Below are 112981 nucleotides of genomic sequence, written 5' to 3'. Positions count from 1 at the left end.
CACCAACATCTCTTTCGCCTCGGCGGTGGGGAGCCTGGGTGGCCGGGGGGTGCGGGGACCCCGGGGAGAGCAGTGGCGCGACTGTACCCGTCGGTTACTGGCAACGACAATCTTCCAGGGGTTCCCGAGTTTCCGGAACCGGGCATTCGGCCGTCTTTCGGTCGCGCGAAGACACAGCCTTGGCCCTGGGTTCGAAATGCGTTCGACTGTCGAGCGGCTCGCGTTCAGGCGACGGAGGCGGTTCCCGGAGCGGCCGGAGCGAGGAGGGCCGGGCCGTCGAGGGCCCGGTGGACGGCGGCGATGACCGCCGGGTGCTTGGGCAGCGCGAGGTGTCCGATGCCGGTGACCTGGACGTTCTCCACCCGCAGGTCAGGATGGTCGAGCCGGGCCGTCTCCACCGGAACCATCAGCTGGTCGAACTCGCTCCAGAACGCGACGAACCGCGTCCGGCAGCCCGGCGCGGGCGAGGCCAGCTCGGTCATCACCGCGGACCCGGGCCGGATCTGCCGGATCACGGGGTGGGCGCCCGCGCCGGGCGCCACCCGGGTGCCCGCGTGGGGAGTACCGAGAGTGACGAGGGTACGGACCCGCGTGTCGCCGCCGAGGCGCTGGACGTAGTACCGGGCGATGAGGCCGCCGAGGCTGTGCCCGACCAGGTCCACCCGCTGTGCTCCGGTGCGCGCGCACAGGTCGTCGACGCGGTCGGCGAGCAGCCGGGCCGCGGCGCGCACATCCCGGGTGAAGGGCGAGTAGTCGTACGTCTCCACCCGGCGGTGGCCGCCCCGGGCGAGGGCGCGGCGCAGCAGTACGAAGACGGCGCGGTTGTCCGTGAAGCCGTGCAGCAGCAGCGCCGGCGGCCGGGCCCCCGTACCCGGCGGGGCAGCGGCGCAGGATCCGCGGCCGGCGCGCGCCGCCGGCCGTTCCGGGAGGATCCCGGTCGGGTAGAGGAGCAGGTGTCCGGCGAGGACCACCATTTCGAGCGCGGCGGCGCGCAGTGCGGCGCCGGTCGCGGGTATGGACGTGAAGACGAATGGCAGCCCCATGGACGGCCTCCCCCTGGCGGCTTCCGGGTGTGGCCGTCGGCGCTCGGGCGCAGCTCGGTGTGGGCGCTGCGTGGCCGCCCGTGGCCCCGCCGCCGTGCCGTGCGGCTGACGGCACGGTGGCGGGGCGACGGGAAGCGGCTTCCCCGGCGACCGACGGTGCGGGCGTCCCCGAGTGGAATCAATGTTCTCCCACGTGTGATTTCCCCCTCCCGGTGGACCGCGAAACGGCGGGGTGCGCGATGCTGTACTTAACGTTCGTTCACTCGGGAGGCAGTGCGATGGGTGTGACCGGTCCGATCCGTGTGGTGGTGGCCAAGCCGGGTCTTGACGGCCACGACCGTGGCGCCAAGGTGATCGCGCGAGCCCTGCGGGACGCGGGCATGGAGGTCATCTACACCGGCCTCCACCAGACCCCGGAGCAGATCGTGGACACCGCCATCCAGGAGGACGCCGACGCGATCGGCCTTTCGATCCTCTCCGGCGCCCACAACACGCTCTTCGCGCGCGTCCTGGAACTCCTGCGGGAGCGCGAGGCGGAGGACATCCAGGTGTTCGGCGGCGGGATCATCCCGGACGACGACATCGGCCCGCTCAAGGAGAAGGGCGTGGCCGAGATCTTCACCCCGGGCGCCACGACCACCGCCATCGTGGAGTGGGTCCGCGCGAACGTCCGCCAGTCCTGACCCGACAGCAGTCCTGACCCGACGGCAGTCCTGGGCCGACAGCAGTCCTGAGCTCCGGTCCCCGCGGCCGGCCCCCCCGCACCGCCGCGGGTCAGGCCGCCGGGGCGGGAGCCAGTTCCGCCAGCATCGCCGCGCGCAGGCGCAGGGTGGACACCAGCCGCTGGAAGGCCTCGGCCCAGTACGCCTCGGCCCCCGGGGTCACCTCCGCGAGCGCCGAAGCGTGCCCGGCCTGCCCGGGCCGCGCAGCGCCCGCGGCCGCCTCCCCCGTCTCCACGGATATCTCCGCGGCCAGGGCCACCGCCAGCAACGACTCCAGCCGGTCCGCCGCCCCGGGGTCGAGGCAGCGCTCCGCCAGACCCATCACCCCGCTGAAACTCCACGGGTAACTCCCCGCGTTCCGCGCCGAGTCCAGCGCGTCCACGACCGCGCCGCCCAGTTCGGCGGCCCACGGCACCACGCACACCCCGAGGAGCTGGAAGGCCTCCGACAGTCCGTGCGCCCGGACGAACTCCGCGACCCACGCGGCCCGTTCCCCCTCGGGCAGGGTCTCCAGCAGCTTCGCCCGCTCGGCCAGCGAGGCCGTGGCCGGGCCCGCGGCGGGCGGCGCGGACGCCGAGCCGAGCAGGGCCTTCGACCAGAGCGCATCCCGCTGGCGGACCGCCGCCCGGCACCAGGCCGCGTGCAGCTCCTCGGCCCAGCCCTCGGCCACCGGCAGCGCCAGGATCCCGGCCGGGTCCAGGCCGCCGAACCGCTCCCGCCAGCACGACAGCGGAGCCGCCTCCACCAGCTGGCCCAGCCACCAGGCCCGCTCCCCGCGCCCGGCCGGCGGCCGTTCGACCACGCCGTCCCGCTGCATCCCGGTATCGCACTCCACCGGCGGCACGACCCCCTCGGGGCCCACGCAGGCCAGCGCCCGCTCCGCCATCCGGGCGGCCAGCGCCGAACGGGGCAGCGCGGAGAGCAGTTCGGCCGCCGTCGCCCGCACATTGCGGCTCCGGTCGCCCAAGGCCCGTTCGAGGAAGGGCTCGTCCTCCTCCGAGAGGCCCGCGCGCAGCGAATCGAGGAACATCAGCCGGTCCTCGGCCCGCTCGGTGGTCCAGGTGGTCGACAACAGCAGCGGCGCGGCCGCCGGGTCGTGCGCCCGGACCGCGCCCAGCAGCGCCACCCGTTCCGCGAACAGACCCTCCTGCCACAGCCGTTCCACCGCGGGCCGGTCGTCGGGAGCGGGCAGTTCGCCGCCCCCGGCCCCGCTGCGCAGCGCGAACCGCCACTCCGGATTGAGCCGCGCCAGCCAGCGCCCCCGCCCCCCGGCGAGGGCGAGGGCCTGCGGCCGCAGATCCGTACGCGCCCGGGCGGCGTCCAGCAGCGCGGGCACCAGGGCGGCGGGCGCCCGGTAGCCGTGCCGCACGGCGGCGGCCAGCCACTGGGGCAGCAGCTCCGTGAGGTCCGGCGCCGCCCCGCGCCGGCCGCCCCCGGCGACGCGGCCCGCCAGGAGCTGCGCGAGCCGCCGCCCGGCCGCATCCGGCGGGGCGGGCCGCGGATCCGGCGCCACCGGCTCCGGCCGCGGGCCCGCTTGCGCCGGGCGGAGCCCCGCCCGGCGGCGGACGGCGGCGACGGCCGCCGCGTCCAGCAGGGCTTCCGGCGAACCGGTCACCCCCCTGCCGCGCCGCCGCTCGGTACCGAGCAGCGCCGCCCCGACCAACTCCTCCCAGTCCCCGTGCTTGGCTTCGGCCGCGGGCCTCGCGTCGCCTGCGGTCCCGGTCCCCAAACCCGGTCCGTTCCCGGTCCCGCTCGCGGCCCCGCCTGCGGGCCCGGGGCCCGGCCCGTTCCCGCCCGCGGTCCGGGCCTCGCCCGCGGCCCTGGCCCCGATACCCGGCCCGTTCCCGCTCCCGGCCTCCGCCTCGTTCCCGACCCGGGCCCCGGCCCCGGAACCCGGCCCGGTCCCGACCCGGGCCCTGACCTCAGCCCCGGCCCCGGTCCCGATACCTGGCCCGTTCCCGGCCCCGTTCCCGGCCCCCGCCTCGTTTCCGACCCGGGCTCCGGCCCCGAGCCCGGGCCCCTGTGCGTCCCCGTTCATGTGCCCCACCCCTCCCGCGTGTTCCTCGTCGTCGTGCTTCCGTGCCGTGCGCGCCGGTCCCGCCCCCTCCGCGGGACCGGCGCAGTCTCAGTACGACCCTCGTGCGTTGCTAGCTGGCGTGGTTGTCGTTCACAGAAGCCCCCCGGCTTGCTCGTTGGTGCCCGGCGGCGCCCCCGCGCCACCGGTCCTGCCGCACAGCCCTTCTGCTCGGCCGTGCGTCGTTCAGTTCAGGGCGACGGGCTCGGACGAGCCCTCCGCCCAGGCGGTCAGCGGGGTGAACCCGCGGTGTCCGCATTCGCCGAACACCGTCACCGGGCCGCCCCCGGACAGGGCCGCGAGCTGCCACAGCCCCGACCGGGACCGCCCCGCCGCCACGGTCACCGGCAGGGCGGACGTCCCCTCCACGTCCGCCAGCTGCCAGCCCCGCTCGCCGGGTATCGGGACCACCGGGCCGAGTACCACCGGCCAGGCGTCCAGCCACGGGTCCTCGCGCAGCGCCGTTCCATAGGCGTCGAGCGCGGCCCCGGTCGATATCCCGGCCGGTACCGCGGGCCAGGGAACGGGCGCGGCGAACCGCTCCCCGAGATCCGCCCGCAGCCCCGCCGATCCGGGCCGGAAGCGGGCTTCCGCCTCCAGCGCCAGACCCACCGGCAGCGCGAGCCCCGGCGGCCGCCCGGGCGGACCGAAGTCCAGGACCAGGGCGGACCGTCCGCTCACCGCCCCGCGCAGCCAGATCCGGCGCGTGGTGAGCCGGCCGTCCGGCGAGACGGTGTCGTACTGGGCCAGGACCAGCCACCGGTCGCGCACCGCGTCCCCCTCCGCGGTGCCCGCCACGCCGACCCTGGCCCGGACCGTCGCGGCCAGGGGCCCCGGCAGTTCCCCCACCCCGAGCCAGGCCCGGTCCAGCAGATGGAGCAGCGCGCACTCCTCCAGCATCCGGCCGGGCCAGCCCGGACCGGAGGCCGGTATGGTGCCCAACTCCCTTACCCGGGCGGCCAGTCCGGGTGCCTGTGCATCGACCATACGGGCCGCCGTCTCCTCCCACAGGGAATATCCGGCGTGCTCCTGACCGGCCAGTCCGCCGCGCAGCAGATCGGCCAGCCGCCGCTCCAGCTCGCCCACCCCCGCTCCGATCCGGGCCGCTCTGCGCTCGGCCCGACGCCGGGCCGCCGCCGGGTCCGCCGGGGTCTTGGCCGCCCCCGAAGCGGCGGACCCGACGGCCCGCGCGGCCCGCGCCGCCAGCCACGCCGAGGCCCATTCCGGAGCCTCGGCCGGCGCCCCGAAGCCCTCCGCCGCCCAGAGCAGCAGCAGCCCGAGCGCGTGCTTGCACGGGAACTTCCGGCTCGGGCAGGAGCAGGTGTACGCCGGGCCCGTCAGGTCCACGACCGTCCGGTACGGCGCCATGCCACTGCCCTTGCACCACCCCCACACCGCACCGGAAGCGGAACCTCCGGTCTGCGACCACGGACCCGTTCCCCCCAGCTTGGCCCCCGCCTTGCGTGACGCCACGTCAGGAGCCAGAGCCAGTACCTGTTCCGCTGTCCAGCGGACCCCCTGCTCAGTCATGTGTCCCACCGTAGGGACCCCCACTGACAATCGCCCTGACCTGCAATGATGCGGCGTACAAGGGGCGTTGTCAGTGCCGTGGTGCACCGTGGTCACAGCAGCCGGAAGCGGCTGCCGAGCATTGGAGGGGGACCATGACCATGCCCGAGAACAGCGCCGGTGCCGAGGTGCTGCGCCTGCACGCAGAAGACGCCTTCGCACACGAACTGAAAGCCCTCGCGGCCGCCGACGACCGGCCCCGCCCGGTCCGCTGGAACCTCTCGCCCTGGGCCGTCGCCACCTACCTGCTCGGCGGGGAACTCCCCGACGGCACCGTGATCACGCCCAAGTACGTCGGCCCGCGCCGCATCGTCGAAGTCGCCGTCACCACCCTGGCCACCGACCGCGCCCTGCTCCTGCTCGGCGTCCCCGGCACCGCCAAGACCTGGGTGTCCGAACACCTCGCCGCCGCCGTCAGCGGAGACTCCACCCTGCTCGTCCAGGGCACGGCGGGCACCCCGGAAGAGGCCATGCGCTACGGCTGGAACTACGCCCGCCTGCTCGCCCACGGCCCCAGCCGCGAAGCCCTCGTCCCCAGCCCCGTCATGCGGGCCATGACCGAGGGGCTGACCGCCCGCGTCGAGGAGCTGACCCGGATCCCCGCGGACGTCCAGGACACCCTGATCACCGTGCTTTCCGAGAAGACCCTGCCCATACCCGAGCTGGGCCAGGAGGCGCAGGCCGTCCGCGGCTTCAACCTCATCGCCACGGCCAACGACCGCGACCGCGGGGTCAACGAGCTCTCCAGCGCGCTGCGCCGCCGCTTCAACACCGTCGTCCTGCCGCTGCCCGCGACCGCCGATGCCGAAGTCGACATCGTCGCCCGCCGCGTCGACCAGATGGGCCGCGCCCTGGACCTGCCGTCCGCGCCCGAGGGCCTGGACGAGATCCGCCGCGTCGTCACCGTCTTCCGCGAGCTGCGCGGCGGCGTCACCGACGACGGCCGCACCAAGGTGAAGTCGCCGAGCGGCACCCTGTCCACCGCCGAGGCGATATCCGTCGTCACCAACGGCCTCGCTCTGGCGGCCCACTTCGGCGACGGCGTCCTGCGCCCCTCCGACGTGGCCGCCGGCATCCTCGGCGCGGTCGTCCGCGACCCGGCCGCGGACACCGTGGTCTGGCAGGAGTACCTGGAGGCCGTGGTCCGCGAGCGCGAGGGCTGGAAGGACTTCTACCGCGCCTGCCGGGAGGTGACGGCGTGAGCCCGCGCGCCGCGGGGCCGCTGCTGCTGGGCGTGCGCCACCACGGGCCCGGCTCGGCCCGGGCGGTCCTGGCCGCGCTGGACGCCGCGCAGCCGAAGGCCGTGCTGATCGAGGGGCCGCCGGAAGGGGACGCGCTGCTGCCGCTGGCCGCCGACCCCGGGATGCGCCCGCCGGTGGCCCTGCTGGCGCACGTCGCCGACGATCCGGTCCGGGCCGCGTTCTGGCCGCTGGCCGACTTCTCCCCGGAGTGGGTCGCCATCCGCTGGGCGCAGAGCCGGCAGGTCCCGGTCCGCTTCATCGACCTGCCGGCCGCCCATTCGCTCGCCCCCGCCGCCCCGGACCGCCCGCCGGGCGGGGCGCAGGACGGCGCGGACGCGGAAGCCGAGGGGGAGGACGGCCCGGCCGCCGCGGTCCGCCTCGACCCCCTCGCCGTACTCGCGGAGACCGCCGGGTACGAGGACCCCGAGCGCTGGTGGGAGGACGTCGTCGAGCACCGGGGGAGCGGCGGCCGGGCCGCGCCGCTGGCCGCCTTCGAGGCGCTCGGCGAGGCGATGACCGCCCTGCGCGAGGTCTACGGCGACGGCGGCCACCCCCGCGACCCGGTCCGCGAGGCGTACATGCGCCAGCGGATACGGGCCGCCCGCCGCGAGTTCGGGGACGACCACGCGGTGGTCTGCGGCGCCTGGCACGTGCCCGCCCTCCGCGCGAAGACCACGGCGGCCGCCGACAAGGCGCTGCTCACCGGCCTGCCCAAGGTCAAGGTGGAGACCACCTGGGTGCCCTGGACGCACCGCAGGCTGGCCCGCTCCGGCGGGTACGGCGCGGGCATCGCCTCCCCCGGCTGGTACGCCCACCTCTTCGCGGCCCCCGACCGGCCCGTGGAGCGCTGGCTGACCAAGGTCGCCGGACTGCTCCGCGCGGAGGACCGGCAGGTCTCCTCGGCGCACGTCATCGAGGCGGTCCGGCTCGCACAGACCCTGGCCGCGATGCGCGGCCGCCCGCTGCCCGGCCTCGGCGAAACCCTCGAAGCGGTCCGGGCGGTGATGTGCGAGGGCTCCGACGTACCCCTCGCGCTCATCCAGGACCGGCTGGTCGTGGGCGACGTCCTGGGCGAAGTGCCCGACGCGGCGCCCGTCGTGCCGCTCCAGCGCGACCTGACCCGGCTCCAGCGCTCCCTGCGCCTCAAGGCGGAAGCCCAGGACCGGGAGCTGGAGCTGGACCTGCGGAAAGACACCGACAGCGCCAAGAGCCTGCTGCTGCACCGGCTGCGGCTGCTGGGCATCGGGTGGGGTACGCCGACCGCCTCGCGCGGCAGCACCGGCACCTTCCGCGAGAGCTGGCGGCTGCGCTGGGAACCGGAGCTGTCGGTGCGGATCGCCGAGGCCGGGATCTGGGGCACCACCGTGCTCGCGGCGGCCACCGCCAAGGCCGAGGCCGACGCGGCGGCCGCCGCGGAGCTGGGCGAGGTCACCGCCCTGGCCGAACAGTGCCTGCTGGCCGGGCTGTCCCGGGCGCTGCCCGCCGTTTTGCGGGCGCTGGCCGACCGGGCGGCGCTGGACACCGACGTGGCCCGGCTCGCCCGGGCCCTGCCCGCCCTGGCCCGCTCCCTGCGCTACGGCGACGTGCGCGGTACGGACACGGCCGCGCTGGGCCGGGTGGCGGCCGGGCTCGCCGAGCGGATCTGCGTCGCGCTGCCGCCCGCCTGCGCGACCGGGCTCGACGCGGACGCCGCGGCCGAACTGCGCGGCCACGTGGACGCGGTCCACGCGGCCATCGGGCTGCTCGGCCGCGACGACGCCGACGCCACCGACGGGGCTGATGACGGTGACGGTGACGACGGCACCGACGGGGGGCTGCGGGGGCGCTGGGCCGCGGTCCTGCGGACGCTGGCCGGCCGGGACACCGTGCCCGGGCTGATCCGGGGCCGGGCGGTCCGGCTGCTGCTCGACGACGGCGCCCTCGCCGCGGGGGAGACCGCCCGGCTGATGGGGCTCGCGCTCTCCCCCGCCGCCGCGCCCGCCGACGCGGCGGGCTGGATCGAGGGCTTCGCGGGCGGTGCCTCCGGCGGCGGCACGCTGCTGGTCCACGACGAACGGCTGCTCGGCCTGATCGACTCCTGGCTGAGCGGCGTGCCGGAGCGCGCGTTCGTCGACGTACTGCCGCTGCTGCGGCGCACGTTCGGTGCGTACGAGCCGGGAGTGAAGCGGACCCTGGGCGAGCTGGTGCGGCGCGGGCCCGCCGCGGGCGGGACCCCCGCCGCGGCCGGTGCGGCGCCCGAGGGCTTCGGCCCGGAGCTGGACCCGGAGCGGGCGGACGCGGTGGTGGCGCTCGTCCGGATGCTGCTGGCGGGACCCCGCGGCGCAGACGACGACCTGGTGGAGGCGGCCCGATGAACACGAGCACGAGCACGGCAGGCACGACAGGCGCGGCCGCCCCGGACGCCAGCGCGTCGCAGGCTCCCGGCCCGGCCGACGCGCAGCCCCCGGCGGGCGAGCGGCTCCGGCGCTGGCGGCTGGTGCTCGGCGGCGGCGAGGCGGACGGCACCGGACACGCGCTGACCGGAGGGGACGCGGCGATGGACGCGGCCCTCGGCGCGCTCTACGGCTCCAAAAGCGCCGGCGGTCGCAAGCCGCCCGGCCGCGCGGGGGAGCGGTCCGCCGGACTCGGGGCGTCCGCCCCGGCGGTCGCCCGCTGGCTCGGCGACATCCGTACGTACTTCCCCGCCTCCGTCGTCCAGGTCATGCAGCGCGACGCCATCGAGCGGCTCGGGCTGTCCGCCCTGCTGCTGGAACCGGAGATGCTGGAGGCCGTCGAGCCGGACGTGCACCTCGTCGGCACCCTGCTCTCCCTCAACAAGGCGATGCCCGACACCACCCGCGAGACCGCCCGGACGGTGGTCCGCAAGGTCGTCGAGCAGCTGGAGCGCAAACTCTCCGGCCGCACCCGGTCCGCCCTCACCGGCGCGCTGGACCGCTCCGCCCGGATCAGCCGGCCCCGCCACCGGGACATCGACTGGGACCGCACGATCCGCGCGAACCTCAAGAACTACCTCCCCGAACACCGCACGGTCGTCCCCGAGCGGCTGATCGGCTACGGCCGGGCGGCCCGATCCGTGAAGAAGGAGGTGATCCTCTGCATCGACCAGTCCGGTTCGATGGCCGCCTCCGTCGTCTACGCCTCCGTCTTCGGCGCCGTCCTCGCCTCCATGCGGGCGATCGCCACCCGCCTCGTCGTCTTCGACACCGCCGTGGTGGACCTGACCGACCAGCTGGACGACCCGGTGGACGTCCTCTTCGGCACCCAGCTCGGCGGCGGTACCGACATCAACCGCGCCCTCGCCTACTGCCAGTCGAAGATCACCCGCCCGGCGGACACCGTCGTCGTCCTCATCAGTGATCTCTACGAGGGCGGCATCCGCGACGAAATGCTGCGCCGGGTGGCGGCGATGAAGGCGGCCGGGGTGGGCTTCGTCGCCCTCCTCGCGCTCTCCGACGAGGGCGCCCCCGCCTACGACCGCGACCACGCGGCGGCCCTCGCCGCCCTGGGCGCCCCCGCCTTCGCCTGCACGCCCGACCTCTTTCCGGAGGTGATGGCGGCCGCGATCGAGCGCAGACCGCTGCCGATCCCTTCCTGAGGCGGCGCGCCGGGCCACTCGCCGACCGTCCCGCGCCGGCCCGGCCCACCGCCCCCTGGACCACGTCCCCAGCCGCTGGACAGGGGCGGATCGCACGAATCTGCAGTTCACGCGTGAGGCGATCTGTGACAGGTATCACCGCTCAGGTGTGATCTGCGATTTAGGGACCCACGTCCCACGGGGATAACCTGCGAGACGGACATGCCGCGTCCACGGTCACCGTGTGCGCTCCCCTTGTGACAGCGCCGTCACGTTGCCCTTCGCGGCACGCCCACGCAGATAGCAGAAAACCGCGAATCACTGCGAATCTTTGAAGACAAGGGACGGACGCGCGTGGACCTGTTCGAGTACCAGGCGAGGGACCTCTTCGCCAAGCACGGTGTACCGGTGCTGGCCGGTGAAGTGATCGACACGCCTGAGGCAGCCCGCGAGGCGACCGAGCGCATGGGCGGCAAGTCCGTCGTCAAGGCGCAGGTCAAGGTCGGCGGCCGTGGCAAGGCGGGTGGCGTCAAGCTCGCCGCGACCCCGGACGAGGCCGTCGCCCGGGCGACGGACATCCTCGGCATGGACATCAAGGGCCACACGGTCCACAAGGTGATGATCGCCGAGACGGCCCCCGAGATCGCCGAGGAGTACTACGTCTCGTACCTCCTCGACCGGACCAACCGCACCTTCCTGGCCATGGCCTCGGTGCAGGGCGGCATGGACATCGAGGAGGTCGCGGAGAAGACCCCCGAGGCCCTCGCGAAGGTCCCGGTCAACGCCAACGAGGGCGTGACCATCGAGAAGGCCCGCGAGATCGTCGCCCAGGCGAAGTTCCCGGAGGCCGTCGCCGAGCAGGTCGCCGAGATCCTGGTGACCCTGTGGGCGACCTTCATCGCCGAGGACGCGCTCCTCGTCGAGGTCAACCCGCTCGCGAAGGTGGCCGACGGCCGCGTCATCGCGCTCGACGGCAAGGTCTCGCTCGACGAGAACGCCGAGTTCCGCCAGCCGGGCCACGAGGAGTTCGTGGACCACGCCGCCGCGAACCCGCTCGAGGCGGCCGCCAAGGCCAAGAACCTCAACTACGTCAAGCTCGACGGCGAGGTCGGCATCATCGGCAACGGCGCGGGTCTCGTCATGAGCACCCTCGACGTGGTCGCGTACGCCGGTGAGAACCACGGCAACGTCAAGCCGGCCAACTTCCTCGACATCGGCGGCGGCGCGTCCGCCGAGGTGATGGCGAACGGTCTCGAGATCATCCTCGGCGACCCGGACGTCAAGTCCGTCTTCGTCAACGTCTTCGGTGGCATCACCGCGTGTGACGAGGTCGCCAACGGCATCGTCCAGGCCCTGGCGCTGCTGGAGAGCAAGGGCGAGGCGGTCACCAAGCCGCTCGTCGTCCGCCTCGACGGCAACAACGCCGAGCTGGGTCGCAAGATCCTCTCGGACGCCAACCACCCGCTGGTCCAGCGCGTGGACACCATGGACGGCGCGGCCGACAAGGCCGCCGAGCTCGCGGCTGCGAAGTAAGGGCAGAGGTCACAGACTCACATGGCTATCTTCCTCAACAAGGACAGCAAGGTCATCGTCCAGGGCATGACCGGTGCCACGGGCATGAAGCACACCAAGCTGATGCTGGCTGACGGCACCAACATCGTCGGCGGCGTGAACCCGCGCAAGGCGGGCACCAGCGTCGACTTCGACGGCACCGAGATCCCGGTCTTCGGTTCCGTCGCCGAGGCGATGGAGAAGACGGGCGCCAACGTCTCCGTCCTCTTCGTCCCGCCGGCCTTCGCCAAGGCCGCCGTCGTCGAGGCCATCGACGCCGAGATCCCGCTGGCCGTCGTCATCACCGAGGGCATCGCGGTGCACGACTCCGCCGCCTTCTGGTCGTACGCGTCCGCCAAGGGCAACAAGACGCGCATCATCGGCCCGAACTGCCCCGGTCTCATCACGCCGGGCCAGTCCAACGCCGGCATCATCCCGGGCGACATCACCAAGCCCGGCCGGATCGGTCTCGTGTCCAAGTCCGGCACGCTGACCTACCAGATGATGTACGAGCTGCGCGACATCGGCTTCTCGTCCGCCGTCGGCATCGGTGGCGACCCGGTCATCGGCACCACGCACATCGACGCCCTGGAGGCGTTCGAGGCGGACCCCGACACCGACCTGATCGTCATGATCGGTGAGATCGGCGGCGACGCCGAGGAGCGTGCGGCGGACTACATCGCCAAGCACGTCACCAAGCCGGTCGTCGGCTACGTCGCGGGCTTCACCGCGCCCGAGGGCAAGACCATGGGCCACGCCGGCGCCATCGTCTCCGGCTCCTCCGGCACCGCGCAGGCCAAGAAGGAGGCCCTCGAGGCCGCCGGCGTCAAGGTCGGCAAGACGCCGACCGAGACGGCGAAGCTGGCGCGCGAGATCCTGAACGCCGCGGGCGCCTGATCCTCCGGCGCCGCTGAGCAGCGACGTACCGCCGTACGTCCGGCGTACGTGTACGGGCGTGGCCCGCACCCCTGGTGGGTGCGGGCCACGCCCGTTCGTGCTATTCGCCCCTCGGGTGCAGCCGGTGGGGTCCGGCGGCCGGTTCCGAGCGCAGCTTCTCGTGCAGCTGCCGGCTCTCGTCGCTGAGCCGGGGCGGACCGTTGTGCGGCGCGGGCACCCCGGCGACGACGGCGCCGGGCGCGGGCAGCGGCTCGTACTTCGTGGGCGCCGTGACGACCGTGTAGGCGGTCGCCGCCGTGATCGCCGCCGTCAGCCCGACCACCGCGCGGGTCCAGAACCGGTTGCGGTGCTCGCAGGTGCGCCGGACGTCGGCCGCCGGGCGCGGTTCGAGGGACACGGCGGGCGTGAGCGAGCCGAGCCGCTCGCGCAGCAGCGCCGACTGCTTCTCCGGCGGTACGTCGACCAGCTCGGGCAGCCGGTTCGCCAGCTCGGCATGGGCGTTGACCAGCCGCTTTCCCGCGGTCGGCGTCGTGGCCTCGGTCTCGGCGGCGGTGTCCGGGAGGTCGAGGCCGATGCCGTCGTAGAGCAGCACGGTGCGCCGGTGCGCCGGGGGCAGCGCGAGCATGGCGTCCATGAGGATGCGGTCGGCGGGCTCGGCCGGGGGCTTGTCGGGGTGCTTGTGGGCCCGGCTGAGCCGGTGCCAGGGGCTGAGCGCGTACTCGTACGCCACCGCGCGCACCCACCCGACCGGGTCGGGGTCGGTGGCGACCTCGGGCCAGCACCGCCAGGCCTGGTGGAAGGCCCGCTCGACGGAGATCCGGGCGAGGCCGCGGCGTCCGGTGAGGAGGTACGTCTGCCGGACGAGGGCGGGCGCGGCGTAGGCGTAGAGCGCGTCGAAGGCCTCGACGGGGCCGAGGGGCACGGGCGCGGGCGGCGGCCCGGGGTCGGGTTCGGCCTCGGCCGCCGGTCCTGGGTCGGCCGCGTCCGCCGGTCCGGGGTCGGCCGCGTCCGCCGGGTCGGGTGCGGGCTCGGGAGCCGGTTCGGGCGGGGGCTGCGGGGCGGACGGGCCCGGGGGAGCGGGGTCGGCTTCCGCGGCCGTCACCGCCGTCACCGCCGTCGCCGCCTCGGGGGGCGGTGGCTTCGCGGGCAACCGGGCGGCGCCGTCGGCGGGGGCGTTGTGCACCGGGTCGCCCGCGGCGCCGGTCGCCGGGGGATCCGCGGGCGCGGGTGCGGGCGGTGGCTCGGGTGCGGGCGGTGGCTCGGGCGCCGGCTCGGGTGGGGGCGGTGGCGGCTCGGGGACGGCCCGCGTACCGCCGTCGGCCGCGGCGGTCAGCAGCTTCAGGTAGGCCTCGCGCTTGCGGCCCCGGGGTGCCGTCCGGCCGGTTTCCCAGGAGCGGACCGTGGACGGGGTCACGCCGATGGCCGCGGCGACGTCGTCCTGGGTCAGCCCCGCCGCCTCGCGCAGTCTGCGGCGCTCCTTCGGGGAGGGAAGGCCCAGCTTCGAGGTCGTCTCGATGCTTTGTGTCATGCCACACTCCCCGCGACCTGGCAGTCCTGGGCGATAAAGTACATAAACGTATATTGAGCGACACCACGGGCAATCGCGTGTTACCCGCCCATAGCGCGTGTCGTTGGCACCATGGCGGGGTGACCCAAGTGACCGAGCGCGGGACGTCCTTGCCGACGGCGCCGCGAGCCGGCGGACGGCGCCCATCGGCGGCCGCCGCGTGTGTGCTGGGCGGGGCCGTCGCCGCCGGACTGGGACTCGGCTGCGTGGCCGTCCTCGTCATCGTGCTGTGGATCAGCTCGCCGTATCCCGACAGCGGCCCCGGCGGGGCCCTGCACGTGGCGGCCGGGCTGTGGCTGCTCGCGCACGGGACCGAGCTGATCCGGTACGACACCCTCTCCGGAGTGCCCGCCCCGGTGGGCGTCACCCCCCTGCTGCTGCTGGGCCTGCCCATCCTCCTCATGCGGCGGGCGGCCCGGCTCGCGACCGACGACGGCGGTGGCGCCGGTGGCGCGGCGCCAGGGCCGGGCGGCGGGTCCGGCGGTGAGGTGCTGTCGGCCGGGACCGTCTTCGCCGCGGTGCTCTGCGGCTACCTGGCCGTCGGGGCGGGCGCGACCGTGTACGCCGCCCGGGGGCCGGTGCCGGCCGATCCGCTCAGCGCGGCCTGGCACGTGCCGCTGGTCGCGGTGGTCTCGGCCGCTGCCGGGGTCTGGGCCGCGCGTGGCCGGCCGGGAGCGCACTGGCCGTCCTGGGTGCCGAGGGGCGTACGGAGAGCCCTCGCACGCCCCCGGTACGCGCTGGCGCTGCGCGCCGGGAGCGCGGGGGCGCTCGTACTCGTCGGCGGGGGCGCGCTGCTGCTCGCGGCCTCGCTCGTGTGGCACGGGGGCGAGGCGCAGGCGTCGTTCCTGTCGCTGACCGGGGTGTGGTCGGGCCGGTTCGCGGTGCTCCTGGTGGCGCTGGCGCTGGTGCCGAACGCGGCGGTGTGGGGCGCGGCGTACGCGCTCGGACCGGGTTTCGCCGTGGGCACCGGGGCGACCGCCACCCCGCTCGGCTTCGCGGGATCGCCCGCGATGCCGGGGTTCCCGCTGCTGGCGGCGCTTCCGGCGGAGGGGCCCGGGTCGCCGCTGACGTGGGCGGTCGGCGGGGTGCCGCTGGTGGCCGGGCTGGTGGTCGGGTGGTTCGCGGTGCGGCGGGCGCGGGAGGTCTCCTACGCGGAGACGGCGCTGACCGCGGCGCTGGGCGGGGTGGTGTGCGGGCTGCTGCTGGGCGCGCTCGCGGCGCTGGCCGGGGGGCCGCTGGGCTCCCGGGAACTGGCCGACTTCGGTCCGGTGTGGTGGGCGACCGGGGCCGCGGCGGCAGGGTGGTCCGTGGGGCTGGCGGTGCCGGTGGCGCTGGTGGTGCACGGGTGGCGGGAGCGGCCGGTGCGGTCCTCGCGGGCGGCGCGCAAGGACGCGGGGAACTGGCACGACAGTGGGGTCCGGGAGCTCCGCTGGGCCACCCTCCGCAAGGCCGCGGGCACCCTGGTCCCGGACTTCCCGTCCCCCTGGGCCCCGCCCCCGGGGCCGGGGGCAAGCCCGAACCCGCTCCCGGGGCCGGGCCCGGGGCAGCCGGGCCGCGGCGCGGCTCCGCTGCCCGGCGGCACGCTGGCCGGGGTGCGGGTGGTGCCGCTGCGCGGTGGGCCGCTCCCGTCGTCCGGGGCGGTCCCGGGCGCGGCCGACCTGCTTCCCGGAGCGGCGGCCGGTCCGGTGGTACCGCTGCCGGTGACGCCGGTGACGCCGGTGACGCCGGTGACCGGGGGCCCCGCGCAAGCGCCCGCCCCCGCTCCGGGCGCCGCCCTGCCGGGGGAGGACACCGGATCCCTCGGGGCCGGGGGCCTGTCGCCCGGGGTGGTGGGGGCGCGGGTCATGACCAGGCGGGTGCCGCCGGACGCGGCAGAGTAGCCGGGCCCGGGGGGCCGCCAGGGGGTGTCTGGCGGTCCTACTCCGGGACCTTCAGGACGTCGCCCAGGAAGTTGTCCGGCAGCTGGGTGTTGCACTGGAGTTCCGCGGTGCGGGTGAGGGCGTCGTCGCGGCAGATGTAGAAGTCCTTGTACGCGATCTGCAGGCCGTAGGTGCCCAGGGCCAGGATCAGCGCCAGGGACGCCGTCACCAGGCCGCTGACCGCGGCCGCGCGCTGCGGGCGGGCCGCCGGGCCGAGGCCCGCCAGGCCGCTTTCGGCCGGAGCGGGGGTGGCGGGGGCCGGCGCGGCGCCCGAAGCGGACGGCTCCTCGCGGGGGGCGGGACGCTTGCCGCGCAGGGCGCTCACGCCCCAGTACAGCGCGAGCGCACCCAGCAGCAGGCCCGCCGACGGGATCCCGAAGACGCCGAGGAAGAAGCCCCACATGCCGGCGAGCAGCGCGTACCGGGCGCGGCGCTGGACCGGGTCGGTGGGGTCCCAGCGGGCCGGTCCGCCCGCGGGGCCGCCCGGTCCGTCACCGCCGTCCCGGTCCCGGTTCCGGCGCTCGTGCCCGTCCGCGCCGCTCCTCGGCTCCCAGAGCTGGTCGGGCCGCCCCTCCGGGGGTGCCGCGTAGGGGTTGTCCTGCCGCGGGTCGCGGTCGGGTGCGGACGGGGGAGTGGGAGAGGAGGGCTGACGGCGGTCCGGCATCGGGTGCGTTTCTTCCCCTGTGTCGTGATGTGCGGCGTGGAGTGCGGTGCGCGTGCGGTGTGTTCGTGGTGGGCGGGGCGCGGGCGAAAGGTCGTGAACGACGTGTATGCCTGACGCTACCTGCCGGTCGTCCCCCCGTCCCTCGGGGGCCGTCCGGTGTGCCGGTATCGTTGCAGGCGGTCGGTGGCTTCGTATGGTCCCCCGTATGTCGGGGTACCCGAGTTTCGTACGACCGTACAAAGACGAAACCCGCATTCCGCAAGAAAGGGCCTCCCATGGCCGCCTCCCGCCTGGTCGTGCTGGTTTCCGGCTCCGGCACCAATCTCCAGGCCCTGCTCGATGCCGTCGACCTCGGCGCCGAAGTCGTCGCCGTGGGAGCCGACCGAGAGAACATCGTGGGGCTGGAGCGGGCCGAAAAGGCCGGCATCCCCACCTTCGTGTGTCCCGTCAAGCAGTACGCCGACCGCGCGGAGTGGGACGCGGCGCTCACCGAGGCCACCGCGGCCTTCGCACCGGACCTGGTGGTCTCCGCCGGGTTCATGAAGATCGTGGGCGAGCGGTTCATCGACCGCTTCGGCGGCCGGTTCATCAACACCCACCCCGCTCTGCTGCCCGCCTTCCCCGGCGCGCACGGCGTGCGGGACGCCCTCGCGTACGGCGCGAAGGTCACCGGCTGCACGGTCCACTTCGTGGACTCCGGCGTGGACACCGGTCCGATCATCGCCCAGGGTGTGGTCGGGATCCGGGACGAGGACGACGAAGCCGCTCTGCACGAGCGCATCAAGGAAGTCGAGCGCACGCTGCTCGTCGACGTCGTGGGGCGCCTGGCCCGGCACGGCTACCGCATTGAGGGACGAAAGGTAACGATCCAGTGACCGCCGTAGAGACCGCAGAGAGCAACGACCCCGTGACGACCCAGCGGCCGATCCGGCGCGCGCTCGTGAGCGTCTACGACAAGACGGGACTGGAAGAGCTGGCCCGCGGCCTGCACGAGGCGGGCGTCACGCTCGTCTCCACCGGCTCCACCGCCTCGAAGATCGCCGCCGCCGGGGTGCCCGTCACCAAGGTGGAGGAGCTGACCGGCTTCCCCGAGTGCCTGGACGGCCGGGTCAAGACCCTGCACCCCCGCGTGCACGCGGGCATCCTCGCCGACCTGCGCCTGGAGGACCACCGCCGCCAGCTCGCCGAGCTGGAGGTCGAGCCCTTCGACCTGGTGATCGTCAACCTGTACCCCTTCCGCGAGACCGTCGCTTCGGGCGCGAGCCCCGACGAGTGCGTCGAGCAGATCGACATCGGCGGCCCCTCGATGGTCCGCGCCGCCGCCAAGAACCACCCGTCGGTGGCCGTGGTGACCAGCCCCGAGCGCTACGCCGACGTCCTGGACGCGGCCAAGGGCGGCGGTTTCGACCTGACCGCGCGCAAGCGGCTGGCGGCCGAGGCCTTCCAGCACACCGCCGCCTACGACGTCGCCGTGGCCTCCTGGTTCACGAACGCGTACGCGCCGCAAGAGGGCGCCGTGCTGCCCGAGTTCCTGGCCGGCGCCTGGGACCGCAAGGCGAGCCTGCGCTACGGCGAGAACCCGCACCAGGCCGCCGCGCTGTACACGGACGGACAGCCGGGCGGGCTCGCCAACGCCGAGCAGCTGCACGGCAAGGAGATGTCCTTCAACAACTACGTCGACACCGAGGCCGCCCGCCGGGCCGCCTACGACCACGACGAGCCCTGCGTCGCGATCATCAAGCACGCCAACCCCTGCGGCATCGCGATCGGCGCGGACGTCGCCGAGGCGCACCGCAAGGCGCACGCCTGCGACCCCCTCTCGGCCTTCGGCGGCGTCATCGCCGTCAACCGCCCGGTGACCGTCGCGCTCGCCGAGCAGGTCGCGGAGATCTTCACCGAGGTCATCGCCGCCCCGGCCTACGAGGACGGCGCGCTGGAGGTCCTCGCCAAGAAGAAGAACATCCGGGTCCTGAAGGTGGACGGCGACCCGCACCAGCCGGGCGACCTCAAGCCGATCAGCGGCGGCGCGCTGCTCCAGCACTCCGACCTCTTCCAGGCCGAGGGCGACGACCCGGCGAACTGGACGCTCGCCACCGGCGAGGCCCTGTCGCCGGACGCCCTCGCCGAGCTGGCCTTCGCCTGGAAGGCCTGCCGCGCCGTCAAGTCGAACGCCATCCTGCTGGCCAAGGACAGCGCCTCGGTCGGCGTCGGCATGGGTCAGGTCAACCGGGTCGACTCGGCGAAGCTCGCCGTCGAGCGGGCGGGCGCCGAGCGCGCGCAGGGCTCGTACGCCGCCTCGGACGCGTTCTTCCCGTTCCCGGACGGGCTGGAGATCCTGACCGCCGCGGGCGTCAAGGCCGTGGTGCAGCCGGGCGGTTCGGTCCGTGACGAGCAGGTCGTCGAGGCGGCGCGGAAGGCGGGCGTCACGATGTACTTCACCGGGACGCGCCACTTCTTCCACTGATCCCGTCCAGCGGTACTGGTGAGAACGGCGAAGGCCGCGCCCCGCAGCGAATGCGGGGCGCGGCCTTCGCCGTCTGCCGTGGTGCGACGCGCCTCAGTACCGCGGGCGGTTGAAGTACTGGCTCGCATCGCTCTTCGCGAGGAAGACGATGATGAGGATGCCGAGCACCAGGCTGACGAGCGCGAAGATGTTCGCGGTCAGGAGGCTGATGAGGCTGAACAGCGTGATGACCGAGGCGTAGATGATCGCCGAGATCCGGACGCCGCTGCCGCCCTTGCCCAGCTTGGCGGCGGTCAGGATGGCCCACAGCGCGAAGCCGAGGATGAGCACGCCCATGGCGATCATGGCGCCCGCACCGAAGGCGGCGGCCTTGTCGGTGTCGGCGGTGCTCAGGCCCGAGGTGGACGAGGTGTCGGCGCCCGAGATCATGTCCGCGACCCAGGCGGAGGCGATCATGACGACCACCGCGCCGATGGCCTGGAGCCCGCCCAGGATGTACAGCATGACGCGGGCGCCCTTGACGCCGCCCGGCATCTCGACGGGCGCGCCCGGGTAGCTGCCCGGGTAACCGGCGGGGGCACCCTGCTGGGGGTAGCCGTAGCCCGGCTGGCCCTGCGGGGGGATGCCCTGGGGGGCCTGTTGCGGGTAGCCGTAACCGGGCTGGCCCTGCGGTGCCTGGGGCTGCTGTCCGTACGGGTTGTTCGGGTCGCCGAAGCTCATCTTGAGGTGTTCCTCCGTGGAAGTGCAGGGACGCACGGCACGCACGGAGGAACTCTGCGACTTGCGGTACGCCCCCCGGCACTGCCCGCGGCACTCTTTGTCCTGCATCGTCGTCGGACCGGCCGCGACTTGTCCAGTTGGTTCCCGCGCGTCCCCGGACTCGTTGTGCAAGTGCAATGAACCCGGCGCCCGGTTGAGCCGCCTGACCGGCCGTGACTGGAACCGGGGGCACTCCATCCGGGAAGATGGGTCCATGACCGCCCAGATTCTCGATGGCAAGGCCACCGCGTCCGCGATCAAGTCCGAACTGACGGCCCGCGTGGCGGCCCTCACGGCCCGGGGCATCACCCCGGGCCTGGGCACCCTGCTGGTCGGCGACGATCCCGGAAGCCGCTGGTACGTCAACGGCAAGCACAAGGACTGCGCCGAGGTCGGCATCGCCTCGATCCAGCGCGAACTGCCCGCGACGGCCTCCCAGGAGGACATCGAGGCGGTCGTCCGCGAACTGAACGCCGACCCGGCGTGCACCGGGTACATCGTCCAACTGCCGCTCCCCAAGGGCATCGACACCAACCGCGTCCTCGAACTGATGGACCCGGCCAAGGACGCGGACGGGCTGCACCCGATGTCGCTCGGGCGGCTGGTGCTGAACGAGCCGGGCCCGCTGCCGTGCACCCCGTACGGGATCGTGGAACTGCTCCGCCACCACGGCGTGGAGATCAACGGCGCGCACGTGGTGGTGCTCGGCCGCGGCATCACCGTCGGCCGGTCCATCGGGCTGCTGCTGACCCGCAAGTCGGAGAACGCGACCGTCACCCTGTGCCACACCGGTACGCGCGACCTGCCCGCCCTGCTGCGCAGCGCGGACATCATCGTGGCGGCGGCGGGCGTGCCGCACCTGGTCAAGCCCGAGGACGTGAAGCCGGGAGCGGCCGTCCTGGACGTCGGTGTCAGCCGGGACGCGCAGGGGAAGATCGTCGGCGACGTGCACCCGGGGGTCGCGGAGGTGGCCGGCTGGCTGTCCCCGAACCCGGGCGGTGTCGGCCCGATGACGCGGGCGCAGCTGCTGGTGAATGTGGTGGAGGCGGCGGAGCGGCTGGTTCCGGCGGCGGGGACCGCGTGAGCACGCCCGACCAGCCGGGGGCCGGGGCCTTCGCCGCGGCGGAGGCGGCGGAGCCCCCGGCTGCCGCGGGGCAGGACCCCGCCGGGGCGCGGCCGTCGCGGCGGCCGCCGCGGGTCACGCTCGACACCGCCCGCCCCGAGGGCGGCGGCCGGGCGGCGGCCGGGGACGCGCCCGCGCCGGCCCGTCAGTGGCCCATGCTCAGCGTGCTCGGCGCCACCGCCACCGGGCTGCTCGTCACCGCGTTCGGGCAGTCCCGGGTCGGCTGCCTGTTCATCGGGGTGGCGCTGGTCGCCGCCGCGGTGCTGCGGCGGGTGCTGCCGTCCGTGGGCATGCTCGCGGTGCGCTCCCGCTTCACGGACATGGTCACCTACGGCCTCCTCGGCGTCGCGATCATCCTGCTCGCCCTGGTGACGGGGCCGAAGCCGTTGCTGGAGATCCCGTTCCTGACGGACGCCGTGCGGTTCACCGTCCGCTGACGGGCGCGGCGCCGGTCACCGGCGCCCCGAGCGCCGTCAGGGTGGCCAGGGTCGCGGCGATGGCGGGCTGCGCCCTGGCGCCCGTACGGACCAGCGCCTCGACGGTCCGGCCGCGCCCCGGCAGCGTGAGGAGCGCGGTGCCGGGCGGCGGGCTGTCGCACAGCAGCCGCGGCAGGATCGTCACCGCGTGCCCGGTGGCCACCAGCCCCAGCGCCCCGCGCAGGTCCCCGCAGTCGTGCTCGATCCGCGGGGTGAAACCGGCGTTGCGGCAGGCGTGCAGGAGCATCTCGCGGCAGCTGCTGGGCGGCGGCGCGGAGATCCACGCCCGGTCGCGCAGCGCCGCCACCCCGTCCCGCGCCACGGCCGGCCGCAGGGCCTCCGGGAACGCGAGGCACAGCGGGTCGTCGAAGAGGGGCACCGAGGTGGTGCCGATCGCGGGGGGCTCGCCGAGCAGGTGGTAGTGGTAGGTGACCGCCAGGTCCAGCTCGCGCCGGCGCAGCCGCGGCACGGCGTCCTCCGGTTCGGCCTGGACGATCCGGGGCCGCAGCAGCGGGTGACGGCGCGCCAGCTCCGCGACGAGCGGGGCAGCGACCGGGCCGAGTGCGCTCGGGGCGCAGCCGATGCTCAGCTCCCCGCTGAGGTCGTCGTCGAGCGCCCGGACCGCCCCCTCGGCCCGCTCCAGCGCGGCCAGTACGTGCTCGCACTCGGCCGCGAGGGCCGCCCCGGCCGCGGTGAGCCGCAGCCCGCGCCCCTCGCGCCGCATCAGGGAGGCTCCCGCTTCGCTCTCCAGGGCGCGCAGTTGCTGCGAAACGGCGGACGGGGTGACGCCGTGCAGATCGGCGACCGCGGTCACCTTCCCGTGTTGTGCCAGGTCACGAAGGATCACCATGCGCTTCACGTCAAGCATGAGTTCATCTTAATGATGGTTGAAGCCTGAGTAGCTGGACTTCACGGTCTTCCTCGCGCCATCCTCGGTCCATGACGACTCTGAAGATTCTGCTGATCGGCGCGAACGGAACCCTCGGACGAGCGGTCCACACGGCTCTGCGGGAGCGCGGGCACGAGGTCATCACCGCCTCCCGCAAGGACGCGGACTTCTCCGTCGACATCACCGACCCCGCCTCGATCCGCGCCCTGTACGACCAGGTGGGCCCGGTCGACGCGGTGGCGAGCGCGGCGGGCAGCGTCCCCTGGAAGCCCGTCGGCGAGCTGACCACCCAGGACATCCGCGCCGGCCTCGAAGGCAAGGCCGTCAGCCAGATCGAGCTGGTCCTCCAGGGCCTGGAGCGGCTGCCCGAGCACGGCTCGTACACCCTGATCACCGGCATCCTGGCCCGCGAGTTCCTGCTCACCGGTGCGGTCTCCTCCCTCGCCAACGGCGCCGTCGAGGCCTTCGTCCGCGCGGCGGCCATCGAACTCCCGGGCCGCCAGCGGATCAACGCGGTCAGCCCGACGGTCTTCGAGGAGTCGATGGACGTCTACGGGGACATCTTCGCCGGATTCGACGCCGTACCGGTGAGCCGGGCCGCGGCCGCCTACGTGAAGTCCATCGAGGGCCACCAGACCGGACAGGTGTTCCGCGTCGGGTAATCATGCCCGAACTGCCGGGACCGTTCATCACGTCGATAACCGCACTGCGTAAAGCCGAACCATGGCAGACCTTCCGAGCTCCGTCCGTGCACTGCACAGTCGGTAGGTATCTCTGGAATTTTCCGGATTACGGAGGGCACTGATGAACGCAACGGACGAAGGCTCGGGAACAGGCACGGGCGCGGAAACAGGAACGGGAACGGGAACGGCTCCCCGGGTACTGAAAATCGGTCTGGTCGGGGGCCTCAGTTTCCCGTCGACGATCACCTACTACTACCGCATCAACCGCGAGATCAACCGCCGGCTCGGTCTCGCGCACTCTCCGCGCATCGCCCTGGAAAGCCTGGACTTCCAGCCGATGGTGGAAGCGATAGCGGCCCGGGACGGCGACTCGGTGGCCGGTCAGATCGCGGGCGCCGCGCGCCGCCTGGGGGCGGGCGGCGCCGACTTCTTCGCGATCTGCTGCAACACCGTCCACGAGTACGCCGACCTGGTCACCGCGCAGACCGACCTCCCGCTCATCAACATCTGCAAGGTGACCGCGGCGGAGACCGAGCGCCGCGGCTTCACCAAGGTCGCCCTGCTGGGCTCCGCCTTCTCGATGGAGGAGTCCTTCTACCGCGACGAGTTCACCGCCCGCGGCATCGAGGTGGTCGTCCCGGAGGCGGACGACCGCGCCTTCATGCAGTACTCCATCGAGCGCGAGCTGTGCACCGGCACCATCTCCCAGGCCACCCGCGACCGCTTCCTGCGGATCTCGAACGACGCCCTCGCGCAGGGCGCGCAGGCGCTCGTCCTGGCCTGCACCGAGGTGCCGCTCGTGGTCCGCCCGGAGGACTTCGACGCTCCGGTGATCGACACGGTCCACGTGCACACCGAGGCCATCGTGGAGTACGCCCTGGCCCACGCCGGGGACGCGGAGCCGGTCCCCGCCGCCGAGGCGGCCGGCGCGGGCGCCGGGCGGGCGTGATGCGCGCCGTCCACGTCAAGATGACGGTCGCGACGGTCCTCCTCGGCTCGTACCTCGTCGCGAGCAAACTGATCCTGCGCGAGGTGCCGGTCTTCACCGCCACCTTCGTGCGCCTGATCGCCGCGGTCCTGGTGCTCGCCGTGTACGTCCGCCTGCGGCCGCCGGAGCGCGACGGGGGCGCGCGGCCCGCCCGGCCGGGGCGCCGCGACAGCCTGGTGCTCTTCGCGCAGACGCTGCTCGGGGTGTTCCTGTTCAGCGTGTTCGCCATGTACGGCGTCAAGATGACCGGGGCCATCGAAGCCGGCGTGCTCCTCGGCATGGTGCCCATCTCGATCAGCCTGGTCGCCATCGTCTTCCTGGGGGAGCGGCTGACCGGGCGGCGCGGGCTGGGGATCGCCCTGGCCGTGCTCGGGGCCGTCAGCATCAACGTGATGAGCGGCGGCGGCCGCACGGCCGGCGCGCACGCGGCGCTCGGCGTGCTGCTGCTGGTCTGCTCCGTGCTCTGCGAGGCCGTCTTCGTCACCTTCGGCAAGCTCCTGACGACGCCCATCGCGCCCGCACGCCTGTCGCTGATCCTGTCGGTGGCCGGCGCGCTGATGTTCCTCGTCCCGGCGGGCGTCGAATCGCACTGGGGGGCGGACCTGGCCGGGGTCGGCTGGCAGACCTGGGCGCTGATGGCCTACACCGGGGTAGCCATCAACGGGATCGCGGTCGTGCTCATGTACGACAGCCTCGACAGCGTGGACACCACGGTGGTGGCGGCCTTCACGGCCCTCACCCCGGTCAGCGGCGCCGTGCTGTCCGTCCTGCTGCTCGGCGAGCAGCTGCGCGCCTATCACCTGGTCGGCATGGTCCTGGTGGTCGCCGGGGTCTTCGTCGTGGCCAAGGAGAAACCCGCCGGGAAAGGAGGCGAGGTGACCGCGGAATCAGTCGGTGATTCCTCCGGAGAATCCGCCGCGAGCCGTCCTGCGTATTCCGGCAGTGCGGTTATCTGAACCTTGAGGGGCCTTCTCGGCCGTGCCCCCGGCACGGCAGAGTCTCAGTAGGACGAGACTCACAAGAAGGGAACGGTACCAATGGCGACTGCCCTTGCTGCCCCTCTCATTTCCTCCGTTACGGGTTCCGGGAATTCCTTTGACCAGGACCTTGCGAACGACCTGCAGAAGGCATTTCCGGAGTCCGGGCCACATGACCGCGAAGTGCGGCTGAAGCTCTTCAAACGGCTCCACGCCCACTACGTCGCCTACATGGCCGGGCCCGAGGACTTCTCCTCGATCCCGCGGCTCAACGGCGACCCGGGCATCACCGCCATCGAGGACGCCTGGCTGTCGTGGGAGGACGGCCAGGTGGACCTCGACGCGCTGCCGAAGACGGGCACGGAGTTCCGCAGCTGGTTCCTGACCACCGCGGACCAGCACACCCAGCCGGAGTTCTGCGCCTACCTCGCGGAGGACGCCGACCTCAACGAGATCGCCCTCTTCTTCATGGGCGAGGAGCTGGTCGACAGCAAGTTCGACGACCTGATGGCCATGGTGCAGATCGGCACCCAGGGCCCCACCAAGCTCACCATCGCCGAGAACTACTGGGACGAGATGGGCGAGGGGAACATCGAGCACATCCACACCCGGATGTTCGAGCACTCCGCCCAGTACATGCGCACCCACCTCGCGAAGTCGGGCGTGGACTACTCCAACCTCCAGTTCCCCGAGGCGTACGAGAACGCCTCGCTGCTGCTCCAGTACGGCATCCACCGCCACCTCAACCCCCGCGCGCTCGGCGCGATGGGCGTCCTGGAGCAGAGCGCCTCGCCGCGCTTCCAGGCGATGGTCGACGGCTGCCGCCGGCTCGGCGTCCCCGAGGACGTCATCGACTACCAGCGGATCCACGTCCACGTGGACGCCGACCACGGCGCCGAGTGGTTCGAGGGGGTCTTCGTACCGCTCGTGGACCGCTCCCCGGGCCTGCTCCGGGAGATCTCCCTCGGGGTGCTCACCCGGGTGCGCGTGGCCAACGGCTACTACACGCGCATCTGGGACGCCATGAAGGCCCTCCGCTAGCAGCCGGGGCCCCGAAGGGCCGGACAGCCGGGACAGGGAACGTCGAGAACGGGTGGAATCGATGCCGATCGCAGAAATACCCCGGAAGCCGCAGCTCCTGTACGCACGAGCCCGCGTGACCGGGCACGACCAGACCGTCTACCTCATCAAACTGTTCGTCGCCGCCGCGCTCGTCGCCGCGGGCGTCCTCCTCACGGCGCAGGACGGACTGCTGCCCTCCGCGGCGGGCGTGGTGCTGCTCGCCGCCGTCTACACGCACATGGTGGAGCTCCAGCACCAGGCGCTGCACCACACCGCCTTCACCTCCGCCAAGCCCCACCGGATCGTGGGGATCCCGCTCGGGCTGCCGCTGCTCGTGTCGTACACCCACTACCGGGTGCGCCACTTGCAGCACCACAAGGCGCTCGGGACCCCGCAGGACTCGGAGTTCTTCGGCTTCGACACCAGGGCCCCCCTCACCTGGGGGATGCTGGCGCGCGGCGCCTTCGACTACACCCGGCTGTGGGTGATCGGCCGCGAGATCGTCCGCAGCTGGCGCGGCACCTGGGAGTACGACGCCGGGGACATCTCCGACCGCAGGCGCGGCGAGATCATGTCCGAGTACCGGTGGATGGCCGTCCTGCCGGTGGCGGCGGTGGCCCTGGCGCTCGCCGGGTACGGCGGTCCGGTGCTGGAACTGTGGGTGCTGCCGCTGCTCGTCGCGGCGCCGATGCACTTCTTCCTGGAGCTGCCGGAGCACATCCTGTGCGACACGGAGACCACGGACGTGCTGCGCAACACCCGCTCCATCACCGGGAGCTGGTTCAGCACCTGGTACACCAACGGCAACAACCTGCACGTCGAGCACCACGCGGCGATGACGGTGTCCATCAACCGGCTGCGGGCGCGGCACGAGGAGGTCACCACCCTGGCGAAGTACGTCGACCGCAGCTACCCGGCGTTCTTCCTGTCGGTGGCGCGGGAGGCGATGCGCAACGCGCGGCGCTCGCCGGAAGCCGTGGCCGAGCAGGCCGAGGCGGCCCGGGCGGTCCCAACGCCCGCACCCGTCGCCACCCCCGAACCGTCCCCGGTGTCCGTCGGGGCCTCGGGCGGACCGCGCCGCTCCCGGGAGGGGTCGGAATGAACCGGCGGCCCGTCCAGGTGCAGGGCCCGGCGATCCATCTGGCCGCCGCGGTCTCCGCCCAGCGCATCCCCGGTCTGATCAGTGCTTCCTTCATCGGCAGCCAGATCCGGCTGGAGGTCCCCGAGGCAGAGTTCAGCATCTGGGTCGGGGCGCACGGACCGGCCGGGCTGGCGCTGCGGATCGAAGCGGTGTTCCGGGAGCTGGGCCAGGACCGCCGGGCCGGCGGCACCTGGTGGAACACCTGGGACCTCACCGTGGAGGGCCCGGCCCCGGACCCCCGGGCCACGGAGGGCGCTCCCGCCCCGGAGCCCGCCGCGGGCCACCCCCGGCCGCGCAGGTGCGTACCGGCCGAGCGCACCGCGCGGGCGCTGGCCGGAGAGATCGCGGTGGCCCGCAGGAGGTTCGCCGACCTGCTGGCGGAAGCCAGGCAGCAGGGCCGGGCCGCAGCCTGAACGAGTGCGCCGGCCGGGGGAATCCCGGCCGGCGCACCCGTGCGTGTGCCGTGGACCACAGGGACCCGGCGCATGGGCCGCCCCCGGGTCGGATAGCCTGACGACGGATGTCTCTTCACGTCAAGATGTACTGCGGATATGGAGCGGCGTCCTCCAGCACATGGGGCGGGGACGCCCCACCGCCAGCTGTCTAACGGAGAAGGCCATGACCCGCACTCCCGTGAATGTCACCGTCACCGGCGCCGCCGGCCAGATCGGCTACGCGCTGCTCTTCCGCATCGCGTCCGGTCACCTGCTCGGCCCGGACGTGCCGGTCAACCTGCGCCTCCTGGAGATCCCGCAGGGCCTCAAGGCCGCCGAGGGCACCGCCATGGAGCTCGACGACTGCGCCTTCCCGCTGCTGCGCGGCATCGAGATCACCGATGACGCCAACAAGGCCTTCGACGGCGCGAACGTCGCCCTCCTCGTCGGCGCCCGCCCGCGCACCAAGGGCATGGAGCGCGGCGACCTGCTCGCGGCCAACGGCGGCATCTTCAAGCCCCAGGGCAAGGCGATCAACGACAACGCCGCGGACGACATCAAGGTCCTCGTCGTCGGCAACCCGGCCAACACCAACGCGCTCATCGCGCAGGCCGCGGCCCCGGACGTACCGGCCGAGCGCTTCACCGCGATGACCCGCCTCGACCACAACCGCGCGATCTCGCAGCTGGCCGCCAAGACCGGCGCCGCCGTCTCCGACATCAAGCGCCTGACCATCTGGGGCAACCACTCGGCCACCCAGTACCCGGACATCTTCCACGCGGAGATCGCGGGCAAGAACGCCGCCGAGCTCATCGCCGACCAGGCCTGGCTCGCCGACGACTTCATCCCGACCGTCGCCAAGCGCGGCGCGGCGATCATCGAGGCCCGTGGCGCGTCCTCGGCCGCCTCGGCCGCCAACGCCGCCATCGACCACGTGTACACCTGGGTCAACGGCACCGCCGAGGGCGACTGGACCTCCATGGGCATCCCCTCGGACGGCTCCTACGGCGTCCCGACCGGGATCATCTCCTCCTTCCCGGTCACCACGAAGAACGGCTCGTACGAGATCGTCCAGGGCCTGGACGTCAACGAGTTCTCCCGCGCCCGCATCGACGCCTCCGTGGCCGAGCTGGTCGAGGAGCGCGACGCGGTCCGCGAGCTGGGCCTCATCTAGTCGACGCCACCACCCCCGCGCGGTCACGTCGGTGACCCCGCCCCCTGTGCGCCCCGGCCGGACCCGGCCGGGGAGCTTCGGCGTGAACAGGACTGTTTTGGCCGGGATCCGACTGTCCGGCGAGGTAAAAGAAATCTAAGGTCACCCGGTGACCGACCTCCCTCTTCCCCACCAGCCCACACCTGCCGACCGTGGCGCCGCCGGGGACGACGTCCGGGGCGGCCGGCCCCCCGTCCATCCCGCGCTCAGCGAAGCGGGCCGGATGCTGTGCGCGGGCACCTACCTCGACGCCGCCTACCGCGACCGCGTCATCGACGAGCTGTACGTCCACGAGGAGCGCATCGTCGCCCCCTCGTACGGCTTCGACGCCGCCCGCGTGCTCGCCCACGCGCTGCGCGCCCGCCGCGCCGAACTCGGCTGGGCCGCCGGGATAGTGGGCGCCTGGTTCGTCGGCATGATCCTCACCGGCGGCGCCCTGGTCGCCCTGCTGCTGCCCTTCCTCCTGCTGAGCCTCTCCGGCTGGCTGCGCCGCCAGGACAGCAGGCTGGTGCGCTTCCTCGGCGTGGTGCTGCGCGTCTACACCTGGGTGCTGCTGGTGATCCTGGTGACCGCGCTGGTGGGGGCGGCCAACACCTTCGGGGGGCTCGGCGGTTTCGGCGCCGAAACCCTGCTGGACGGGTTCTCCGGCTCCGTCACCGGCCCCTCGGACGGCTACTACTCCGGTTACGACGACTACGCGTCCGCCCGCTCCTCCGGCCCCGGCGGCTCCCCCCTGTGGTGGGTGCTCGCCGTCTTCCTCGCGCTGGTCACGCTCGTCTGGCTGCAGCGCGGCCAGGCCGCCCGCGCCATCGCCGGCGAACTCTCCCCGGGCCGGTACGCCGACCTCGCGGGCGACCCCGCCGAGACCGCCCAGGGCGTCCGCTTCACCCGGATCCGCGGCCGGGTCCGCGCCGAGCAGCACAACCCGCTGATCATGTACAACGTCAACGACCCGTTCTGCGGCGCGGGTGATCCGTACTACCCGTGGCACCTCTCCGTCGAGCTGCGCCCGCGCGAGGACCTCGGCCCCGACCGCAAGGCCGTCCCCGTCACCAACAGCCACCTCGTGCGCCGGATTGTCCCGCTGCTCCAGGCCCTGCGGGTGCCCTCGCCGCACGGCTCCCCGGCCGCCGAGGCCGCCGTACTGGATCGGTTGCGCGAACTCGTCGTCGACGAGTGCGTGTTCCTGCCCGCCGGCGGGCTGCCGCACCGCGACGCCGTCCCGCTCACCCCCGACGCCTGGACCGAGCACCTGAACGGCGCCGTCGAGGAGGGCGGCGAACGCCGCCGCCACTTCCTGCGCATCCGGGTCGGCGGCTGGGACGAGAACCTCGTCGTCACCCTCTTCGTCCGCGTTCACACCCAGGGCGGCATGATGATGCTGGAGGTCGCCCCGCACGTCCTGCTGCCGCTGCGCACCGTCTTCCAGAACGCCGACGCCGACGCCCACCGCTACCTCCACAACAACTGGCTGGGCAAGGCGGCCTGGGCGGTGCGCCACACCCCCGGCTCGCTCGCCTCGTCCGTCGCCATCCTCGGCCGGGGCACCGCCAGCTGGTGGCGGATCGCCACCGGCGGCCACGGCGGCGCCCTGCCCGAGGGCCCCGGCCTCTCGGTGCGCGAACTGGCCTCCCAGGACAACGGGTCGCTCTTCCACCTCATGGACCTCGACCGGTACCTGAAAACCATTCAGGACCGGGTGGTCAGCGGTGTGACACTGGCCCTGCACGAAGCGGGCTGGCACACCGAGGAGTTCGCCCAGCGCGCGGTCACGGTCGCCGAGGGCGGGGTGTTCATCCAGTCGGTGAACGACAGCGCCTTCAGCATCGGCGGCAGCGGACACACCAACACCACCCACGCGGGCAGGAGGAGGAGCAGCGGTGGCCACCAGCGGTGAGCAGCAGGAAGAGGGCCGGACACCCGGCCGGGGGAACGGCGGGGGACACGGCGAGGACGCCGGACCGGCCGTCCGATTCGGCGATGTCAGCGACAGCGCCTTCAGCATCGGCGGCAGCGGCAACACCAACACGGTCCACCACCACGTCGGCGCCGCCGCGGCCGCGCCCGGCCCCGAGGAACTGCTGGAAGCGGTACGGGACCTGCGCGCCGCGCTGGTCCGGCTGCCCCGCGGCGCGGACCGCAGCGCGCTCGACGCCGAACTCGACGAGGTCGCCGGCGACCTGGAGGACGCGACCGCGATCCGGCCCGGGCTGCCCGAGCGGCTGCGCGCGGCCCTCACCCGCTGGGCTCCGCTGATCGAACCGCTGAACGCGGCGACCGCGCTCGGCGCCCTGCTCGTCACCCTGGGAGGCTGAACCGTGCCCCCCGCAGCCCCCGGTACGCCCCGCTGGGACTCGCAGGCCCAGCGCTGGATCTGGGACTCCGCCCCCGCCGCCCCGGGCTCCGCGGCGCCGCCCGCCGCCCCGCCGACGGTGCCCGCGCAGCCGCCCGTACCGCCCGCGCAACCGGCCGCCGCGCCGACGCTACCGGCCGCCGCGCCGCCCGCCGTGCCGCCCTACGGGCCGCCACCCGGCGGTCCGGTGTACGGGCCCCCGGACCCGGGGGCCTGGCCCCCGGCCGGCCCCGACCGGCAGCTGCCGGTGCAGGGGCAGCCGCTGTACCCGCCGCTCCCGCCGGTGTACCCGGGCCCGGACGGCGGGGGCCCGGACGGGCCGCCGCGGCGCTGGCTGACCCCGGCCACGGCGGGCATCGCGGTGGCCGCCGTCGCGATCGGCGCGGCGGTCGTGTGGTTCGTGCTGCGCGACTCCGGCGGCGCCGCGCCCGACCAGGCGCACGGCACCGGGACGCCCAGCGTCTCGGCCTCCGCCTCCCCGGACCCGACGGGGAGCGCCTCCGACGGGCCCTCGGCCGTCGCGAGCGCCAGCGCCGGGCCCAGCGCGTCCGCCTCGGCGTCCGCGTCCTCGGCGGGCCACGTGACGCTGGAGGACCCGAAGGGCTTCACCGTCGCCGTGCCCCGGGGCTGGACCCGTGACGATCCAGGCAACGGCGTCTTCTACCGCTCCGCCGACCGCTCCTCGCTGCTCCAGATCTTCCGGGTGGTCGAACCGGAGCTGAGCCCCCTCGACGCGGTCAAGGGGGCCTCGGCGGACCTGCGCAACCGGACCAGCGGCTACACGGAGATCAAGGTCGGCGCGGTCCCGGGCGGCTCGGGCGCCTGCGAGCTGGTCTACGAGTACGACAGCGCGGAGTCCCACGGCCGCCGCCGGGGCGTCGAACGGGTCTTCTTCGCCCAGGACGGCACCAAGTGGGCCCTGCTGGCGGCCGGACCGGCCGGCGAGTGGGAGACCACCCAGGACCACCTCACGGCGGCGGTGGGGGCCTTCCACCCGTAGTCGGGCCGCAGTCAGTTCTTGTACATGCCCGGGGTGTAGTGCCCCGGCACCAGACGGGTGGTGACGCCGAACCGGTTCCAGACGTTGATCGTCGCGATGACGGCGATCAGCTGGGCCAGTTCGGCCTCCTCGAAGTGCTTCGCGGCCTTCTCGTACACCGCGTCGGGAACGAAACCGTCGGTCAAGACGGTCACGGCCTCCGTCAGCTCGATCGCGGCCAGCTCCTTCTCGGTGTAGAAGTGCCGCGACTCCTCCCAGGCCGCGAGCTGGACGATCCGCTCGACGCTCTCGCCCGCCGCGATCGCGTCCTTGGAGTGCATGTCCAGGCAGAACGCGCAGTGGTTCAGCTGCGAGGCGCGGATCTTCACCAGCTCGACCAGGGCCGGGTCCAGGCCCTTCTTCGAGGCGATCTCCAGGGCGAGGACCGCCTTGTAGACCTCGGGGGCCAGCTTGGCGATCTGCATCCGGGGGGTGTGCTCGGGGGCGTGGTGGACGTGGGCGGCGTGCGGTGCGTTCGTGGTCATGGGTTCACCGTACGGACCGGACGGCCCAGCGATATGGTCCATGTTCATGACGGATTCCTGGGCCACTTTCGGCGCTGACCTGCATCTGGAGCTGTCCGCGGGACGCGGACTGCGGGCCGGTCTCACCGAAGCGCTGCGCGAGGCCGCGCGGGGCGGACGGCTCGCCCCCGGAACCCGGCTCCCCTCCTCCCGTACCCTCGCCGCCGATCTCGGAATCGCCCGGAACACGGTCGCCGAGGCCTACGCCGAACTCGTCGCCGAGGGCTGGCTCACCGCCCGCCAGGGCTCCGGGACCCGGGTCGCCGAGCGGGCGCGGGCGCGCAGGGCCGCCGCGGCCGCGCCCGTACGCCGCCCCGCGCGCCGGGGGCCCTCCTACAGCCTGATGCCCGGCTCCCCGGACCTCGGCGGCTTCCCCCGCGCGGCCTGGCTGAGCGCGGCCCGGCGGGCGCTCACCGACGCCCCGAACGAGGCCTTCGGCTACGGCGGCGACCCGCGCGGCCGGGTGGAACTGCGCGAGGCGCTGGCCGGGTACCTGGCCCGGGCGCGGGGGGTCTACGCCGACCCCGAACGCATCGTGCTGTGCTCCGGCTTCGCGCACGGGCTCCAGCTGATGACCCGGCTGCTGCGGGCGCGCCGGGTCCGGGAGGCGGCCGTGGAGGCGTACAGCCTGGACGTGCACCGCGACCTCATGGCGCGCGGCGGGCTGCGGACCCGGCCGCTGGCGCTGGACGCCTCCGGGGCGCGGACGGCGGAGCTGGCCGGGCTCGGGGCGGGGGTGGGAGCGGTCCTGCTCACCCCGGCGCACCAGTTCCCCACCGGGGTCGCGCTGACGCCCGGGCGGCGGGCGGCCGCCGTGGACTGGGCGCGGACGACCGGCGGCCTGATCCTGGAGGACGACTACGACGGCGAGTTCCGCTACGACCGGCAGCCGGTCGGCGCGCTCCAGGGCCTCGACCCGGACCGGGTGGTCTACCTCGGCACCGCCAGCAAGTCCCTCGCGCCGGGCCTGCGCATGGGCTGGATCGTGGCGCCGCCGGGGCTGGTGGACGAACTCCTGGCCGTCAAGGGCCGCACCGACTGGACGTCCAGCGCGCTGGAGCAGCTGACGCTGGCGCAGTTCATCACGTCGGGGGCGTACGACCGGCACGTGCGGGGGATGCGGCTGCGGTACCGGCGGCGGCGCGACGAACTGGTGGCGGCGGTGGGGTCGCGGGTCGCCGTGTCCGGCATCGCGGCGGGGCTGCACGCCGTGCTGGACCTTCCCGTGGGGACGGAGCGCTCGCTCCTCCAGTCGGCCGCCTGGCAGGAACTGGCCCTGGAGGGCCTGACCCGCTTCCGGCACCCGGACGCCGCCATGCCGCCGCGCGACGCCCTGATCGTCGGCTACGGCACCCCCTCCGACAGCGCCTGGACCCCCACCCTGTCGGCCCTCCGAGCGACCCTGCCGTAACGGTAGCGCCGAGCCCCTTGCCTCCGGCGGCGCCTCAATCGCCGGCGAGGCTGGAGGTGGCCGCGGATGCCCCGGACCGCCCGGCGAAGCCGAATCCGGGAGGCGGGGCAATCCTGCCGGCGAGGCTGGGGGAGGTCGGCAGCTCGGCGGGGCCGACTCGGCGGAGGGGGCAAATCCAGCCCCGCCGGCGTTTGAGGCGCCGCCGGAGGCGAACGGGCCCTGCTGGGCCCTGACTGCCTGTGCCCTCGATCGCCGGGCGGGCCGACGTTGCCTCCGGCGGCGCCTCAATCGCCGGCGAGGCTGGGAGGTCGGCAGCTCGGCGGAGGCGGCAAATCCAGCCGGCGAGGTCGGCTCGGCGGAGGGGGGCAAATCCAGCCCCGCCGGCGTTTGAGGCGCCGCCGGAGGCGAACGGGGGAGGTCGGATGCCCGGCCCGGCTCGGCGGAGCAGGATCCGGGAGGCGGGGCAAATCCAGCCCCGCCGGCGTTTGAGGCGCCGCCAGGGGCACAGCGGGCGCGTCGCGTCCGGGGTCAGTCGGCCCGGGGCCGGGGCGGCGGCGGCGGGGGTGGTTCACCGAAGCGGGCCAAGGCAAGGGCACCGGTGACCGCGACCACGAAGCCGAGGACCGCGAGCCAGGTCAGCCCCTCCCGCGTCCGGTCCCCGAGCCACACCACGCCCACCACCGCCGGCCCGACCGTCTCCCCCAGCACCAGCCCGGCCGTGGCCGCCGTCACCGACCCGCGCTGCAAGGCGGAGGTGAGCAGCAGGAACGCCGCCCCACCCCCCAGCAGCAGCGCGTACGTCGCCGGGTTCGAAACCAGCGCCCCCGGCGCGAAGCCGTCGATCAGCCGGACGGCGACCTCCACGACCCCGAAGCCCGTCCCCGCGCCCAGCCCCAGGACCAGCGCCCGCGCCCGCCCCGGCAGCCGCCCCGCAGCCGCCCCCACCAGCAGCACCGCCGCCGCGGCCCCCAGCATCGACCACTTGAGCGCCGTACTCCCCGGCCGCGACCCCTCCTCCCCGGAGGCGAGGCCCAGCAGGGCGAGCCCGAGGCAGACCACGCCGACCGCCGCCCACTCCGTACCGCTGAGGCGGACCTTCAGCAGCCGCGCCGCCACCACCGCGGTCACCGCGAGGCTGGCGGCCAGCGCCGCCCCCACGGCGTAGATGGGGATCGAACGCAGGGCGATGATCTGGAAGACGAAGCCGACCGCGTCCAGGCTCAGACCGGCCAGATACCGCCACTGCCGCAGCGCCCGCAGCAGCAGCGCCGGGTCGACCCCCGACCCCGTCCCCGGCTCGGCCGCCCGCGCGGCCACCGCCTGGAGCACGGACGCCGTACCGAAACACACCGCGGAAGCGAGCGCGCACACCATCCCGATCAGCACGCGACGAACTGTAGACGGCCGGATTCCATCGGCGGGGCGCCCCGCTCTAGGGTGGGGGCCAACAGCACCGGCCAGGGGGAGCCCGTCCATGGACAACAGCAGCGGTACGGCACGGCGGCGCATGCGCTCCGGCGCCGTCGCCCTCGGCGGCGTGGGACTGCTCGCCGCATCCCTCGTCGCCTGCGGATCGAGCGACGAGCCCGACAAGCGGTGCGTGTCGAAGACCTCGCTGGACAAGCTCGACAAGAAGGAGTGCCGCAGCGGCGGCCGCGGCACCTACTACTACGGCGGCACCACCAGCAACGGCAAGGCCACCGGCGGCAGCTTCGACAAGTCCGCGGTCAGCCGCGGCGGCATCGGCGGCGGCTCCAAGAGCAGCGGCGGCTGAGGGTGCGCCGCCACACCATCGAGCCCCGCCCCGACTGGCAGCGCATCGTCGAGGAGCAGGGGCTGGTCTACCCGCTGACCCGCTACCCCGACGACTCCCTGCGCCCCTACTGGGATGAGAGCGCGTACTACTCGTTCACCCTCCCCGAGGTCGAGGCGCTCGAAGAGGTCGTCGAGGAGCTGCACACGATGTGCCTGGCCGCGGCCGCGCACATCGTCGCGCACGACCGCTACGCCGACCTCGGGATCACCGACCCGCGGCTCGTCGCCCGGATCGCCGAGTCCTGGCGGCGGCGCGCCGAACAGCCCTCCCTGTACGGCCGGTTCGACCTGCGCTACGACGGCGCGGGCGGCCCGGCCAAGATGCTGGAGTACAACGCGGACACGCCGACCTCGCTGGTGGAGGCGGCCGGTCCGCAGTGGTTCTGGATGGAGGAGCGCTTCCCCGGCGCCGACCAGTGGAACTCGCTGCACGAGCGGCTCGTCGAGGCCTGGCGCCGCCAGGCCCGGCTGCTGCCGCCCGGGCCGGTGCACTTCGCGCACTCCGAGGCGGACGAACTGGGCGAGGACCTGATGACGGTCGCCTACCTCCAGGAGACCGCCGCGCAGGCCGGGCTGGCGACCGAGGCGCTCTCCGTGGAGCGGATCGGCTGGGACCGGCTCTCCGGCCGGTTCGTCGACGAGAAGCTCCGCTTCATCCGCAGCTGCTTCAAGCTCTACCCGTGGGAGTGGCTGGCCGAGGACCCGTTCGGCCCCCAGGTGCTCGACACCATGGACCTCGGCGGAGCTTCCGGTTCCACGCTGTGGATCGAACCGGTCTGGAAGATGCTGCTGTCCAACAAGGCCCTGCTGGCGATCCTGTGGGAGCTGTACCCGGACCACCCGAACCTGCTCCCCGCCTACCTCGACGGCCCGCGCGAACTGGCCCGCACCACGGGGTACGCCGTGAAGCCGCTGCTGGGCCGCGAGGGCGCCGGCGTCACCCTGCACCCGGTGGGCGCGCCGCCGTACGAGCCCCCGGCCGCCGACGCGGACGAGGGCCCGGTGTGCTTCCAGGGCCTCGCCCCGCTGCCCGACTTCGACGGCAACCGGGTGGTGCTCGGCGCGTGGGTCGTCGAGGACGAGGCGGCGGGGCTCGGCATCCGGGAATCGGCGGGGCCGGTCACGGACGAGTACGCCCGCTTCCTGCCCCACGTCATCCTGTAGAGCCGCTTCAGGCGGAGAGGACCGCCCGCAGCTGGTCGAGGCCCCAGTCCAGGTCCTCCTTGCTGATGACCAGCGGCGGGGCGATCCGGATCGTGGACCCGTGGGTGTCCTTGACCAGGACGCCCCGCTCCATCAGCTTCTCGGAGATCTCCCGGCCGGTGCCGAGCGCCGGATCGATGTCCACCCCGGCCCACAGCCCGCGCCCGCGCACGGCCGTCACCGCGCCGCCGCCCACCAGCAGCCCCAGCTCCCGGTGCAGGTGGTCGCCCAGCTCGGTGGCGCGCTGCTGGTACTCGCCGGTGCGCAGCATCGCGATCACCTCCAGGGCGACCGCGCAGGCCAGCGGGTTGCCGCCGAAGGTCGAGCCGTGTTCGCCGGGGTGGAAGACCCCCAGCACGTCCCGGTCGGCGACCACCGCCGACACCGGCACCACACCGCCGCCGAGCGCCTTGCCGAGGATGTAGACGTCCGGCACGACCCCCTCGTGGTCCAGCGCGAAGGTCTTCCCAGTCCGCCCGAGCCCCGACTGGATCTCGTCCGCCATGAAGAGCACGTTCCGCTCGCGCGTCAGCTCCCGTACGGCCGCCAGGTAGCCCGGCGGCGGCACCAGCACCCCCGCCTCGCCCTGGACCGGCTCCAGCAGCACGGCGACGGTGGTGTCCGTGACGGCCGCCGCGAGGGCGTCGAGGTCGCCGTAGGGGACGATGTCGAACCCGGGCGTGTAGGGCCCGTAGTGGTCGCGGGCCTCGGCATCGGTGGAGAAGGAGACGATGGTCGTCGTCCGGCCGTGGAAGTTGTTCGACGCGACGATGATCCGGGCCTGGCCGTCCGGGACGCCCTTGACCTCGTACCCCCACTTGCGCGCGGTCTTCACGGCGGTCTCCACCGCCTCCGCGCCCGTGTTCATCGGCAGCACCAGCTCCTTGCCGCACAGCGCCGCCAGCTCGCCGCAGAAGTCGGCGAAGCGGTCGTGGAAGAAGGCCCGCGAGGTGAGGGTGACCCGCTCCAGCTGCTCCTTCGCCGCGTCGATCAGGCGCCGGTTGCCGTGGCCGAAGTTCAGGGCCGAGTAGCCCGCGAGCATGTCGAGGTAGCGCTTGCCCTCCACATCGGTCATCCACGCGCCCTCCGCCGAGGCGACGACGACGGGGAGCGGATGGTAGTTGTGCGCGCTGTGCGCGTCGGCGGCGCTGATCGCCGCCGACGTGGCGGCATTGCTCTGTGCGTCGGTCTGAGTCGACACGGGGTCTCCGTTTCGTCCGTGCGGGACAGTGACGAGGGTGGCGTCATTGTCTATCTCGCTCACCAGGCGGACGCGGAAACCTCATCCGCGGCGCGGCCGCTAAGCTGGGCGGCACGCACGGCGACTGGCGCACGGAGAACGAACTCCGGGGGAGTCGTGCGCGCAGGACCGCATCAAGGGCCGCTCGCCTGGGCTTCGCGGGGACGACCACGACATCGACCCCGGAGGAGCCGCCATGTCCGCGAGCCGCCACCCCGCCCTCTTCGCGACCGACCCCGAACTCGCCTCGTTCGTCGCGGCGGAGGAGCAGCTGCAGGCCGATACCCTGCGCCTGATCCCCAGCGAGAACTACGTGTCCGCGGCCGTGCTGGAAGCGTCCGGCACCGTGCTGCAGAACAAGTACAGCGAGGGGTACCCGGGCCGCCGCTACTACGAGGGCCAGCAGAACATCGACCGGATCGAGGCGCTCGCGATCGAGCGGGCCAAGGGCCTGTTCGGCGTGGACCACGCGAACGTCCAGCCGTACTCCGGCTCCCCGGCCAACCTGGCCGTCTACCTCGCCTTCGCCGAGCCCGGCGACACCGTGATGGGCATGGCCCTGCCGATGGGCGGGCACCTGACGCACGGGTGGGGCGTGTCGGCGACCGGGACGTGGTTCCGGGGCGTGCGGTACGGGGTGCGCGCGGACACGGGCCTGATCGACTTCGACGAGGTCCGCGACCTGGCCCTCAAGGAGCGGCCGAAGGTCATCTTCTGCGGCGGCACCGCGCTGCCGCGGACCATCGACTTCGCCGCCTTCGCCGAGATCGCCGAGGAGGCGGGGTCGGTGCTGGTGGCCGACGTCGCGCACATCGCGGGCCTGATCGCCGGTGGCGCGCACCCCAGCCCGGTCGGGCACGTGGACGTCGTCTCCACCACCACGCACAAGACCCTGCGGGGGCCGCGCGGGGCGATGCTGATGTGCCGCGAGCAGCACGCGAAGGCCATCGACAAGGCCGTCTTCCCCGGGCTCCAGGGCGGGCCGCACAACCAGACCACGGCGGGCATCGCGGTCGCCCTGCACGAGGCCGCGCAGCCGGCGTTCGTCTCGTACGCGCACGGGGTGGTCGCCAACGCGAAGGCGCTCGCGGCAGCGCTGCTGGAGCGGGGCTTCGACCTGGTGTCGGGCGGTACGGACAACCACCTCATCCTGATGGACCTCACCTCGCGCGGGGTGCCGGGGAAGGTGGCGGCGAAGGCGCTGGACCGGGCGGGGATCGTCGTGAACTACAACACGGTGCCGTACGATGCGCGCAAGCCGTTCGATCCCTCGGGGGTGCGGATCGGGACGCCGTCGCTGACGTCGCGGGGGCTGCGGCCGGAGCACATGCCGGTGGTCGCGGACTGGATCGCGCGGGGGGTCGCGGCCGGGGCCGCCGCCGACGAAGCGGCGCTGGCGGCGATCCGCGCCGAGGTGACCTCCCTGATGGCCACCTTCCCGGCCCCGGGCCTCCCGGTGGCCTGACGCCCCTGCGCCCTCCTCCGGGCTGGTTGGGCGGGTCGCGGGGCGGCGCCCCCACCTGCGGCCCGCCCTCCCCTCCGGGGGCGCCTCAAACGCCGGCGGGGCTGAATCTGCCGGGTCGGCGGGACCGGGTGGGGGGCGCCGGTGGTGCCCCTGCCTGCGGCCCGCCCTCCCCTCCGGGGGCGCCTCAAACGCCGGCGAGGCTGGATGTGGGGGCCGGGGGTGGTGCCCTGCCTGCGGCTTGCTCTGCCCTCCGGGGGCGCCTCAAACGCCGGCGGGGCTGAGATTGCCGGGGGCGGGCGCCAATGGCCAGCGGGGCTGAGGTTGCCGGGGCGGGGCTTCAATAGCCAGCGGAGCAGAGGTTGCCGGGCCGGGGCCCGCGAACGCCGACGAGGCGGGTCGGCGAGGCCGGATGCGCGGCCACCGCTGCTGGATGACCGCAACCCCCTCCAGCCTCGCCGGCGTTTGAGGCGTCCCTGGAGGGTCAGCCGGGCACCGCCCGGTACCACCCCTCCAGCCCCGCCGGCGTTTGAGGCGTCCCCGGAGGGTCGGCCGGGTACTGCCCGGCACCACCCCTCCAGCCCCGCCGGCGTTTGAGGCGGCCCCGGAGGGTCAGCCGGGCACCGCCAGGTACCACCCGTCCAGCCCCGCCGGCGTTTGAGGCGCGCTCCCGGCGGGCGGCCGGTGGCGCCCATGGCCCCGGCGCCGGCGGCGGAAAGCGGTCGCTTGATTCGCGCAAGATCAAGCCGACCCCCTACGCACGGGTACGGCCGCCGACGCGGCACCGGCGGCCACCCCCACCCCCGCCCCCCGCCGGAGGCGCCCGGTTCAGGCCAGCGCGGGCCGAAGACCGCCCCCGCACCTGAGAGAATGGCGGCATGGCCTCTGACCGTCCCCGCGCGCTCTCCGGTATCCAGCCCACCTCCGGTTCGTTCCACCTCGGGAACTACCTCGGAGCGATTCGGCAGTACGTCGCCCTGCAGGAATCACACGACGCCTTCTACATGGTCGTCGACCTGCACGCGATCACCATGCCGCAGGATCCGAAGGAACTCCGCGCCAATACGCGGCTCTCCGCCGCCCAGCTGCTCGCCGCCGGCCTCGACCCCGAGCGCTGCACCCTCTTCGTGCAGAGCCACGTGCCCGAGCACGCGCAGCTCGGCTGGGTCATGAACTGCATCACCGGCTTCGGCGAGGCCGGCCGGATGACCCAGTTCAAGGACAAGTCCGCGAAGTCCGGCGCGAGCAACGCCACCGTCGGCCTGTTCACGTACCCGATCCTCCAGGTCGCCGACATCCTGCTGTACCAGGCGAACGCCGTCCCGGTCGGCGAGGACCAGCGCCAGCACATCGAGCTGACCCGCGACCTGGCCGAGCGCTTCAACCAGCGCTTCGGCGAGACCTTCACCGTCCCGGCCGCCCACATCGTCAAGGAGGTCGCGAAGATCTACGACCTCCAGGACCCGGCGGTCAAGATGTCGAAGTCGGCGTCCACCCCCAAGGGCCTGATCAACCTCCTGGACGAGCCCAAGGCCACCGCGAAGAAGATCAAGAGCGCGGTCACCGACACCGAGGCCGAGATCCGCTTCGACGCCGTGCACAAGCCCGGCGTCAGCAACCTGCTCACGATCTACTCCACCCTCACCGGTACGGCGATCCCGGTCCTGGAGGAGAAGTACGAGGGCAAGGGCTACGGCGCGCTCAAGACCGACCTGGCCGAGGTCATGGTCGATTTCGTCACCCCCTTCCAGCAGCGCACCCAGGAGTACCTCGACGACCCGGCGACGCTGGACGACGTACTCGCCAAGGGCGCGGACAAGGCCCGCGCGGTCGCCTCGCAGACCCTCGCGAGCGCCTACGACCGGCTCGGTTTCCTGCCCGCCAAGCACTGACCGGGGGCCCTCGAACGGCTGGGACCTGCGACTCTGGCCGTTTGGCAGAGCTGCCCTCACACTGGGGGCGGAAGACCTCGCACAGGCCGCGCACAGACGCATCCGGACGACCGCATCAGATGACGGAGGAGACATACGTGGGGACCGTAACGCTCGGCGTTTCGATCGCGGTCCCGGAGCCGTACGGCAGCCAGCTCCAGCAGCGGCGCGCCGGCTTCGGGGACGCTGCCGCGCACGGCATCCCCACCCACGTCACCCTCGTGCCGCCGACGGAGGTGGACGCGGACCGGCTGCCGGCGATCCGCGCCCACCTGGCCGAGGTCGCGGCGGCCTTCCGCCCGTTCGCGATGCGCCTCGGCGGCACGGGTACCTTCCGGCCGCTCTCGCCCGTGGTCTTCGTCAAGGTCGTCGAGGGCGCCACCGGCTGCACCCGGCTCCAGGCCCAGCTCCGCGACCCGCACGGCCCGGTCAGCCGCGAGCTGGCCTTCCCCTACCACCCGCACGTCACGGTCGCCCACGGGATCTCCGAAGAGGCGATGGACCTGGCCTTCGAGTCCCTCGCCGACTACGACGCGGACTGGCTCTGCACCGGCTTCGCGCTCTACGAGCAGGGCTCCGACGGGGTCTGGCGCAAGCTGCGCGAGTACCCCTTCGGGACGGGCCCGACGGGCGTGCCGGCGCAGGCCGGCTCACCCGTCGACGAGCCCACCGCGCACCGCGCCTGACCCCCCGCGTCCACCCGGCCCGCCAGGTCCGCCCGGGGCGCCCCGGCCGCCCGGCTCCGGCCGGCCGGGCCGCGCAGCGGGCGCAGGGCCCGCCGGGTGCGGAAGCGGAGCGAGCGCAGGAGCAGGTCGTGGAACGGGCGGTCGGTCGTCGAGATGCGAAAAGTCACAATCGACGACCGTAGCGTCCAAAAGCGGCAATCCCGGCTATTTCCGGACGCTGAATTACGGTGACCCCATGGACTGGCTGACGAAACTCCCGCTGATCGGGCCCTGGGTGAGCCGCCTCATGCGGACCCACGCCTGGCGTTCGTACGAGCGCCTGGACCGGGTGCGGTGGAGCCGGCTTGCCGCGGCCGTCACCTTCATCAGCTTCCTCGCGCTCTTCCCGCTCATCACGGTCGCCGCGGCCATCGGCGCGGCGCTGCTCACCCGCGACCAGCTCGACCGGCTGGAGGCCAACTTGGCCAAGCAGGTCCCCGGCATCTCCGACCAGCTCGACCTCGACGCGCTGGTCGCCAACGCGGGCACGGTCGGCCTCGTCGCCGCCGGGGTCCTGCTCTTCACCGGCATCGGCTGGGTCGGATCCCTGCGCGGCTGTCTGCGCGCGGTCTGGGACAAGGACGACGAGGACGACGGGAACCCCTTCGTCCGCAAGGGCAAGGACGCCCTGGTCCTGATCGGCCTCGGCGGCGCGGCCCTCGGCTCGGCCGCCGCGTCGATCATCGGCTCCAGCGCGGTCGGCCGCGTCGGCGCGTGGCTGGGCATCCCCGACCACGGCGGCGGTGGCGCGGTCCTGCGCGCCGCCGCCTTCGCGGTCGGGGTGCTGGCCGCCTTCCTGCTCCTGCTGTACGTCCTGACCCTGCTGCCCGGCGTGCAGCCGCCGCGCCGCCGCCTGCTGGAGGCGGCCCTCATCGGCGCGGCCGGCTTCGAACTGCTGAAACTGCTGCTCAGCGGCTACATGCGGGAGGTCGCGAGCAAGAGCATGTACGGGGCCTTCGGCGTCCCGATCGCGCTGCTGCTCTGGATCAACTTCACCGCGAAGCTGCTCCTCTTCTGCTCCGCCTGGACGGCCACCGGTGACGAGGAGGTCAGCTCGGATCCCGGTCCCGCCCCTGACGCCCGCGCGGCCAGCGCCGGTTGATCAGGAACGCCCCGGCGGCCATCGCCGCCACCACACCGCCCGCGATGCCCAGCGCGGTGCCGAGCCCGCCGCCGCTCTCCTCGTCCGCCGAGGCGGGACTGGTGTCGTGCACCTCGGCGGGGGAGCCGACCGAGGAGGTGTCCGCGCTCTTCGGCGGCACCAGCTGACCGACCGGCTTGACCTTCCCGGCCGCCGCGAAACCCCAGTCGAAGAGGGTCGCGGTCTCCTCGTAGACCGAGTTGAGGCCGCCCGCGCTCGGGTTCATCACGGTCACCACCAGCTTCTTGTCGCCGCGCTGGGCGACGCCGGTGAAGGTCGAGCCGGCCATGGTGGTGTTGCCGTTCTTCACCCCCGCGATGCCCTTGTACGGGCTGACCCCGCCCACGCCCGTCATCAGCCGGTTCGTGTTCTGGATCTCGAACGCGTCGCGCGGCTGGCCGGGCTTCTGCTCGCCCGGGAACCTCGCGCTCGCGGTGGCGGCGTACTCCCGGAAGTCCTTCTTCTGCAGCCCGGAGCGGGCGATCAGGGTCAGGTCGTACGCACTGGACACCTGGTCCGGGGCGTCGTAGCCGTCCGGGGAGATCACGTGCGTGTCGAGGGCCTGCAACTCCTCGGCGTGCGCCTGCATGTCCTTGACGGTCTTCTCGACGCCGCCGTTCATGGCCGCCAGCACGTGCACGGCGTCGTTGCCCGAGCGCAGGAACACCCCGAGCCACAGGTCGTGCACGGTGTACTCCAGGTCCTCCTTCACCCCGACCAGGCTGCTGCCCGCGCCCACCCCGGCCAGCTCCTCCTGGCTGACCTTGTGCACCTGCTCCTTGGGGAGCGAGGGCAGCACGGTGTCCGCGAACAGCATCTTCAGGGTGGAGGCCGGGGGCAGCCGCCAGTGCGCGTTCTGGGCGGCCAGCACCTCGCCGCTCTCCGCGTCGGCCACGATCCAGGAACGGCCCGACAGGTTCGCGGGCAGCGCGGGCGCCCCCGGCAGCAGATTGACCTGCGGTCCCGGCTGGCCCAGCAGGATCCCGCCGACCTGGGACATCCCCGCGGGCGGCGCGGGGGCCTTCACGGGGGGCTTGCCGCCCTTGGCGTCCCCGGACGGGGTGGGCGCGGGGGCGGGAGGGGGAGTGACGGCGTACGCGGGGGCCACGGCCAGGGCGGGCAGCAGCAACGCGGCGGAGAGGACCGTCAGCGCGGTCTTTTTGGCAGACACGGACGCGAACGTACATCGCAACGCCGCGTCAGCCGCTCCGCTGCGGCCAACCCGCCGCAACCACCGCCGGGACAGCCCACCCCCGCGCGTCCGTCCCGGGGACGGAACCGATACTGGGCCCATGAGACTCAGCCGCGCCGCATCCTGGTTCCTGCTCGCCTTCGGGGTGTGGAGCTGGTTCATCTGGGTGTCTTTCGTCCGGAACCTGTGGAAGGACGGCAGTGGACTGGCCTTCGACGCCGCCGGTGAGCCCACCGCGTACTTCTGGGTGCACCTGCTGCTCGCCGTCACGTCCTTTCTCCTGGGGACGGGTGTAGGGGTCATCGGGTTGCTCGGGGTACGGGCGCTGCGGCGCGGATCACGGGATGCGGATGCGGGGTCGGGCTCCGGGGCGGGCTCCGGGCCGGGCCCGGGGGACGTCGCGTGAGCGTCCTGGTGGTCGTCCTGGTGGTGCTGGCGGTGCTCGCGCTGCTGGTGCTGGTGCACCGGTGGCTGTGGGTCCGCCTGGTCCGCGACACGACCGCCCCGGGCGGGTGGGCGCGCCGCGTGCTGACCGGGTGCGCGTTCGCGCTGCCGGTGCTGTCGCTGGCGGCCCTGCTCGTGGGGCGGGCGGGGGCGCCGTTCTGGGTGCAGCGGGTGGTGGCGTGGCCGGGGTTCATGTGGCTGGCGGTGCTGTTGTACCTGGTGCTGGCCATGCTGGTGGCGGAACCGGTACGTCTGCTCCTCCTCCGCCGCCGCACCCCCGCCTCGATCGCCGGCGAGGCTGATGTTGCCGACCCGGTGCCCGCCGGTGCGGCGGGGCCCGCCTCCGGCGGCGCTTCAAACGCCGGCGGGGCTGAGTCGGGTGACCCTGACGCTGCGACCGATCCAGCCTCGCCGGCGTTTGAGGCGCCGCCGGAGGCACGGGAGGGGCGCTCCGCGGACCCGCCGCCAACGGGAGCCGCGGACGCCACCGGCACGCGCACGCGCCGCGTGTTCGTCGCGCGGGCGCTGGCGGCGGCGGCGGTGGCCGCGGCGGGCGGCACGGTCGCGTACGGCACGTACGGCGTGCTCCGCGGCCCCCGGGTCAAGCGCGTCACCGTCCCCCTGGCCAAACTCCCCCGCGCGGCCCACGGCTACCGCATCGCCGTCGTCAGCGACATTCACCTCGGCCCCGTCCTCGGCCGCGCCCACACCACCCGCATCGTCGACGCCGTCAACGCGACCCAGCCGGACCTGATCGCCGTCGTCGGCGACCTCGTGGACGGTTCGGTCCACGACCTCGGGTCCGCAGCCGAGCCGCTGGCCCGGCTGCAGGCCCGGCACGGGAGCTTCTTCGTCACCGGCAACCACGAGTACTTCTCGGGCGCCCGGCAGTGGGTGGACCACGTCCGCGAGCTGGGCCTGCACCCGCTGGAGAACGCCCGCCGGGAGCTGCCGTACTTCGACCTCGCGGGCGTCAACGACGTCGCCGGCGAGAGCGAGGGGCAGGGCCCCGACTTCGAGCGGGCCCTCGGCGGCCGCGACCGCACCCACCGCACGGCGGTGCTCCTCGCGCACCAGCCGATCGTGATCCACGACGCCGTCCGCCACGGCGTGGACCTCCAGCTGTCGGGCCACACGCACGGCGGCCAATTGTGGCCGGGAAACTACCTTGCGGAGCTCGCCAACCCGACCGTTGCGGGGCTGGAGCGTTACGGGGACACTCAGCTTTATGTGTCGCGGGGAGCCGGTGCGTGGGGACCGCCCGTGAGGGTCGGTGCACCCTCCGACATCACCATCGTTCAACTTGCCTCATACCAGACATAATTCGTCGGAACCGAGACCGAAACGCCCTTCCACCTCCCAATTTTCCGTGATTGGGTGACCGGTAATCGGATAAACATGCGCCAGCAGCGGACACGCGGCGGGGCGCGGGGTGGGCAATGAGGAGTTCAGGGATGCTGCGGTCTGTCCGCTCGAAGATCATCGCGGCCGGGCTGGTCCTGGGCGTCGCGGGGGCGGGCGCCTGGGTGCTGCTGCCCGACGACGCCGCCGGACATGGCGCGATCACGGTGGGTACGACCGACGCCGTGTCCTCGCTGGACCCGGCCGGGGCGTACGACGCCGGCTCCTGGGCGCTGTACAGCAACGTCTACCAGTCGCTGCTGACCATCAAGCCGGGCTCGGACGTGCCCGTCCCGGACGCGGCCACGGCCTGCAAGTTCATCGGGGCCAAGCTCACCACGTACCAGTGCGAGCTGCGTACCGACGTGAAGTTCTCCAACGGCCGCGCGATCACGGCCGAGGACGTGAAGTTCTCCGTCGACCGGATCAAGGCGATCAACTCCAAGCAGGGCCCCGCGCCGCTGTTCAACACCCTGGAGTCGGTCAAGGCCGAGGGCCGCACGGTCACCTTCAACCTCTCCGCCCGCGACGCCACCTTCCCCTTCAAGATCGCGACCGGCGCCGCCGCCATCGTCGACAAGGACAAGTACCCGGCGAAGGCGCTGCGCGACGACGACAAGGTGGACGGCTCCGGGCCGTACGTCCTGGGCGCCTACAAGGAGGGCGCGAGCGCCGAGCTGAAGCCGAACCCCGCGTACAAGGGTGCGGTCAAGGAGGCCAAGGCCCCCGTCACGGTGAAGTACTTCAAGGACTCCGACACGCTGAACGCGGCCTGGAAGGGCCACGGGATCCAGGTCGCCCACCGCGACATGCCCCCGGAGGTCCTCGCGGGCCTCACCCCGAGCCTGAAGGACACCCGCTACCAGGAGTCCGGCGGCACCGAGATCCGCAGCATGTTCTTCAACGTCCGCCAGAGCTCGCCGATGGGCAAGCAGGCGGTGCGCCAGGCGGTCGCCGCCCTGCTGGACCGGTCCAAGATCGCGGGGGACACGTACAAGGGCACGGTCACCCCGCTGTACTCCATCGTCCCGGCGGGCATCGCGGGCCACAGCACGCCGTTCTTCGACTTCTACCCGGCGCCGAACGCGGCCACCGCGAAGAAGATCCTCAAGGACGCCGACATCACCACGCCCGTCAGCTTCAAGCTCGGGTTCAACGTGCGCGGTGCGAACGTCCCCGAGGCCGCCGAGATCAAGCGGCAGCTGGAGTCCTCGGGCCTCTTCCAGGTGCAGACCGAGGCCGTGCCCGTCTGGGAGGACTTCCAGAAGGGCTACGCGGAGGGCAGGTTCGACGCCTACACGGTCGGCTGGATCCCCGACTTCCCGGACGCGGACAACTTCACCTCCCCGCTCATCGGCGCCGACTCCAGCATGAACACCGGCTTCGCCGACAAGCAGGTGGGCGACCTGATCACCCGTACCCAGTCCTTCTCCAACCGCGGCGAGGCCTCGAACGACTTCCGCGAGCTCCAGCGGCAGGTCGCGCAGCAGATCCCGATGGTGCCCATCTGGCAGAAGAAGGACTACGTCCTCTCCCGCGAGGCCGTCACCGGCGCGCAGTACCTCTCCGACGGCACGGGCGTGTGGCGCCTGTGGGAGCTGAACTGGCTGTAGGGGAGCCCCAGGGCCCCCGGAGGCGTCGGACGGCTCAGCCGTCCGACGCCTTTTCCGTGTCCTGCCCCTCCGGCGCGTCCGGCGCGCCCGCCTTGGCCGACTTGGAGAACCGGGACGCCTTCTTCGTGGCGGCCGCCGCCTGGGCCATGCCGGGCAGGAAGTCCGCGAACAGCTCGTGCAGTTCGCGCACCAGCGGCCGCAGCACGCGGAACCGGGCCAGCACGATCCCGCGCGTGGTCAGCTGCGCACCGCGCTCGGCCAGCCGCCGCGTCTTCTCGCTGTTCTCGGAGCGGTCGAAGACCCAGTAGAGGACCAGGCCCATCTGCGAGAGCCACATCAGCTCCGGCAGTACGTCGGCCAGTTCCTCGGGCACCTTGGTCTTGGCCCCGGCCAGCACTTCCCGGTGCATGTCGATGGCCTGGCGCCGGGCGGGCTCCGACTCGGCCGAGAACGGGCTGAGCGGGCTTTCCGGGTCCGCCGCGTTCTTGAAGAACTGCGCGGCGAACTCGTGGAAGGGCTCCGCGATGTCCAGCCAGCTCGTGAAGACCCCCGCGAGCCTCTTCTGCAGGTCGCTCTCCTGCTCCAGGATCGGCCGGACGGCAGCCTGGTGGGAGCTGCCGATCCGGTCGTAGAAGCCCTGGACCAGGTGTTCCTTGGACTCGAAGTAGTAGTAGGCGTTGCCCACCGAGACCCCGGCCTCCTTGGCGATGGCCCGCATGGTCGTCTTGTCGTAACCGCGCTCCTGGAAGAGCTTGAGCGCGGTTTCGAGGATCAGCGTGCGGGTGTGTTCGCTCTTGGGAGCCTTCTGATCAGTCACGGTGTCCGACCCTATCGGGGTACGGCGCACTGGTCGTTACAGACCGCCTCGGCCCCGGCGCCCGGCGTCGTGCGGACGGCTCCGCGCCATGCGGCCGCCGCGAGCACCGTGCCGCGGGCGAAGGGCCGGCCGGCCGCCGTGGCCAGCCAGTTGGCCTTCGGCCGGTGGTCGGCCAGGGCCCACAGGGCGACGATGAAGGCGTCCGCTCCGGTCCACACCTGCCCCCGGTCCCCGACCACGGTGATCTCGCGGAGCGTGGCGGCGTGGTCGAGCCGCGGGAAGCGGTGCCGGGCCTCCGGCGAGCCGGCCGGGACGAGCGCCACGGGGACCAGGCAGCGCTGGGTCGTCAGCCAGTTCCTGATGTGCACGCAGAGCGCGCACCGGGCGTCGTAGAGGACGACGAGCTTGCGTACGGGCGCACCCGCGGGGCGGTCGGCGGCCACCGGTCAGGCTCCGGCCGGAGCGGTCCACGCCTGGGGCGCGACCGGCGGGGTCTGCTGGCGCTCCATGATGCTCCGGCGGCGGATCTTGTTGAGCACCCACACGTTGCCGAGGTGCATCACGCCGAGGACGAGCAGGACGACGCCGAGCTTGAGCGAGAGGGCCTCGAAGATCCCGCGGGCCTCGGTGACGGCTTCGTCGGCTTGCAGGTAGAGGGCCACGAAGCCGAGGTTGACGAGGTAGAACCCGACGACCAGCAGGTGGTTGACGGCGTCGGCCAGTTTCTCGTTGCCCTGGAGGACGTCGGCGATGAAGATGCGGCCGTTGCGGGTGAGGGTGCGGGCCACCCAGACGGTGAGCGCCACGCTGACGAGCAGGTAGATGACGTAGGTGAGCACGGTGAGATCCATGAGCCCGCTTCCTTGAACGCGTTCAACTGCTGACGTCGATGACTCTAGACCTAATTTTGAACACGTTCAAGCCATCTGATGCCCCCCTGCGGCGGCGCGGCCTGACCTACCATCCGGGCATGGGGGATGTGTTCGAGAACGGGACGACCGTGGCCCAGGGCCGCTACCGCATAGAGGGGTTGCTCGGCGGCGGCGGCATGGCGCAGGTCTACCGCGCCCACGACGAACGGCTCGGGCGCACCGTGGCGCTGAAGGCGATGCGCGGCGACCTCCCGCACGATCCCGGCTGGGCGGCCCGCTTCCGGCGCGAGGCCCGGGCGATGGCGGCGCTGAGCCATCCCAACGTCGTGGCCGTCCACGACACGGGCGAGGAGCCGGGAGCGGACGGCGCCGGGCCCGTCCCCTTCATCGTCATGGAGCTGATCGCCGGCCGCACGCTCGCCGAGCACCTGGCCGAGCGCGGCCCCCTGCCGGTCGCCGAGGCGCTCGACCTGGCCGCGCAGATGCTCGCCGCCCTGGCCGCCGCGCACGCGCACGGGCTCGTCCACCGGGACATCAAGCCGGGCAACGTCCTGCTGACCGGCGACGGCACCGCCAAGGTCGCCGACTTCGGCATCGCCGCGACCGCCGAGTCCGGCGCGACCGCCCTCACCCGGGCCGGCACGGCCATCGGCACCCCGCCCTACATGTCACCGGAGCAGATCGAGGGCCGTGCGGGCGTCGACGGGCGCTCCGACCTCTACGCGCTGGGGGTCGTACTCTTCGAGATGCTGGCCGGCCGGGTCCCGTTCGAGGCCGACTCCGGCTTCGCCGTCGGCTACCTGCACGTCCACGCCGAGCCGCCGACCCTGGCCGCCCTCGGCATCGGCGTACCGGCGCCCGTACAGGGGCTGCTGACCACGGCGCTGGCGAAGCGGCCGGAGGACCGCTTCCCGGACGCCGCGACCATGCGCTCGGCGGTCCTCATCGGGGCCCGCTCGCACCCGCCGACGGAGGTGGTACGGACCTCCGCGCTCGCCATGGCGCCCACGCAGCCCGCTCCGGCCCGCGCGCTGCCGCCCGTACCCGTGACGCCGCCCCGCCCCGCCGGGCGCCCCGGGGGCCTTCCCGCGGGCGTCAGGCGCCTCTTGCGCCCCCTGCCACGGCTGTCGCGCAAAGTGGTCAAGTTCCTGCTGCTGGTGCTCTCACTGCTGAACGGCTGGCTGATCGGCTTGCTTGCGTTCGGCGGGGGCAACCCGCCGCTGCGGGCGATCCTCGTCCTCGGCCTGGTGGGCGGCGGCTGCGTCTGGTTCGGCGGCGCGAACCGGCGCCGCCGCATCAGCGGCCCGATCACCTTCTTCTCCGAGCTGCTGACGGCCACGTCGTGGCTGGTCCACGTCGTGGCCGTGCTGGTCAGCGGGGCCCTGCTGCTGACGAAGCGCTGAGCCCCGGGCGGCCGGGCCCGGCGCTCGTCACATGCTGAGCGAGCGGGCGTAGTTGAGCTGGTTCATCACCCAGGGGAAGGTGTTCACGTCGGTCGCCGGGATCATCGTGGAGTGGTGGCGGCCGCCGCTGGTGACCGTCACCTGGATGTAGCCGGTGGTGATCTTCTCCTTCATCAGGAGGAAGAGCAGGCCGAGCAGGCAGAAGACGGCGAAGACGACCGCGAGCACGATGGACGAGGTGGGGATCTTCTCCTCGGTGCGGGAGAAGTCCGTGGCGTTCCACATCGCGCCCTTGAGGGGCATGGGACCGCTCGGGGTGATGATCTGGTCCCCGGCGACGGTGATGTCCCCGAGGCTCAGGGACGCCATCCCCGGACCGCCCGCGGCGGGCAGCGCGTACGGCACGCCCGCACCGCCGACGGTGGGCTGGTAGGGCGGGGCGTCGGGATAGGGCTGGGGGTACCCGTAACCGGGGTTGCCGGGGCCCCACTTGGGCTCGCCCTGTCCACCCTGGCCGGGCTCGCCTGCGTACGGGTTCGGCTGCTGCTCACTCATATGGCCGATCTTTCCACAGTCCCCGCACACGGCCCACGGGTCCGGGTGCCCACTGCCTACCGCGCGGTGAGGTCTGCGGTGATCGCCAGACCCCTGGCGGGGCCGTCGGGGATCGTGACGGGGGTGCCGTAGCGGACCCGGGTCTTCGCGCCGTACGGGGGACCGGTACGGCGAGGGCCCCGCCCCCGGTGCGAACACCGGGGGCGGGGCCCTCGTACGAGCGGTGACCCTGGGGTCAGAAGCGGCGGGTGATCAGGGCCCGCTTGACTTCCTGGATGGCCTTCGTGACCTCGATGCCGCGGGGGCACGCGTCGGTGCAGTTGAAGGTCGTGCGGCAGCGCCACACGCCGTCCTTGTCGTTCAGGATCTCCAGGCGCTGCTCCCCGGCCTCGTCGCGCGAGTCGAAGATGAAGCGGTGCGCGTTGACGATCGCCGCCGGGCCGAAGTACTGGCCGTCGTTCCAGAACACCGGGCACGAGGACGTGCACGCGGCGCACAGGATGCACTTGGTGGTGTCGTCGAAGCGCTCGCGGTCCTCAGCGGACTGCAGGCGCTCGCGCGTCGGCTCGTTGCCCGTGGTGACCAGGAACGGCATGACGTCCCGGTACGCCTGGAAGAAGGGCTCCATGTCGACGATGAGGTCCTTCATCACCGTGAGGCCCTTGATGGCCTCGACGGTGATGGGCTTCTCCGGGTTGATGTCCTTGATCAGCGTCTTGCAGGCGAGCCTGTTCTTGCCGTTGATCCGCATCGCGTCGGAGCCGCAGATGCCGTGCGCGCAGGACCGCCGGAAGGTCAGCGTGCCGTCGAGGTCCCACTTGATCTTGTGGAGACCGTCGAGCACGCGCTCCTTCGGGTCGATCTCGATCTGGTAGTCCTGCCAGGTCGACTCGTCCGAGATCTCGGGGTTGAAGCGCCGGATCCGGAACGTGACCGTGATGAACGGGGAGGCCGCGGCCGCCGCTTCCATCTGGTCGTTCTTGCTGAGGGTCGGGGTGGCCATCAGTACTTACGCTCCATCGGCTGGTAGCGGGTGACGACGACGGGCTTGTAGTCCAGCCGGACGGATTCCTTGCCGTCGTCGCCGACCTCGCGGTACGCCATGGTGTGGCGCATGAAGTTGACGTCGTCGCGGTTCGGGTAGTCCTCGCGGTAGTGACCGCCGCGGGACTCCTTGCGCGCCAGGGCCGAGACGGCCATGACCTCGGCCAGGTCGAGCAGGTTGCCCAGCTCGATGGCCTCCAGCAGGTCCGTGTTGAACCGCTTGCCCTTGTCCTGGACGGAGACGTTCAGGTACCGCTCGCGCAGCTCCGCGATCTTCTCGACCGCGGTCTTGATCGTCTGCTCGGTGCGGAACACCATCACGCAGGCGTCCATCGTCTCCTGGAGCTCCAGGCGCAGGTCGGCGACCCGCTCCTTGCCCGTGGAGTTGCGCAGCCGCTCGACCTGGTCGATCACCATCTGCGCCGGGTTCTCCGGCAGCTCGGCGTAGTCGTTCTCCGCCGCGTACCTGGCGGCCGCGATGCCCGAGCGCTTGCCGAAGACGTTGATGTCCAGCAGCGAGTTGGTGCCCAGGCGGTTGGCGCCGTGCACGGAGACGCAGGCGACCTCGCCGGCCGCGTACAGGCCCGGGACGACGGTGGTGTTGTCCCGCAGGACCTCGCCCTCGACGTTGGTCGGGATGCCGCCCATGGCGTAGTGCGCGGTGGGCTGGATCGGGATCGGGTCCGTGTAGGGCTCGATGCCGAGGTACGTGCGCGCGAACTCCGTGATGTCGGGCAGCTTGGCGTCCAGCTGCTCCGGCGGGAGGTGCGTCAGGTCCAGGTACACGTGGTCACCGGCGGGACCGCAGCCGCGGCCCTCACGGATCTCGGTGTAGATGGAGCGCGAGACGACGTCACGGGACGCGAGGTCCTTCATGACCGGCGCGTACTTCTCCATGAAGCGCTCGCCGTCCTTGTTGCGGAGGATGCCGCCCTCACCGCGGGCGCCCTCCGTCAGCAGGATGCCCATGCGCCAGATGCCCGTCGGGTGGAACTGGAAGAACTCCATGTCCTCCAGCGGCAGACCGCGCCGGTAGCAGGCCGCCTGGCCGTCACCGGTGAGGGTGTGCGCGTTGGAGGTCACCTTGAAGAACTTGCCCGTGCCGCCGGAGGCGTAGATGACGGACTTCGCCTGGAAGACGTGGATCTCGCCGGTCGCCAGCTCGTACGCGACGACGCCGGCCGACTTCTGGACGCCGTCCTCCTCGACGAGGAGCTGGTCCAGGACGTAGAACTCGTTGAAGAACTCCACGCCCTCCTTGACGCAGTTCTGGTACAGCGTCTGGAGGATCATGTGACCGGTGCGGTCCGCGGCGTAGCAGGACCGGCGGACCGGCGCCTCGCCGTGGTTGCGCGAGTGGCCGCCGAAGCGGCGCTGGTCGATGGTGCCGTCCGGGGTGCGGTTGAACGGCAGGCCCATCTTCTCCAGGTCGAGGACCGCGTCGATGGCCTCCTTCGCCAGGATCTCGGCGGCGTCCTGGTCGACCAGGTAGTCACCGCCCTTGACCGTGTCGAAGGTGTGCCACTCCCAGTTGTCCTCTTCCACGTTGGCGAGCGCGGCGGCCATGCCGCCCTGCGCGGCGCCCGTGTGGGAGCGGGTCGGGTACAGCTTCGTGAGCACCGCGGTGCGGCTGCGCTTCGTCGCCTCGATGGCGGCGCGCATGCCCGCGCCGCCGGCGCCGACGATGACGGTGTCGTACTTGTGGATCTTCATCAGGATTCGCCTCAGCCCATGCCGCGGATGTTCGGGTCGAAGGTGAAGATCACCAGCGTGCCCAGAAGGATGGTGAACACCGTGGCGGTGTAGAGCAGGCCCTTCAGCCACAGCCGCGTGTTGGCGCGCTCCGCGTAGTCGTTGATGACGGTACGCAGACCGTTGGAGCCGTGCAGCATCGCCAGCCACAGCATCAGCAGGTCCCAGACCTGCCAGAACGGCGAGGCCCAGCGGCCCGCCACGAAGGCGAAGCCGATCTTGGAGACGCCGCCGTCCAGCACGAGCTGGATGAGCAGGTGGCCGATCACCAGGACGACCAGCACGATGCCCGAGAGGCGCATGAAGAGCCATGCGGCCATCTCGAAGTTGCCGCGGGTCGAGCGGGGCGTCTTGCCGGTGCGCTTGCGCGGCGCCTCGATGTACGGCGCCGGGTTGTCGACGTCGTAGAGGCTCACGCTCTCCACGTCGGTGACCGCCTGGGCGGAAGAAGTGTCAGAAGACATGCGTGTCACTTCCCGAACAGTTCGAGGTAGGCGTGGTGCAGGACGGGGTAAACCGCCCCGGCCATCAGCACGACCCAAACGCCCACCACGGTCCAGAGCATCTGCTTCTGGTAGCGGGGGCCCTTGGACCAGAAGTCCACGGCGATGACACGCAGACCGTTGAGCGCGTGGAACAGGATGGCGGCCACGAGGCCGTACTCCAGCAGCGCGACGATCGGCGTCTTGTAGGTAGCCACCACGTCGTCGTACGCCTCGGGGGAGACGCGGACGAGAGCGGTGTCGAGGACGTGTACGAACAGGAAGAAGAAAATGAGGACGCCGGTGACTCGATGAGCCACCCAGGACCACATTCCTTCCCGGCCGCGGTACAACGTTCCAGCCGGCACGGAAAACCCTCCGGAAGCGGGGCGGGGGCCAGCCGGCTTCTTTGTCGGTCGGGCCCGGCCGGGTACGGTCCTCCGGCCCCGGACATCGTAGCGACGCTTTGTCGGTTCCCTTGCGCGGGGGCCATCGGTGTGATCAAACAGGCACGGACGGACTATCCCACAGGAGCGAAACGCCCCAATTCAGGCGCATCCCCGGTGGTTCCGCCACCCCTCGGATCCGGCGTCGGCGGGAATCCCACCAGCCGGGCGAGTCGCGAGCACGCCACGCGGCGCAGCTCGTCGGCCGAGGTGGCCCGCTCCTCGTCGACCTCGTGCGCCATCCGGCGCCGGATCGCGGCCAGCACCTGGTGCGCGTGCTCGTCGGGCGGGTGCCCGTCGAGGCAGATCACGAAGGCGTGGCCGAACTTGCGCTCGTACTCCGCGTGCGCCGCGCCGAGCGCGAGGTGCGCGGCGTACGGCGCGTCGCGGTCGAGCTCCGCCGAGGGCTCCAGGGCCAGCGCCTCGGCCAGGTCCGCCTGCCGCAGGTCGTACGCCGCCTCGTCGGCGGCGGCCAGCAGCGCGTCCAGATCCGGGTACGGGCGGTGCTCGGCCACCCGCTGCGCCCAGCGGTGGCTGCCGCAACAGCGCAGCAGGGCCTCCCGGGCGGACTCGGCCGACGCCGCGTTGAACCGGGCCAGCGCGCTGCCGCGGATCTGCGCCGGAAGGTGGCTGGACAGCGTGGGGCTCCTCGGGATGTGGGTGGGGTGTTACGTCACGCTATCGACGCGGCGGCCGCAAGGACGTACCCAACCGCGGATTTCACCCGGAAGAGAGCCGAAAGGAGGAGTGGGGAGGGCTTTTGATGGGGAAGGCGACCGAGACCGCCACCCCCCACAGGAGAGGCCCCGGCCGCCATCCGTTACGGGCTCGTGCGACAAGCCCGTACCCCTGTCAGCGCCGGGAGTGCGTTTTGTGTCACACCTCGCTTCGCGCACGGTTGGTTGCAGGTTGTACAACGCGTGGACGGAAGGCGCGACACGCCGTAACGTGCTGATTTGCGCCAGACGTACGGGACAGTGAACGGGTTGGGGACTTTGCTGGGGGACGACGCGGAGCTGACCGCCGCGGTGCTCGCGGCGCAGGACGGCGACGAGAGCGCGTTCCGGACTGTGTACCGCGCCGTGCACCCGCGCCTGCTGGGCTATGTCCGCACGCTGGTGGGTGACGGCGACGCCGAGGACGTGACCTCCGAGGCGTGGCTGCAGATCTCGCGCGACCTCGACTCCTTCACCGGCGACGCCGACCGCTTCCGCGGCTGGGCCGCGCGCATAGCGCGCAACCGCGCCCTCGACCACATGCGCATGCGCGGCCGCCGCCCCGCCATCGGCGGGGACGAGAGCGAACTGACCGGACACGCCGCCGACAGCGACACCGCCGTCCTGGCCATGGAAGCCCTCTCCACCGGCCGCACCATGGCGCTGATCGCCCAGCTGCCGCAGGACCAGGCCGAGGCCGTGGTGCTGCGCGTGGTCGTCGGGCTCGACGCCAAGACCGCCGCCGAGACCCTGGGCAAGCGTCCCGGGGCCGTACGGACGGCGGCGCACCGGGGGCTCAAGCGGCTCGCCGAACTGCTCGCGAACGAAACGGACGCCGGGGCCGACGCCCCGGCCGGCCCGTCGGCGGATCCCTTGGCCGATCCCTCGGCGGGTCGCTCGGCGGGCCGCTCGGCGGGCGGTGAAGCGGAAGCGGGGGCGGGCGCCCGGCGCGGGGGCGGCCTCGTAGATAATCGCCCTGGCCACACCGGCGACGGCAGTGGCACCGGAGGCGCCGGGGACACCGGTGGCGGTCGGGATCTGGACGCCGTACCCGCCCAGCGCGGCCGGTTCGGGGGACTCGCGGAGCGAACCGGTGTGACGCATTCACGTTGGCGGACGCAGAAGGACATGTGATGGCCGACGATCGCACCAGGTGGCTGGACAAAGCCGCGGCGGACAGACTGCTGCGCGGCGAACCGGTGGACCGGCTGGGCGACGCCCGCGCGCAGGCGGACGCCGCCCGGCTGCGCGACGCCCTCGACTCCCTCGCTCCCGGCCCCCTCGCGGGCGCCGCGGAGCTGCCCGGGGAGGCCGCCGCCCTGGCCGCCTTCCGCGCGGCGCGCCCGGACCGGGCCGCGGCGCAGACCGCCCCCGCCCACGCCCCCGCCCACGCCGGTCCCGCCTCCGCATCCGCCTCCGCCGGGGAACCGCTGGTCGCCATCGTCCGCGTACCGGCCGCCTCCGGACCCGCCCGCGGGCCCGCCCCGCGCCGGGTGGGCGCGTGGCGCCTCGGTCTCGCGGCGGCCGTCGCCGGCGTGGCCATCGGCGGGGTCGCGGCCGCCGCGGGCACCGGTCTCTTCGACCGCGCCCTGCACCTGAACGCGGGCCCCCTGCCCTCGGCCGAGAGCACCTTCGAGGTCGTCCCGGACCCGGTCGGCGGTACGTCCGGACCGAGCACCGGCGCGACCCGGCGCCCCCAGCCTCCGGGCACCGTCGACGGCTTCGGCGCCTCCGGCGGCGCACGCACCCCGAGCACCCCCGAAGGACGTACGACGCCGGGCGCCACCGGCGCGGCGGCGGACGGCGGAGCGGGCGGCGGAGCCGGCGGTACGGGCGCCACCACGGGCACCGGCCCCGACAAGGACGGCCGGGAGCACTTCGGCCTCACCGGCGGCGGCGAAGCACACGACACCCTGCGCGGGGCGGCGGACCTGTGCCGCGACTACCGCTCCGGAAAGCTGAGCAAGGACCGGGAGAACCGGCTGAACCTGTTGGCCAAGGGCCGCCAGCAGGTCAAGCGCTACTGCGAGGACCTGCTGGACGCCGCACCGGGCCCCAAGGGGACCGTCCCGCCGGACACCAAGCCCGTCCCCGTCCCGCTTCCCGGCTCCTCGAACCCCTCCGGCGCGACCGGTTCCCTGGGCCTGCGGCTGCGCCGCTGAACCGCTCGACGGCTGCCCGCACACCCGCTCTGACCTGGCTGTAACACTTTTCGAGCGGGTGGCGCAGTAACAAGTGAGCCGACTGGTCATCGGCCGCGCATGAGCCGGGGTTCCCCCCGTACCCCTGGGCTCTGCGCAACCTGGCGCGGGCGGGGTTCGTTCCCCCGGCCCTGCCCGCGCCTCTTAACGTCCTTCCACTCCCGCCCCCCGGGCGAGCCCGCCGCCGGCGTGCCGCGGGCACACCGGCGGGCGCGGCCTCACCAGTAGACGACGACCTTGTCGCCGACCTTCACCTGGTCGTAGAGCGCCGACAGCTTCGCCTTGTCGCGCACGTTCACGCAGCCGTGCGAGGCACCCGCGTAGCCCCGGGCCGCGAAGTCCGACGAGTAGTGCACGGCCTGGCCCTCGCTGAAGAACATCGAGTACGGCATCGGCGTGTGGTAGATCGTCGAGACCCAGTCCTTGGACTTCCAGCCCACCTGGAACTCGCCCTCGCGGGTCGGGGTGTTCTCCGAGCCGAAGCGCACGTCCATCGTGGAGACGACCTTGCCGTCGATCATCCAGGCCAGGGTGCGGCTCTCCTTGCTGATGCACATCACCCGGCCCGTCATGCAGCGCGGGTCCGGCGCGTCGACCTGGTTGGTCGTCGGCGACATCTCCTCGGAGGTCGGCTTCTTGCTGAGGGACTGGACCTTCTTCCAGGTGGCGTCGTCCACCGAGCCGGACGCCGTCAGCTGGTGCCTGGTCTGGAAGGCCTTGACCGCGGCGATCGTCTTGGAGCCGTAGAAACCGGTGGGTGAGGCCGTGAAGACGCCCAGCTGCTTCAGCCGCGCCTGCAGCTCCCGGACCTGGTCGTCCTCCGTGCCCTCCGCCATCAGGTACTTCACCTTGGGGGCCGAGGAGGTGGACGCCGATGCCGAGGGGGAAGCGGACGCCGAGGCAGATGCCGAAGCCGAGGGGGAGGCGTCGCCCGGCTTGTCGTCCGAGGCCGACGGAGAGGCGGGGGCCGAAGCCGACGGGGTGGTGGACCCCGGACCCTTCGACTCCGACTTCTGCGACCCGCAGGCGGTCGCGGTGGCGGCGAGAGCGACCGCGGTGGCCACCCCGAGCGTGCGGACGAAGACTCTCTGACGGTGCGAGCGGTGCATTGGGGTCCCCCGGTATCTACGACGTGTAACTAGACGATGCCGCGCGGGCGTGGATAGTTGCGGGCGCTGCCGGGATGTTGCGCCATTGTGACCGGAGGCCGCTGTCGTGACGTTGCCGTGATCTCGACGTGTCGTTTTACCAGGCCGCCTCCGTCCCTTCCACGAAGGAGTCCGGGCCATGGCGCACACCGAACGCCGCCGCACCGAGAGCGGCCTGCCCATCGAACCCGTCTACGGGCCCGAGTCCCTGGAGGGCTGGGATCCGGCGGAGCGGCTCGGCGCACCCGGCGCCTACCCGTTCACCCGGGGTGTGTATCCCTCGATGTACACCGGACGGCCGTGGACGATGCGCCAGTACGCGGGTTTCGGCACCGCCGCCGAGTCCAACGCCCGCTACCGCCGACTGATCGCCGACGGCGGCACGGGCCTGTCCGCCGCCTTCGACCTGCCCACCCAGATGGGCTACGACTCCGACGCGCCGCTCGCCCGCGGCGAGGTCGGCAAGGTCGGGGTCGCCGTCGACTCCGTCGAGGACCTGCGGGTGCTCTTCGACGGGATCCCGCTCGACCGGGTCTCCACCTCGATGACCATCAACGCGCCCGCCGCGCTCCTGCTGCTGATGTACCAGCTGGTCGCCGAGGAACGGGGGATCGCGGCGGACCGGCTGACCGGGACCGTGCAGAACGACGTGCTCAAGGAGTACATCGCGCGGGGGACCTACATCTTCCCGCCCGGTCCCTCGCTGCGGCTGACCGCCGACACCTTCCGCTACTGCGCGCGGGAGGTCCCGCGCTGGAACACCATCTCCATCTCCGGCTACCACATGGCCGAAGCCGGGGCCTCGCCCGCGCAGGAGATCGCCTTCACCCTCGCCGACGGCGTCGCGTACGTCCGTACGGCCATCGGCGCCGGGATGGCCGTCGACGACTTCGCGCCCCGGCTGTCGTTCTTCTTCGTCGCCCGCACCACCCTGCTGGAGGAAGTCGCCAAGTTCCGGGCCGCCCGGCGGATGTGGGCGCGGATCATGCGCGAGGACTTCGGCGCCCGGGACCCGAAATCGCTCATGCTGCGCTTCCACACCCAGACGGCCGGGGTGCAGCTGACCGCGCAGCAGCCCGAGGTGAACCTCGTCCGGGTCGCCGTCCAGGGCCTGGCGGCGGTCCTCGGCGGCACGCAGTCGCTGCACACCAACGCCTACGACGAGGCCATCGCCCTGCCGACCGAGGCCTCGGCCCGGCTCGCGCTGCGCACCCAGCAGGTCCTCGCCCACGAGAGCGACGTCGCGCACACCGTGGACCCGTTCGCCGGGTCGTACGCCGTCGAGCGCATGACGGACGAGCTGGAAGAGGCGGCCGTGGCCCTCCTCGGGCGGATCGAGGAGATGGGCGGGGCGGTCGCCGCCATCGAGCGGGGGTTCCAGAAGGGCGAGATCGAACGCAACGCCTACCGGATCGCGCGCGAGACCGACAGCGGCGAGCGGGTGGTGGTCGGCCTCAACCGCTACGCGCTGGACGAGGAGGAACCGTACGAGCCGCTGCGGGTGGACCCGGCGCTCGAAGCGGCGCAGTGCGCGCGGCTGGCCCGGCTGCGGGCGGAGCGGGACGGGGCGGCGGTGGACGCGGCGCTGGCGGCCCTTGGGGAGGCGGCGGCGGGCCCGGCGAACGTCCTGTACCCGATGAAGGAGGCGCTGCGGGCGCGGGCCACGGTGGGGGAGGTGTGCGATGCGCTGCGCGAGGTCTGGGGCCGCTATGTTCCGGCCACCGGCTTCTGAGACACTCCCGGCATGTACGGCGTCATAGACCTCCCCACCTACCTGGCCGGCCTGGCCCTGATCATCCTGCTGCCGGGCCCGAACTCCCTGTACGTGCTGTCCGTGGCCGCCCGGCGCGGGGTGCGCACCGGCTACCGGGCCGCCGCAGGGGTGTGGACCGGGGACACCGTGCTGATGACGCTGGCGGCGGTGGGCGCGGCCTCGCTGCTCCAGGCCAGCCCGGTGGTCTTCGGGGTGGTGAAGCTGCTGGGGGCCGGGTACCTGTCGTGGCTGGCGGTGGGGATGCTGCGGGGGGCCTGGGCGATGTGGCGGACGCGGGGGGCGGCGGCTTCCTCGGCCCCGTCGGCCGGGGCGGCGGAGGTGGCCGCCGGCCCGGAGCGGCCGTACCGGCGGGCGCTGCTGATCAGCCTGCTCAACCCGAAGGCGATCCTCTTCCTGATGTCCTTCTTCGTGCAGTTCGTCGACCCGGCGTACCCCTACCGCGGCCTGTCGTTCCTGCTGCTGGGCTCGCTGCTGCAACTGGGCAGCTTCCTGTACCTGACCGTGCTGATCTTCGGCGGCACGCGCCTGGCGGCGGCCTTCACCCGCCGTCGCCGCCTCTCGGCCGGCGCCACCTCCCTGGCGGGCGCCCTCTTCCTCGGCTTCGCGGCCAAACTCGCGACGAGCTGACCCGGGGGCCGGTGGCCCCTGGTCTGCGGGCGCGGGCCCGGCCCTGCCTCCGGCGGCGCCTCAAACGCCGGCGGGGCTGGGTGTGGCGGGGGCCCGGTGTGCGGCCGCGGGTTCAGGCACTCCTACCCTGACCGCTGCCGACGTCTGAGGCGCCCTGTACCGCTGGTCAGCCTGCCGACCAGCCGTTGAGGGAGACCGACGCACCGTGGTTCAGGTAGTGGTGGAGGGCGGAGGCCGTGGTGTCGACGAAGGCTTCGGGGATGGCCGTCGCGTCGATCCAGCGGACCTGTGAGTGCTTGCGGGGTTCGCGGTTCTCGGGTTCGCCGGTCCATTCGTGGGTGGCGAAGACGACCGTGAGGAAGCCGTTGGGGGCTTCGACGCCCCAGGCGCCGTGGATGATGTGGGCGACCTCAAGGGACTCCGGTTTCACCATGAGGCCCGTTTCCTCGTGCAGCTCGCGGACCGCGGTTTCGGTGATGGGCTCGCCCGGTTCGTTCTTGCCCACCGGGAGGTCCCACATCCCCTGGGCGAACTTAGCGTTCTCGCTGCGCTGGATGAGCACGACCCGGTTGGTGGTTTGTCGTGGACGCGATGGCGGCCGACCGGCAGGCGCTTCGAGCGCGACCCTGGCGCGGGGCCGTCGGTCTGGGGCCTCGCCGGCCTCCCCGCTGGTTTCAGACGTCAGGTGAGGGCCCGTCCCGCGCGGCGGGCGAGATCCGCGGCCCCGGGAACTCCGCGGCGCTGGTAGACCGAAAGCGTGCGACGGATCGAGGAGATCGCCTTACGCGTGCGGTCGGACGTCATGCCCTCCATGAGGAGGAGCGCTTGGGTCCAGGCGGTCACCGCTTCGTCGGCACGCGCCTGGGCGGCAAGGCTGTCGCCGAGATCGGCGTAGGTGAGGACGTGCACACGCTTGAACTGGGCGGGGTCCCAGCGGGTGAGGGCGTCGCGGTGTTGACGTTCCGTACCGATGAAGTCCTTCATCTCGGTCAGTGCCTTGGCCGTGTGGCTGGCGACTGTTCCCGCGGCTGGACCACTCAGAAGGGAGAAGCTGGGTTGCGGACCGTCCTCGCGAAGGAGGGCGTCCTCGGCCGCTAGCAGAGCCCGGCTGGCCACAGCGTTTTCACCGACGGCCGCGCAGGCGCGGGCGTGCGTGATGTGAAGCAGTGCCTCGGTCTGTCCGTCGACGTGCCCCAGCCCCCGGGCAAGGGCGCCCTCGACGAGGTCCACACAGTGATGGGGTTGCCTGAGCTTCAGGGCTTGGTGAGCCAGGGAGCGCATCATCCAAGCGGCGTGGCCGTGCGGATCGGCCTCGCAGGCGAGCTGGTAGCCGACGCGGTAGTAGCGCTGTGCCGCGCCCTCCTGGCCGAGGTCGTGGTGCTTCCACCCGGCGAGGTAGGCGAGTTCGGCGACGGCGCCGAAGGCGGCCCGGCGTAGGGCTTCGGAAGGGAAGCGGCCCCGGAGCATGGGCGCGGCGGTGTCCGCGAGGTAGGCGGTGACCGTGGTCAGGCCGTGGCCGCCGCCGAGGCGTTCGTCGGCGGCGCTGAAGACCTTCGTGATCTGCCGTACTACATCGATGTCCTCGGCGCCGACGAGGGAGCGGCCGGTACGGGCGCGCAGTACGCGGGCCGTGGCTTCGTGATCGTGGAGCAGCGGCATGGCCACGCCGGCCGTGGTGAAGGCGGCGATGGCGAGGAAGCGGCGGCGTTCCACGTCGGCGCGGCCGAGGTCCGTGACCGTGGTGACGGGGTCGGTGCCCGGCAAGGACTCCGGGTCGGCTGGAGGCAGGCCGAGTTCGGTTTCGGTGACGACGCGGCCCACCCTGCGGGAGAGGGCTTCGGCGAGGTACTGGCCTGCTTGGCCCGACGGCGCGCGGGTGCCGTTCGTCCAGTGGGAGATCGCCGACTTATTGGTCTGGAGCAGTTCGCCGTTCTCGGCGGCGATGCGGCGGACGTCCTTGGCGAGCGCCTCGTACGTACACCCTGCGGCGTTGATCGTGTCGCGCAGGCGGGAGTTGGGCTTGTTCGGCGCTGCCACGATCTCCTCCGCTCCGGAGCTGTAAACCGCGTATACCGCTTGGCCTCGGTCACACCGTACCCACTCTGCGTAGCCGACGGTTCACTTATCGACAGCTGCCCCCCTCTCACGTCGGGCGGCCCCAAGTTCCGTACGCCCCAACGGGCTCGGGCATTCGTATGCCCCGACCCGGACGATCAGAGACGGAGACACGGTGACCACCATCGACACCGCGACCATCACGGTCGAACTGCCCGACGCCTTCGACCCGCGCTGGAGCCGCCTGCCCGGCATCCACGTGGACGGTCGGCGCATCACCATCGATCCGGCCGCGTACTTCTTCCGCTTCGAGTCCAACACCTGGCTCGTTGCCGACTGGGAGCTCGTCAAGGCCCAGCTCCTCGGCGTGGCCGAGACGACCGAGAGCGCCGTGGAGCAGCTCGCGCTCGACTTCATCAAGGGCCACGGCGAGTCCACGTCGGATGCCGCCCGCGTCCTGGCGACGGCGTACGAGGTCTACTCGTACCTCTTCCGCGAGGAGCACCTGGAGGGCCTCGGGCTGCCGCAGATCACCGCCGATCATCTGCGGATGCTGCGCGAGGCGGCCACGCTGATGGCGCTCAACAAGGTCGAGCTGGACGGGCACATCTCCAACGTCGGCCCGTGCTGGTTCTTCCCCGCCGCCACCTCCGTCGTCTTCGACCTGGACGACGAGACCGGCGGGATGCTGGACGAGGTCTACCACGGCGGCTGGTTCAACGAGCACCGCCGGACCGAGTCCATCAAGGCCCACGCCGCGCTCGGCGGACGGCTCGTGCACGGCTGCCAGTCCGTGCCGGACCAGTCCGGCGGGGTCGTCGCGCCCTACGGCGCCTCGATGGCGAACTTCCGCGACGACCTGGCCGAGTTCAAGGCCGGCTGGATCGAGCAGGTCTACGCCCACCGCGAGACCGCAGCCGAGTAACCCGGTACACCCCCCCGCACGGCTCCGGGACGGGCTGACCCGCTCGCCCGCCCCGGGGCACCCAGCCCCTGGAGACCCCATGGACCAGAGCATCACCGCCGCCCTGCTGGACGACCTGTGCACTCTCGTCGGCAAGCCCCTCCCCGAACGCTCCGAGATCCGCGTCTGGAGCATGTCCGGCGTCGAACGCGTCACCTTCCCCGGCGGCGAGAGCGCCGTCTTCAAGTACGCCAAGGAGCCCTTCGACCGCGAGGCCCAGGCCCTGCGGATCGCCCACCGGCGTGGACTTCCGGTCCCCGAGCTCCACGCCACCGCCATGCGGGACAAGTGGCTCGGGATGCTCATGGACGACCTCGGCACGCCCGTACGGGACGCCGACGACCTCGATGGCGTCGCCGCCGCCGTCATGCTCCACGCCGCCCGCCCGGCGGGCGGCCTGCCCCTCCTCGACGGTGCGGGTCTCACAGCGCTGCCCGGCCGAGCCCTCGATCACCTCCAGCGACTGCGGAAGGCCGACCGGTGGGCTGACTGCGACGACATCGAGACAGCCCTGGGGAAGATCTCCTCGGCGGCCGATGCTCGCGTCAAGGGGGCGACCCTGGACCCGTTCGGCTGGGTCCACTCCGAGTTCCACCCCACGAGCATCCACATCGGGGAGCACCGCCGGCACCTCCTCGACTTCGCCCGCGCCTTCACCGGGCCCGGGCTGATCGACCTCGCGTCGTACCACGGCACCACCGACGCCCCGAGTCCCGTCCGGCTGAAGGTGCTCCTGGAGCAGTACGTCGCCGCAGGCGGCCACGAGGACGCCCTCGCCGCCCGGGGCGGCCTGACCGCCGAGGCGTGGGCCCTGGGCTGGCACCGCATGTGGGCCGTGGAGTGGTTCATGGAACAGGCCATCCGCTGGATCAACGACCCGGCCAAGGACCCCGCGTACATCTCCGCCGTCCGTCGCCACGTGGGTGACGTGGTCCACCTGCTGGAGGTCTAGGTGCACGCCCAGGTCTCCCCCTGGTACACCCACGCAGCCCAGCGCCTGGCCGCCACCCCGGCTCACGCCCTCTCCCCGCCCCGCCGGATGCAATGGGGCATCCACCCGGGCCTCGGTCCCGGTGCCGAGATCCTCGGCCCGGACCTGCGCCGTCGGTGCGTTCTGGAGCTGGGCTGCGGCCCCGGCCACCACGTGGCCCACCTCGCCAAGCACCACGAGGCCCGCGTCACCGGCGTGGACCTCGTCGGCCTCCAGATTCGCCGCGCCCGCTCCCACTACGGCCACATCGAAGGCGCTACGTTCGCCGCCGGCCACGCGCTGCGCCACCTCCAGGGCACTGGCCAGAGCTTCGAGGCGATCTACTCCGTGTTCGGCGCCGTCGGCCTCGTCGCCCCCGAACTTCTGCTCGCCGCCATCTCCCGGCGGCTGGCGCCCGGCGGCGTCCTGGCCTTCTCCGTCCCGCACCCGGCACGGGCCGGAAGACATCCGTGCACGGACGACCGTCCGCGCGAGGACTACGTCACCATGCCCGACCGAACCCGGCTGCCCATCGCCCGGTGGGAGTTCGACGCCCGCCGCTGGGGCGCCCACCTCGCTCGTACCGGCTTGCGCCTCACCTCGGCGCTGGAGCTGCGTCATCCGCGCCGCGATCCGTGGCCGACCACCCTTCTGATCACCGCCCGCAAACGCTGACCGCGGAGGTACCGATGACCCTGCCCTACCTGCTCCTGGACATCGACGGCGTCCTCATCCCGTTCCCGGCGGCAGACGGCAGCACCCCGCCCACCCACATCCGCCACACGGTCCTACCCGCCGGTCGGCACCCGGACGACACCGTCCCCATCTGGCTCGACCCCAGCCATGGCCCCGTGCTCACCCGCCTCCTGACAGACGGCCTCGTCACCCCCGTGTGGTGCACGAGCTGGCGCAAGGACGCCACCACGATCATCGGGCCGCTCCTGGGGCTGCCGGTCTTCCCCTACCTCGACCTCCCCCGCCCGCGGATCACCACCAGCCATCCCGACGGGTACCTCTGGAAGCGCGACCACGTCGACCCCTGGCTCGGCAGGGCCCCCGCCATCTGGATCGACGACGACTTCACCGCCGCCGACCACGCCTGGGCCGCCGGACGCACCGCACGTGGCTGCGCGACGCTGCTCTTGCAGCCGGATCCCCGTACCGGTCTCCAGCCGAGCCACCTCCTCGCGGTGCGTGAGTGGGCGGGCCGGGCGGAGGCATCGGAGGAAACGGCGGCCCAGGGCGTCAGGGCGTGCGGTCGATCACGGCGGGGGGAGTGAGGCGGGCTCTCGCCTCGCCGGGGAGGCCGGACCGCGGCGGGAACACGTCAGGGGCCGCTGCGCGGGTGTCCCACGGGTGTGAGCTATCCCTCGGCGCGCCGGCCTGACCCGCCGTGCGTCTTTCGGACGTCCGGGGCGTCGCCCCGGGGCCGGGAGGCGGTACGCGCCCGCGCGACGTGAGCGGCTCACCCATGGGTCGGCGGTTCCTTGCCGCGGTGGCCGAGACTGGGTGTGAGGTGCGCGGACTGTACGTGCGGACCGCCCCGGTCGGCCAGTGAGCGGCGGAGTTTACCCTCCGGGGCCGGTGCTCATGCCACCTGCGGCCCGGTTTTCTTCCCCTAAGGGGTTGAAGTTTTGCTGATCTCCAGCCAGTTGACCCCCCTGTGGGCCTACCCTTCAACAGGTGAACCAGTTGATGTCCCGCGAGTCACTGACCGCCCTGCCCGGCGAGCCCGCCCAGCCCGAGCTGCCCGGCACGCTCCCGGACCACCTGCGTGCCGAACTGATCGCGTTCCGCCGGGACTTGCACATGCATCCCGAACTCGGCCACCAGGAGTTCCGTACCACCGCCGCGATCAAGGCGCGGCTGGAGGAAGCGGGCCTGCGACCACGGGTGCTGTCCTCCGGCACCGGCCTGGTCTGTGACGTCGGCACCAGGGACGGGGCGGCGCCGATTCTCGCCATCCGCGCGGACATCGACGCCCTGCCCATTCCGGACGCCAAGACCCACGTGTCCTACCGCTCCACCGTCCCGGACCGCGCCCACGCCTGCGGGCACGACGTGCACACCGCCGTCGTCCTCGGCACCGGGCTGGTCCTGGCCGAGCTGGACCGGCAGGGGCTGCTGCCCCAGCCCGTGCGGCTGCTCTTCCAGCCCGCCGAGGAGGTGCTGCCGGGCGGCGCCACCGAGGCCATCGACTCCGGCGCGCTGGACGGCGTCGGCAAGATCATCGCGGTGCACTGCGACCCGCGCGTGGACGCGGGCCGCATCGGGCTGCGGGCCGGACCGATCACCTCGGCCTGCGACCGGCTGGAGGTCACCCTCGACGGGGCCGGCGGGCACACCGCGCGACCGCACCTGACCACCGACCTCGTGACGGCTGCGGCCCGGATCGCGCTCGACGTGCCCGCGCTGCTGTCCCGGCGGATGGACGCCCGCAGCGGCATGTCCGTCACCTGGGGCCGGATCGAGGCCGGGCACGCCTGCAACGTCATCCCGATGCACGCCGAGCTGTCCGGGACCGTGCGCTGCCTGGACCTGGCCGCCTGGCACGAGGCGCCGGAGATGGTGCACGCGGCGATCGACGAGATCGCGGCCATGCACCGGGCCAAGTCGTCGATCAACTACGTCCGCGGGGTCCCGCCGGTGGTCAACGACCCGGCCGTCACCGAGCTGCTGCGCGAGGCGATGGCCGCGCGGCGCGGCGTGGACGCCGTCGAGGACACCGAGCAGAGCCTGGGCGGCGAGGACTTCTCCTGGTACCTGGAGCACGTCCCGGGCGCGATGGCCCGGCTCGGGGTCCGCGTGCCGGGGGACGCCGTCAAGCGCGATCTGCACCGCGGCGACTTCGACGTGGACGAGTCCGCGATCGCCGTCGGGGTGGAGTTCTTCACCGCCGCCGCGCTCCTCGACGGGCGGCGCGCCAGGCCGATCAGGTAAAGCTCCGTACAACACCCCGGGACCTCCGGGTGGACGCGTCCGGCCCTTGATACACAAGGGCTGGGCGCGTGACCGGTTACCAATCGGTCACTGTCCGGTTCGCGACGATCCGATAACGACTCATGTACGGGTCTTTAACTGACATCTACGCGCGTTACGATCGCGGCGAAACCAGCGCCGGTCCCGGCGCTTCGGTCAGGTTTTGAAGGAGCCTCCCCTTGCGCCGGATCACCAGGATCGCCACCGTGGGCATCGCCTCCGCGGCGCTCGCCCTCTCGGCCACCGCCTGTGGCGGTAAGAAGTCCTCGGACACCGGATCTTCCTCCGACAAGAAGGAAGCTTCCGTCGCCATCGCGTACGACATCGGCGGCCGCGGCGACCAGTCGTTCAACGACGCCGCCTACGCGGGCCTCCAGCAGGCCGAGAAGGACCTCAAGGTCAAGGGCGCCGAGGCGGAGCCCACCGACGGCGAGGGCGAGGCCGACAAGGTCCAGCGCCTGACCGAGCTGGCCCGCAAGGGCAACAACCCGGTCATCGGCGTCGGCTTCTCCTACGCCCCGGCCATCAAGAAGGTCGCGCCGAAGTTCCCGAAGACCACCTTCGGCATCATCGACGACACCTCGGTGACCGGCCCGAACATCGCCAACCTGGTGTTCAACGAGGAGCAGGGCTCCTACCTGGCCGGCGTCGCCGCCGCCAAGGTCTCCAAGACCGGCACGGTCGGCTTCATCGGCGGTGTCGAGGTTCCGCTGATCAAGAAGTTCGAGGCGGGCTTCACCCAGGGCGTCAAGGACACCAACCCGAACGCCAAGGTGCTCTCGCACTACCTGACCCAGCCCCCGAACTTCGACGGCTTCTCCAAGCCCGACCTCGGCAAGGCCACGGCGCAGGGTCAGCTCGACGCCGGCGCCGACGTGGTCTACGCGGCCGCCGGTCTGGCCGGCTCGGGTGCCATCGAGGCCACCGCCGCCAAGGGCAAGTGGGCCATCGGCGTCGACTCCGACCAGTACAACCAGGCGGGTCTGGTCAAGTACAAGGACCACATCCTGACCTCGGTCACCAAGCAGGTCCAGCTCTCCGTCTTCAACCTGATCAAGTCGGTCGAGGACGGCAAGCCGCAGACGGGCGAGGTCCGCTACGGCCTGGACAAGGACGGCGTCGGCCTGGCCGACTCCAACCCCGAGTACAAGAAGATGACCGACGTCATCGCCGCGGTCGACAAGGCGAAGGCCGACATCATCGCCAAGAAGATCACGGTCAAGACCACCCCGTAACGTCCGGGCCCGCAAGGGCCCGGCCGACGGGTCGGCACGGTCTCCGGGGTCCGGGCAGCGGTCTCTACCGCCTCCCGGGCCCCGAGCCGTCTCCTTCGGTTCCTGATCGCTTTTTCTGGCCACTTGGCCGCAAGTTTTCACTTCCGACAGAGCTACGCGCGTAGAGGCATCGTGGACGCGATACCGTCCTTCTCCCTCCCACCCGCCCGGCCGATCTCCGCCCCTTTTCCCCCGCCGTCTCGGCTTTCCAGCTCCTTCCGCGCCAAGGAGAGTGCGTCATCAACGCGTCCAGCCCCCCGCTCGCCGTAGAACTGAACGGCATTACCAAGCGCTTCCCCGGAGTCGTCGCCAACAAGGACATCGCGATCACCGTCCGCAAGGGCACGGTCCACGCCCTGATCGGTGAGAACGGCGCCGGCAAGTCGACGCTGATGAAGATCCTCTACGGCATGCAGAAGCCGGACGAGGGCACCATCGCCATCGACGGCGAGCAGGTCCACTTCTCCAGCCCCGGCGACGCCATCGCCCGCGGCATCGGCATGGTGCACCAGCACTTCATGCTCGCCGACAACCTCACCGTGCTGGAGAACGTGGTTCTCGGCGGCGAGAAGCTCTACGGCATCGGCGGCAAGGCCCGCAAGAAGATCAAGGAGATCTCCGACGCGTACGGCCTGGGCGTGCGCCCGGACGCCCTCGTCGAGGACCTCGGGGTCGCCGACCGGCAGCGCGTGGAGATCCTCAAGGTCCTCTACCGGGGCGCCAAGATCCTCATCCTCGACGAGCCGACCGCCGTGCTCGTCCCGCAGGAAGTGGACGCGCTCTTCGACAACCTGCGCGAGCTCAAGGCCGAGGGCCTGACCGTCATCTTCATCTCGCACAAGCTGGGCGAGGTGCTGAAGGTCGCCGACGACATCACCGTCATCCGGCGCGGCACGACGGTCGGCACCGCCGACCCGCACGACCCGAAGACGACGACCAAGCTGCTCGCCGAGCTGATGGTCGGCTCCGAGCTGCCTTCGCCGGAGACCCGCGAGTCGACGGTGACGACGACGCCGATGCTCCAGGTGTCGGACCTCCAGCTGTCGGCCACCGACCCGGACGGCGTCGTGCGCGAGGTGCTCGCGGGCATCAACTTCACCATCCACAAGGGTGAGGTGCTCGGCATCGCGGGCGTCGAGGGCAATGGCCAGACGGAACTCATCGAAGCCCTGATGGGCATGAGCATCCCCGATGGCGGCACCGTCACGCTGGACGGCCACGACATCTCCACCGCCCCGACGCGCAAGCGCCGCGAAGGCGGGATCGGCTACATCCCCGAGGACCGCCACCGGCACGGCCTGCTGCTGGAGTCCCCGCTGTGGGAGAACCGCATCCTGGGCCACGTCACCGAAGCGCCCAACTCCAAGCGCGGCGTCCTCGACCCGAAGGCCGTCCGCAAGGACACCGAGCGGATCGTGCGCGAGTACGACGTCCGCACGCCCGGCATCGACGTCACCGCGTCCTCGCTCTCCGGCGGCAACCAGCAGAAGCTGATCGTCGGCCGCGAGATGAGCCACAACCCGAAGTTCCTGATCGCCGCCCACCCCACGCGCGGCGTGGACGTCGGCGCGCAGGCCCAGATCTGGGACACGATCCGCGAGGCCCGCCGCGAGGGCCTCGCCGTGCTGCTGATCTCGGCCGACCTGGACGAGCTGATCGGCCTGTCCGACACCCTGCGCGTGATCTACCGCGGCCGCCTGGTCGCGGACGCGGACCCGGCGACCGTCACCCCGGAGGAACTCGGCACCGCCATGACGGGCGCCGCCACCGGGCACCTGGAAGCACCCGACAACCACTCCGACGCCGGTACCGACGCTGGTACCGCCTCCCCGGAGGACGAGGCCCGATGAAGAAACTCGACAAGGACCGGCTGCTCCTCGGCTTCGCCGGGCCCGCACTCGCGCTGGTCGCCGCCTTCGTGCTGACCGTGGTGGTGCTGGCGGCGACGGGCGTGGACCCGATCGACCCGCTGCGCATCATGGTGGAGAACGCCGGTTACGAGGACGTGCAGATCCTCATCCTGAACCAGGCGGGCACCTTCTACCTGGCGGCGCTGGCGGTGGCCATCGGCTTCCGGATGAACCTGTTCAACATCGGCGTCGACGGGCAGTACCGCCTCGCCGCGATGATCTCCGCCGTGGCGGGCACCGCGGTGAGCCTGCCCGGGCCGCTGCACATCCTGCTCATCGTGGTGATCGCCATGCTGACGGGTGCCTTCTGGGCCGGTATCGCGGGTGTCCTGAAGGCCAAGCGCGGGGTGAGCGAGGTCGTCTCGACGATCATGCTGAACGCCATCGCGACCAGCCTCATCGCGTGGATGATCCTGCCGAAGAACTTCGGTGTCCAGCCCGCGGGCTCCAACGACCTGACGACCGGTGAGATCGCCGAGTCCGGGTGGTTCCCGTCGGTGACCGTCGGCGACGGGCTGGAGATCTACGGGTTCACCTTCGTGGCCTTCGCCCTCGGCGTCGTCTACTGGTTCGTGCTCAACCGCACCCGCTTCGGCTTCGACCTGCGCGCCACCGGCGCCAGTGAGTCCGCCGCGCAGGCCTCCGGTGTGGACGCCAAGAAGATGATCATCACCTCGATGCTCATCTCCGGCGCGGTCGCGGGCCTGTCCGGCATGCCGCAGCTGCTGGGCGAGACCCACACGTACAACCTGTCCTTCCCGCTGGGCGTCGGATTCACCGGCATCACCATCGCGCTGCTGGGCCGCAACAGCCCGGTCGGCATCCTCTTCGCCTCCTTCCTGATGGCCTTCATCGACAAGGCCTCGGCCGGTCTCGACATCGCCGGGTACTCGAAGGAGATCGGCACGATCATGAAGGGCCTGATCGTGATCGCCGTCGTCGTCTCCTACGAACTCGTCCGCCGCTACGGCATCCGCCGCCAGCAGCAGAAGGTCGGCGAGGAGCTGGCCGCGGGTCACGCCATCACGACCGAGAAGGAGGTCGCGGCGTGAGCACCAGCACCGTTTCCGCGACGAGCGCGGCCCCCAAGAAGCAGGCCGGCCGCAAGAAGCTCACCCTGCCCTGGATCATGCTGATCATCGCGGGCGGCCTCGCGCTGGTCTCGCTGGTCCGCGTGATCAGCGGCGCCCAGGACCTGACCTCCGTCGGCCAGGTCTCCGGCGCCCTCTCGCTCGCCGTGCCGATCGGCCTCGCCGGTCTCGGCGGCCTGTGGGCCGAGCGCGCGGGCGTCGTCAACATCGGCCTCGAAGGCATGATGATCCTCGGCACCTGGTTCGGCGCCTGGGCGGGCTACCAGTGGGGCCCCTGGACCGGCGTGCTCGTCGGCATCGCGGGCGGTGCCGTCGGCGGCCTGCTGCACGCGATCATCACGGTCACCTTCAACGTGAACCACATCGTCTCCGGTGTGGCCATCAACATCCTGGCGCTCGGCTTCACCCAGTACCTGTCGAACTTCACGTTCGCGGACGCGCCCGGCGGCTCCTCCAAGCAGTCGCCGCGCGTCGAGGAGATCTACCACATCACCGTGCCGGGGCTGTCGGACTGGCTGACCACCCTCCAGGGCAAGCACTGGTTCTTCGTCTCGGACCTCGCCGGTGTCCTCGGCGGGCTCGTCACGAACCTGTCCCTGCTGACGGTCGTCGCCCTGCTGCTGATCCCGGGCACCTGGTGGGTGCTGTGGCGCACCACCTTCGGTCTGCGCCTGCGCTCCTGCGGCGAGAACCCGGTCGCCGCCGAGTCGCTCGGCGTCAACGTGTACAAGTACAAGTACATCGCCGTGATCGTCTCCGGCGCCCTCGCGGGCCTCGGCGGCGTGTTCCTCTCCGAGGTCGCCAGCCCGATCTACCAGGAGGGCCAGACCGGCGGCCGCGGTTACATCGGTCTCGCCGCGATGATCTTCGGCAACTGGATGCCGGGCGGCATGGCGCTGGGTGCGGGCCTCTTCGGCTTCACCGACAGCCTCAAGCTGCGCGGCGGCGCCGAGAACGTGCACGCGATGCTGCTGCTGATCGCGATCCTGCTCGTCCTGGCCGTCGCCTGGCAGCTGTACAAGCGGAAGTACGTCGCCGCGGTCGTCTCCGCGGTCTGCTCCGCGGGCCTGTTCGTCTGGTACGCGACCACCGACGCGGTGCCGAGCCAGTTCGTGGACGCGGCCCCGTACCTGACCACCCTGCTGGTGCTCGCGCTCTCCGCGCAGCGCCTGCGGATGCCCAAGGCGGACGGCATGCCCTACCGCAAGGGGCAGGGCAAGTGACGACCGTGACCGGCCCCGACTGGGAGGCCCTGCGGGAGGCCGCGCGGGACGCCATGTCCCGGGCGTACGCCCCCTACTCCGGCTTCCCGGTCGGCGTCGCCGCGCTGGTCGACGACGGCCGCACCATCACGGGGTGCAACGTCGAGAACGCCAGCTACGGACTCGGCCTGTGCGCCGAGTGCGGGCTCGTCTCCGCCCTCCAGGCCACCGGCGGCGGCCGCCTGACGCACTTCACCTGCGTCGACGGCAAGGGCGAGATCCTGGTCCCGTGCGGGCGCTGCCGCCAGCTCCTCTACGAGTTCGGCGGCCCCGAACTCCAGGTGGAGACGCCCGAGGGCGTCCTGCCGCTGGCGGCCATGCTGCCGCAGGCCTTCGGGCCCGACCACCTGAGATAGCCGTGCGGACGGCCCTTCGCCCCTGGGGGCGGAGGGCCGTCCTACTTCCCCCCGTCTTTTGTCTCCCCCAACTCTCTATGCGCGTAGAAGGAAGTCATCCATGGACGTCATCTCCGTCATCCGGACCAAGCGTGACCGCGGCGAGCTGAGCCCCGAGCAGATCGACTGGGTCATCGACGCGTACACGCGCGGTGTCGTCGCCGACGAGCAGATGTCGGCGCTGGCGATGGCCATCCTGCTCAACGGCATGAACCGGGCCGAGATCGCCCGCTGGACCGCCGCGATGATCGCGAGCGGCGAGCGGATGAACTTCGACTCGCTCTCCCGCCCCACCGCCGACAAGCACTCCACCGGCGGCGTCGGCGACAAGATCACCCTGCCGCTCGCCCCGCTCGTCGCCGCCTGCGGGGCGGCCGTGCCGCAGCTCTCCGGGCGCGGCCTCGGCCACACCGGCGGCACCCTGGACAAGCTGGAGTCCATCCCCGGCTGGCGCGCGCTGCTCTCCAACGAGGAGATGCTGCACGTCCTGGACACCACCGGCGCGGTGATCTGCGCTGCGGGCGACGGGCTGGCCCCGGCGGACAAGAAGCTGTACGCGCTGCGCGACGTCACCGGCACGGTCGAGGCCATCCCGCTGATCGCCTCCTCGATCATGTCGAAGAAGATCGCCGAGGGCACGGGCTCGCTCGTGCTCGACGTGAAGGTCGGCTCCGGCGCCTTCATGAAGAACATCGAGGACGCGCGCGAGCTGGCCTCGACCATGGTCGGGCTCGGCACCGACCACGGGGTGAAGACCGTCGCGCTGCTGACGGACATGTCCACCCCGCTCGGCCTGACCGCGGGCAACGCGCTGGAGATCCGCGAGTCGGTCGAGGTGCTGGCCGGCGGCGGACCCGCCGACGTGGTCGAGCTGACCCTCGCCCTGGCCCGCGAGATGCTGGCCGCGGCGGGCATCCGGGACGCGGACCCGGCGAAGGCCCTCGCCGACGGTTCGGCCATGGACGTGTGGCGCCGGATGATCGCGGCGCAGGGCGGCGACCCGGACGCGGCCCTTCCGGTGGCCCGCGAGCACCACGTGATCAACGCCCCCGCCTCGGGCGTGCTGACCCGCATGGACGCCTACGCGGTCGGCGTGGGCGCCTGGCGCCTGGGCGCGGGCCGTGCGCGTAAGGAGGACCCGGTGCAGGCGGGCGCGGGCATCGAGCTGCACGCGAAGCCGGGCGACGCCGTGGTGGCGGGGCAGCCGCTGATGACGCTGCACACGGACACCCCGGAGAAGTTCGAGTACGCCGTCGCGGCCCTGGACGGCTGCTTCGACATCGCCCCGGCCGGTACGTCCTTCACGGCGTCCCCGATCGTGCTGGACCGCATCGCGTAACGCGCCGCGCGCACCCGTGCCCCCGCCCCCACCGATGAGTTTCGGCGGGGGCGGGGGTCTGTGATGCGTGGAGACGAAACGGTTCGTGGTGCCCGGGCCCGGGATGTCGGCCGCGCAGACGGGGGAGGCGGCCGCCCGGCTGCGCGGCGGCGCCGCGGTGGTGTGGGACGTCGGCGCCGTCACCGAGCCCGGCCTGGGGGCCGTGGACGCCCTCGCCCGGCTCGCGCTGGCCGCCCGGCGGGGCGGGGGAGTCCTGACGGTCACGGGGGCCGGAGCGGGGCTGCTGGCCCTGCTCCGGCTCACCGGGCTGGCCGGGCTAGTCGAGGTGCCCGGGGAGGTCGAAGAGCGGGAACCAGCGGGCGGTATCGAGGAAGGCGTTGAGGCCGGTGATCCGGCCCCCTGAGATCTCCAGGACCTGGAGGGCCCACGGGGTGTGCCCCCGGCCGTCGGCCGCCGGGCGGTACTGGCCGAAGGCGGGCATGCCGTTCGCCGTGGTCGGGACCAGGCGCGAGCCGCGGCAGCCGATGCCCTGGTTCAGGTGCCAGGCGGCGATGTCCTCGTGCCCCTGGAGCCACAGGTCGAACGGCGGCATCGACAGCACCGCGTCCTCGTGCAGCAGGGTGGTCAGCCGCTCGATGTCGTACGCCTCGAAGGCGGCGAGGTAGCGCTCCAGCAGCTCGGCCTGGCCGGCGTCCAGCGGGTCCGCCGCGTCGCTCGCGCGGATCCTGCTGCCGGCCAGGGTGGCCCGGGCGCGCTGGAGGGCGCTGTTCACCGAGGCCACGGTGGTGTCCAGCAGGGTGGCGACCTCGTCCGCCTTCCAGGCCAGTACCTCGCGCAGGATCAGGACCGCGCGCTGCTTGGCCGGCAGGTGCTGGAGCGCCGCGACGAAGGCGAGCCGGACGGACTCCTTGGCCAGGGCCAGCTCGGCCGGGTCGGCGGTCTGCGGGAGCACCCGGGCGTCCGGCACCGGCTCCAGCCAGGTCACCTCGGGGCGTTCGCTCAGGACGGCGGAGGCCTGGTGCTGCGGTGCCGTGAGGTCCATCGGGCGGGCCCGCTTCTTCCCCGCGGCCAGCAGGTCCAGGCAGACGTTGGTGGCGATGCGGTACAGCCACGACCGCAGCGAGGAGCGGCCCTCGAACTTCTCGAAGCTGCGCCAGGCGCGGATGTACGTGTCCTGCACCGCGTCCTCGGCGTCGAAGGCCGAGCCGAGCATCCGGTAGCAGTAGCCGGTCAGCTCGGTGCGGTGCAGGTCCATCGCCGCGTCCAGATCCGGCGTGGTGGCGAGGTCACTCATGATCGTCGAACCCCCTGGTAGATCCCGATACTTGGGAAACTACCGGAGGGGTCCGACAACGGCACCGCGGGAGCCGGCGGACGCGGGCGCCGCCCTAGGCGGAGACGGCCGGCCGGTCCGTCGGGTGGACGGCCCGGCGGAGGGGTGAGTGGGTCACCGCGGGCCCGGTGGCGGGGCGCCGCGCGGGCAGTGGGGTCGTGCTGACCCGGGCCGTGAAGAGTTCCCGGCCCTCCTGGTGGAGGGAGACGCGGACCCGGCCGGTGCCCTGTTCCGGTTCGGCTTCGACCCAGCAGGGGGAGTCGAGCTCCGCGAAGCGGGTGAAGCGGGTGTCCATGGCCGCGGCCATGGCCCGGGCGGGCCCGGCGACGACGTGGGCGGCCTGGCGGGCGGCCTCCAGCATGAGCGCGCCGGGGACGTGGTCGACGGGGTGGTCGAAGAGGACGGGGTGGTCGGTGTCCACGCGCAGCTGCCAGCGGTGCGGGGAGGTGGTGGCGGCGAGGACGACGTTCTCCCGCGCGGCGTGGCCCACCAGCTTGGGCGAGATCGGCAGCGGCACCGGGACGCAGGCGGCCAGGGCGGTGTCCACGTCGGCGTAACCGGCCCGCAGTCTGCGGTAGACGGCGGGCGCGTGGCTGCTGAACCGGGTCTGCGCGCTGCCGAGCCAGACGCCGTCGCGCCGGGCCTCGACGTGCAGGGAGAGCGCGCCGAGCTTGCCGCGCCGCTGGACGACGTCGTGGCAGTTCACGTACAGGGTGACCTCGGCGGGACGCAGCCTGGCCTGGAGGGCGTCGGCGCCGGGGGCTATGGCGTAGCGGAAGTGCTCCCAGATGAGGTGGTGCCCGAAGGGGACGGTGTAGGCGGCGTGCGAGAGCAGCGGGAAGATCTGGCGCACGGTCTCGGCGAACAGGAGCGGGTCGTGCAGGCCGTTCTGGGAACGGTAGAAGCTGTGGGCGCGCGGCCACTGGGCGGTGATGGTGAAGGAGTCCTGGTCGTCCCGGTGCCAGCCGGTGAGCAGCACCTCGGACAGGGCGGCCTTGTGGACGTACTCGCGGGGGACCGTGGTGGTGACGGTGGCCGGGGGATCGGCCGGCCCGCCGAAGGGGAGCTGCGGGATGGCGCCGGACTGATAGCGGGCGTACTCGAACTCCATGGTGAATCCCCCTGAGATGGCCGTGCGAGAACCGGTGTGGAGCAGGCGTGGTGCAGATGCGTCGCGGGAGGCGGGGCAGGTGCGTGGCGGTACCGGAGCAGGGCTGGCCTGGTCTCCCCGCCGGATGAGGTCCGGGGTGGCCAGCTCGAATTAAACTAGAGAGTGCTCGTTTTGTTTGTCGAGCGGGTAGGGGTGGAAAGTCGAGAGTGGCTTGAACTGGCCGCCGGAGGATGCGTTCATCGGGAGTGGAGGCCTCACCCAGCCCCCCGGCCCGCTGACATAACATAGAGGGCGTTCGTTTTTTTGCGAGGGGTGCTCGCACCATCCGACCCAGGCGCAAGTGGAGTGACCGTGTCGCAGGCCAGGCAAGCCCGAGCCATCCGCACCCGAGAGAAGATCCTCCGGGCCGCCGCCGAAGTGTTCGACGAGCACGGTTTCTCCGGCGCGAGCATGAACAAGATCGTGCGCACGGCGGACACCACCATGGGCGCGATGTACTTCCACTTCGCCTCCAAGGAGGAGATCGCGAAGGCGGTGATGGCCGAGCAGGCGACCGACCTGTCCTTCACCGACGGTGAGGACGGCCTCCAGCGGCTGATCTACATCAACCTCGAAGTCGCCCACCAGATGCGCACCAACGTGCTGTTCCGGGCCGGTGTGCGGCTCGCGGTGGAGCAGGGCGAGTTCGGCATGCGCGACGCCGCCCCGTACCGGCTGTGGATCGACCTCTTCCGCGGGCAGCTCGAAGCGGCCCGCGGGCGGGGGGAGCTGCTGCCCGGCGTCGACATCGAGGACTTCGCCGAGATCCTCGTCGGGGCGTACACCGGAACGCAGTTGATGTCGAACATCACCACGGGCAGGGAGAACCTCATAGGGCGCATCAGCGCGCTCTGGGGCTACCTGCTCCCGTCCATCGCGGCCCCCGGGGTGATCGCCGGGCTGGACCTGACGGGTGCCGCGCGGGCCGGCGGGCAGGGCGCGGCCGCGCTCTGATCGGGCCTCCGGTCCGGGGGGCCGGCCGCTCGGGGCGGCCGGAGCCGGTGCGGGACCCGTCCATCGATAGGCGTTTTCAGGCCACCGAGGGGTCCTTGGCGGGTGCCGAAGGGTCCGCGGCCCTGCCGTCGGATCCGGAGGAAACGGATGTACGGGAGATGCCGGACCACAGGACCTCCCATACTTCGGCCAGGCGACCCCGCGCGCTCCAGCCACTGCCCGCGGCGGACTCGTACTGCCGCTGGACGGACACCTCCAGATTGGAGACGAGGCAGGCGACGAGCACCCCGACGATCTCGGGGTCCGCGCCCGCCCGCTGCTCCAGTTCGCCGCCGCGGTAGGCCCGCGTCAGCAGGGAGCGCACGGCGGGAGTCCACGCGTCGTACCAGTCGGCGGTCACCGGCAGCTCGCGCGAGAGCCGGGCGGCGGCCCGGACGACCGGCTGCTTCTCCAGCAGCCGGGCGAGCGTCTGTGTCACCTCGGTGAGCGCCTCCAGGGCGGACCCGCCGGGGCCGGTGGACTCCGCGACCTCGTCGACCGCGTCGGCGGTCAGGTCGTGACCGCGTTCGCACACCGCCTCGGCCAGGTCGTTCTTCGCCGGGAAGTGGAAGGTCAGGGCGCCGATGGTGGCCATCGCCGACCTGCTGATCCGGGTGAGCGAGGTGCCCGCGTACCCCCTGCGGGCGAATTCCTCCCCTGCCGCCTCGATGAGGAGGTTGCGGGTCCGGCCCGCCCTCTCCTGCTTCGTACCCGCACGTTCGTGGTGTGTCGTCATGGCTGGCCCCTCGGTGGTCGGTGGTCGGCGTCGTTCCGGCCCCCCGGCCGTGCGCTGCGTATGTAGCATCCCAGAAAAACAAAGCGAGTACTCTCTATGGTGTAGAAAAAAGAGCGAGCGTTCTCTACGCTTGCTGGGGAGTGAGGAGGAGATGCACGATGACTCGTAACGCACCGCGGCTCGTGGACCCGAAACTCGCCGAACTGGGCAACTTCCTCGCCGAGCGCCGGGCCGAGGTCACCCCCCAGCAGGTCGGACTCCCAGGTGGAGCGGCCCGCCGGGTGCCCGGACTGCGCCGCGAGGAGGTCGCGATGCTCGCCGGCATCGGGGCCTCCTGGTACGCCTGGATCGAACAGGGCCGCGCCAAGAACGTCTCCCCGGAGATCCTCGGCGCCATCGCCCGGGTGCTCCGCTTCGACGAGGCCCAGCGCCTCTACGCCATGCGGCTGGCCGGGTACGCGGCCGCCGGACGCCCCCAGCGCTGCGCCGACGACGACCTGCCGCTGCTGCTCCAGGTCGTCGACGGCTTCCTCCCCAGCCCCGCCTACGTCCTGGACCACTGCTGGGACGTCACCGCGGCCAACGCCACCGCCACCCGGCTGCTCGGCCTCGGCGGCGGGCGCTCCAACTACCTGCGCACGCTCTTCCTCGACCCCGCCGCCCGCGAACGCTTCCCCGACTGGGACCAGGAGGCGGCCGCGGCCGTCGCCGCCTTCCGCGCCCAGGGCGGCGAACTGCTCGCCGACGCCCGCCTCGGCGCGCTGGTGCGCGAACTCACCGAGAACAGCCCGGTGTTCGCGGCGCTCTGGGCCCGCCACCGGGTCGCCGACCGGGCCGACGGCGCCCAGCGGCTGCGCCATCCCGACCTGGGCGAGCTGGAGTTCACCAAGGTCTCCCTGTGCGTGAACGGCCGGGCCGGCCTCCAGCTGATCCTGCTCAGCCCGCAGTACGGCACCGCCGAGTTAACCGAGCAATGGGCCGCTTCCGGGCGGTCCGACGCGCTGACCCGCCCGCTGGGCGGCCAGGGCGTCATCGTCTGAGCATCCGAGAAGAGGGCCGACCCGCCATGACGACCGCCACCCGGTGGAACACGCCGGCCACCGCGCCCCGCACCCTGCGCTTCGGTGAGCACACCGTCACCTGGCTGCCCGACGGGTACGTCCAGCTCGACCCGCGGCGCTGGCTCCCCGGCACCACCGAGGAGGACTGGACCGGCGAGAACGCCGGACTCCTCGATCCCGAAGGCTTCCTGGCGGCCTCCATCGGCGCCCTCCTCATCCGCCACGGCGACCGCGCGATGCTCGTCGACGCGGGCTTCGGCCCCCGTGACGTCCCCGCCGCGGACACCCGCCCCGCCCTCGGCGCCCTCGTCGGCGGACAGCTCCCCGCGGCCCTCGACGCCGTCGGAGTGGACCCCGCCGCCATCGAACTGATCGCCTTCAGCCACCTGCACGGCGACCACCTCGGCTGGGCCCTGTGCCCCGGCCGCGGCCTCGTCTCCCCCTTCGTCAACGCCGTCTTCGCGGCCTCGGCCGCCGAGTGGGCCACCCTGCCCCCGTCGAAACGCGGTCCGGCCCGGACCCGGACCGTCGCGGACGGCGAGGAGATCTTCCCCGGGGTCACCGCCCGGCCCACGCCCGGCCACACGGCCGGGCACACCTCCTACGTCCTCACCTCGGGCGGGCGCCGGCTGATCGCCTTCGGCGACGTCTTCCACACCCCCGCCCAGCTCGCCCGCCCCGACTGGCGGGTGGCGGTGGACGCGCTGCCCGAGGGCGCGGTCGCGGCCCGGCGCGCGCTGCTGGCCGAGCTGGCCCGCCCCGGCACCAGCGCCTTCGCCAACCACTTCTCCGACGTCGTCTTCGGGCGGCTCGGCGAGAATGCGGGCACGCCCTGCTGGGAACCTTTGGAAGAATTTTATTAAAAAGCGTTGCGGTACTTGCAGATCCTCCGTCCCGGCTCCAGAATTCAGGGAGTCGGGGCTTTCTGTTGGGCCAGCCGGCTCCTCGGCCTGCCCCGCCTATTGGTGGTGGCAACAGGTGTCGTGCTCATAGCAGCAGGAGAGGCTGGGCAAAGGCCCGCGCTGCTGAAATCATTTATGCATGAGCCAGAGAATCGCCATTGCCGGCGCCTACGGATCTGGAAAGACCCTCCTCTCCGAGGCCCTCTCCGAAGTGACCGGACTTCCCCGCGCCGAGGGAACCGCCATGCGGGAGCCCATTGGCGGGGAGGGAAAGCACGCCTGGAGCTGGACCGAGGGCGAGCTGCTCCAGCTGACCGTGCGGCGGCACGCCGAGCGGACCCTGGACGAGGCGGCCCACCCGGGCGGCTTCATCAGTGACGGATCGATCCTCCACGACTGGGTGTACGCCAAGCTCCGCCTGATCGCGGGCCCGAACCCGGGCACCGAACAGCCGCTCGGCAGCCGCTTCCGCAGCGAGGTCACCGCGGCGTACGAAGACGTCGCGGACCAGATCGGCAAGCTCGCGGTGCGGCACGCGAAGACCGCGTACGACGTGTTCTTCCACCTGCCCGTCGAATTCCCGCTCGACGAGGACAACCGCCCCGTCAACGAAATATTCCGCACGCTGTCGGACGGGCTCCTGCTGCCCGCCATAGCGGAAACCGGCATTCCCGTACACACGATCACCGGCAGCCCCGCCGAGCGGATCCGGCAGATTGTCGAGATCACCGGACTGCCGGTCGCCGTGGACATCGAAAAGGCGCTCGCGTCCGTCCAGGGGCGGTAGATCGTTCCGAAACCGGCTCCGCTCGGAAAGTAGCTCGACTCACCCACAGTGCCACCGGAGAAAGGTCACCGAAAATGCAGCTCGAGGTCCCCAAGTGGGGCGACAAGCCCGATCTCAAACTGGCGATATCCGGTACCTACTCGACCGGGAAGTCGACCACCACGGAAGCCCTCGCCATCGCGACCGGCATCCCGCGGACGCACGCCAAGACCTCGCGTGAGCTGCTCGTCGACCTCGTCCCCGGCAAGACGGTGATGGAGCTCAACGCCATGGAGCTGGTCAAGCTGGGCCTGCGCCGTTACGAGGAGCGCCTCGTCAACGAAGCCGGGACCGGCGCGTTCATATCCGACGGCGGCGTCTTCCACGAGTGGGTCTACTTCGAGGCCCGGATGCGGGTCGGCATCAACCCCGGCATGCCGTGGTGGTTCCAGGGCGTCAAGAAGACCCTGGGCGTGGTGTCGAAGGGCTTCTACCAGAAGTACACGAACACCCTCGGCGAGATACAGAAGGACCGCGCCAAGCGGTCCTACGACGCCTTCGTCCACCTGCCCGTCGAGTTCGACATGGACCGCGACGGCCACCGACCGGTCTCCGAGAAGTTCCGCCGGCTCTCCGACGAACTGCTCCTGGGCGCGCTGGAGGAGACGAAGATCCCCTACCGGATCGTGGGCGGGCCGATCCCGCAGCGGATCGAGAAGATCGTCGAGATCTTCGAACTGCCCCTGGTCGTCCCCATCAAGGAGGCGATCGAGGAGGCGGAGCGCCGCGTGGCCGCCGATGCCTCGGACCTCCAGCGCAACCTCGCGTTCATGGCGTCCAGGCGGCAGAAGTCCTTCGGCCGCCGGCTCGCCTACGCGCTGCGTTACTGACCGCCCCCGAGCGCGTCCGGCGCACCCACCCCCGCTGCGCCCGACGCTCCGCGCGCGCCCCCCTCCCCCCACTTCCCCCGTGGGGGAGGGGGTCGCCCGCAGCACCACCCGAGAAAAGGAAGACACGCACCGAGCCCCACGCACCGCACCATCCGGCCGGAAGGGGAGAGACGCAGTGAACGGCTACCGCACCGCATTCTTCGACGTGGACGGCACTCTGACGACCGCCCCGAGCATGTTCCGCTTCCTGCGCCACTACCTCGCCGCGCTGGGCAGCCCGCCGCACGAGTACACCAGCCGACGCCGGGAACTCAAGGCGATGAACCAGGTCGGCTGCCCCCGCGCGGTCACCAACCGCGCCTACTTCGCCCACCTCGAGGGCGCCTTCGCCTCCGAGGTCTCCTTCCACGCCGAGGACTGGTTCCGCGACGAACTGCGCTCCGGCGCCTTCTTCCACGAACACGGTGTCGCCGCCCTGCGGCGCCACCAGGACGACGGCACCCGGATCGTCCTGGTCTCCGGCTCCTTCCCCGCCGTCCTCGACCCGATCGCCGAGCACCTCGGCGCCGACGAGGTCTGGTGCACCGAGCCCGACATCGCCTGGGGCCGGTACACGGGCCGGCTCACCCGGCCCCCCATGCTCGCCGGCGCGAAGGCCGAGGTGGTCAGGGCCGTCGCCGCCCGCCACCGCACGGACCCGGCCGAGTGCATCGCGTACGGAGACCACATCTCCGACCTGCCGATGCTCCGTGCCGTCGGGTCCGCGGTGGTCGTCGGTGGCGACAAGGTGCTGCGCACCCACGCACGTATCCACGGGTGGTCCCTGCTGCCCGCAGCGCCGGTTCCGCCGGCGCTGGACCTGCCGCTGTGGCACAGCGACCGGCACACGGCCGCTCACGACGAGGTGAAAGAGGTGGAAAGCGTATGACGTCATGGTTCTTCGACCGGATGCGGAACTTCGGTGAGGCCGATGCCATCGTCTTCAACGGTGTGAGTTACAGCTACGCCCAACTGGCCAGGCTGACCGGCGAATGGGAAAGATTCCTCGACCGGGGCGGCGTCCACGCCGGCCAGGTCGTCGCCCTCGAAGGCGTCAGCAGCGTGGAGGCCTGTGCGGGCCTGCTCGCCCTGATCGAGCGCGGCGCGATCATCGTCCCGATGACCCCGCTGCCGCCCGCCAAGCGCGCGGAGTTCCACGAGGTCGCCGAGGTGGAGACGGTCATCACGATCGACTCCCAGCAGTGGCGCCGCAGCATCGAGATCACCGGCCGGGCCTCCGAGCACGAGCTGTACGACCAGCTCCGCACGGACGGCGTCCCCGGCCTGGTCCTCTTCAGCTCCGGCACCACCGGCCGCAGCAAGGCCAGCGTCCTCGACTTCTCCAAGGTCCTGTCCAAGTACGGCCCGCCGACCCGGCCCCGGCGCACCCTCGGGTTCCTCAACCTGGACCACATCGGCGGCATCAACACCCTGCTGCACACCCTGAGCCAGGGCGGCGCGCTCGTCACCATCGACGAGCGGACCCCGGACAAGGTCTGCGCGGCCATCGAGTCCAACGCCATCCAGATCCTGCCCACCACCCCGACCTTCCTCAACATGCTGCTCATCTCGCGGGCGTACGAGCGGCACGACCTCTCCTCGCTCCAACTGGTCAGCTACGGCACCGAGCCCATGCCGGAGGGCACCTTGACCCGGCTGGCCCAGGCCCTGCCGGAGACCCGGCTCAAGCAGACCTACGGGCTCTCCGAACTGGGCATCATGCCCACCAAGTCCCGTGACGACGGCAGCCTGTGGGTCAAGCTCGGCGGCGAGGGGTTCTCGTACCGCATCGAGGACGGGATCCTGTGGATCCGCTCCGACATGGCGATGCTCGGCTACCTGAACGCGCCGGCGCCCTTCGACGACAACGGCTTCTTCAACACGCAGGACGCGGTGGAGACGGACGGGGACTACGTCCGGATCCTGGGGCGCAAGTCCGAACTCATCAACGTCGCCGGGGAGAAGGTCTACCCCAGCGAGGTCGAGAACGTCCTGCTGGAACTGGACTACGTCGCCGACGCCGTCGTCTCGGGCCGCCCCAGCCACGTCACCGGCCAGGTGGTCAAGGCCGTCGTCCGGCTCACCGCGCCGGTCGACGACGAGCGGGCCACCTCGCGCCGGATCCGCGAGTACTGCGCGCAGCGGCTGGAGGCCTTCAAGGTCCCCGTGGTGGTCGAGGTGACCACGGCGGACACGCACTCCGACCGGTTCAAGAAGATCCGGAGCGCCGTGTGAGCACGCAGCAGGCGCAGGCCCCGGGGGTGCCCGTCCCCGACGAGCCCGGGGACGGGCGGGTCGCGGTCGTCAGCGGGGGCAGCCGCGGCCTCGGCCGGGCGCTGGCCGAGCGGCTGCTCGCCGCCGGGTGGCGGGTCGCCACCTTCAGCCGCAAGCCGAACGAGTTCACCGAGGAGAAGGCCGAGGCCCTGCCCGACACCTTCTTCTGGCAGTCGGTGGACCTGCACGAGGCGGCGCAGATCCGGCAGTTCACCAAGGCGGTCCAAGGCCGCTTCGGCCGGGTCGACCTGCTGGTCAACAACGCGGGAGTGCTCCACCAGGAGCTGTTCCTGACGGTGGCGCCCCAGCGGATCGAAGACCTCCTGGCCGCGAACCTGACCGCCCCCGTGCACCTCACCCAGGCGTGCGCCCGGCTGATGATGCGCGGCGGCGGATCCATCGTGAACATCTCCTCCATCAACGCCATCCGCGGCTACCGCGGAGTCGCCGTCTACGCGGCGGCCAAGGCGGGACTGGAGGGCTTCGGCCGGGCGCTGGCCCGGGAACTGGGGCCCGTGGGCATCAGGGTCAACACCGTGACCCCCGGGTTCTTCGACAGCGAGCTGACCTCGGACGTCACCGAGCGGAACCGGGAAAAGATCCAGCACCGGACTCCGCTGGGCCGGCTCGGCAGCGCGGAGGAGATCGCCGACGCGGTCCTCTACCTCGCCTCTTCACACGCACGTTTCATCACCGGTCAGTCATTGGTCATCGACGGAGGAATCACATGCTGAACGAGCAGAACATCCAGCAGATCATCGAGCGCGAGATCCAGTCCGTGGTCCTCAGCTCGGAGGAGGACGAGGTATCGCTGGACGACGAGCTGCTCAAGTCCGGGGTGAACTCGCTGATGCTCGCCCAGCTGCTGATCCAGCTGGAGACCGAGCTGGGCGTGGACCCGTTCGCCGCGGACCTCTCCATCACGGAGATACGGACGCTGCGCGAGCTGGTCGGCGCGTACGAGGCGGCCCTCGAGCGTGCGGCCACGGCCGGTGCGACGGCGGGTGCGTGACGTGTCCGCCGTAACCGAGGCCACCACCACCCCGCAGAAGCTGTTCCTGAAGTCGGTCGACGATTACCTCGGACCCGGCGAGGGCCGGTTCTTCTCGCGCGGCTACCAGCGGGCCGAGTACCTGGTCCGGGACGTCGTCGCCACCCCGGTCACCACCGAACGCCCGGGCATCCGGGCCACCGTGGACGTCAGCTACCCGGCGGACTGGTCCCGCAAGAAGAACGGCACGGACCTGCGCCCCCACCTCAGCACGGTGGACGCGCTGGTCCTGGGCGTGCAGCTCGCCGAGCTGCACCTGGTCCACGCCTACGGACTGACCGGCGACGCCCGCGGCACCATGCGGCTGCGCAAGGTGGTCCTGCGGGCGGGCGGCGCGCCGCAGGAGGACCTGCTGCGCATCCCGGCCTCTTCCCGCCTGGTGCGCACCGACGACGTCCCCGGGGTCCCGGGGCGCCGGCTGTCCGTCCACGACGGCGCGGTCGGCGAGTTGCGGGTGCGCTGCGAGATCGAGCACGACGAGGGCGTACGGGCCGAGGACGAGGGCGTTTTCGGCAGCCTGGACGAGGGCCTCGGCGACGCGGCGCGGCGCTTCTACGGCGACGGCTTCAAGCGTCGGCGCCACGTCATCCGTGACGTCGTGGTCGACATGGAGGAGCTGGCCGCCACCGCCGGGGTGCACTTCGTCCCGGGTCCGGCCGAGCGCCCGGACGGACCCGGCGCGCTGGGGGTCGACGCGGCCACCGAACCGTCGGTGTCGCTCGTGGACGCCTTCGTGGTCAACCTCCAGCTGGTCCAGGTGCTGATGTACGAACTGGACCGGGTCGACCGCGCCTCCAGCAACACCCTCTGGATGATGCAGACCGTGCTCACCGCGGCGGACACGGCCCTGCCGCTGCCCGTCCGCGGGGACGAGGCGCAGGCCGCCTCCGCGCGGCTGACCGCGAAGCGGGTCCTGCCGCTGCGCGGCGGGGTCTGGCGCAGCGTGGACATCGAGGCGAGCCTCGGCGGAGTGGGCGTGCGGGCCTCGTTCGCACACGAACTCCCGCCGGAGGCCGCGGCCTCGGCCGGCTGACCGGGCCCGCGGGCGGCTGACCGGTCCCCTCGGCCGGTCGGCCGCCCCGCCCCCGGGCGCGAAGGGTCCGCCGTCCAGGACCCCCGCGCCCCCTCGTCCCGGACGGGGCCGGACCGCCCGTGGCGGATCCGGCCCCGCCCGGGGGGCCGTCCCACGGCCCACCACCATCGAACCGAACACCACTAAGGAGACACCGATGCGGCTGTCCGTGTCCGGTACCTATTCCGCGGGGAAGACCTCCACGGCCACTGCCCTCGCCTCCTACACAGGTCTCGGCTTCGCCCCCGCCCGGGCCATCCGCGAGATACTCCCCGACGCGGTGCCCGGCAAGGCGCTCGCCGACGTGACGCCCGCCGAGTACCTCCAGCTCGCCGTGCGCCGGCACGTCGGCCGGGTGCAGAACGAGGCACGCCTCGGAGTGGGGGGCGCCGGCTTCGTGTCCGACGGCTCCTCGCTCCAGGAGTGGATCTACGCGGCCGCCCGGGTCCGCTTCGGGATGGATCCCGCGGCCCCCGCGGCCACCGCGCCCGCCACCGCGGCCATGGGCTTCTTCGCCGAGGCCGTCGACCAGCTCGGTCACGCGATGCGCCAGCACGTCAAGGAGACCTACGACGGCTTCGTGCACCTGCGGGCCGCACCCGGGGCCGTCAAGCCCGGCGGGCACCGCCGGATGCACCCCGAGTTCCGCGCGTTCTGCGACGACATGCTGCTCCAGGCCCTGGTGGACCTCGACGTGACCTACCACGTCGTCGAGGGCCCGCGCCCGGAGCGGCTGGAGAAGATCGCCGACCTGTTCGGCCTGCCCGTCGTACGGTCCGCCGACGAGGCGATCGAGCTGGCGACGCGCGAGTACGAATCCATCGACTGGCGGCTGGAGGGCGAGCGCACGCAGAGCGCCGCCTCGCTCGTCGCCGCTGCTGCCGGAGGCATCAAGTGACCACCGAAACCACCCCCTACGCACGGCGCTGGCTGATGCTGCCCGTCGTCCTGGCCGCCCTCTTCATGGCCCAGTTCGACCTGTACGTCGTCAACGTCGCCGCCCCCACCCTCCAGCGGCAACTGGGCGCGGGCCCGGTCGCCCTCGAACTCATCGTCGCCGGTTACGCCTTCACCTACGCCAGCGGCCTGATCACCGGCGGCCGGCTCGGCGACCTCTTCGGCTCCCGCGTGATGTTCCTCGGCGGGGCCCTGGCCTTCACCCTCGCCTCGCTGCTCTGCGGGATCGCCCAGAGCCCCGACCAGCTCGTCGTCGCCCGGCTGCTCCAGGGCGTGACCGGCGCGGCCATGGTGCCGCAGGTGCTCGCGCTGATCACCGGCGTGTTCAGCCCGGCCGAACGGCCGCGCGCGCTCGCCTGGTTCGGCTTCACCGTCGGCGTCGGCGCGGTCGCCGGGCAGGTGCTCGGCGGCATGCTGCTCCAGGCCGGTTCCTCCGGTCTCGGCTGGCGCGCGATCTTCCTGGTCAACGTGCCCGCCGGCCTGCTGACCTTCGCGCTGGCCCACCGCCTGGTGCCCAAGCGGGCCGCCTCGTCCGCGGCGCGCGGCACCCTCGACCCCGTCGGCGCCATCGGCATCCCGGCCGGCCTCGCGCTGGCGCTCGTCCCCATGATGCTCGGCGCGGCCAAGGGCTGGCCGCTGTGGACCTGGCTGTGCCTGGCCGCCTCGGTGCCCGTCCTCGCCGCCACCCTCGGCTGGGAGCGGAAGCTGGCCCGCCAGGGCCGGCGCCCGCTGCTCGACCTCTCGCTCTTCCGGATCCGCTCCTTCCACCGCGGTCTGGTGGTCAGCGGGGCGGTGTTCGGGGCGTTCTTCAGCTTCATGTTCGCGCTGACCCTGGTCCTGCAGTCCGGTCTCGGCCTGAGCCCGCTGGCCGCCGGATTCTCCTTCGCCCCGCTCGGCCTGGCCTTCGCCGGGGCGTCCATGGCGGCGCGCCGGATCCCGCCGGCGCGGGCCGCCCGTACGGTCCTCGGCGGCACGCTCGTCGCGGCGACCGGACTGATCGTCCTGCTCGCCGAGGTGGCCTGGGCCCCCGACGACATCAGCGCCCTGCGGCTGCTGCCGCCGATGATCCTCATCGGCCTCGGCAACGGGCTCGCGGTACCCGCCCTGACCGGCGCGGTGCTCACCGGAGTCGGCCCCGGCCAGGCCGGATCCGCCGCCGGAGTGCTCACCACCGCCCAGCAGTTCGCCAGCGCCGCCGGTGTGGCCCTGCTCGGCTCCGTCTTCTTCTCGGTCCTCGGTTCCGGTGAGGGCCCCGGCGCCTACGCGATCGCCCTGCGCTGGGTCGCGGGGATCGGTCTGGTCCTGGTGCTGATCGCGGCCGCCGCGAGCCGGGCCCTGCTCCGGCCGGAGGCCGACGCCACGGCCAAAGAGGCCCCGGCCGCAAAGGCTCCGGCCGAAGGGACCCCGGCCAAAGGGAACGCGGCCGAAGGCGTAGCGGAGAAGAACCCGTCCAAGAAGATCCTGGGAAAGGTGTGACATGCAGGGGACGGCCCTGACTGCGGAGGAGCGCAAGGCGAAGGCCGCGCTGCTCTTCGAACGGATCATCACGCACAACGAGCTGCACCTCGCCGACGACCTCTTCCACGAGGACTTCAGCTGGCCGCAGTTCGGCCTGCACGGCCCGGAGGGCGTCCGCACCTGGGTGCGGGCCTTCCGGACCTCCTTCCCCGACATGGTGGACACCGTCGTCGAACAGTGGGCCGACGGGGACACGGTGATCTCCCGGGTGGAGTGCACGGCCACCCAGCTCGGCGCCTTCCGCGGCCTGCCGCCCAGCGGACGCAAGGCCACCTTCGGGGCGCTGGGCATCGACCGGTTCCGCGGCGACAAGATCATCGAGCGGTCGGCGCACTTCGACCTCGCCGACCTGATGCGCAAGTACGGGCACACGGAACTCCAGGTCCCGCCGCAGGACAAGCCGTGAGGCCCGCCCCGTTCGACTACGTCCGTCCCGCGAGCGCGGCGGAGGCCGTGTGGGCCCTGGCCGGGGCCCACACGGCCGGCCGGGAGGCCCGGGTGCTCGCGGGCGGCCAGTCGCTGGTCCCGCTGCTGAACCGGCGGGCCGTGCGCCCCGACCTGATCGTCGACCTCGGCCGGGTGCCCGCGCTCAGCGGGATCCAGACCGGCCGGCGCGGCGTCCGGATCGGGGCCCTCACCCCGCACGCGACGGTGGAGCGCAGCACCGACGCCGGGCTGCACCGGCGGCTGCCGGTGCTGCCCGAGGCGGCCGCCCTGATCGGGCAGCTGCCGGTGCGGGTGCGCGGCACGGTCGGCGGGAGCCTCGCGCACGCCGACCCGGGCGCCGAGTGGTGCCTGCTGGCGGTGCTGCTGAGCGCCGAACTGACCCTGCTGGGGCCGGACGGCGGGCGGGTGGTGGCCGCCGACGCGTTCCTGCGCGGGCGGCACCGCACCGCGCTGCGGCCGGGGGAGATCCTGGTCGAGGTGCGGTTCCCGGTGGCCGAGCCGGCCGCCGCGCTCATCGAGTACGCCGCCCAGCCCGGCCGGATCCCGGAGGTCGCCGCCGCCGCGGCCCTGGTCCTGGACGCCGACGGGCGGATCGCCTCCGCCCGGCTCGCCCTGGCCGGTCCGCTGGAGCGCCCGACGCGGATCCCGGCCGCCGAAGCCCTCCTGATCGGGATCCGTCCCGGCCAGGAGAGCTTCGCGGTGGCCGCCGCCCAGGCGGTACGGATCACCGGGACCAGCGGTGACCTGGGCACCCTGGCCGCCGTACTGATGCGCCGGGCGCTCGCCGAATCCGCCGCACGGGCCGCCGTACTGGCGCCGGTGCGCCGCGAAAGAATGGAGCTGGTGCCGGTATGACCTCCTTCACCCCGGCCTCCGCCACCGCCGCCCGCGCCGTCCCCGTGAAGCTGACCGTGAACGGTGAGCCGCACTCCCTGGACGTCGAGGCGCGGCGCAGTCTGGCCGACGTACTGCGCCGCGAACTGCGGCTCACCGGCACCACGGTGGGCTGCGAGACCGGGGTGTGCGGCTCCTGCACGGTGCTGCTGGACGACGAGCCGGTCCGGGCCTGCGCGATGCTCGCCGCGCAGGCCGACGGCGGCCGCGTCGAGACCGTCGAGTCCCTCGCTCCGGAGGGCGGTGAACTGGGGCCGCTGCAGAGCGCGTTCCGTGACAACTTCGCCCTCCAGTGCGGGTTCTGCACCCCCGGTTTCCTGATGCTCGCCACCGGGCTGCTGCGCCGCGAGCCCGACCCGGACCGGGCCGCGGTCCGGGCCTGCGTCTCGGCGAACCTGTGCCGCTGCACCGGCTACCAGCCGATCGTGGACGCGGTGTCGGCGGCCGCGGCGGCCGCTTCCGCGTCCGGTTCGGCGGCCGCGTCCGATTCCGCCGAGGCTGCGGCCGGGGCTTCCACCGGGGAGGGATCATGAGCACCGGCGTCGTCGGACGTTCCGTACCCCGTCTGGAGGACGACCGGCTGCTGCGCGGCCGCGGCCGCTTCCACGACGACGTGGCGCGCCCCGGCCAGCTGTGGATGCGCGTCGTACGGTCCCCCCTGGCCCATGCCCGGATCCTCGGCGTGGACACCGCGCGGGCCGCCGCGCTGCCCGGGGTGGCGGCCGTGATCACCGCCGACGACCTGCCGCCGGGCCTGCGGATCCCGGTCCGCCAGCCGCACCCCGGGATCGACTTCACCGCCTACCTCCAGCCGCCCCTGGCCACCGGGTACGTCCGGTACGCGGGGGAGCCGGTGGCCGTCGTCCTCGCCGAGGACCCCTACCTCGCGGAGGACGCCGCCGAGCTGGTCCGCCTGGACCTCGCGGAGCTGCCCCCGGCGATGGACGCCCGTACGACGGCGGCCGGACCCGGGCCCGTATCCCTGGCCGGGCAGCCCCCGGCGCAGGTCGGCACGGTCGACTTCGGCTACGGGGACGTGGACGCGGCCTTCGCCGCGGCCGCCCACGTGGTCAGCGCCGACCTGCGCACCGGCCGGCACAGCGGCACCCCGCTGGAGCCGCGCGGCCTGATCGCGGAGATCGACGACTCCGTCGGGCCGGAAGGGCGGCTGACCATCTGGGGCGCGGCGAAGATCCCGCACATCAACCGGCGGGTCCTGGCCTCCCTGCTGTCCTTCCCCGAACACCGCATCCACATGCGGGAGACGGACGCGGGCGGCAGCTTCGGCATCCGCGGCGAGTTCTACCCCGAGGACCTCCTCGTGCCGTTCCTGTGCCTGCGCACCGGACGCCCGGTGAAGTGGTCCGAGGACCGGGCCGAGCACATGAGCGCCGCGAACCACGCGCGCGAGCAGCAGCACCGGATCGAGCTGGCCTTCGACGCGGACGGCCTGCTGCTGGGGCTGCGGGACGAGGCCTGGCTCGACAACGGCGCGTACATCCGCACGCACGGCGCCGTCGTCGCGGCGCTGACCGCGTCGATGATCTCGGGGGCCTACCGGATCCCCGCGGCCAGCTCGCGCGTGCACATCGTCACCACCAACAAGACGCCCATCGGCACCTACCGGGCCCCGGGCCGCTTCCAGCACAACTTCGTGCGCGAGCACGCCCTCGATCTCGCCGCGACCCGACTGGGCCTGGACCCCGTCGAGCTGCGCCGCCGCAATCTGCTCACGGGCGGTGAACTCCCGCACCAGCGGCCGATGCAGGTCTTCGGCTCGCCCATGGTCCTCGACGGAAAGGACCACCTGGAGCACTTCGACAAGGCGCTGGCGAGGTTCGACTACGACCGCTGGCGGGCCGAGGCGAAGGAGGCGCGCGCCTCGGGACGGCTCGTCGGCACCGCCTGCGCGGTGATCCTGGAGAAGGCCGGGCTGGGCTACGACAGCGCGGTCGTCGACATCGGGGTGACCGGCGCCGTCCGGGTCGCGATGGGCGGTGCGACCGTCGGCCAGGGCATCGAGACGGTGATGGCGCAGATCGCCGCCGACGAGCTCGCCGTACCGGTGGCATCGGTGCGGGTCGTGCTCTCCGACACCGACGTCCTGCCCGACGGCGGCGGCACCTTCGGCAGCCGCTCCACGGTCGTGGGCGGCGAGGCCGTGCGCCGGGCCGCGGTCGCGGTCCGCGAGAAGGCGGTCCGGGTGGCCGCGGGCCTGCTCGGCGTCCCGCCGGAATCCGTGCACCTCGTCCCCGGCGGGCTGGCCTCCTCGGAAGCCGCCGGTGAGGTGCGCTGGGCCGCGCTCGCCGCCGCCGCGTTCACCCCGCGCTGGATCAGGACCGGCGAGGAGGTCGGCCTGATCGGCCGGGCGACCTACGTCGCGGAGGGGATGACGTACCCGTACGGCACCCACTTTGCACAGGCCGAGGTCGACCCGGGGACCGGCGCGGTACGGCTGCTGCGGTACGCCATGACCTACGAGATCGGGCGCGCCGTGCACCCCGAGGCGGTGCGCGGCCAGCTGATCGGCGGCGCCGTCCAGGGCATCGGCGGCGCGCTGTCGGAGGAGTTCCGCTACGACGAGCGCGGCCGCCCGCTGTCCCTGACCCTCGACGAGTACCTGTGGCCCCGCGCCGCGGACCTCCCCGAGTTCGAGGTGGAGATCTACGAGGACGCCCCGGCCCCGGGCAACCCACTGGGTCTGCGCGGAGCCGGCGAGGGGGGCACCGCCGGCAGCGGGGCCGTCGTCGCGGGCGCCGTACGGGACGCCCTGGGGCTGCCCGGCGATGTCGGCGCCCTCCCGCTGCACCCCGCGAGGGTGCGCTCCCTGATGTCCCCGCACCACACGCCGCACCACGACCCGAAGGAGGAGCTGTGACAGTGAACCAAGCGGTTCTCGACTGGCTCAATACCGAACCCGACTGGGACGTCCCGAGCCAGGAGCCGGCCGGTCCGGTGTCCGACGGCCCGGTCTCGGCGGACGTGACCGCACCCTCGGCGGCCACGCTCGCATCCGCGACCCCGGCCGAGCGCGACGCGCTGATCGCCGACTACGTGCGCCGGGAGGTCGCCCGTTCCGTGGGCGTCAGCCCGGCCGCACTGGACACCGAGCGGACGCTGGTCACCGTGGGCATCGGGTCGATGCTGGGACTGGAACTCCAGTACCGGCTGCGCTCCGCCCTCGGCGTCGCACCCGAACTGCCCGACCTGCTCATGGCCAAGGACACGCACGCGCTGGCCGCGATGGTCGTCGCGCTGCTCGGGTCCGGCGGATGACCGCGAAGCTGGCGCCGCCGGCCGGCGCTGATGTCTGGCTGCTGCGGCAGCCGAAGCCGGACGACATCACCGGCGTGCTGGAGATGACCGAACTGGACGAGAACGAACTCCAGCGGGCCCGCGCCTGCCGCCGCCAGTCGGGCGGCTACCTGTACGCGGCGGCGCACATCGCGCTGCGCCGGGTACTCGCCACGTACGTGGGGGAACCGGCCGGGTCACTGGAGTTCGGCCGCGGTCCCTGCCCGTGCTGCGACCAGCAGCACGGGCGCCCGATCCTCCTGCGACCCGCCTCCGACCTGCACTTCTCGCTGTCGCACAGCAGCGGGATCGTGCTGATAGGGGTGGCCTCGGTACCGATCGGCGTCGACGTCGAGAAGGTGCCGACGGCCGAGACGGCCCGGGTGTGCACGGCCGCGCTGCACGCGGACGAGCGCGCCGAGCTGGCCGAGGTCCCCGAATGCGCGGGCACCTCGGCCTTCGGCCGGCTGTGGACCCGCAAGGAGGCCTACCTCAAGGGGCTCGGCACCGGCCTCGGCCGGGACCTGTCCCTGGACTACCTCGGGTGGGAGAGCGAACGCCACCCGAAGGGCTGGTCGGTGGTCGACGTACCGGCGGGCCCCCGCCACACGGCGGCGGCCGCGATCGGCTACGACGGCGCCCCGTCGGGCCCGGTGACGCTGCGCTGGCTCCCCATGGAGAGCCTGTTCAGCGGCGTCCGCGCCGACCTGGCCAACCGCGACTCGGTCCTCGCGGAGCTGGCCGCCTGACCGCGCCCCGCCCACGGGCCGCGCGCAGGAGGATCCCCCGGCCGGGGAGAACAACCGGCCGGGGGATCCTCGTCGTGGTGGCCGGTGGGGAGCGGGCGCGCTCCCCGCGCGGGTCCTCCGGCGCCGCGATCCGCCGGACCGCCTCCGCCGCCGGGACGGTGACCTGCGCGGCGCGGGCCCGGTCGGTGTACCGTCCGGCCAGCACCTCCTGGGCGTCGTCCAGCCGTGTACGCCGACGGCCACCAGCCCGCCCCGGCTGGCTGGGGCGCCGGGGTGGGGCGCCTCAACCGCCTTCCGCTGAGCGTCAGTTGGGTGCCGAGTCGGCGGCCGTGGAAGTGACAAAGTCGTTTCGTAGGTGCCGCGGGGTCGCAAAACATAGAGAACACTCGCTATTCTTTATTGTGCTGGCCAACCGACCCGATCGACCCGTTCGCCGGAGGGAGCTGCCCGCCATGCCGACCGCCGACCTACTCGCCCGGCGTCTCTTCCACTGCCTGCCCCGCACCGATCAGCGCCGTTGGGCCGGTGCCTATCTGTCCGGGCTGCTGGGTACGCCCGGCAAGAAGTCCGTGCGGAACATGGCGCGTTCGACCGCCGCGCTCGGCGCCGCCTCGCAGTCCCTGCACCAGGTGGTCAACGCCAGTACGTGGGACTGGAACCCGGTCCGCCGGGAGCTGGCCGCCTGGTGCGGCGAGCAGGCCGGGGTGCGGGCGCTGCGCATGGTGCCCGTGGTCATCCCCAAGCGCGGGGAGTGCTCCGCCGGGGTGCACCGGCGCTTCGATCCCGCGGGCGGGCGCACCCTGAGCTGCCAGCTCGCGCTGGGGCTGTTCCTCGTCACCGACCTCGCCAGCGTCCCGGTCGACTGGCGGCTGTGCCTGCCCGGCCGCTGGAGCGAGGACGACGAGCTGTGCGAACGGGCCCGGATACCGGCCGCCGCCCGCACCGCCCCCACCCCCCACCCCGGGCTCGGCCTCGACCAGGCCGCCGAGGCCGCCGCCGCCCACGCGTCCGCCGCGGGCGTGCCCGTCGTGGCCGAGGCCGCCACCGAGGCCCCCGCCGACGCGGTGCGGCTCGTCGCCGGGCTGGCCGGCCGCAGCCTCGGCTTCGCCGTGTCCGTACCTCCGGGCACGCCCGTCCTGTGCGGGCCGCCCGGCGACCGCGCCCCGCACACCACCACCGTGGCCCGGCTCGCCGCCCGCCTCGGCCCCGCGGCCTCCCCGCTCGCGGGCGGCCGGCTGCGCCGGGCGCCCGCGCTCATCCGGGTGCCCGGGGTGGCCCGCCCGCTGGCCCTGCTCACCGAGTGGGACCCGGCGGCCCCGGACCGGCCCGCGAAGCACTGGATCGCCGACCCCGACGGCCGCACGCTGGCCGCCGCCCGGTTCTCCCTCTCGGCCGCCACCTCGCTGTCCCTGGCCACCTCGATGGAGGTGCTGGAGGACTGCGGGCTGCTCGATTTCGAGGGGCGCTCCTTCCCCGGCTGGCACCGCCACATGACCCTCGTCTCGGCCGCCGCCGCCCACCGCCTGCTGGGCGCCCCGCGCCGGACGGCCCGTACCGCCCCCGACCGCACCGTCGACCGCGCGGCCGCCGACCGCGCCCTCGCGGCCGACCGCGCCGCGGCCGCCGACCGCACGCTCACCGCCGACCGCGCCCGCACCTCCGACCGCGCCCACCCCCGTGCCCGCGCCCACGCGTTCAGCGGCTGACCGCGCTCCGTGACGCGAGGACGCGACCCGAGGATGCGACCCAAGGAGTCGAAATGACCGTCGACACGGCGGCAGCCCCCGTCCGCACGATCAAGCTGCCCGCCCTCACCGCCCTGCCCGCCCTGTCCGGTGTCACCGCCCTGCGCCCGGTCACCCTGCCGACGCCTGCCTCGGCCCTGATGACCGGCTGCGTGCCCGTGGACGCGCTGCTCGACGCCGAGTCCCCGCGCCTCGCCGGCGTGGACCAGGACCACGTCCGGATGCTGGCGGGCCTGGAGACCGAACTCCCGCCGATCGTCGTCCACCGCTCCACCCTGCGCGTGGTCGACGGGATGCACCGGCTGCACGCGGCCCGGCTGCGCGGGCGCGCCTCCATCGCCGTCCGCTGGTTCGACGGCACGCCGTCCGAGGCGTTCCTGCTGGCCGTCGAGGCGAACAACCGGCACGGGCTGCCGCTGACCCTCTCCGACCGCCGCGAGTCCGCGCGCCGCATCCTGCGCGCCTGGCCCGACTGGTCGGACCGGGCCGTCGCCGCCAAGGTCGGCCTGTCCGGCAAGACCGTCGGCGTGCTGCGCCGCGCCGCCGCCGAGAACGGCGAGGCCGGAGCCCCCGGCGAACTGCCCGCCGCCCGGGTGGGCTGCGACGGCCGGGCCCGCCCGCTCAACGCCACCGAGGGCCGGCTGCGCGCCATGGACTACCTCGCCGTCCGCCCCGAGGCCTCGCTGCGCGAGATCGCCCGCTCCTCCGGCATCTCGGTGGAGACCGCCCGGGACGTGCGCGACCGCCTCGCCCGGGGCGAGGGCCCCCTGCCCGGCAGCGGCGCGGGGGCGCGTACGGGCGTCCGTACGGGCGTACGCACCCCCGCGCCGGACGGTGACGGCGCCCGCCCCGGCCGCGCCGCGGGCCGCGCCCCCGTCGACCTCTCCATCGTCCTGGACTCCCTCAAGCGCGACCCCACCCTCAAGTACAGCGACGAGGGCCGCGCGATGATCCGCTGGCTGGAGGCCCGGATGATCCGCGAGGGCGAGAGCGGCGTGGTGCTGCGCGCCCCCGACCACCAGGCCCCGAAGATCGCCGCCATGGCGCGGGCCTGCGCCGCGCACTGGGACGAGATAGCCACCGAACTGGAGCACCGCGGCGCCCGCTTACGTACCGACGAGAACTGAAGAACCGCTGAGAGAAGATGAGTTGACACGATGACGACCACCGCGAACGCCACCGAAGGACAGAGCGCGACCAGCGCGAAGAATCCGTGGGCAGCGCTGTCGGCACTCTGTGTCGGCTTCTTCCTCATCATGATGGACACGACGATCGTGACCGTCGCGATCCCCGGCATCATGGACGGCCTCCACGCCGACCTCAACCGGATCACCTGGGTGCACAGCGTCTACCTGCTCACCTACGCCGTCCCCCTGCTGGTCGCCGGACGGCTCGGCGACCGCTTCGGCCGCAAGCCAGTCTTCCTCGCCGGCATGGCCGTCTTCACCGCCGCCTCCCTGTGGTGCGGGCTCTCCGGCAGCGCGGAGATGCTGATGACCGCGCGCGCCGTGCAGGGCGTCGGGGCCGCGCTGATGGCCCCGCAGACCATGGCCTTCGTGACCACCCTCTTCCCCGCCAACCGGCGCGGCGCGGCCCTCGGGGTCTGGGGCGCGGTCGCGGGCCTGGCCACCACCGTCGGACCGCTGCTCGGCGGCTTCCTCGTCGGCTCGGCCGGCTGGCAGTGGATCTTCCTGGTCAACGTGCCGATCGGCCTGGCCGGGCTCGTCATGACCGCGAAGCTGGTCCCCGGCGGCCAGCCCCGCAACCACCGCCGCTTCGACCTGCTCGGCACCCTGCTCTCCGGACTCGGCCTGTTCGCCGTGGTGTTCGGCCTGCAGAACGGCCAGCACTACGACTGGGGCACCGTCGCCGGACCGCTCACCGTGCCGGTGGTCATCGGCGCGGGCGTGGTCCTGCTCGCCGCCTTCGTCCTGTGGCAGCGCTTCAACCCGCGCGAGCCGCTGATGCCGCTCTCCCTCTTCCGGCGCCGCCACTTCTCCACCGCCGCCTTCGCCGCGGCGGCCATCGGCTTCGCCGTCACCGGCCTCTACCTGCCGCTCACCCTCTACATGCAGGCGGTCATGGAACTCTCCCCGCAGCAGGCCGGGTTGCTGATGGTGCCCGTCGCCGTCTCCAGCGGGCTGGCCGGGCCGCTCGCCGGGACCCTCTCCGACCGGGTCCCCGGCAAATGGGTGGTCCTCGCCGGATTCCTCGTCTTCGCGGCCGGCCTGGGCATGATCGTCCTCGCGATGCGCCCCGACGGAGGGGTCTGGCAGCTCGCCGGCGCGCTGTTCTTCGCCGGGATCGGTACGGGCGCGGCCTTCGCGCCCATGGCGAACGTGGCCACCGGCACGCTGCCCGTCGCCGACATCGGTGCGGGGGCCGGGATGTACAACTCGATCCGGCAGGTCGGCTGCGTCATCGGCGCCGCCGCCGTCGGTGTGCTGATGCAGGCGCAGCTGTCCTCCCGGCTCGCCACCGAGACCCTCGCCGAGGGCGCGTCGGCCGCCGAACGCCATGCCTTCCACGAAGGGCTGGCGCAGGCCTCCGGGACGACCCTGCTGCTGCCCGTGGCGGTGCTGCTCGTGGGCGCCCTCGCCTGCCTCCTGATGCCGTCCGGTAAATCCGCGGAGACCGGAAAACCGGCCGCGCTTCCCGTGGACGCCCCGAATCCCGACCTCCAAAAAGTCGGCTGAACCACCCTGTGAACCACCGCATTGCGCGCCATCGAAAGGAATAGTCCTGATGTCCCATGACAGCACCCGGATTGACTTCACCCCCCTTGTGGAATCGGTGACCGGGCCGGTATTCACTCCCGGACAGGAGGGCTACGAGGAGGAACTCACCGGATTCCAGGCCGGATACCGGCACGACCCCGCCGCCGTCCTCGGCGCCGCGGACGCCGAGGACGTCCGGCTCGCGGTGGCCTTCGCCGCCGAACGCGGAATCCCGGTCTCGGTCCAGGCCACCGGCCACGGGGTCACCGTCCTCGACCGGGGCGGCCTGGTGATCAGCACCCGGCGGCTGACCGGCGTCACCGTCGACCCCGGCGCGCGGACCGCCCGCATCGAGGCGGGCGCCCGATGGGAGCAGGTCGTCGAGCGGACCGCCCCGCACGGGCTGGCCCCGCTCAGCGGCTCCGCCGGGCACGTCGGCGTGACCGGTTACACCCTCGCGGGCGGACTGGGTCTGCTGGCGCGGGAGTTCGGCTACGCCGCCGACCTGGTGGAGGCCGTCGAGGTGGTCACCGCCGACGGGCGGGCCCGCCGGGTCACCGCCGACAGCGACCCCGACCTGTTCTGGGCGCTGCGCGGCGGCCGCGACAACTTCGGCATCGTCACCGCCCTGGAGATCTCGCTGCTGCCGGTCGCCACCGTCTACGGCGGCGGCATGTACTTCGACGCGGCGCACGCCGACCGGGTGCTGGAGCAGTTCCGCAGCTGGACCGCGACGGCTCCCGAGAGCGTCACCGCCTCCCTCGGGATGATCGAGTACCCGCCGATCCCGGTCTTCCCCGAGCCGCTGCGCGGCCGCCACGTCGTGCACGTCCGCTTCGCCACCACCGACCTGGCCGGCGGCCCCGAACTGGTCGCCCCGTGGCGTGGGTTCGGCGTGGAAATCATCCACGAGCACCTGGGGGAGCTTGCCTACCCCGAGGTCGGCTCGATCTACGCCGAGCCGACCTTCTCGCACGCCTACGACGGCAACAGCGTCCTGCTGAGCGAGCTGAACCCGCAGATCCTGGACGCCGTACGCACCCTCGCCGGACCCGGATCGCCGGTGGACTGCATCGTCGACCTGCGCCACATGGGCGGGGCCCTGGCGCGGCAGCCGGAGGTGCCCAACGCGGTGCCGTTCCGCGAGGCCGCCTACATCCTGCGGGTCCTGTCCGGCTCGGACGAGGCGCCCCTGGCGGACATCCGCGCCGCGCACGCCGCCCTGGACGAGGCCGTCCGGCCGTGGACCCTGGGCCGTTCGCTCAACTTCGTCTACGGCGAGCGCACCGCCGACGCCTACGCGGACGAGCTGTACGACCCGGCCACCCGGGCCCGCCTCGCCAAGCTCAAGGGCGTCTACGACCCGGGCAACGTGTTCCGCACCAACCTGAACATCGAGCCCGCCGCGTAATCCTCCTGCGGCCGGCTCCACACACAGCGGCGCCCCGGGACCGATCGGTCCCGGGGCGCTTCCGCGTCCGCAGAGGTCAGGCGGCCGGTGAGCCGAGGCCCACCCGGTTGCCCGCGGGGTCGCGGACGTAGGCCACCCGCTCGCCCCACGGGGTGTTCTCCGGCTCCTGGACCACCGGGGCGCCCGCGGCCCGCAGGACGTCCACGGTGGCGTCCACGGCCTCCACGAACACGAACAGGTCGACGCCCCCCGAGGGCAGCTCCACGGCCCCGTCGTCCCGGCTCACCGCCAGCTCCGCGTCGTCGCGGCGCAGCGCCACGAAGTCCGGCTCGCCCTTCGCGGGGTGGCGGTGCCCGGCCCGGAAGCCGAGCCGCTCGTAGAAGGCGGCGGTGGCACCGACCCGGCGGGCGCGCAGCACGGGGAACGCGCGCCGCACCGGGGCGGGAGGGGCCGGACGGGCGGGGGCGATGGGGACGGAGGCGTGCGCCGCGCTCACGCCGCCGCCCCGGGGACCGCCTCGGGGGCGCGCTCGGCGAACAGCTTCCACACCGGCAGCCGGGTGCGGCCCTTGGCGTCCAGCTCGGGGCGCCGGCCGGTGCGCTCGAAGAACTTCTCCATGCCGGCCGCGACGCCCGCGTACTCCGACAGCTCCAGCGAGGTGATCGTCCAGCCCGCCTCCGTCAGCGTCGTGCGCAGCTCCTCCTCCGGCACCGACAGCGGCGCGGGCATGCCGCCCGGCACGTCGGCGAAGCACAGCACGCTCAGGCGCGCGCCGGGCCGGGTGACCCGGTGCAGGGCCGCCGCGTACAGCGGGCGGGCGGGCGCCGGGAGGGTGTGGAAGAGGGCGCTGTCCAGGACGGAGTCGAAGCGGCCCTCGTAGCCGGTCAGGGCGGTCGCGTCGGCGACGGCGAAGTCGATGTCGAGGTCACCCGCCCGGGCGCGGGCCTGCTCGATGGCGGCGGAAGCGGCGTCGACGGCGGTGACCTTGTAGCCGCGGCCGGCCAGGAAGACGGCGTTGTCGCCGGGGCCGCAGCCCACGTCGAGGACCTCACCGGCGAAGCGGCCGAGGCGCTCCAGCTCCACGACGTCCGGCTGGGCCTCGCCGATGTCCCACGGGACGACCTTGATGGCGGCCCCTTCGAGCAGTTCGCCGCCGGTGTAGACGGCGTTGAAATCGGCGGCGGCGTAGTCGTACGTCTGTTCCGTGGCGCTCACGCGAATCTCCTTGCGGTGAATTCGATCTCGGGGATCCGTAGGGTGCGGGATTCCCGGCAGTATCACCCGCCGACTCCGTTGTCCGAAACGCCGGTTGGTGTCCGAGGAGACGTTCCGGGTGTCCGTCCGAGGAAATTCCTCACTCGGACGGGGTGTCCGAATTCCCTTCGTGGACAGGCCCGCCGTGCGTCGGGATGAATGGAGCCCAAGCCTCACCGACGGGTTAAGGAGCCGCAGTGACTGCCGCAGTGACAGGAAAGGTCTGGTTCATCACCGGCACGTCCCGGGGATTCGGCCGCGTCTGGGCCGAGGCCGCACTCGAACGGGGCGACCGGGTCGCCGCCACCGCCCGCGACCTCGCCTCCCTCGACCCCCTCGTCGAGGCGTACGGCGACGCGGTCCTGCCGCTGCGGCTCGACATCCGGGACCGGGACGCGGCCTTCGCGGCCGTCGCCGCCGCCCACGCCCACTTCGGCCGGATCGACGTCGTGGTCAACAACGCGGGCTACGGCCTGTTCGGCGCCGTCGAGGACGTCACCGAGGCCCAGGCCCGCGAGCAGCTCGACACCAACCTCTTCGGCACGCTGTGGGTGACGCAGGCCGTCCTGCCGGTCCTGCGGGCCCAGGGCAGCGGCCACATCCTCCAGATGTCCAGCATCGCCGGGCTCGCGTCCTGGCCGATGCTCGGGCTCTACCACGCCTCCAAGTGGGCGGTCGAGGGGCTGACCGACTCCCTCGCCCAGGAGGTGGCCCGCTTCGGCATCCGCGTCACCCTGGTCGAGCCGGGCCCGTACAAGACCGACTGGCGCGGCAGTTCGGCCGTCTGGGCCGAGCCCTCCGCGGCCTACGCGGAGGTCGCGAAGGCCCCTTCGGCCGGCTCCGCCCCCGGCGACCCGGCCGCCACGGCCGGGCCGGTGCTGGAGCTGGTCGACCACCCGGACCCGCCGCTGCGCGTGCTGCTCGGCGCGACCGTGCTGGATACGATCACCACCGCCTACGAGGAGCGGCTGGCCGGGTGGAAGCAGTGGGACGCCCTCGCCCGCGCCGCCCAGGGCGACTGAACCCGCCGCACCACCGCACCGACCGACCCCGACCGACCCCGCTGAAGGGAAGAAGACCGTGCAGAGTGAAGCCGTGAACGGCGTGGCCCCGGGCCGCGCGGAGCTGGTGGCCCGGGCGGCCGCGCTGCGCGCGGGCCTGTGGGAGGACGCACCGCAGAGCGACGGCGCGCGACGGCTGACCGGGCGGAGCATCGACGCGGTCACCGGCGCGGGCCTGATGCGGCTGATGACCCCGCGGCGCCTGGGCGGCTACGAGGCCGACATCCGCACCCTGCTGGAGGTCGCCACCGAGGTGGGCCGCGGGTGCAGCTCCACCGCGTGGATCACCGGAGTGCTGAACGCGGGCAACTTCGTCGCCTCCCTCTTCCCCCGCGCGGTGCAGGACGAGGTGTGGAGCCTGAACCCGGACGCCCGCACCGCCCTGGTGCTCGGCATGCCGGCCCGCGGGGTCGAGCCGGCCGACGGCGGGGTGCTCGTCACCGGCGAGTGGGCCTACGTCTCCGGCTCGCTGCACGCCGACTGGGTGGGCGTCCTGATCGCCGTACCGGTCCCGGACCGCGACCCGGTCGTGCACTTCGCCCTGATGCGGGCCGACGAGGTCTCGATCAAGGACACCTGGCACTTCGCCGGGATGCGCGGCACCGGCAGCAACACCGTGGTGGCGACGGGCGTCTTCGTCCCCGAACGCCGGCTGCTGCCCTACCTGCCGCTGCTCAACGGCGAGACGGACGGGCTGGTCGACCCGGCCCACCGCTACCGCAACAGCCTGGTCGGGCTCTTCTCCATCGGCCTGCTGGGCTCCCTGCTCGGCGGCGCCACCGCCGCCTTCGACTTCGTTCGCGAGGCGGCCCCCCAGCGGCCCGCGGCCGGCTCCCGCTACCCGAACCAGGCCGAGTCGCCCTCCCTCCAGCTGGACCTGGCCGAGGCCGCCACGAAGATCGAGACGGCCCGGCTGCTCGCCGGGAAGATCGCGGACGCGGCCGACGAGGCCGCCTATGCGGGGGAGTTCGCGGACGTCCTGGTCCGGGCCGCCGCCCGGCAGTACTCCACCCAGGTCGCCCAGCTCTGCCGGGAGGCCGTGGACATCCTGATGACGGCGTACGGCTCCTCCGCCTTCAACGAGTCCAACCCGCTCCAGCGGATCTGGCGCGACGTGAACGTCGGCAGCCGCCACGCGGGCTTCGGCATGGGCATCCCGCAGCAGCTCTACGGCCGGGCCCTGGTCGGCCGGGACCCGCGCGAGATCAGCCTGCTGGTCTGACCCCCCTCCCCGCCGGAAAGGATCACCATGTCGTTCGATCAGCAGGCCGACGAGCAGGCCGTCCGGGAACACAACCGGGCCGTCGTCGAGCAGTACATGAACACCCGCGGCCAGGACCGCCTGAAGCGCCACCTCCTCTTCACCGAGGACGGCGTCGGCGGTCTGTGGACCAACGAGACCGGCGAACCGATCACCATCACCGGCCGCGACCGGCTCGGCGAGCACGCCGTGTGGTCGCTGCGCTGCTTCCCCGACTGGGCCTGGACGGACGTCGAGATCTTCGCCACCCAGGACCCGAACCGCTTCTGGGTCGAATGCCGCGGCGAAGGAAAGATCGTTTATCCCGGCTATCCCGTCGGCCACTACACCAACCACTTCATCCACTCCTTCCTCTTCGAGGACGGAAAGATCAAGCAGCAGCGCGAGTTCATGAACCCCTGCCAGCAGTTCCGCGCCCTCGGGATCGACGTCCCGCAGGTACGGCGCGAAGGAATCCCCACGTAATAAGGAGATGCCCGATGCCCGGCCTGCCTCCCGTCGAGTCCTATCCGCTGCCCACCGCGGCGGAACTGCCCGCCAACACCGTTTCCTGGACCCCTGACCCCGGCCGGGCCGTGCTGCTCGTCCACGACATGCAGCGCTACTTCCTGGCCGCCCTGCCCGACCCGCTGCGCGCGGACCTCGTGCACCACGCGTCCCAGCTCCGCAAGCGCGCCGCCGCCCTCGGCGTCCCCGTCGCCTACACGGCCCAGCCCGGCCGGATGTCGGACACCCAGCGCGGCCTGCTCAAGGACTTCTGGGGGCCCGGCATGCGGACCGGTGACGCGGACCGCGAGGTGGTCGGCGAGCTGGCGCCCGACGCGGACGACTGGGTCTTCACCAAGTGGCGCTACAGCGCCTTCTTCCGCTCCGGCCTGCTGGAGCGGATGCGCGCCGAAGGGCGCGACCAGCTCGTGCTGTGCGGGGTCTACGCCCACATCGGCGTGCTCGCCACCGCGCTGGACGCCTTCGCCCACGACATCCAGCCCTTCCTCGCCGCGGACGCCGTCGGCGACTTCTCCGCGGCCCACCACGCCCAGGCCCTGGAGTACGTCGCCCAGCGCTGCGGCCGGGTCATACCCGCCGGGGAGGTCTTCGCGTGAACAGAGACCTCCTCGCCCGCATCCTCGCCGGCGACGTCACCGACTTCGCACTGCTGCACCGCCCCGAGCTGGCCCCCGGCACCGTCGAGGTGCTCACCGGCGCCGTGCACACCCCGGCCGCGCTGGCCGACGTACCGCTCGACGCCGACCAGGTGCTTGTGGTCGTGCCCTACCGGCAGCTCGCCGAGCGCGGGTTCGAGGCCCCCGACGACGGGGCGCCGCTGCTTGCGATGACCGTCACCGAACGGGAGACGGTCGCGCTCGCCGAGCTGCCCGCCCGGATCGCCGACCAGGACGTGCGGCTGCGCGACGGCGGCTTCGACGTGGACGACGCGCAGTACGCGGCGACCGTCCGGCGGATCGTCACCGACGAGATCGGCGCCGGCGCCGGCTCCAACTTCGTCATCAAGCGCACCTACACCGCGGCCATCGAGGACTTCGTCCCGCGGCGCACCGCGCCCGCCCTCTTCCGGCGGCTGCTGGAACGCGAGCAGGGCGCCTACTGGACCTTCGCCCTGCACACGGGCGGGCGCACCTTCGTCGGCGCCACCCCCGAGCGGCACCTCTCGCTCGCGGACGGCACCGCCGTCATGAACCCCATCAGCGGCACCTACCGCTACCCGGCCACCGGCCCCACCCTCGACGGGGTCACCCGCTTCCTCGCCGACCGCAAGGAGGCCGACGAGCTGTACATGGTCGTCGACGAGGAACTGAAGATGATGGCCCGGATCTGCGCCACCGGCGGCCGGGTCACCGGGCCCCACCTCAAGGAGATGGCCCGCCTCGCGCACACCGAGTACTTCATCGAGGGCACCACGGACCGCGACGTGCGGGAGATCCTGCACGAGACGATGTTCGCGCCGACCGTCACCGGCAGCCCGCTGGAGAGCGCGGCCCGGGTCATCCGGCGCTACGAGCCCGAGGGCCGCGGCTACTACGGCGGGATCGCCGCCCTCATCGGCCGCGACCCGGCGGGCGGGCGCACCCTGGACTCCGCGATCCTGATCCGGACCGCCGAGATCGGCGCGGACGGCCGGATGCGGATCGGCGTCGGCGCCACCTTGGTGCGCCACTCCGACCCCGCCTCCGAGGTCGCAGAGACGCGCGCCAAGGCCGCCGGGGTGCTCAGCGCCCTGGAGTCCGACACCGCCGTGCGCTTCGCCGCCCACCCCGAGGTACGGGCGGCCCTGGAGGCCCGCAACACCGGGATCGCCGCGTTCTGGCTGCGCGGCTGCGCCGAACGCGGCGACCGCGGCGCGTGGGAGCCCCGGCTCGCCGGGCTGCGGGCGCTGGTCGTCGACGCGGAGGACACCTTCACCGCGATGATCGGCCAGCAGCTCGCCTCCCTCGGCCTCGACGTGAGCGTCCGCCGCTTCGACGAGCCCTACGACGTGGCCGACCACGACCTGGTGGTCCTCGGCCCCGGCCCCGGCGACCCGCGCGACGCCACCGACCCGCGGATCATCCACCTGGACGCCCTCGCGGGCCGGCTCCTCGACCAGGGACGGCCGTTCATCGCGGTCTGCCTCAGCCACCAGGTGCTGAGCCTGCGCCTGGGCCTCGGCCTGGTCCGCCGCGCCACCCCCAACCAGGGCGTGCAGCGGGAGATCGACCTCTTCGGGACGGCGGAGCGCGTGGGCTTCTACAACACGTACGCCGCCCAGAGCACCGAGGACAAGATCGACGCGGGGGACCTCGGCATCGTCGAGATCAGCCGCGACCCGCGCACCCGCGAAGTGCACGCCCTGCGCGGAGCGCACTTCGCTTCCATGCAGTTCCACGCCGAATCCGTACTCACCGTGGACGGCCCCCGGATCCTGGGGCAGGCCCTGCTGCGGGCCCTCGGGTCCCTGGAGGTGGCGGCCCGATGAGGGTGGACATCGCCTGGTGGGAACTGGCCGGGACCGGCGCGAGCATCGACTCCCTGCGCGAGCACCTGCGCGAGGAGGCCGTGGACGCGTGGGCGGAGGTGCCCGGACTGGTCCTCAAGCTGTGGATCGCGGACCGGCCCGGCAACCGGTGGGGGGCCGTGATGCTCTGGAGCGAGCGCCCCCCGGCCGGTGTCCTGCCCGCGAACCGGGCCGCCGAGCTGATCGGCGGGCCGCCCACGCACCGGTCCCGGTTCGAGGTCGAAGCCGCGGTGGAGGGCGTACACCCCCTCGTCACCCTCCACGGGCTCGGCGCCGCGTTCGCCGACGCCACCTCACTCAGTCAGGGAGCGCTTCCCCATGCATGACTACATGGTCGTGGATGCCTTCGCGCGCAACCCGCTAGAAGGCAACCCCGTGGCCGTCTTCTTCGGCAGCGAGGACCTCACCGCCGACCGGATGCAGGCCATCGCGCGGGAGATGAACCTCTCCGAGGTCACCTTCGTCCTGCCGCCCGACGCGGACGAGGCCGACGCACGGATCCGGATCTTCACCCCGGTCAACGAACTGCCCTTCGCCGGGCACCCGATGCTCGGCACCGCCGTCGCGCTCGGGCTGTCCCGCAAGGCGCTCGGCGTCGGCCGCAAGGAGGAACGGCTGCGGCTGGAGACCGGGATGGGAGTGATCCCCTTCGACGTCGGCATGGACAACGGGGACGGCTCGGTCATCGTGCAGATGCGCCAGCCGCACCCGAGCTGGGAACCGTACGAGCACGCGGAGGAGTTGCTCGAAGCCCTGGGCGTGCGGGAGTCCATCGCCCCCGTGGAGATCTACCACAACGGCCCGCGGCACGTGTTCGTCGGCGTGGAGAGCGTCGAGGCGCTGTCCGCGCTGCGGCCCGACCACCGGGCACTGTCCCGCTTCCCGGACATGGCGGCGAACTGCTTCGCCGGCGCGGGGGAGGAGTGGCGCACCCGGATGTTCTCCCCGGCCTACGGGGTCGTGGAGGACGCGGCCACCGGATCGGCCGCGGGGCCGCTGGCCATCCACCTGGCCCGGCACGGGCTGGCCCCGTACGGACAGCGCATCAAGATCACCCAGGGGGTCGAGATGGGCCGCCCGTCCCGGATGTGCGCCACCGCGCACGGCCAGGCGGACCGGGTCAACGGGGTGCGGGTGGGCGGCTACGGCACGGTCATCGCCCGCGGAACCATCTACGTCTAGGGAGCAGCGGCCATGACCACGACCACCACACCCGCGGCGGCCACCGCCCGCCCCGGGCTCGACACCAGCAAGTACGAGTCCCTGACCGGCGCCACCGACCTCCCCTTCCCCGAATACGACGACCCGCCCGCCGACCCCCTCGCGCTGGCCCGGCAGTGGATCGCCGACGCCGTCCGGCGCGGGGTCCGCGAGCCCCGCTCGCTGGCCCTGGCCACCGCCACCCGGATGGGGCACGCCTCCAACCGGATCGTCACCATCGCCCGGGAGGACGAGCGCGGCTTCGTCTTCACCACCCACAGCACCAGCCGCAAGGGCCGCGAACTCGCCGCCAACTGCTGGGCGTCCGGCGTCCTGTACTGGCGCGAGAGCGGCCGCCAGCTCATCCTGTCCGGCCCGGTCACCGCCCTGCCGGCGGCCGCGTCGGACGAGCTGTGGGCCGCCCGCCCCACCCCGCTGCACTCCATGACCACGGTCTCCCACCAGAGCGACCCGGCCGGGGACCTGGAAGCGCTGCGGGAACGGGCGCTGGACCTCGCGGAGGGCGGCCGGCCGCTGCCGCGCCCCGAGCGGTTCACCGGCTACCTGCTGGAGCCCGCCGAGGTCGAGTTCTGGAACGCCGCCTCCGACCGGCTGCACCGCCGGCTCTCCTACACCCGCCTCGGCGGCGACTGGCACACCAGCCGCCTCCAGCCCTGACCGGCCCCTTCGATGAGAACCGACCCGACCCGACCGGAAAGGAAGGACGGTGCGATGGAGCGCTCCCTGCTCACCGGCACGATGGCCCGCGTACCGGGCCCGGTGACGGTGGTGACCACGATCGACGGCGACGGCACGCGCTGGGGCTTCACCGCCAGCTCGTTCAGCTCCGTCTCCCTCGACCCGCCGCTCGTCTCGGTCTGCCTGGACAAGGGCGCCAGCACGCACGCCGCGTTCGCCACCGCACGGCACTTCCTGATCAACGTCCTCACCGAGGAACAGCACGCGGTGGCAAAGCGGTTCGCGACCTCCGGGATCGACCGGTTCGCCGCCGGCGACATGGAGACCTGCGAACTGGGCCTGCCCGGCCTGCACCTGGCCGGCGTCCGGGTCGCCTGCTCCATGCACGCGGCGGTCGACGCGGGGGACCACACCATCCTCCTCGGCTGCGTCGAGGAGACGTACACGAGCGACCGCACCCCGCTCGTCTACTACAACCGCGCCTTCGCCCGGCCCACGCCCAACGCGTCGCGGGCCGACCAGGACTTCAGCGCCTGCCACATCGCCGACTGGTGAACCACCGAGCCGAGGAGCCGTACGCCGTGACCACCGCAGCGCCCAGCACCGCACCCGCAGCGCCCGCCGCCCCGGGCACCGCCGTCAACGTCGCCGTCATCTACTACTCGGCCACCGGGCACGTCACCGAGATCGCCCGGGAGATCGCCGAGACCGCCGAGAAGGCGGGCGCCGAGGTCCGGCTGCGCAAGGTCGCCGAGCTGGCCCAGCAGTCGGCGATCGACGCCAACCCGGTCTGGGCCCGGCACGCCGCCGAGACCGCCGCCGTCCCGGTGGCCACCCCCGAGGACCTGCTGTGGGCCGATGCGGTCCTCTTCGGCTCGCCCACCCGCTTCGGCAACGTCTCCGCCCAGCTCAAGCAGTTCCTCGACTCGCTCGGCCCGGCCTGGAGCCAGGGCCTGCTCGCCGACAAGGTCTACGGCGGCTTCACCTCCACCGCGAGCGAGCACGGCGGCCAGGAGTCCACCCTGCTCGCCCTGACCGCCTCCTTCCACCACTTCGGCGGCATCGTCGTCGCCCCCGGCTACACCCACCCCGACAAGTTCACCGACGGCAACCCCTACGGCACGGCCCACTGGTCCGGCGGCAAGGGCGCCCGGCCCGTGGACGACACCACCCGCAACGCCGCCCGCGCCCAGGCGGAGCGCGTCGTGCGCTTCGCCCGCGCGGTGAAGCACGCCTGACCGGCGGAACCCGGCCCGCCCGCCGAGCCGCTGCCCCCCACCGGCCACCGGCCACCCGCCCCCGACCCGACCGCCCGCACCCCGGAGCCCCGGAGCCCGCCATGACCATCGCCACCATCGGCCCGCCGCACACCGAACGCGCCACCGACTACCGCACGCTCACCGACCTGCTCGCCGGGTCCGTCGCGCGCTTCCCCGAGCACACCGCGCTGTCGGCCGACGGGATCTCCTACACCTACCGCCTCCTGGACGGCTGGGCGAACGCCATCGCCGCCCTGCTGGAGCGCCGTGGCGTGGGCGCCGGTGACCGGGTGGCGCTGCGGCTGCCGCCCGGCGCCACGGCCATCGCCGCGATGATCGGCGTGATGAAGGCGGGGGCCGCCTACGTGCCGCTGGACGTGCGCAACCCGCCCGCCCGCAACGAGTTCATCGTCACCGACAGCGCCGTGGCCGCCTTCCTCGGCGACCCCGACGGCTGCCCCACCGGCGCCGTCCCGGTCGTCCCCGAGGCCGACCTCGCCGCCCTGCTGGACGGACCCGCCGTCGCCCCGCCCGCCGGTCCCGGGCCCGCCCCGCACGACACCGCCTACATCATCTACACCTCCGGAACCACCGGCCGCCCCAAGGGCGTCCTGGTCCCGCACGGCGCCGCGGCC

Annotated in this window: 110 protein-coding genes, 1 pseudogene and 1 riboswitch (2 of these 112 running past the window's edge); of the genes and pseudogenes, 82 read left to right on the top strand and 29 right to left on the bottom strand. The window is 72.8% G+C overall.

The window, feature by feature from the left end:
• Positions 1-9 carry the 5' end (the start) of a M23 family metallopeptidase gene (locus AC0693_RS02775; RefSeq protein WP_478800803.1) on the bottom strand. It extends 1551 nt beyond the left edge of the window, so only the first 9 of its 1560 coding nucleotides appear in the window; it begins with the start codon at positions 7-9; its stop codon lies off the left edge, out of view.
• A 215-nt stretch (positions 10-224) separates the two neighbouring features.
• The gene (locus tag AC0693_RS02770) at positions 225-1043 is read right to left on the bottom strand and encodes an esterase/lipase family protein (protein WP_478800802.1); all 819 of its coding nucleotides are present in this window, start codon (positions 1041-1043) and stop codon (positions 225-227) included.
• 278 nt (positions 1044-1321) lie between these two features.
• Between AC0693_RS02770 and AC0693_RS02765 the strand changes: the two genes are divergently transcribed.
• Positions 1322-1726, top strand: coding sequence for a coenzyme B12-dependent isobutyryl CoA mutase small subunit (locus AC0693_RS02765; RefSeq protein ID WP_356403908.1), 405 nt, complete (start codon positions 1322-1324; stop codon positions 1724-1726).
• A 91-nt stretch (positions 1727-1817) separates the two neighbouring features.
• On the opposite strand, the gene AC0693_RS02760 is transcribed toward AC0693_RS02765, so the two are convergent.
• Together AC0693_RS02760 and AC0693_RS02755 are read right to left on the bottom strand one after the other, a co-directional pair.
• Positions 1818-3494 carry a DUF5691 domain-containing protein gene (locus AC0693_RS02760; RefSeq protein WP_478800801.1) on the bottom strand — a complete coding sequence of 559 codons (1677 nt, stop codon included), beginning with the start codon at positions 3492-3494 and terminating at the stop codon, positions 1818-1820.
• A 531-nt stretch (positions 3495-4025) separates the two neighbouring features.
• The gene (locus AC0693_RS02755) at positions 4026-5369 is read right to left on the bottom strand and encodes an SWIM zinc finger family protein (protein ID WP_478800800.1); all 1344 of its coding nucleotides are present in this window, start codon (positions 5367-5369) and stop codon (positions 4026-4028) included.
• A gap of 134 nt (positions 5370-5503) precedes the next feature.
• On the opposite strand from AC0693_RS02755, the gene AC0693_RS02750 reads away from it, so the two are divergent.
• The 5 genes from AC0693_RS02750 to sucD all read left to right on the top strand — a co-directional run bounded on the left by AC0693_RS02750 (position 5504) and on the right by sucD (position 12671).
• Entirely contained in the window at positions 5504-6610 is a 1107-nt protein-coding gene (locus tag AC0693_RS02750; protein WP_478800799.1) for an ATP-binding protein, read from the top strand.
• Entirely contained in the window at positions 6568-9003 is a 2436-nt protein-coding gene (locus tag AC0693_RS02745) for a DUF5682 family protein (protein ID WP_478800991.1), read from the top strand. Before AC0693_RS02750 ends, AC0693_RS02745 begins: the two co-directional genes overlap by 43 nt.
• Complete coding sequence (locus AC0693_RS02740; protein WP_478800798.1) at positions 9000-10244, top strand: VWA domain-containing protein; 1245 nt, start codon at positions 9000-9002, stop codon at positions 10242-10244. Before AC0693_RS02745 ends, AC0693_RS02740 begins: the two co-directional genes overlap by 4 nt.
• A 333-nt stretch (positions 10245-10577) precedes the next feature.
• The gene (gene sucC / locus AC0693_RS02735; RefSeq protein WP_351046697.1) at positions 10578-11756 is read left to right on the top strand and encodes an ADP-forming succinate--CoA ligase subunit beta; all 1179 of its coding nucleotides are present in this window, start codon (positions 10578-10580) and stop codon (positions 11754-11756) included.
• A 21-nt stretch (positions 11757-11777) separates the two neighbouring features.
• Positions 11778-12671 (top strand): succinate--CoA ligase subunit alpha, encoded by an 894-nt coding sequence (gene sucD / locus AC0693_RS02730; protein ID WP_356403926.1) that lies wholly within the window; start codon positions 11778-11780, stop codon positions 12669-12671.
• A gap of 100 nt (positions 12672-12771) precedes the next feature.
• On the opposite strand, the gene AC0693_RS02725 is transcribed toward sucD, so the two are convergent.
• Entirely contained in the window at positions 12772-14199 is a 1428-nt protein-coding gene (locus AC0693_RS02725) for a helix-turn-helix domain-containing protein (protein ID WP_478800797.1), read from the bottom strand.
• A 119-nt stretch (positions 14200-14318) separates the two neighbouring features.
• Between AC0693_RS02725 and AC0693_RS02720 the strand changes: the two genes are divergently transcribed.
• On the top strand, positions 14319-16118 hold the full coding sequence (locus tag AC0693_RS02720; RefSeq protein WP_478800796.1) for a cell division protein PerM: 1800 nt from the start codon (positions 14319-14321) through the stop codon (positions 16116-16118).
• Positions 16119-16155: 37 nt separating this feature from the next.
• On the opposite strand, the gene AC0693_RS02715 is transcribed toward AC0693_RS02720, so the two are convergent.
• A complete protein-coding gene (locus AC0693_RS02715) occupies positions 16156-16821 on the bottom strand; it encodes a hypothetical protein (RefSeq protein ID WP_478800795.1) in 666 nt (221 codons plus the stop codon).
• Positions 16822-17096: 275 nt separating this feature from the next.
• On the opposite strand from AC0693_RS02715, the gene purN reads away from it, so the two are divergent.
• On the top strand, positions 17097-17696 hold the full coding sequence (purN, locus tag AC0693_RS02710; RefSeq protein ID WP_469337560.1) for a phosphoribosylglycinamide formyltransferase: 600 nt from the start codon (positions 17097-17099) through the stop codon (positions 17694-17696).
• On the top strand, positions 17693-19285 hold the full coding sequence (purH, locus tag AC0693_RS02705) for a bifunctional phosphoribosylaminoimidazolecarboxamide formyltransferase/IMP cyclohydrolase (RefSeq protein WP_356403941.1): 1593 nt from the start codon (positions 17693-17695) through the stop codon (positions 19283-19285). Before purN ends, purH begins: the two co-directional genes overlap by 4 nt.
• A 93-nt stretch (positions 19286-19378) precedes the next feature.
• Here purH and AC0693_RS02700 read toward each other — a convergent pair whose 3' ends face one another.
• Entirely contained in the window at positions 19379-20050 is a 672-nt protein-coding gene (locus tag AC0693_RS02700; protein WP_478800794.1) for a hypothetical protein, read from the bottom strand.
• Positions 20051-20258: 208 nt separating this feature from the next.
• Between AC0693_RS02700 and AC0693_RS02695 the strand changes: the two genes are divergently transcribed.
• Both AC0693_RS02695 and AC0693_RS02690 read left to right on the top strand, forming a co-directional pair.
• Positions 20259-21128 (top strand): bifunctional methylenetetrahydrofolate dehydrogenase/methenyltetrahydrofolate cyclohydrolase, encoded by an 870-nt coding sequence (locus AC0693_RS02695; protein ID WP_356403947.1) that lies wholly within the window; start codon positions 20259-20261, stop codon positions 21126-21128.
• Positions 21125-21604 (top strand): DUF3017 domain-containing protein, encoded by a 480-nt coding sequence (locus AC0693_RS02690; protein ID WP_478738987.1) that lies wholly within the window; start codon positions 21125-21127, stop codon positions 21602-21604. The genes AC0693_RS02695 and AC0693_RS02690 overlap by 4 nt, the downstream gene beginning before the upstream one ends.
• On the opposite strand, the gene AC0693_RS02685 is transcribed toward AC0693_RS02690, so the two are convergent.
• Entirely contained in the window at positions 21591-22511 is a 921-nt protein-coding gene (locus tag AC0693_RS02685; RefSeq protein WP_468463013.1) for a LysR family transcriptional regulator, read from the bottom strand. The two genes, AC0693_RS02690 and AC0693_RS02685, sit on opposite strands and share 14 nt — an antisense overlap.
• 80 nt (positions 22512-22591) lie before the next feature.
• Here AC0693_RS02685 and AC0693_RS02680 point away from each other — a divergent pair, with 80 nt between their 5' ends.
• The 10 genes from AC0693_RS02680 (at position 22592) to AC0693_RS02635 (ending at position 32383) form a co-directional block, all read left to right on the top strand.
• Complete coding sequence (locus AC0693_RS02680) at positions 22592-23194, top strand: short chain dehydrogenase (RefSeq protein ID WP_356404397.1); 603 nt, start codon at positions 22592-22594, stop codon at positions 23192-23194.
• A 142-nt stretch (positions 23195-23336) separates the two neighbouring features.
• A complete protein-coding gene (locus tag AC0693_RS02675; protein ID WP_356403955.1) occupies positions 23337-24164 on the top strand; it encodes an aspartate/glutamate racemase family protein in 828 nt (275 codons plus the stop codon).
• Positions 24164-25159, top strand: a complete 996-nt coding sequence (locus tag AC0693_RS02670) for a DMT family transporter (protein WP_478800793.1) — start codon at positions 24164-24166, stop codon at positions 25157-25159. The genes AC0693_RS02675 and AC0693_RS02670 overlap by 1 nt, the downstream gene beginning before the upstream one ends.
• A gap of 204 nt (positions 25160-25363) precedes the next feature.
• Entirely contained in the window at positions 25364-26221 is an 858-nt protein-coding gene (locus tag AC0693_RS02665; protein WP_478800792.1) for an iron-containing redox enzyme family protein, read from the top strand.
• Between the two features lie 61 nt (positions 26222-26282).
• Positions 26283-27344 (top strand): fatty acid desaturase family protein, encoded by a 1062-nt coding sequence (locus AC0693_RS02660; RefSeq protein WP_478800791.1) that lies wholly within the window; start codon positions 26283-26285, stop codon positions 27342-27344.
• Positions 27341-27796 carry a hypothetical protein gene (locus AC0693_RS02655; protein WP_469337567.1) on the top strand — a complete coding sequence of 152 codons (456 nt, stop codon included), beginning with the start codon at positions 27341-27343 and terminating at the stop codon, positions 27794-27796. Before AC0693_RS02660 ends, AC0693_RS02655 begins: the two co-directional genes overlap by 4 nt.
• A 205-nt stretch (positions 27797-28001) precedes the next feature.
• Positions 28002-28991 (top strand): malate dehydrogenase, encoded by a 990-nt coding sequence (locus tag AC0693_RS02650; RefSeq protein WP_356403970.1) that lies wholly within the window; start codon positions 28002-28004, stop codon positions 28989-28991.
• Between the two features lie 148 nt (positions 28992-29139).
• The gene (locus AC0693_RS02645; RefSeq protein WP_478800790.1) at positions 29140-30927 is read left to right on the top strand and encodes a hypothetical protein; all 1788 of its coding nucleotides are present in this window, start codon (positions 29140-29142) and stop codon (positions 30925-30927) included.
• Complete coding sequence (locus AC0693_RS02640) at positions 30911-31345, top strand: hypothetical protein (RefSeq protein WP_478800789.1); 435 nt, start codon at positions 30911-30913, stop codon at positions 31343-31345. The genes AC0693_RS02645 and AC0693_RS02640 overlap by 17 nt, the downstream gene beginning before the upstream one ends.
• A gap of 3 nt (positions 31346-31348) precedes the next feature.
• A complete protein-coding gene (locus tag AC0693_RS02635) occupies positions 31349-32383 on the top strand; it encodes a hypothetical protein (protein ID WP_478800788.1) in 1035 nt (344 codons plus the stop codon).
• A gap of 11 nt (positions 32384-32394) precedes the next feature.
• Here the strand turns inward: AC0693_RS02635 and AC0693_RS02630 are convergent, their stop codons facing one another.
• On the bottom strand, positions 32395-32907 hold the full coding sequence (locus tag AC0693_RS02630; RefSeq protein ID WP_469316985.1) for a carboxymuconolactone decarboxylase family protein: 513 nt from the start codon (positions 32905-32907) through the stop codon (positions 32395-32397).
• A 46-nt stretch (positions 32908-32953) separates the two neighbouring features.
• Between AC0693_RS02630 and pdxR the strand changes: the two genes are divergently transcribed.
• Positions 32954-34357: a MocR-like pyridoxine biosynthesis transcription factor PdxR gene (gene pdxR, locus AC0693_RS02625; RefSeq protein WP_469316984.1), complete on the top strand. Its 1404-nt coding sequence runs from the start codon at positions 32954-32956 to the stop codon at positions 34355-34357.
• A gap of 528 nt (positions 34358-34885) precedes the next feature.
• On the opposite strand, the gene AC0693_RS02620 is transcribed toward pdxR, so the two are convergent.
• Positions 34886-35731, bottom strand: coding sequence for a DMT family protein (locus AC0693_RS02620; protein ID WP_478800990.1), 846 nt, complete (start codon positions 35729-35731; stop codon positions 34886-34888).
• Between the two features lie 100 nt (positions 35732-35831).
• Between AC0693_RS02620 and AC0693_RS02615 the strand changes: the two genes are divergently transcribed.
• Positions 35832-36131 (top strand): hypothetical protein, encoded by a 300-nt coding sequence (locus tag AC0693_RS02615; RefSeq protein WP_469337575.1) that lies wholly within the window; start codon positions 35832-35834, stop codon positions 36129-36131.
• A 2-nt stretch (positions 36132-36133) separates the two neighbouring features.
• Positions 36134-37336, top strand: a complete 1203-nt coding sequence (locus AC0693_RS02610; RefSeq protein WP_478800787.1) for a glutathionylspermidine synthase family protein — start codon at positions 36134-36136, stop codon at positions 37334-37336.
• 7 nt (positions 37337-37343) lie between these two features.
• Here AC0693_RS02610 and rocD read toward each other — a convergent pair whose 3' ends face one another.
• Positions 37344-38576, bottom strand: a complete 1233-nt coding sequence (gene rocD / locus AC0693_RS02605; protein ID WP_469316981.1) for an ornithine--oxo-acid transaminase — start codon at positions 38574-38576, stop codon at positions 37344-37346.
• A gap of 110 nt (positions 38577-38686) precedes the next feature.
• A riboswitch (ZMP/ZTP riboswitch) is annotated at positions 38687-38777 on the top strand.
• A 34-nt stretch (positions 38778-38811) separates the two neighbouring features.
• Between rocD and AC0693_RS02600 the strand changes: the two genes are divergently transcribed.
• From AC0693_RS02600 to AC0693_RS02585, 4 genes are all read left to right on the top strand, one after another.
• Complete coding sequence (locus AC0693_RS02600) at positions 38812-40080, top strand: serine hydroxymethyltransferase (protein WP_356403996.1); 1269 nt, start codon at positions 38812-38814, stop codon at positions 40078-40080.
• An 875-nt stretch (positions 40081-40955) separates the two neighbouring features.
• A complete protein-coding gene (gene trpS / locus AC0693_RS02595; RefSeq protein WP_356403999.1) occupies positions 40956-41969 on the top strand; it encodes a tryptophan--tRNA ligase in 1014 nt (337 codons plus the stop codon).
• 137 nt (positions 41970-42106) lie between these two features.
• Positions 42107-42694, top strand: a complete 588-nt coding sequence (locus AC0693_RS02590) for a 2'-5' RNA ligase family protein (protein ID WP_469316979.1) — start codon at positions 42107-42109, stop codon at positions 42692-42694.
• Positions 42695-42929: 235 nt separating this feature from the next.
• Complete coding sequence (locus AC0693_RS02585) at positions 42930-43835, top strand: YihY/virulence factor BrkB family protein (protein WP_469316978.1); 906 nt, start codon at positions 42930-42932, stop codon at positions 43833-43835.
• On the opposite strand, the gene AC0693_RS02580 is transcribed toward AC0693_RS02585, so the two are convergent.
• Positions 43783-45045, bottom strand: coding sequence for a D-alanyl-D-alanine carboxypeptidase family protein (locus tag AC0693_RS02580; protein WP_469337584.1), 1263 nt, complete (start codon positions 45043-45045; stop codon positions 43783-43785). The two genes, AC0693_RS02585 and AC0693_RS02580, sit on opposite strands and share 53 nt — an antisense overlap.
• 121 nt (positions 45046-45166) lie before the next feature.
• On the opposite strand from AC0693_RS02580, the gene AC0693_RS02575 reads away from it, so the two are divergent.
• From AC0693_RS02575 to AC0693_RS02565, 3 genes are all read left to right on the top strand, one after another.
• Entirely contained in the window at positions 45167-45472 is a 306-nt protein-coding gene (locus AC0693_RS02575) for an SCO4848 family membrane protein (protein WP_478800786.1), read from the top strand.
• Positions 45469-46833, top strand: a complete 1365-nt coding sequence (locus tag AC0693_RS02570) for a metallophosphoesterase (protein ID WP_478800785.1) — start codon at positions 45469-45471, stop codon at positions 46831-46833. Before AC0693_RS02575 ends, AC0693_RS02570 begins: the two co-directional genes overlap by 4 nt.
• Before the next feature lie 134 nt (positions 46834-46967).
• Positions 46968-48524, top strand: coding sequence for an ABC transporter substrate-binding protein (locus AC0693_RS02565; RefSeq protein ID WP_469317100.1), 1557 nt, complete (start codon positions 46968-46970; stop codon positions 48522-48524).
• A gap of 34 nt (positions 48525-48558) precedes the next feature.
• Here the strand turns inward: AC0693_RS02565 and AC0693_RS02560 are convergent, their stop codons facing one another.
• Genes AC0693_RS02560 through AC0693_RS02550 form a run of 3 tightly spaced genes read right to left on the bottom strand, consistent with a single transcriptional unit; the run spans position 48559 to position 50192 of the window.
• Positions 48559-49341 carry a TetR/AcrR family transcriptional regulator gene (locus AC0693_RS02560; protein ID WP_356404011.1) on the bottom strand — a complete coding sequence of 261 codons (783 nt, stop codon included), beginning with the start codon at positions 49339-49341 and terminating at the stop codon, positions 48559-48561.
• A gap of 11 nt (positions 49342-49352) precedes the next feature.
• Positions 49353-49784, bottom strand: coding sequence for a thiol-disulfide oxidoreductase DCC family protein (locus AC0693_RS02555; protein WP_478800784.1), 432 nt, complete (start codon positions 49782-49784; stop codon positions 49353-49355).
• Positions 49785-49787: 3 nt separating this feature from the next.
• Positions 49788-50192: a hypothetical protein gene (locus tag AC0693_RS02550; protein WP_356404015.1), complete on the bottom strand. Its 405-nt coding sequence runs from the start codon at positions 50190-50192 to the stop codon at positions 49788-49790.
• A gap of 119 nt (positions 50193-50311) precedes the next feature.
• Between AC0693_RS02550 and AC0693_RS02545 the strand changes: the two genes are divergently transcribed.
• A complete protein-coding gene (locus tag AC0693_RS02545) occupies positions 50312-51616 on the top strand; it encodes a protein kinase domain-containing protein (protein WP_478800783.1) in 1305 nt (434 codons plus the stop codon).
• 27 nt (positions 51617-51643) lie between these two features.
• Here the strand turns inward: AC0693_RS02545 and AC0693_RS02540 are convergent, their stop codons facing one another.
• The 6 genes from AC0693_RS02540 to AC0693_RS02515 form a co-directional block, all read right to left on the bottom strand.
• Complete coding sequence (locus tag AC0693_RS02540; RefSeq protein ID WP_469316972.1) at positions 51644-52171, bottom strand: hypothetical protein; 528 nt, start codon at positions 52169-52171, stop codon at positions 51644-51646.
• Between the two features lie 235 nt (positions 52172-52406).
• Positions 52407-53174, bottom strand: coding sequence for a succinate dehydrogenase iron-sulfur subunit (locus AC0693_RS02535; RefSeq protein ID WP_356404021.1), 768 nt, complete (start codon positions 53172-53174; stop codon positions 52407-52409).
• On the bottom strand, positions 53174-54928 hold the full coding sequence (gene sdhA / locus AC0693_RS02530; protein WP_356404023.1) for a succinate dehydrogenase flavoprotein subunit: 1755 nt from the start codon (positions 54926-54928) through the stop codon (positions 53174-53176). The genes AC0693_RS02535 and sdhA overlap by 1 nt, the downstream gene beginning before the upstream one ends.
• Positions 54929-54939: 11 nt before the next feature.
• On the bottom strand, positions 54940-55431 hold the full coding sequence (locus AC0693_RS02525; protein ID WP_356404025.1) for a succinate dehydrogenase hydrophobic membrane anchor subunit: 492 nt from the start codon (positions 55429-55431) through the stop codon (positions 54940-54942).
• 5 nt (positions 55432-55436) lie between these two features.
• Entirely contained in the window at positions 55437-55817 is a 381-nt protein-coding gene (sdhC, locus tag AC0693_RS02520; RefSeq protein WP_356404027.1) for a succinate dehydrogenase, cytochrome b556 subunit, read from the bottom strand.
• A 152-nt stretch (positions 55818-55969) separates the two neighbouring features.
• Complete coding sequence (locus AC0693_RS02515) at positions 55970-56533, bottom strand: 2-oxo-4-hydroxy-4-carboxy-5-ureidoimidazoline decarboxylase (protein ID WP_478800989.1); 564 nt, start codon at positions 56531-56533, stop codon at positions 55970-55972.
• A 357-nt stretch (positions 56534-56890) separates the two neighbouring features.
• On the opposite strand from AC0693_RS02515, the gene AC0693_RS02510 reads away from it, so the two are divergent.
• On the top strand, positions 56891-57745 hold the full coding sequence (locus AC0693_RS02510) for an RNA polymerase sigma factor (RefSeq protein WP_478800988.1): 855 nt from the start codon (positions 56891-56893) through the stop codon (positions 57743-57745).
• Positions 57745-58773: a hypothetical protein gene (locus AC0693_RS02505; protein ID WP_478800782.1), complete on the top strand. Its 1029-nt coding sequence runs from the start codon at positions 57745-57747 to the stop codon at positions 58771-58773. The genes AC0693_RS02510 and AC0693_RS02505 overlap by 1 nt, the downstream gene beginning before the upstream one ends.
• A 257-nt stretch (positions 58774-59030) precedes the next feature.
• Here AC0693_RS02505 and AC0693_RS02500 read toward each other — a convergent pair whose 3' ends face one another.
• On the bottom strand, positions 59031-59648 hold the full coding sequence (locus tag AC0693_RS02500) for a L,D-transpeptidase family protein (RefSeq protein ID WP_469337597.1): 618 nt from the start codon (positions 59646-59648) through the stop codon (positions 59031-59033).
• Between AC0693_RS02500 and AC0693_RS02495 the strand changes: the two genes are divergently transcribed.
• The 3 genes from AC0693_RS02495 (at position 59635) to leuE (ending at position 62361) form a co-directional block, all read left to right on the top strand.
• Positions 59635-59904 carry a hypothetical protein gene (locus AC0693_RS02495; RefSeq protein ID WP_469316969.1) on the top strand — a complete coding sequence of 90 codons (270 nt, stop codon included), beginning with the start codon at positions 59635-59637 and terminating at the stop codon, positions 59902-59904. The two genes, AC0693_RS02500 and AC0693_RS02495, sit on opposite strands and share 14 nt — an antisense overlap.
• A gap of 195 nt (positions 59905-60099) precedes the next feature.
• Complete coding sequence (locus AC0693_RS02490; RefSeq protein ID WP_478800781.1) at positions 60100-61692, top strand: acyl-CoA mutase large subunit family protein; 1593 nt, start codon at positions 60100-60102, stop codon at positions 61690-61692.
• A gap of 12 nt (positions 61693-61704) precedes the next feature.
• Positions 61705-62361: a leucine efflux protein LeuE gene (gene leuE, locus AC0693_RS02485; RefSeq protein WP_469337601.1), complete on the top strand. Its 657-nt coding sequence runs from the start codon at positions 61705-61707 to the stop codon at positions 62359-62361.
• A gap of 166 nt (positions 62362-62527) precedes the next feature.
• On the opposite strand, the pseudogene AC0693_RS02480 reads toward leuE, so the two are convergent.
• Positions 62528-63039, bottom strand: a pseudogene (locus tag AC0693_RS02480) (NUDIX domain-containing protein).
• A 3-nt stretch (positions 63040-63042) separates the two neighbouring features.
• Complete coding sequence (locus tag AC0693_RS02475) at positions 63043-64398, bottom strand: tetratricopeptide repeat protein (RefSeq protein ID WP_478800780.1); 1356 nt, start codon at positions 64396-64398, stop codon at positions 63043-63045.
• 193 nt (positions 64399-64591) lie between these two features.
• Here AC0693_RS02475 and AC0693_RS02470 point away from each other — a divergent pair, with 193 nt between their 5' ends.
• From AC0693_RS02470 to AC0693_RS02415, 12 genes are all read left to right on the top strand, one after another.
• The gene (locus tag AC0693_RS02470) at positions 64592-65341 is read left to right on the top strand and encodes a hypothetical protein (RefSeq protein ID WP_469337607.1); all 750 of its coding nucleotides are present in this window, start codon (positions 64592-64594) and stop codon (positions 65339-65341) included.
• 79 nt (positions 65342-65420) lie between these two features.
• Positions 65421-66332 (top strand): aminoglycoside phosphotransferase family protein, encoded by a 912-nt coding sequence (locus AC0693_RS02465; RefSeq protein WP_478800779.1) that lies wholly within the window; start codon positions 65421-65423, stop codon positions 66330-66332.
• Positions 66333-67025 carry a class I SAM-dependent methyltransferase gene (locus AC0693_RS02460; RefSeq protein ID WP_478800778.1) on the top strand — a complete coding sequence of 231 codons (693 nt, stop codon included), beginning with the start codon at positions 66333-66335 and terminating at the stop codon, positions 67023-67025.
• Between the two features lie 14 nt (positions 67026-67039).
• A complete protein-coding gene (locus AC0693_RS02455) occupies positions 67040-67630 on the top strand; it encodes an HAD domain-containing protein (RefSeq protein WP_469337613.1) in 591 nt (196 codons plus the stop codon).
• A 415-nt stretch (positions 67631-68045) separates the two neighbouring features.
• The gene (locus AC0693_RS02450) at positions 68046-69290 is read left to right on the top strand and encodes an amidohydrolase (RefSeq protein ID WP_469317098.1); all 1245 of its coding nucleotides are present in this window, start codon (positions 68046-68048) and stop codon (positions 69288-69290) included.
• 218 nt (positions 69291-69508) lie between these two features.
• Positions 69509-70564 (top strand): BMP family lipoprotein, encoded by a 1056-nt coding sequence (locus tag AC0693_RS02445; protein WP_356404048.1) that lies wholly within the window; start codon positions 69509-69511, stop codon positions 70562-70564.
• A 278-nt stretch (positions 70565-70842) separates the two neighbouring features.
• The gene (locus AC0693_RS02440) at positions 70843-72453 is read left to right on the top strand and encodes an ABC transporter ATP-binding protein (RefSeq protein WP_356404411.1); all 1611 of its coding nucleotides are present in this window, start codon (positions 70843-70845) and stop codon (positions 72451-72453) included.
• Positions 72450-73565: an ABC transporter permease gene (locus AC0693_RS02435; RefSeq protein ID WP_478800777.1), complete on the top strand. Its 1116-nt coding sequence runs from the start codon at positions 72450-72452 to the stop codon at positions 73563-73565. Before AC0693_RS02440 ends, AC0693_RS02435 begins: the two co-directional genes overlap by 4 nt.
• Positions 73562-74827, top strand: a complete 1266-nt coding sequence (locus AC0693_RS02430) for an ABC transporter permease (RefSeq protein WP_356404052.1) — start codon at positions 73562-73564, stop codon at positions 74825-74827. The genes AC0693_RS02435 and AC0693_RS02430 overlap by 4 nt, the downstream gene beginning before the upstream one ends.
• Positions 74828-74832: 5 nt before the next feature.
• Positions 74833-75222: a cytidine deaminase gene (locus AC0693_RS02425; protein WP_356404413.1), complete on the top strand. Its 390-nt coding sequence runs from the start codon at positions 74833-74835 to the stop codon at positions 75220-75222.
• Between the two features lie 100 nt (positions 75223-75322).
• The gene (locus tag AC0693_RS02420) at positions 75323-76600 is read left to right on the top strand and encodes a thymidine phosphorylase (protein ID WP_469316964.1); all 1278 of its coding nucleotides are present in this window, start codon (positions 75323-75325) and stop codon (positions 76598-76600) included.
• Between the two features lie 67 nt (positions 76601-76667).
• Complete coding sequence (locus AC0693_RS02415; RefSeq protein WP_478800776.1) at positions 76668-77003, top strand: STAS domain-containing protein; 336 nt, start codon at positions 76668-76670, stop codon at positions 77001-77003.
• On the opposite strand, the gene AC0693_RS02410 is transcribed toward AC0693_RS02415, so the two are convergent.
• On the bottom strand, positions 76917-77894 hold the full coding sequence (locus AC0693_RS02410; RefSeq protein ID WP_469316963.1) for a sigma-70 family RNA polymerase sigma factor: 978 nt from the start codon (positions 77892-77894) through the stop codon (positions 76917-76919). The two genes, AC0693_RS02415 and AC0693_RS02410, sit on opposite strands and share 87 nt — an antisense overlap.
• A gap of 94 nt (positions 77895-77988) precedes the next feature.
• A complete protein-coding gene (locus tag AC0693_RS02405; protein ID WP_478800775.1) occupies positions 77989-79044 on the bottom strand; it encodes a ScbA/BarX family gamma-butyrolactone biosynthesis protein in 1056 nt (351 codons plus the stop codon).
• Between the two features lie 351 nt (positions 79045-79395).
• On the opposite strand from AC0693_RS02405, the gene AC0693_RS02400 reads away from it, so the two are divergent.
• Entirely contained in the window at positions 79396-80037 is a 642-nt protein-coding gene (locus tag AC0693_RS02400; protein WP_356404062.1) for a ScbR family autoregulator-binding transcription factor, read from the top strand.
• 76 nt (positions 80038-80113) lie between these two features.
• Here AC0693_RS02400 and AC0693_RS02395 read toward each other — a convergent pair whose 3' ends face one another.
• Positions 80114-80812: a TetR/AcrR family transcriptional regulator gene (locus AC0693_RS02395; RefSeq protein WP_356404064.1), complete on the bottom strand. Its 699-nt coding sequence runs from the start codon at positions 80810-80812 to the stop codon at positions 80114-80116.
• Between the two features lie 158 nt (positions 80813-80970).
• Here AC0693_RS02395 and AC0693_RS02390 point away from each other — a divergent pair, with 158 nt between their 5' ends.
• The 21 genes from AC0693_RS02390 to AC0693_RS02290 all read left to right on the top strand — a co-directional run bounded on the left by AC0693_RS02390 (position 80971) and on the right by AC0693_RS02290 (position 102599).
• Entirely contained in the window at positions 80971-81852 is an 882-nt protein-coding gene (locus tag AC0693_RS02390; RefSeq protein ID WP_356404066.1) for a helix-turn-helix transcriptional regulator, read from the top strand.
• Between the two features lie 26 nt (positions 81853-81878).
• Positions 81879-82736, top strand: coding sequence for an MBL fold metallo-hydrolase (locus AC0693_RS02385; RefSeq protein ID WP_469337623.1), 858 nt, complete (start codon positions 81879-81881; stop codon positions 82734-82736).
• A gap of 178 nt (positions 82737-82914) precedes the next feature.
• Positions 82915-83562 (top strand): AAA family ATPase, encoded by a 648-nt coding sequence (locus AC0693_RS02380; RefSeq protein WP_356404070.1) that lies wholly within the window; start codon positions 82915-82917, stop codon positions 83560-83562.
• A 74-nt stretch (positions 83563-83636) separates the two neighbouring features.
• The gene (locus tag AC0693_RS02375; RefSeq protein ID WP_356404072.1) at positions 83637-84431 is read left to right on the top strand and encodes an AAA family ATPase; all 795 of its coding nucleotides are present in this window, start codon (positions 83637-83639) and stop codon (positions 84429-84431) included.
• Between the two features lie 175 nt (positions 84432-84606).
• Positions 84607-85359, top strand: coding sequence for an HAD family hydrolase (locus AC0693_RS02370; protein WP_478800774.1), 753 nt, complete (start codon positions 84607-84609; stop codon positions 85357-85359).
• Entirely contained in the window at positions 85356-86705 is a 1350-nt protein-coding gene (locus AC0693_RS02365; RefSeq protein WP_356404076.1) for a class I adenylate-forming enzyme family protein, read from the top strand. Before AC0693_RS02370 ends, AC0693_RS02365 begins: the two co-directional genes overlap by 4 nt.
• A complete protein-coding gene (locus tag AC0693_RS02360) occupies positions 86702-87478 on the top strand; it encodes an SDR family NAD(P)-dependent oxidoreductase (RefSeq protein WP_469316957.1) in 777 nt (258 codons plus the stop codon). Before AC0693_RS02365 ends, AC0693_RS02360 begins: the two co-directional genes overlap by 4 nt.
• Positions 87472-87756 (top strand): acyl carrier protein, encoded by a 285-nt coding sequence (locus tag AC0693_RS02355; protein ID WP_351050372.1) that lies wholly within the window; start codon positions 87472-87474, stop codon positions 87754-87756. The genes AC0693_RS02360 and AC0693_RS02355 overlap by 7 nt, the downstream gene beginning before the upstream one ends.
• A 1-nt stretch (position 87757) precedes the next feature.
• Entirely contained in the window at positions 87758-88828 is a 1071-nt protein-coding gene (locus AC0693_RS02350) for an AvrD family protein (RefSeq protein ID WP_469316956.1), read from the top strand.
• A 196-nt stretch (positions 88829-89024) separates the two neighbouring features.
• The gene (locus AC0693_RS02345; protein ID WP_469337634.1) at positions 89025-89765 is read left to right on the top strand and encodes an AAA family ATPase; all 741 of its coding nucleotides are present in this window, start codon (positions 89025-89027) and stop codon (positions 89763-89765) included.
• A complete protein-coding gene (locus AC0693_RS02340) occupies positions 89762-91300 on the top strand; it encodes an MFS transporter (protein WP_468462983.1) in 1539 nt (512 codons plus the stop codon). Before AC0693_RS02345 ends, AC0693_RS02340 begins: the two co-directional genes overlap by 4 nt.
• 1 nt (position 91301) lies before the next feature.
• Positions 91302-91748: an ester cyclase gene (locus AC0693_RS02335; RefSeq protein WP_468462982.1), complete on the top strand. Its 447-nt coding sequence runs from the start codon at positions 91302-91304 to the stop codon at positions 91746-91748.
• Positions 91745-92644 (top strand): FAD binding domain-containing protein, encoded by a 900-nt coding sequence (locus AC0693_RS02330; RefSeq protein ID WP_356404088.1) that lies wholly within the window; start codon positions 91745-91747, stop codon positions 92642-92644. The genes AC0693_RS02335 and AC0693_RS02330 overlap by 4 nt, the downstream gene beginning before the upstream one ends.
• On the top strand, positions 92641-93216 hold the full coding sequence (locus tag AC0693_RS02325) for a (2Fe-2S)-binding protein (protein WP_478739031.1): 576 nt from the start codon (positions 92641-92643) through the stop codon (positions 93214-93216). Before AC0693_RS02330 ends, AC0693_RS02325 begins: the two co-directional genes overlap by 4 nt.
• Entirely contained in the window at positions 93213-95561 is a 2349-nt protein-coding gene (locus AC0693_RS02320) for a xanthine dehydrogenase family protein molybdopterin-binding subunit (RefSeq protein ID WP_478800773.1), read from the top strand. The genes AC0693_RS02325 and AC0693_RS02320 overlap by 4 nt, the downstream gene beginning before the upstream one ends.
• Positions 95558-95959 carry an acyl carrier protein gene (locus tag AC0693_RS02315; RefSeq protein WP_356404092.1) on the top strand — a complete coding sequence of 134 codons (402 nt, stop codon included), beginning with the start codon at positions 95558-95560 and terminating at the stop codon, positions 95957-95959. Before AC0693_RS02320 ends, AC0693_RS02315 begins: the two co-directional genes overlap by 4 nt.
• Positions 95956-96726: a 4'-phosphopantetheinyl transferase family protein gene (locus AC0693_RS02310; protein WP_356404094.1), complete on the top strand. Its 771-nt coding sequence runs from the start codon at positions 95956-95958 to the stop codon at positions 96724-96726. Before AC0693_RS02315 ends, AC0693_RS02310 begins: the two co-directional genes overlap by 4 nt.
• 452 nt (positions 96727-97178) lie before the next feature.
• On the top strand, positions 97179-98432 hold the full coding sequence (locus tag AC0693_RS02305; RefSeq protein WP_478800772.1) for an IS701 family transposase: 1254 nt from the start codon (positions 97179-97181) through the stop codon (positions 98430-98432).
• A 53-nt stretch (positions 98433-98485) separates the two neighbouring features.
• A complete protein-coding gene (locus AC0693_RS02300) occupies positions 98486-99598 on the top strand; it encodes a ParB/RepB/Spo0J family partition protein (RefSeq protein ID WP_478800771.1) in 1113 nt (370 codons plus the stop codon).
• A 30-nt stretch (positions 99599-99628) separates the two neighbouring features.
• Complete coding sequence (locus AC0693_RS02295; RefSeq protein WP_478800770.1) at positions 99629-101167, top strand: MFS transporter; 1539 nt, start codon at positions 99629-99631, stop codon at positions 101165-101167.
• A 49-nt stretch (positions 101168-101216) separates the two neighbouring features.
• The gene (locus tag AC0693_RS02290; RefSeq protein WP_478800769.1) at positions 101217-102599 is read left to right on the top strand and encodes an FAD-binding oxidoreductase; all 1383 of its coding nucleotides are present in this window, start codon (positions 101217-101219) and stop codon (positions 102597-102599) included.
• Positions 102600-102675: 76 nt separating this feature from the next.
• On the opposite strand, the gene AC0693_RS02285 is transcribed toward AC0693_RS02290, so the two are convergent.
• Positions 102676-103095: a VOC family protein gene (locus AC0693_RS02285; RefSeq protein WP_356404104.1), complete on the bottom strand. Its 420-nt coding sequence runs from the start codon at positions 103093-103095 to the stop codon at positions 102676-102678.
• Positions 103092-103814 carry a class I SAM-dependent methyltransferase gene (locus tag AC0693_RS02280; RefSeq protein WP_468462978.1) on the bottom strand — a complete coding sequence of 241 codons (723 nt, stop codon included), beginning with the start codon at positions 103812-103814 and terminating at the stop codon, positions 103092-103094. The genes AC0693_RS02285 and AC0693_RS02280 overlap by 4 nt, the downstream gene beginning before the upstream one ends.
• Positions 103815-104050: 236 nt before the next feature.
• On the opposite strand from AC0693_RS02280, the gene AC0693_RS02275 reads away from it, so the two are divergent.
• The 11 genes from AC0693_RS02275 to AC0693_RS02225 form a co-directional block, all read left to right on the top strand.
• Complete coding sequence (locus AC0693_RS02275) at positions 104051-104875, top strand: SDR family NAD(P)-dependent oxidoreductase (protein WP_478742893.1); 825 nt, start codon at positions 104051-104053, stop codon at positions 104873-104875.
• A gap of 58 nt (positions 104876-104933) precedes the next feature.
• Positions 104934-106136, top strand: coding sequence for an acyl-CoA dehydrogenase family protein (locus AC0693_RS02270; protein ID WP_478742895.1), 1203 nt, complete (start codon positions 104934-104936; stop codon positions 106134-106136).
• Positions 106137-106163: 27 nt separating this feature from the next.
• On the top strand, positions 106164-106640 hold the full coding sequence (locus tag AC0693_RS02265) for a PhzA/PhzB family protein (RefSeq protein WP_478800768.1): 477 nt from the start codon (positions 106164-106166) through the stop codon (positions 106638-106640).
• A 14-nt stretch (positions 106641-106654) separates the two neighbouring features.
• On the top strand, positions 106655-107278 hold the full coding sequence (locus AC0693_RS02260) for an isochorismatase family protein (protein ID WP_468462977.1): 624 nt from the start codon (positions 106655-106657) through the stop codon (positions 107276-107278).
• Positions 107275-109149: an anthranilate synthase family protein gene (locus tag AC0693_RS02255; protein ID WP_478800767.1), complete on the top strand. Its 1875-nt coding sequence runs from the start codon at positions 107275-107277 to the stop codon at positions 109147-109149. The genes AC0693_RS02260 and AC0693_RS02255 overlap by 4 nt, the downstream gene beginning before the upstream one ends.
• On the top strand, positions 109146-109514 hold the full coding sequence (locus AC0693_RS02250) for a hypothetical protein (RefSeq protein ID WP_356404118.1): 369 nt from the start codon (positions 109146-109148) through the stop codon (positions 109512-109514). The genes AC0693_RS02255 and AC0693_RS02250 overlap by 4 nt, the downstream gene beginning before the upstream one ends.
• Positions 109507-110370 (top strand): PhzF family phenazine biosynthesis protein, encoded by an 864-nt coding sequence (locus tag AC0693_RS02245; RefSeq protein ID WP_469319953.1) that lies wholly within the window; start codon positions 109507-109509, stop codon positions 110368-110370. Before AC0693_RS02250 ends, AC0693_RS02245 begins: the two co-directional genes overlap by 8 nt.
• 12 nt (positions 110371-110382) lie before the next feature.
• Positions 110383-111066: a phenazine biosynthesis FMN-dependent oxidase PhzG gene (phzG, locus tag AC0693_RS02240; RefSeq protein ID WP_468462975.1), complete on the top strand. Its 684-nt coding sequence runs from the start codon at positions 110383-110385 to the stop codon at positions 111064-111066.
• A gap of 54 nt (positions 111067-111120) precedes the next feature.
• A complete protein-coding gene (locus AC0693_RS02235; protein ID WP_469338879.1) occupies positions 111121-111642 on the top strand; it encodes a flavin reductase family protein in 522 nt (173 codons plus the stop codon).
• Positions 111643-111668: 26 nt separating this feature from the next.
• A complete protein-coding gene (wrbA, locus tag AC0693_RS02230) occupies positions 111669-112325 on the top strand; it encodes an NAD(P)H:quinone oxidoreductase (RefSeq protein ID WP_356404126.1) in 657 nt (218 codons plus the stop codon).
• A gap of 101 nt (positions 112326-112426) precedes the next feature.
• A protein-coding gene (locus AC0693_RS02225; RefSeq protein ID WP_468462973.1) for an amino acid adenylation domain-containing protein crosses the window boundary here: on the top strand, positions 112427-112981 show its 5' end (the start). Its footprint extends 1023 nt past the window's final position; only the first 555 of its 1578 coding nucleotides appear in the window; it begins with the start codon at positions 112427-112429; its stop codon lies beyond the right edge, outside the window.

This window comes from Streptomyces sp. NPDC043876, from assembly GCF_056435825.1.
Note: the sequence above shows the minus strand (reverse complement) of the source record. Positions and strands in the feature narration are given on the sequence as shown.

What these genes read in the sequence shown, in the direction of transcription:
- AC0693_RS02770 (WP_478800802.1), bottom strand. Translation starts at nt 1,043, where the DNA reads ATGGGGCTGCCATTCGTCTTCACGTCCATACCCGCGACCGGCGCCGCA.
- AC0693_RS02765 (WP_356403908.1), top strand. Translation starts at nt 1,322, where the DNA reads ATGGGTGTGACCGGTCCGATCCGTGTGGTGGTGGCCAAGCCGGGTCTT.
- AC0693_RS02755 (WP_478800800.1), bottom strand. Translation starts at nt 5,369, where the DNA reads ATGACTGAGCAGGGGGTCCGCTGGACAGCGGAACAGGTACTGGCTCTG.
- AC0693_RS02750 (WP_478800799.1), top strand. Translation starts at nt 5,504, where the DNA reads ATGACCATGCCCGAGAACAGCGCCGGTGCCGAGGTGCTGCGCCTGCAC.
- AC0693_RS02740 (WP_478800798.1), top strand. Translation starts at nt 9,000, where the DNA reads ATGAACACGAGCACGAGCACGGCAGGCACGACAGGCGCGGCCGCCCCG.
- sucD (WP_356403926.1), top strand. Translation starts at nt 11,778, where the DNA reads ATGGCTATCTTCCTCAACAAGGACAGCAAGGTCATCGTCCAGGGCATG.
- AC0693_RS02725 (WP_478800797.1), bottom strand. Translation starts at nt 14,199, where the DNA reads ATGACACAAAGCATCGAGACGACCTCGAAGCTGGGCCTTCCCTCCCCG.
- AC0693_RS02715 (WP_478800795.1), bottom strand. Translation starts at nt 16,821, where the DNA reads ATGCCGGACCGCCGTCAGCCCTCCTCTCCCACTCCCCCGTCCGCACCC.
- purN (WP_469337560.1), top strand. Translation starts at nt 17,097, where the DNA reads ATGGCCGCCTCCCGCCTGGTCGTGCTGGTTTCCGGCTCCGGCACCAAT.
- AC0693_RS02695 (WP_356403947.1), top strand. Translation starts at nt 20,259, where the DNA reads ATGACCGCCCAGATTCTCGATGGCAAGGCCACCGCGTCCGCGATCAAG.
- AC0693_RS02685 (WP_468463013.1), bottom strand. Translation starts at nt 22,511, where the DNA reads ATGCTTGACGTGAAGCGCATGGTGATCCTTCGTGACCTGGCACAACAC.
- AC0693_RS02675 (WP_356403955.1), top strand. Translation starts at nt 23,337, where the DNA reads ATGAACGCAACGGACGAAGGCTCGGGAACAGGCACGGGCGCGGAAACA.
- AC0693_RS02670 (WP_478800793.1), top strand. Translation starts at nt 24,164, where the DNA reads ATGCGCGCCGTCCACGTCAAGATGACGGTCGCGACGGTCCTCCTCGGC.
- AC0693_RS02660 (WP_478800791.1), top strand. Translation starts at nt 26,283, where the DNA reads ATGCCGATCGCAGAAATACCCCGGAAGCCGCAGCTCCTGTACGCACGA.
- AC0693_RS02655 (WP_469337567.1), top strand. Translation starts at nt 27,341, where the DNA reads ATGAACCGGCGGCCCGTCCAGGTGCAGGGCCCGGCGATCCATCTGGCC.
- AC0693_RS02650 (WP_356403970.1), top strand. Translation starts at nt 28,002, where the DNA reads ATGACCCGCACTCCCGTGAATGTCACCGTCACCGGCGCCGCCGGCCAG.
- AC0693_RS02630 (WP_469316985.1), bottom strand. Translation starts at nt 32,907, where the DNA reads ATGACCACGAACGCACCGCACGCCGCCCACGTCCACCACGCCCCCGAG.
- pdxR (WP_469316984.1), top strand. Translation starts at nt 32,954, where the DNA reads ATGACGGATTCCTGGGCCACTTTCGGCGCTGACCTGCATCTGGAGCTG.
- AC0693_RS02620 (WP_478800990.1), bottom strand. Translation starts at nt 35,731, where the DNA reads ATGGTGTGCGCGCTCGCTTCCGCGGTGTGTTTCGGTACGGCGTCCGTG.
- AC0693_RS02615 (WP_469337575.1), top strand. Translation starts at nt 35,832, where the DNA reads ATGGACAACAGCAGCGGTACGGCACGGCGGCGCATGCGCTCCGGCGCC.
- AC0693_RS02600 (WP_356403996.1), top strand. Translation starts at nt 38,812, where the DNA reads ATGTCCGCGAGCCGCCACCCCGCCCTCTTCGCGACCGACCCCGAACTC.
- trpS (WP_356403999.1), top strand. Translation starts at nt 40,956, where the DNA reads ATGGCCTCTGACCGTCCCCGCGCGCTCTCCGGTATCCAGCCCACCTCC.
- AC0693_RS02585 (WP_469316978.1), top strand. Translation starts at nt 42,930, where the DNA reads ATGGACTGGCTGACGAAACTCCCGCTGATCGGGCCCTGGGTGAGCCGC.
- AC0693_RS02575 (WP_478800786.1), top strand. Translation starts at nt 45,167, where the DNA reads ATGAGACTCAGCCGCGCCGCATCCTGGTTCCTGCTCGCCTTCGGGGTG.
- AC0693_RS02550 (WP_356404015.1), bottom strand. Translation starts at nt 50,192, where the DNA reads ATGGATCTCACCGTGCTCACCTACGTCATCTACCTGCTCGTCAGCGTG.
- AC0693_RS02545 (WP_478800783.1), top strand. Translation starts at nt 50,312, where the DNA reads ATGGGGGATGTGTTCGAGAACGGGACGACCGTGGCCCAGGGCCGCTAC.
- AC0693_RS02540 (WP_469316972.1), bottom strand. Translation starts at nt 52,171, where the DNA reads ATGAGTGAGCAGCAGCCGAACCCGTACGCAGGCGAGCCCGGCCAGGGT.
- AC0693_RS02535 (WP_356404021.1), bottom strand. Translation starts at nt 53,174, where the DNA reads ATGGCCACCCCGACCCTCAGCAAGAACGACCAGATGGAAGCGGCGGCC.
- sdhA (WP_356404023.1), bottom strand. Translation starts at nt 54,928, where the DNA reads ATGAAGATCCACAAGTACGACACCGTCATCGTCGGCGCCGGCGGCGCG.
- AC0693_RS02525 (WP_356404025.1), bottom strand. Translation starts at nt 55,431, where the DNA reads ATGTCTTCTGACACTTCTTCCGCCCAGGCGGTCACCGACGTGGAGAGC.
- AC0693_RS02505 (WP_478800782.1), top strand. Translation starts at nt 57,745, where the DNA reads ATGGCCGACGATCGCACCAGGTGGCTGGACAAAGCCGCGGCGGACAGA.
- AC0693_RS02500 (WP_469337597.1), bottom strand. Translation starts at nt 59,648, where the DNA reads ATGGCGGAGGGCACGGAGGACGACCAGGTCCGGGAGCTGCAGGCGCGG.
- AC0693_RS02490 (WP_478800781.1), top strand. Translation starts at nt 60,100, where the DNA reads ATGGCGCACACCGAACGCCGCCGCACCGAGAGCGGCCTGCCCATCGAA.
- leuE (WP_469337601.1), top strand. Translation starts at nt 61,705, where the DNA reads ATGTACGGCGTCATAGACCTCCCCACCTACCTGGCCGGCCTGGCCCTG.
- AC0693_RS02465 (WP_478800779.1), top strand. Translation starts at nt 65,421, where the DNA reads ATGGACCAGAGCATCACCGCCGCCCTGCTGGACGACCTGTGCACTCTC.
- AC0693_RS02455 (WP_469337613.1), top strand. Translation starts at nt 67,040, where the DNA reads ATGACCCTGCCCTACCTGCTCCTGGACATCGACGGCGTCCTCATCCCG.
- AC0693_RS02450 (WP_469317098.1), top strand. Translation starts at nt 68,046, where the DNA reads ATGTCCCGCGAGTCACTGACCGCCCTGCCCGGCGAGCCCGCCCAGCCC.
- AC0693_RS02435 (WP_478800777.1), top strand. Translation starts at nt 72,450, where the DNA reads ATGAAGAAACTCGACAAGGACCGGCTGCTCCTCGGCTTCGCCGGGCCC.
- AC0693_RS02420 (WP_469316964.1), top strand. Translation starts at nt 75,323, where the DNA reads ATGGACGTCATCTCCGTCATCCGGACCAAGCGTGACCGCGGCGAGCTG.
- AC0693_RS02410 (WP_469316963.1), bottom strand. Translation starts at nt 77,894, where the DNA reads ATGAGTGACCTCGCCACCACGCCGGATCTGGACGCGGCGATGGACCTG.
- AC0693_RS02405 (WP_478800775.1), bottom strand. Translation starts at nt 79,044, where the DNA reads ATGGAGTTCGAGTACGCCCGCTATCAGTCCGGCGCCATCCCGCAGCTC.
- AC0693_RS02395 (WP_356404064.1), bottom strand. Translation starts at nt 80,812, where the DNA reads ATGACGACACACCACGAACGTGCGGGTACGAAGCAGGAGAGGGCGGGC.
- AC0693_RS02390 (WP_356404066.1), top strand. Translation starts at nt 80,971, where the DNA reads ATGACTCGTAACGCACCGCGGCTCGTGGACCCGAAACTCGCCGAACTG.
- AC0693_RS02385 (WP_469337623.1), top strand. Translation starts at nt 81,879, where the DNA reads ATGACGACCGCCACCCGGTGGAACACGCCGGCCACCGCGCCCCGCACC.
- AC0693_RS02380 (WP_356404070.1), top strand. Translation starts at nt 82,915, where the DNA reads ATGAGCCAGAGAATCGCCATTGCCGGCGCCTACGGATCTGGAAAGACC.
- AC0693_RS02375 (WP_356404072.1), top strand. Translation starts at nt 83,637, where the DNA reads ATGCAGCTCGAGGTCCCCAAGTGGGGCGACAAGCCCGATCTCAAACTG.
- AC0693_RS02365 (WP_356404076.1), top strand. Translation starts at nt 85,356, where the DNA reads ATGACGTCATGGTTCTTCGACCGGATGCGGAACTTCGGTGAGGCCGAT.
- AC0693_RS02355 (WP_351050372.1), top strand. Translation starts at nt 87,472, where the DNA reads ATGCTGAACGAGCAGAACATCCAGCAGATCATCGAGCGCGAGATCCAG.
- AC0693_RS02345 (WP_469337634.1), top strand. Translation starts at nt 89,025, where the DNA reads ATGCGGCTGTCCGTGTCCGGTACCTATTCCGCGGGGAAGACCTCCACG.
- AC0693_RS02335 (WP_468462982.1), top strand. Translation starts at nt 91,302, where the DNA reads ATGCAGGGGACGGCCCTGACTGCGGAGGAGCGCAAGGCGAAGGCCGCG.
- AC0693_RS02325 (WP_478739031.1), top strand. Translation starts at nt 92,641, where the DNA reads ATGACCTCCTTCACCCCGGCCTCCGCCACCGCCGCCCGCGCCGTCCCC.
- AC0693_RS02320 (WP_478800773.1), top strand. Translation starts at nt 93,213, where the DNA reads ATGAGCACCGGCGTCGTCGGACGTTCCGTACCCCGTCTGGAGGACGAC.
- AC0693_RS02310 (WP_356404094.1), top strand. Translation starts at nt 95,956, where the DNA reads ATGACCGCGAAGCTGGCGCCGCCGGCCGGCGCTGATGTCTGGCTGCTG.
- AC0693_RS02305 (WP_478800772.1), top strand. Translation starts at nt 97,179, where the DNA reads ATGCCGACCGCCGACCTACTCGCCCGGCGTCTCTTCCACTGCCTGCCC.
- AC0693_RS02300 (WP_478800771.1), top strand. Translation starts at nt 98,486, where the DNA reads ATGACCGTCGACACGGCGGCAGCCCCCGTCCGCACGATCAAGCTGCCC.
- AC0693_RS02295 (WP_478800770.1), top strand. Translation starts at nt 99,629, where the DNA reads ATGACGACCACCGCGAACGCCACCGAAGGACAGAGCGCGACCAGCGCG.
- AC0693_RS02290 (WP_478800769.1), top strand. Translation starts at nt 101,217, where the DNA reads ATGTCCCATGACAGCACCCGGATTGACTTCACCCCCCTTGTGGAATCG.
- AC0693_RS02265 (WP_478800768.1), top strand. Translation starts at nt 106,164, where the DNA reads ATGTCGTTCGATCAGCAGGCCGACGAGCAGGCCGTCCGGGAACACAAC.
- AC0693_RS02260 (WP_468462977.1), top strand. Translation starts at nt 106,655, where the DNA reads ATGCCCGGCCTGCCTCCCGTCGAGTCCTATCCGCTGCCCACCGCGGCG.
- AC0693_RS02250 (WP_356404118.1), top strand. Translation starts at nt 109,146, where the DNA reads ATGAGGGTGGACATCGCCTGGTGGGAACTGGCCGGGACCGGCGCGAGC.
- AC0693_RS02245 (WP_469319953.1), top strand. Translation starts at nt 109,507, where the DNA reads ATGCATGACTACATGGTCGTGGATGCCTTCGCGCGCAACCCGCTAGAA.
- phzG (WP_468462975.1), top strand. Translation starts at nt 110,383, where the DNA reads ATGACCACGACCACCACACCCGCGGCGGCCACCGCCCGCCCCGGGCTC.
- AC0693_RS02235 (WP_469338879.1), top strand. Translation starts at nt 111,121, where the DNA reads ATGGAGCGCTCCCTGCTCACCGGCACGATGGCCCGCGTACCGGGCCCG.